Below are 115,343 nucleotides of genomic sequence, written 5' to 3'. Positions count from 1 at the left end.
CGCTTCTGTGCCTGGTTTAGTGTACAACCCAAGGTCTTAGAAATTTGTTCATTGGAGTAACCTTGTTGTTTGAGTTTAAGTAATTCTGACTGTTGGGAGCTCAGTTTTTGTTGAAATCGTTGCCATTCTTTTGGTGTTAGCCCCAGATTTCGATCCAAATCTGCTCCCAGCCACTGATGTACCAATTCCCAGCGGTGAGACAGAGCAAACCGAATCAGATGATACTTAAACCGTTGTTGTAAATAGTCCCGCTGTCTGGGATTGATGCCTAAAATCTCCTCAATTTCCCTGGTTGGCAGGTCTTTCAGCCGCAGAGTAAAGTAATCCGCACAATCCTGTTGCTGGCGTTCTTTGAGATAGGCGAATAATTCTTTGATTACAGTTTCCCGCAGGCTGGAGTCTAGGGGTTCAGAGTCTGATAATACCATTGCCTCCCGCACCTGCTGGATCGCCGCATCATTCCAAGTCGCATCTGACTCCTGTGCTGCTCCTTCCGCTGCTGTATCCATATCCACAGAGGTTTCTGGAGGTTGCTGTTGGGAAAAGGTTTGAGCACGTAGAATGACCAACTGTTGGGAACGGCGACCGGGTAAAGGAATACGTCGTTTACCATAGCGCTCTGTAAACGCCATATATTCTGATAGTTCCAGGAGACTGCGGGGACGATAGGTTTCCTCCAGGGAGGTTTCCCGCCGAAAGGCATTTAAGGCTTCGGCATAGAATCCCTGTAAGAAATCTTCAATCATATTCAGCCGCGCCTGGTAACTGGTCGGCGTTTGATGGGGTGTAATGTAGCGGTAGATAATCGCACTAAGAGTACTCTGTAGTTCTACCCTTCCTTGGAGCGACCCCAGTTTGTAGTAATGACAAACTTGCTTGAGACGATGGTTAGCGAGGTTTTGAGCCCAGCTGTCCACATCCCCAGAGGTTTGAATCCGATTACTTTCATTGCAAATACGATTAACTTCATCAGCGATACGTCTTGCTACGTCCTGGCAGTTTTGCTTAGAAGCACGAGTGGACTGCCGGAGTTCGTTATACAGCAGTTCAAATAGTCCTTCCACGCCCAGGCAGACTTCCCTCATCATGATTTTCATTCAATAACGACCCTAACATACAGGTACTCTCGACAAATTTGATTTAGGTTTAGACTATGTGCAGCCAAATTCCTCACCCTATAGCTCCTATGGAATTAGACGAACAAATTAACAATTTGATTGATAATGCTCCACAAGATGGAACGACGCCTCAAGCGATTGAAGCGATCGCTCCAGTACTCAAACTTCTGGCGGAACAACTAAACCATCTGGAATATTACATTCTCCAAAATCTTGACCAAGGTTGGGTGTTGACGACACTGAGTAATCGTGCTAACCCTGATCTGGAGAAAAATGTTATTTATGCTTTTCCGACTGTTCAAGATGCTGCCAATTTTCATTCTGATTGGGATCCTCAACTTATGGCGTGCGGGGTGCCAGTCACTCACATTTTGTTTCAGATGTTGGCAATCGACACCGTCACTAGTACTGTTTTCTTTGATACACCTGGTAATTTAGCGGTTGGTTCAGAGGTCTCTCGAGAGGACCTACGAAATTTAATACAAGCTCAACTACAGCAAATCCGGTCAGCACCCAAGTCAGATTCTAACAATCAACCCCCTGATATTGCTTAACTATGGCTTCACCAGAGCAAGGGATGAGCGGATGAGGAGATGAGCGGATGAGGGGATGAGTGGATGAGGGGATAACTGACAAAAGACTATTGAATCACAAATTATTACCATCACCCCTGATCACTTCATTACTTATCCGGTCTGATCTAGGGACTTTTCATGTATTCAATATAGTTATTCCCTGCCATCACGACCTCTGACCATCTCCCCATCGGTGAATTGACTATCTGTAAACGCAACTTGATATTAATTTGCCACTTGCTATAATGGTGCGGCTAAAATTGCGGTTAAGCCCCCAATATGCCTCGCAATAAAACTATGGTAGCTTCTAAAACTGGCTTCCCTGATACGGAAAATCACTGGGCAAAGCCATTTATTGAAGGTTTAGCCAATCAGGGAATGATTAGCGGTTTCCCTGATGGCAGATTCCGACCTAATCTACCCATCAATCGATCTCAGTTTGCTGCCATATTAAAAAACGCTTTTTCCCAACCCGAAAAACAACGATCTGCTCCGAAGTTTATTGATGTATCACAGAAACACTGGGCTTTGGAGGCGATTCAATATGCTTACGAAACTGGCTTTATGTCGGGTTATCCTGGTAATCGCTTCCGCCCAGACACTAATCTGGTTCGAGTGGAAGCCTTGGTAGCGATCGCATCTGGCTTGAACCTTCCCTTGAGTGAGATATCGGATGTACAGATAGAGCTACCCCAACTCTATCAAGATGTGGATAAAATTCCTGGTTATGCCCGAGACAGGATAGCCACCGCTACGGATGCTAAAATAATCGTCAATTATCCCAATCCCAAGCGACTGCGACCCACTCAAGTGGCAACTCGTGCTGATGTGGCAGCGTTTATCTATCAAGCTTTGGCGTATTTGGGTCAGGTGCCGGACCTAAACTCAAAATACACGGTTGCTTTCCAAACCACTAGGGAGGTTAGCCATCAGCGAGAGTTTCGGGGAGTTTGGGTTGCCAGTGTCTGGAACATTGACTGGCCGTCTGAAAAGGGTCTAGCAGCTGAAAACCAACAAGAGGAACTGATCGAGATTATTGACCGGATTGAGGAACTTAACCTCAATGCTATGTTTTTACAGGTACGACCTACAGCAGATGCTTTATATGCCTCAGAATTAGAACCTTGGAGTGAATGGCTAACAGGTACCCAAGGGCAACCACCAGAACCATTTTACGACCCGCTGGAGTTTGCGATCGCAGAATGTCACAATCGCAATATTGAACTACACGCCTGGTTTAATCCGTTCCGTGCTGCAACAGGATCACAAGTTTCCACAAAAGTCAAGCCTCACATCAGCGTTACCCATTCAAACTATGTGTATCAATACGGTAAGCAATTGTGGATGGATCCAGGAGTAAAAACAGTTCAAGACTGGACTTATAACGTGATTCTGGATGTAGTGGGTCGTTATGATGTCGATGGGATTCATCTGGATGACTATTTCTATCCTTATCCTATCAAAGATCAAGATTTTCCTGATCAAAAAACTTATGAAGCTTATCAGGAAGCTGGGGGTGAACTGAGTTTGGGGGATTGGCGCAGGGACAATGTGAATAAGATAGTTGAGCGTCTCTACACTGGCATTAAAGCTACTAAGCCAACAGTTAAATTTGGGATTAGTCCTTTTGGAATTTATCGTCCTGGACAACCTCCTCAAATTAAGGGATTAGATCAATATGAAGCTATCTATGCTGACCCTAAAAAATGGTTAGAAGAAGGTTGGGTCGATTATATTGCTCCTCAACTTTACTGGCGGATTGAGCCTCCTGCCCAAAGTTATCCGGTTTTACTGCAATGGTGGACAGAAAATAATCCTAAAAATCGACACATTTATTCTGGGAATAGACTCAGTAAGTTAGATGGAGAAGAGTGGCCGATTTCTGAGTATGAAGAACAAGTTGAAATTAGCCGCGATCTAGTGTCTCAACTCTCCCTAGGAAATATTTTCTATAGCATGAAAGTATTCACAGAAAATCGTTTAGAGGTGGTTGACCAGTTCAAAAGCTCTATATATTCTGAACCTGCTGTTGTTCCTACTATGGAGTGGTTAAAGACTGAGCCACCTAAGACACCAGGTAATGTCAGAGCAAGAGATGGTAAGCTAAGTTGGCAGAAAGTTTGTGATGGAGAAATTTGTTATTGGACCCTTTATCGACAACAAGATGGGGTTTGGAGGTTGTACAAAATCCTGAATTCAGCCACGCTGGAGATAGCGCTAGAGTCGGGAATCTATGCCTTGTCAGCAGTGGATAGGATTGGGAATGAAAGTTTAGGAGTTGTTGTATCGTTGGGTTAAAGGTTGTTCGCCCTTGGCGTTCCCGTAGGGTAGGTTCAATGGTTAAGGCAGATGTTGGCTAAACTCATCTAAAGAATTAGCTGTTAATGCTGTTGCCATCAAGTTGTCCAGTTGTTGGAGATCATTACCTTGGATTTTCCCAGATATCTCTGAAGGAATCGTTCCAAATCGTAGTTGGAGTATTCGCTCCAAGTTAGCACGACGTTCTTGTTGAATGCCTTCTAATATCCCCTGTTGTCTGCCCTCTTTTATGCCCTCTTCTCTGCCCCTTAACTCTCCCACTGCCTCTGCCCCTTCCAGCATACTAATTTCATACCGTTTATCTTCCAGATATTTCTGATAGGCTGCCTTTTCGGTATTCGGTAGACTCTCAATCCTCAGGTTTTCCTTGGCTTGGGCTAATCCCCTGGCTTGGAATTCCTCCTTGATTTCACTATTTTTAAGGAAATATATCCATTCATCCAAACTGTTTCTAGTCACATCATCAAACTGTTTCACTCTCAAGATGTAATATTCGGGAAATATTTGGTACACCTGCTCAATTTTGAACAACTCCTTCTGGAGATTTGATGGCTCTAATCTGTCCTGGATATGACGTCCGATGAAATTTAATTTACCCTGATATATGTAATCTTCTCCTTGGCCGAGGGGAAAGTAAACTATATTAATGGAGTAGACCTTTTTGACTTGACTATAAGGCTCTCCTTTATCCAGATATTCGGTAATCAGAGTCGAAACTCCAAATAACATCCGCTGAAAGTAATCATTTTCCGAACTATTTTGAACCTCCACTAGCAATAACTCCCCGGCACTATTGAGAGCTAGAATATCCACCCGGTTTAGTTTATTGTCTTGTGTCTGAGGATTACTTTCACTTTCTAGTATTGATTCAATGGTAATCACTTGTCCGAGTAATTCGCTGATAAAGCCTTCGAGGACAACATAATTAGCTTTATCCCGCAGTTGTTTTTTGATCGCCCAGTCAAAGCGTATGTGTGTTGCTGCCATGATTAGTCTTGCTATCTACAAGCACTATGCCATTTCGACTTAATTTCCTTTAGACTTCTAGTTTAACACCTGGCCATTAATTCGGCAGATTTTTGCTAAACTCATCTAAAGAACTAGCTGTTAATGCCGTTGCCATCAAGTTGTCCAATTGTTGGATATCTAAGCCTTGAAGTTTTTCAGATATCTCTGAAGGAATCGTTCCAAATCGTAGTTGAAGTATTCGCTCCAAGCTAGCACGACGTTCTTGTTGAATGCCCTGTTCTATGCCCTGCTCTATGCCCTGTTCTATGCCCTGCTCTATGCCCTGTTCTATGCCCTGTTCTATGCCCTGTTCTATGCCCTGTTTTATGCCCTGTTCTATGCCCTGCTCTATGCCCTCTTTTCTGCCCTCTTCTCTGCCCTCTTTTCTGCCCTCTTCTCTGCCCTCTTTTCTGCCCTCTTCTCTGCCCCTTAATTCTCCCACTGCCTCTGCCCCTTCCAGCATACTAATTTCATACCGTTTATCTTCCAGATATTTCTGATAGGCTGCCTTTTCGGTATTCGGTAGACTCTCAATCCTCAGGTTTTCCTTGGCTTGGGCTAATCCCCTGGCTTGGAATTCCTCCTTGATTTCACTATTTTTAAGGAAATATATCCATTCATCCAAACTGTTTCTAGTCACATCATCAAACTGTTTCACTCTCAAGATGTAATATTCGGGAAATATTTGGTACACCTGCTCAATTTTGAACAACTCCTTCTGGAGATTTGATGGCTCTAATCTGTCCTGGATATGACGTCCGATGAAATTTAATTTACCCTGATATATGTAATCTTCTCCTTGGCCGAGGGGAAAGTAAACTATATTAATGGAGTAGACCTTTTTGACTTGACTATAAGGCTCTCCTTTATCCAGATATTCGGTAATCAGAGTCGAAACTCCAAATAACATCCGCTGAAAGTAATCATTTTCCGAACTATTTTGAACCTCCACTAGCAATAACTCCCCGGCACTATTGAGAGCTAGAATATCCACCCGGTTTAGTTTATTGTCTTGTGTCTGAGGATTACTTTCACTTTCTAGTATTGATTCAATGGTAATCACTTGTCCGAGTAATTCGCTGATAAAGCCTTCGAGGACAACATAATTAGCTTTATCCCGCAGTTGTTTTTTGATCGCCCAGTCAAAGCGTATGTGTGTTGCTGCCATGATTAGTCTTGCTATCTACAAGCACTATGCCATTTCGACTTAATTTCATTATACTGGATCAGTGGCTCAGTCCTGAGCAATGGTCTTTAGACAAACCTAGCCAAGAGGTATTAAACTTAGACAATAAGCAAATTTTGTCAATTTCAGTTAGTTACCGTGAGAGAGATTTTAAAGGTTATTCTTCCTCAACTGCGTCAGCACTTCGAGAAAATTTACAACGATATGAGGGGATTCGGGTCTCGTCAACATTGGGACTCTACCCCCCGATTCATAATGCTCGGTACGAGCCGCTTCGCGAACGCAAACTAGAATCGAGTGAAATAATATTCAGGGCTAATCCCTGACGGCTGAGTCTTGTTAAGATGCGATGTTCCGTTCGCGAACGCATTAGACAAATGACCAATGACTACTGATTAATGACTAATCAAGGGCTGATGCCTGACAGCTGAGAGTTGAATGTTTACCTGATCAGAGTTTTTACCTTGCGATATGCTTTGAAAATAACTATAATTAATCTACCATAGCTATATTTAATAATTATTTTGTCCTAATTTAGGTAGGATAGTATACTCTAGGGGAGTAATTTTAATGAACAATCAAATTATTGATCAAGTCTTGTACAACCACCAACTTGATATTGATGACCTGTTACAAGATTTGCATAAATTTGTTAGTCAAATCAATAAACCGGAATTACAGTCAAAAATCAGGACGATACAAAAAAATAGTAATGAACCGTTTTTATTAGTTATTGTTGGAGAAGTCAAAGCCGGGAAAAGTAGCTTTATTAATGCCCTCCTTCAAGAAGAAATTTGTAAAACTGATGTTGAGCCATGTACGGATGTTATTCAACAAATTGTTTATTCAGAGGAGCCTTTTGAAAAGGAGATTAGCCCAACGTTACGAAAAATTGGTTTACCGATTGACATTTTGAAAACTTTATCAATTGTCGATACTCCTGGAACGAATACGATTCTGGACAACCACCAAGAGATTACTGAAAACTATATTCCTAACAGTGATTTAGTGTTTTTTGTATTTTTCGCTAAGAATCCCTATCATAAAACAGCTTGGGAACTCCTGGATTATGTTAGTGAGCAATGGCGTAAAAAAGTAGTCTTTATACTTCAACAGTCTGATTTAACTAAACCAGAAGAATTAAGCCGAAATACTCAGAGAGTTAAAGACTATGCTAGTCAACGACATATTGAGTCTCCTATAGTTTTTGCGACATCAGCGGAATTAGAAAACAATGGGAATGAAGAGGGGAGTGGGTTTAGGGAAGTGAGAGGATTTATTAATGATATGGTTACCGGTGGGGAGACTTATAAAATTAAACTGAAATCAATTAGCGATCGCACTCAAAACGTGATTGATGAATTAGAGCATGAATTAAAATCTATCCAACGGCAACTAGAGCTGGATAAATCATCAGTAGAACGAATCAAAACTAAACTAGCTGTCGGTGAAAAAAAGTCTCAAGATGAGATTAGTAAACTGGTGGATAAGTTAGCCGCCAACTATGATCTAGTTGCTGAGCAAATAAAATCCGATTTTAGCGCTGGTTTCACCTTTCCTAAACTAATCAATAAGTCCGTTGTTGGTACCGTTAATAAAAATGCCTCGATCCAAGCCTGGATCGATCAGATCAAGGCCAAGTATGAACCAGAGCTACAAGTGTCGTTAGAAGAAACCTTAAAAGAGGGGACACACCATTTTTTAGGGGATATTAAAAACCTAATTGATTCGTTAATACAAGATTTAAATACTATCCAGAATTATTCCAGTAATAGCCATCTATCTATCCAAGTTATTGAGCGCCGTCATGAGGTGTTTGAAGACGTTAAGCAAAAAGCATCTAAACTCCTTGAAGATGCTGAGTTTATCAATACTTTAAAATCTAACGCTAGTGGAGTCGCCACCAATGTATTAGGTGGAGCGGCAGTAACAGTAATTGCTGGCCTATTTATGGCGATAACAGAAATAGTAATATTGGATATTATCGGTGCTGCATTTGCCGGAGTTGGGATTTTAGTTTCCGGGGGAGCGCTTTATCTTAAAAAAAGAATGATCATTAGCAAGATTAGCAAAAAATTAGATAGTGATAAAACTAAGTTGATATCAGATATTAAAGAGCAACTTAAATTCAAATATACTCTGATATATGAAGAAATAAAAAGAGTATTTGGAGATTTAGATGATTATGTGGAAAAGGAAGAAGAAGGAATAGAACCAATCCTTAAGGAGTATAGAACAATCCAGAGCAAGGCTAAGGATTTATTAGAGTTAATGGTTAATAGTTAATGGTTATTGGTTATTGGCCTTAACTATTGGGTTATGGCCGATGAATCGGTTCACTATTGCTGGCAGAATGATGATTGTTGAGGCCAAAATCTAGAGAGCTGATGCTGTCAATAGCTTCAAACGGCTATCAAATGTGATAGTATAACCTTGACAGTAGTTTTTGTTTACTGTAAGCCTAACTTGGTCAACTTAGACCAGATGTAGCTATATAATAAGGTATTTTTGACTCTGATTAAGGAGTCCCAGGAGGGATATGAGCAGCACAGATAGCAATAAAGACAAGGAAATCCAATTCACTGCTAAAGGAACTGGATCCTCAGGATACATCGATAGGAAACAGCTGAGCGTAAAGCCATTACCCCAAAATCGTCCTATTGCTACAAATGTTAGTGAAGGGACAGATGAACTTATGGGCTATCTTGACTAAGGAATTAGTTACTAAGGGATTACTTGTCAGGTAAACCAGTGCTTCCGGGTGTGGTTAAGTCGTTAGTGTCTACAGTGTCATCTTTAACACTTCACCCGGAGTAAGGGTGTGCTAGCGCCATACTAACCTTCTAAAACCCCTCAGCATAACGCTTCAACTCCCATGCCATTCGTTTAATACCCCGTAACTCATCCTCTCGGATAAAGGGTAGAAACACCCGAGACAATATACCTGAATAAGAGTGTTTGTGGAAGTATTTGGTACGACCCACTCCTATTTCTTGCAAATCAAATACACATTCACTACGAAAGCCAGGGATAGAAGACACCCAACTTAGACACACACCAGGCTGAACTTGTGTCACCAATGGCTCAAATTCTGTCTCTTCTTCATTGGGAAGCCGTCGCAGCGAGAGAAAGACTTCTTTGCCCTGCTCAAACCGTAAATTTGAGTCACAATCAAATAGAAACGTGTTCCAGTACTTCCACTGCTGTTTATGGAACAAAATTTGCCAAACCTTCTGCTTTGGGACATTGATATCAATGTCAGTATAGAGACTTGTCATGTTAGTAAATAGCAGTTTTACCGGCTTCAAGTACTGTTATTTTAGATCATGGGAAATGGGCAAGAATAGAAGGGTGGACTACACACAATAATAACACAGATGCACGGATGACTTAATCCATGCCCTAAATCCGCTGTGTAACATTATTAGTTATTAGTATCTTAACTTGTGCCTTGACTAGTGACATGTCTACTGGTTCCTTTGAAAAAAACAGTTTGGATTGGCAGTTGCAGCTGCTGCAACGACAATTCGGGGAGTGGTGGGAGCTGACAATGTCTCAGGTGCCTCTTGACCAAGCCCAAGGCTCACTGCCATCTTGGTTACTGTCTCCTATGCTAGCCCGGGGGATTAGGATAACGTTTTGGTTACTTGTTGCTGTAATCCTAAGCTGGCTAGGGGTGCGGCTGTTGAGAGGATTACATCCTTATATTAGTTATTATTACCAGCAACTGAATCAAGCTGCAAACAGAGTGACAAAACGACCAGTTCCAGAATTATCAGTGGTCAATTGGTGGGAGCGATCGCAAAACTATCAGCAGCAGGGTAACTACACCGAAGCCTGTCGTTGCTTGTATATGGGGATGTTGCAGCAATTACACGATACTGGCATTGCCCCTCGCCATCCCAGTCGCACGGATGGAGAATATCTACAACTCATCCAGCAATTACCGCAACCTAAACCATACCAAATCTTACTGATCACCCACCAGCAGTTATGTTTTAGTAACGCCGAAGTCTCTAGTCAGGTTTTTGAACGGTGCAAGGAGGCTTATCAGCAGATAAAGGTTGTTCGCGTAGCGTGGCCGTTCGCGCAGCGTGGCCTACGGCCTTAAGGCCAAGGATGAAGGATGAAATTTCCTAGGCGTCGGTTAGGGGTAATTAGTGCGATCGCAATGGTGGTACTAATTATGATTACCCTGGTAGCTGCTCCAGCTAATAATAAAATCAATAGCGGTTCTACTTACAGCCGCGCTCCCTATGGCTATGGCGCTTGGTACGCTTACATGGCAAAACGGGGAACTCCTGTACAGCGTTGGCAAAAACCCTTTGAGGATTTAGCGAATCAGACAGATGCTCAAGGCTCGGTTACCTTATTGCGTGTCACTAGTTGGTTGACAGTAGATGCTATTTATGGTAAAGAGCGAGAATGGATTAAACAGGGCAATACGATGGTGATTTTGGGAGTCAAGCAGCCGGTGACAGACGCTGATTTTAGTACTCTCCAAGAGGCTTCAACGGGAAAGGTTAAGGTTAACACCAGGCGGCGATACAAGGGTAATCAGGGGAAGAAAATTTTAAGCGATCGCTTTGGTGCGGTGGTTTGGGAAAAGCCTATTGGTGATGGTAGAGTTATCTTTGCCACTACATCGGATCTTGCTGCCAATGCTTATCAGGACTTTCCGGCTAACTATGAATTATTAGCCCAACTGGTTACTCCCTTGAAACCAGAGGGGAATTTAACTAACCAAAATCTGGTTTGGGTGGATGAATACCTCCACGGTTACAAAGATGTAGATGTGATCAAGCGAGAGGTAGGTGAGACTCTATTCAGTTATTTAGGGAAAACCCCTATGTTGCCAGCCTTTATCCAAGGATTAATCATTCTTCTGGTTGCCATCTGGGCTCTGAATCGGCGCTTTGGACAACCATTGAGCTTATCTGAACCAGTCGTGGATAACAGCGAAGCCTACATCCGAGCATTAGCAGGTGTTTTGCAAAAAGCAGGCAGCAGTGAGTTTGTGTTGGAAGTTGTGGGAAAAGACGAACAACTGCAACTGCAAAAAGCACTGGGATTAGGACAGACTCTGCTGGAGGAGCAAGCTCTAATTGATGCCTGGGTTGAGCAAACTGGACGTCCAGCTACAGAACTGAAACAATTGCTGGAAATTCAATCTAGTAAACGTCGTATTAGGGAGTCAGACTTACTAAAATGGCTGGGAAAATGGCAGAAAATTCGTATTGATTGATGGGATGATCACAACTGCCCGATTGCTTAAACTACTGCGTATAAACCTAACTAATCCGACCCCCAATCAACCAGAGTTTGCCCATGCTATCCTGGTACCACGAAGACGGTCCCACAGGATAGCTAATCAACCAAATGACCAATGATCTCCCTGTCTTGAACCGCCTCAAGCAAACCCTTGGCAAAATAATTGTCGGTCAATCGACCCTAGTCGAACAGTTACTCGTAGCGTTGCTTAGTGGTGGACATGTCATTATTGAGGGGGTACCAGGAACCGGTAAAACCTTGCTTGTCAAAGTTCTAGCAAGGCTAATCCAAGCCGAATTCCGGCGAATTCAGTTAACCCCAGATATTCTACCATCGGATATTTTAGGAACCAATATCTTTGACCTGAATACCCGCAACTTTACCCTGAAAAAAGGACCAGTCTTTACTGAGATTTTGCTTGCTGATGAAATTAACCGCACCCCACCCAAAACCCAAGCAGCACTGCTAGAGGCAATGGAAGAGCAGCAAGTCACCTTGGACGGGGAAACATTGCCTCTATCTGAATTATTTTGGGTGATTGCTACCCAAAACTCTCTAGAATTTGAAGGCACCTATCCCCTACCAGAAGCTCAGTTAGACCGATTTTTATTCAAGCTGGTAGTGGATTACCCAGACGCGGCGGCAGAAAAGCAAATGTTGCTCAATACTCAGAAAGGATTTCGTGGACGCCGTTTGGATTTAGAACGTCTGAAACCTCTAGCAACTGTAGAACAAATTTTTAGTGCTCGTCAAGAGGTTAAAGCTATCCAAGTAGACGAGAAGGTGCTGGATTATTTGCTAGCCTTAGTTCAGCAAACCAGGCAAAATCCTGATTTAGCTTTGGGAGCCTCCCCGAGAGCTGCTGTAGCTTGGTTACAAACCAGTAAAGCCCAAGCTGTGTTATCAGGACGGGATTATGTGACACCGGATGATGTAAAAGCGATCGCACTCCCTCTACTCCGTCACCGTCTGATTCTGAAACCAGAGGTGCAGTTAGATGGGTTACAGATCGATGGCGTAATTGCTTCATTACTCAAGCAAGTTCCAGTGCCTAGGTGAGTGGCTCAGCACTCAGCACTCAAAAAAAACTATGATTCCCTCACAACGAACGTATTTACTGTTAATTCTAGGGATTGCGATCGCATTATTACTCGCTACTGTTTTTAATCAGCAAATCAGTCTAATTAGTACTCTTGTCTTTGATGGAATTGTCCTTGGTTTAGCCTTATGGGATGGAAAACGGGTCAAACCTAACCGAGTGAAGGTAACCCGCACCCCTTTACAACGGTTATCGATTGGGCGAGATAATCTGATTGTGCTGTCAGTGGAATCTAGAAATCAGGTTGCTCGAATTCTGATTAAGGACTACTATCCATTAGAGTTTGCTGTTTCCACCCCAACCATCACTGCTACCCTTGACCGGAATAGTAACAAGGAACTAACCTATACGGTTCACCCAGCCAAACGAGGTCAGTTTCACTGGGGAGATATTCACGTGCGCCAGTTGAGTCCTTGGGGCTTGGTGTGGGATGATTGGAAAATCCCAGGGAGTCAGAACGTAGCAGTTTATCCAGACTTAGTCACGTTGCGATCGCTTTCTATTCGCCTCACCCTGGAAAATACTGGTACCATGCGCCGTTCCCGAAGCTTGGGTAGTGGGACAGAATTTGCTGAACTGCGGGAGTATGGCATTGGTGATGACACTCGCCTGATTGATTGGAAAGCCACTGCTCGCCGCTCTCGCCCTTTAGTAAGGGTGCTGGAACCGGAAAAAGAGCAGACTTTAATTATATTACTGGACCGGGGACGGTTGATGACCGCACAGGTACTTCAACTGAAGCGCTTTGATTGGGGATTGAATAGTACTCTAGCCCTAGCATTAGCTGGGTTACATCGGGGCGATCGCGTGGGGGTGGGTGTCTTTGATCGAGACATAACGACCTGGATTCCACCAGAACGGGGTCAACATCAACTATCGAAACTCATAGAACGCCTCACTCCGATTCAGCCAGTGTTATTAGAACCAGACTATTTTGGTGCTGTTACAAAAGTCGTTAATCAGCAAACTCGTCGTGCTTTAGTCGTACTGATTACAGACATCGTGGATGTTACTGCTTCCGCTGAATTGCTAGCAGCCCTAGAACGCCTCACCCCTCGCTACTTACCTTTTTGTGTCACCCTTCGAGACCCCCTTGTTGACCAATTAGCGCACACTCCCCCTAATACGGCTCAGTTAGAGAAAATTGTCAGTCAAGACCAGCTTTGGAACAGGGGATACCAGGAGCAGGGGAGAAAGAGAATTAGTGTTGATCTTAACCCTGACCCGGGGCAAGCCGCTTATACCCGTGCTGTCGCTCTGGATTTAATTGCCCAGCGCCAAGTTGCCTTTGCCCGGTTGAAGCAAAAAGGAGTTCTGGTCTTGGATGCACCAGCCAATCAGATTAGTCAGCAACTGGTTGAGAGCTACTTACGAGTCAAAGCTCGGAATCTACTTTGAAGTATCCTCGACTTTCCGGCTACTACAATATATAACCAAAAGGCTAAACAGTCCGATTCCAACCAAATACTTGAGGAATGATGGCACTAAGGGACTGGGAGATAAAAACCCTTCAATAATACCAGCAATAATCAACATCGGCACAATCCCAAACATCAACTGAGCCGCTTGGGAGCCATAAAATTTCAATGCATCTACCCGGCGATATTGGCCTGGAAACAGAATTGCTCTACCGATGAGTAAACCGGCTCCACCAGCAAAGAAGATAGCGGGTAATTCCAGGGAACCATGGGGAAACACAAATGCCCAGAAGGGATAAGCTAAGTTATTTTGACCCACTAAGGTTCCAATGGCACCAATCAGTATTCCGTTGAATGCCATGACATATAGGGTAAAGGCACCGCAGGTAATCCCACCAGCTACTGCCCGAAAGCATACCGATATATTGTTAATCATAATGCTACTGGAGGCTAAGGGTTTCATGCCCAAAATCGAACCCATCCACAATTCCTGGCGATCGCGTACTTGTTCAATTAACTGTTCCGGAACCACTAGGGAGATAAACACTGGATCTTGCCAAGCCAACCACCAGGCAATTAAGGCTCCGAGGAGAAACACTGCGGTTGCGATCGCAATATAACTCCAGGTCTGTTGCACTACAGCAGGGAAACCCCAGCGACAAAACTCCCCTAAGCCTTGCCAGTCTTGACGGCGAGAACCTTGATAAATCTGGTTATAGCCCCGAGAGGTGAGTCGTTGTAAATCCTTGACCAGGGTATGGCCTACTTGGTTAGTTCTAGCACGGGCTAAATCCGCTGAGACGGAGCGATACAAACTAGCGAGTTCCTTGATTTGGGATGCTGGCAAGGACTTGATTCCTCGTTTCTCCACTTGTTGCAGGAGAGTATCCAACTGTTTCCAATTTGCTTCCCGCCGCCCAATCCAACGTTTAATATTCATAAAGTTTCCGTGTAATTTTCGTAAACCTCCCTTAAGATAGCGTTAACACTTCTCTTGCCATCAATAGCCCCATCGACCCATGTCTTATGAGCCTAGTCCCAACCAATCTTTAGGACCACTCAGTATTGGTAATGTCGTTAATGTAGGTCTGCGGATCTACCGCGACCATTTTAAGTTATATTATCGTCTAGCTTTTATCGGTTATCTATGGCTATTAGTTCCCATATATGGCTGGGCTAAGTTTTCTGCCATGTTTGGGCTAATTTCACGTCTAGCGTTTAGGGAAATCATTGAACGTCCAGAAACAGTGAATGAGGCACGCCGCCATGTCAATCCTCGGATGTGGAGTTTTCTCAGAGCAGGCATCCTAGTATCCTTGATAACGTTTGGAGTAGCAATCCTAGTATCCTTGATAATTTGGGTGGCAATAATGGTAATTATTGTTATTATTAGTATCTTGATCGGAGTCCTTGCTTCAATTTCTGGGAATAGCAGTACTATTTTAGATAGTCTCGATACTCTCCCTGAGAATAGTGTTGCTATGCTTATCATAGGATTTCTGGTTTTGAGTATTTTTATGATTGCTTTTTTCTTTGGATTTATCTGGTTTATATCTCGCTTGTTGATTTATGAAATACCGCTGGCTATAGAAAATCCCATCGGTGCCAGGGCAGCCATTGGTCGCAGCTGGAAATTAACTCAGGGATTTATATTACGTATTCAAGGGATAGTAGTTGTTGGCTTTTTAATATCACTACCCATTTCGATTGCTGTACAGATAGCTACATTCATCATACAAACTGTTTTATCTCTTTGGTTTCCTCAAGACTCAGCAATTTTTATCTGGCTGTATTTAGTGCTAGTTTTTGGGCTGAGCTTTGCTAGTGGTGCGTTGTTGGTTCCCTTCTGGCAAGCCATTAAATCAGTGATATACTACGATCTATGTAGTCGTAAAGAAGGCATAGATTTGCAGCTATGGGGAAGCTAACCTCAACACCGATTAATTTTTTTAATCGAGTCACTATACAAACCCCAGAAAGTGTTGAATTAGAATTAACCTTAGCAGGGATTGGCAGTCGAGCTTATGCCTTGCTAATTGATTATATTGTCTTAGGATTCATTTTATTAGTATTTCTAATTGCTTGGGGCGTTTTATCTTCCCAACTGCTGGACTTATTAGACTATTTTTTTGGTATTAATGATTTAAGGCTGTGGCTATTAGCAATTTATCTATTTATTACTTTCTCGATTTACGTGGGTTATTTCGTTTTGTTTGAAACCCTATGGCAGGGACAAACACCCGGTAAGCGCTATGGCAAAATTCGTGTCATTCGTGATGATGCTAGACCAGTGAGACTACAGCAAGCTACCCTACGTGCTTTGCTAAGACCTGTTGATGATTTATGGTTCCTGGGAGTATTTTTAATTATCTTTAGCAAACGAGAAAAACGCTTGGGAGATTGGTTAGCAGGAACTCTGGTAGTCCAAGAAGAGCAGCCTATTGCTTCTGCTAGCTTCGAGATCTCCGATCAGGCTCAAGCCTTAGCCAATCAGCTCCAAACCCAGGCAGATTTCTCCCCCTTGCAGCCAGAAGACTTTGCTATGATTCGAGAGTATTTGCACCGGCGCGAGGCAATGACATTTCAGGCAAAAGCGAAGTTAAGCCGACAACTGGCTGATCAGGTCAAAGACATGATTGCCTTGGAAAAGGTACCCTCAGGTGTCACGGCTAACTTGTTTCTGGAGGCTGTGTACCTTGCCTATCAGCAGCTATCATCCCAGGATTAGTGACCCACGCACCCTTGCTCCAGCTTGAGCCATGGGTTGGTTATCTAGGAGTAAAACACCCTATGCACTCAACAGTGAAAACGGATGATTCCCTAAAATCCGGTTTTTTACCAGATTTTAGGCTTGTAAGGCTAAATTAATGTCGCTACTATTGTACTTGAATACTTATACTAGCTTCTCATCCGGCTTTTGCCGTTAGTTGCTCATGGACATTCAGCTGATTAATATTGGTTTTGGTAACATTGTTTCAGCAAACCGAGTTGTAGCAATTGTTTCTCCAGAGTCTGCTCCTATCAAGCGGATCATTACTGAGGCAAAAGAGCGTGGATATCTGATTGATGCAACCTACGGGCGTCGCACCAGAGCGGTAATTGTGACCGATTCCAGCCATGTCATCCTCTCGGCAATTCAGCCAGAAACTGTTGCTCATCGCTTCGTTATCAATAAAGATAGTCACAATGGTAACCATTAAGCTTGAAACTTAACTAGACTCAACATGGAAGCAGGGAGACTCATTGTATTGACTGGTCCTTCTGGTGTTGGTAAAGGAACCTTGCTGCGCCAGCTCCTGAAGCGACACCCGGAACTTGATCTTTCGGTGTCAGCAACCACCAGGCAACCACGTCCTGGGGAGGTGCATGGGAAACACTATTACTTTGTCACTCGTGACCAGTTTGAAGAAATGATCATAGGGGATGAGCTTTTAGAGTGGGCTGAGTACGCTGGTAATTACTACGGTACACCTAGTTTGCCAGTCAAGCAGCTTCTTGAGAAGGGTAGGTCTGTTATTTTAGAAATAGAATTGGTTGGGGCAAGGAAAATCAATAAAACCTTTCCCTCTGCTCTGCGTATTTTTGTACTACCCCCCAGTCTAGATGAATTAGAGCAGCGGATTCGCTTGAGGGGTAAGGATAGTGAAGAAGTAATCGCCCAACGCCTTTCTATTGCCAAAGCCGAAATTGAAGCTGCTGATGAATTTGATGTGACTATTGTTAATAAAGACTTCAAAGAAGCTCTACAAAGCTTGGAAGCAGTTATTTTTCCATCGCCAAACTAAGTCATTAAACACAAAGGTAATATTATATCTGGTAGCTTCGTTATTGATCCTGGTATCGATAACTGGTTGAGATGTGTCAGGTTATAATCCCCTGTGGGTCAGCCTCCGGAAAGTTCAACTAGTAGACATAACACGTAGTAGAGATAACAAGCTACTGGGTAATAGTTTAAACCCTGCTTAAGACTAATCACGCTTTGACTAATGACAACATCTAACCAAGACACGGAAACCCCTAAGAGTACTCAAGCGCTACCTTCGCCCTGGCGCTGCCTTACGGGAGCATTGATTTCTGGAGGATTGACAAGCGCTATTTATTTTCTAACTGCCTCGATTGCTACAACCTTTGCTAATAAACCCCTCACGTCTAACTCTCAGACAGCACTCAAAATTGCGATCGCAGTTCGGACGCTGGTAGTGGGAGTCAGTACCCTAGCCACGTTTATCTTTGGTATTACTACCCTTGGTTTGGTAGCCTTGGCAATTCAACAACTTTACCGAACGAAGTTCGGTACTCTACCGCCCAAGTGATGCTCGGAAGGTACATTTAATTTTCTTACCCCTACTCCCTACTCCCTACCCCCTACTCCCTACTCCCTAAAACCCTGGACGAGGTAGTTCACCCATTGAGAACTCCTATATTAACAATTCACCATCTCGGCTTGTAAACCATCAATATCAAACAACTCTGGGGAAAACTCTCCACAAACCGTGTAGACAATCGCACGCACTAGGGCTTGAGCCTTGAGTAGGGTTTCTTCAAATTCCAGCTGGGGATTCGATAACGCAATCAGAGCACCACCAATACCAATCGATACCTGATTGGGAGTAATCTCAGCAGTTCGGATCACAATGTTAAGGTCTGCAGCACCGTTTAGTGCAAGAAACCCGATCGCTCCGGAATAGATTCCCCTGGCCTGAAGTTCCAATCGATCAATAATCTCCATGGTTGAGATCTTAGGAGCACCAGTCATGGAGCCTCCAGGAAATGTGGCACGGATACAGTCTCCTACCCTTACATCTGGACGCAAACGACCCCGAATTGTACTCACCAGTTGATGAACTGTGGCATAGGTTTCCACATCCATTAACTTAGGGACATGGACACTGCCAATTTCGCAAACCCTGCCCAAATCGTTCCTAAGTAAGTCTACAATCATGATGTTTTCACAACGGTTTTTTTCCTGAGTGCGTAACGCTTCGCACAACAGTCGATCTTCTTCTTCTGTTTGGCCTCGTGCAGCAGTTCCTTTGATGGGTTTAGATTCTACCCAACCTGAGGGGTCAATTTTCAGGAATCGTTCTGGGGATGAACAAGCCACAGCTAGCTCGCCAAATTTTAGGAAGGCAGAGTAGGGTGCAGGATTGAGTTGGCGCAACCTTCGGTAAAATGCCAAGGGGTCAAGTTCGATATTGGCATAAATTTTGTTAGTCAAGCAAATTTCGTAGCTTTCTCCAGCTTTAATCTGATCCAGACTTTCTTGAATATCCTCCAGATATCTCTGGTAGGAACGACTCAATCGAAAGCTAACTTTTCGATGAGTATAGTCTAACTCAATGGGAGGCAGAGGAGGTAGAGTACAAAGCTGTTTTTCGATACCTTCAAACCAGGCATTGGCGTGGCTATTTTCTCCTTTTTTAGTCAGACACAACAGATAGGTTACTTGCTCTTGATGGTCAAAAGCAATAATTCGGTCTGCTAAGAGAAACATCGCATCTGGAAATGGCGATTGATGGACGAGCTTTCCTCCACATTCGGCTTTTAGTTCGTAACCAAAGTAGCCAACAAAACCACAATTAAAGTCAAAGGGAAGTCCTTCTAAACAGTTGTATCGGCGCTCAAGTTCTCTGTGTAGATAGGAGAAGATACTTTCTCTACTATGTGTTGTTTGTCCCGAGCAGTTAATGGTAAGTTTTTGGTCAGTAATCGAGTATTGCACTAGCAGGCTGTTTGGTCCTGTACCATCTCCCATAAAAGAAAAACGAGATAGACCAGGTTCTATGCGAGAGCTGTCTAGCCAGAATGCTGTTGGTTGTGAACCAAATAGATGAACAAACACTCGTTCCGAATCAGGGTATACCGTGAGCTTGCGACTATGAATATTAAAAATCATTCGATGAAACAGCCATGACAGCTATAGCTGCTCTACCTCCTTTAGAATATCGTTAATCTCCTGCCGGAGACTTTGTAAATTATCCTCCAAGGATTGACTGGCAGCGAGTTTATGCTCAATTTTCCCCAGTCTCGGCTTCAGAGAATCAGTGAACTGCTTGAGGCTGTTTACCAATTCTTGCTGCAAACCTTGTTTTAGCTTATCGGTATAGTTATTCTGCAACTCACGCAAGGTTTCATCAAGCTGTTGGGTTGCCTTATCACGCTGTTTAGGAACTGCATTGAAGCTAAACATGGTCAACATCAGAGCTAGTACAAAAGCTGACAGATCAAATAGTGCAGCGGTGGCTACTACATGTCCCCCAATTCCTGTTGCTGCGGCAGCTGTTCCCAAGGTCAAAAAGTTGTTGAGTCCCTTTTCTGAAGCTACCTTAAGATTTTCAGATATAGCAGTGGTATCAATTTTACCACTATTAAGTTCGGGAACCTGAAATGAGTCCTCTGAGAGGGTTGCTGCTACTTGTAAATCTTCCCTAGCTTCGCGAATAATTTGTTCTCGATATTTCACAAGGGTTGATGCTGCTTCCTTAACAATATCCTCCATCTGTTGCTCAAGTTTTACCTCCTTGATCGCCCTAGCTACTTTTTCTTCCAGGAGATCGTCTTCCCTAATAATACGCTTTTTCAATAGGCTAATGAAGGCGAAATTATCCTGGATTAGCTTATGTAATTGTTGAATTAGATTGGTAAACAGGTCACGAATTTTTTCTCTAAAAACACCAAAAATCAGGTCATATTGCTCAATGCGCTCATTGATTCGCAATAGGGATCGGTCAAATATGGTTTTTTCGGCAATAACTTTCTCCCGTGCCTGATAGTTCTTTTTCTCTAACTGCTCTAGGTAAACTAACAGAGAGTTCTGAGGACCTTGAAGTTTTAGCCGTATTTTTTCAGCTTCTACCAGAAACTCTAGTAAGAAATCTCGTAGGCTGTCGATGTCTTTACCAGTGCGTGTTGATACTGTAAATAATGGTGGTACTTCTGTAAAGACATCACTAAGTCCATCTTTAACGTGTGAGATAATCTGTTCACTCTCTTGTGGGGTGATCAGATCCACTTTATTAATAATAACGATTACTTTACGTACCCAGATCTTACTGACTAAGGAGAGAAAGTCTAGCTCTGATTTAGTCAGTGGTCGTTCCACTGAAGTGACAAACAGGATGATATCAGCATGCTGTAGATAATCCTCTGTCAGTGCTTGGTGACGTTCAATGATCGAGTTTGTGCCTGGGCTATCAATAAAGACAATGCCATCAAACCCATCTGGGTAATAGGGTTGAATCGAGTTTGTGGTCGGAAGTATGCCCACAGCAGCTAGCTCGTCATTACTCAAGCGATTCAGGACACTGGATTTTCCGGCATTAAATTCTCCACAGACAAAGATCGAGAAGGGATTTTCCAGTTGCTGCTTGAGGGCATCAAGATCAGGGCAAGAGACATCGAAAAGCAGCTCTGCTTCGACAAACAGTAGTTTTACACCTTTGATGGTGTTGAGGCTGCGGTTAAACAGATGCTCTTGTTGAACAGGAAGGGTGACCACGTTACTATGAGCGAAATGAGCGAACAGATCCAATTATATTACCAAGTATTCGCAAGATAAAGAAGCATAAATCCAAAGCATACGCTAATTAACCATAGGCCCAGCGTTACTTTAAGGTAAGTTTCTTGACTGGCGGGATAGATCACCCTCACTTTCGGGATCAGTTTAGCCGAGAGGTAAGCAAGCTCGATTAACCAACCATTAACACTTAAAAGTCTGGCTTGCTAGATTAGAAATTGACAGGCTTGACAGCCTGGCACTTATACTATCTCCGCTCTGACTGGCTTCCCAACGCTCCAAATAACTATGAAACTCCCAAAAGACCGTATCCCTGAAGACCAAGCCCACCAAGTATTCGCCCTAGCGGCTCAACTCTATGCTCAGCACAACCAAAGCTATTCTGTCAAGGAGTTGATTGAAGCAGGTAAAGAGGCACAAATTCCCCCAGAATTTATGGAAAAAGCCCTTGCTGAGATTAAAAAGCGAACGCATTCTAAATCCGTACTCCCCAAACATCATAGTCATAGATCTGGTCTGATGTTGATTGGTATGGGTACAGTCTTACTCGCTCTTGCGGGTATAGGATGGTTAGCTAATTTTGTAGAACCTAGACCAGTCGCAGAAGCGGAGCTATTGGAATCTATACCACTCCCAGAAGCAGGGCCAACAGAGGTAAGTGTACCTGAAGACCAATCCACAGCGTTTGACGATAATCTAGGGTCAGGACATATTAACAAGTGTACACCCCTGATCGAGAAAGACCTCAGGGGTGCTAACCTCAGTGGGGCAGATTGTACGAATGTGGACTTGTCAGGAGTAGATTTCACTAATGCTAACCTGACTGGTGCTAACTTCAGCGGTGCTGATTTAAGTCAGGCTAACTTAAGCAATGCCAATCTCACTGGTGCCGATTTTGCTGGAGCAGATTTAGCTAATGCGGATTTAAGCGGTGCTAACCTGACTGGTGCCAATTTAAGTAATACAGATTTAAAAGGATCTAACTTGAGTGGTGCCAATCTCAATGGTACCGATCTGGCCAGGGCAGACTTAGAAAGGTCTGATCTCAGGGATGCTATGACCAATGGTGCTAATTTCGATAACACTAATCTAAATCAGGCAACTATGCCCAACGGTACAATTAACCACTAAAAAACCTACTTATCAGTGTTCTTTGCGTCTTCGTTGACTAGGTCAGCACCGGACAAAGGGGACGCACTGGACGCAGGAAGTTTTGAATATGGGCAATTCAAAGATATTCAAAGAAATTGAAAACTGATATAGTATGATAGAATAAGAAACTAGTGGCGGCATAGCCAAGTGGTAAGGCAGGGGCCTGCAAAGCCTTTATCCCCAGTTCGAATCTGGGTGCCGCCTTGTTGAAATGGGTAAGACCGGGAAAATCCCGAAGATCGCGAAGATCTTAAAGTCCGGCTGCAGGGGAACGCTCCTGTTAATAATCAACTTCCTCTGCCAACAGAAGGTCAGTGTCAAGAGTTGACATATCCTGGACTTTAGATTGAAATTGATCACAGATTGCCAAGGGATCAACCCTCCGCTCAAACAAAGGACTATCAGGAGACTCACAAAATCTACCACTGAAAAACTGACACACGGCACAGCAATCCTTTCCACTCTTAAGCCCTGCTTCAATTTCTTCTTCCTGAATTATCATTTCCGGTTGCATGGGAGCAAGCTTGAGATTCACACCATCCCATCGCGCTTTGATAATGCCGCTGATACTCAAGGTCTGCCATCGAGGGTCTTTTTCCACCACCTCTTCGGGAACTCGCAACCAAGCATCGGTCCCAAAAGTCTCTACCATAACGTCAAACTCTTGGGGTTGCTGAATCTTAGCAATCTGCTGTCGGGAAAGCTGTTCCGGTGCTACTCCTAATTCAATTTTATCCCCGACAGCAGGAATATGGATATAGAACAAGGACTGATTGTCTCCAGACCGGGCTACTTGGTGTAAGGCTTCTAATTCTCCGTGAATTAAAACTAGGTGCTTGGGCTTTACCTTGTTGATTACTTGTCCGAGTCCTACTTTATCTGTATGGGCAGAGAGGTTAAACCGTTTGATTTGAGCTTTGACGGTAATTGGTTTCCCATCTAGTTCAATAGTGTCCCCAGTTTTGATACTTTGCAGGAGTCGGCCAGGGGATTCCTCATCAGTGTAGCCAGAAATAAAGATGGCAGCATTCTCTCGCTCTAGCAGTACTGAGGCATAATAGACTGAAGGTCCTCCGGTGAGCATACCTGAACTGGCCACAATTACACTGGGTTTTGCGATCGCAATCGGACGTTCCCGAAAGTGTTCGATAGAAATAATCGGGGGTGTACTGGTTTTATCAAAGAATGGTTCTTGGCCATTAATCTTGACTAAGTTTTGAACTGGAATAGGCAATAAGTCCAGGTTTTCTCGGAATACCTCTGTGACTGCTCTGACCAATCCATCCACAAAGATGGGTACTGTTAATTTATTAAATAGCTTGGAGGTGCGGATCGCTAACAGGATTTCCTGAGCTCTACCCAAAGCAAAAGAGGGAATTAAAACATTGCCCCCAGCTTGCACTACTTCAGCAATGGATTCCATCAATGCAGTTTCTTGATTTCTTCTAGCGGGGTGGACAGAGGAACCATAGGTAGACTCAGTAATTAAAATATCCGCTTCAGGAAGCTCAGCTAAATTCAATCCGTTAGTGGTGCGACTATTGGTAGTGTGGAAGTCTCCGGTGTAGAGTAAAGACATATCCTTATAGCGCAGATAGATACAAGCCGCACCCAAGATATGCCCGGCATTGATGAACCTTACCATTAGTCCCGGTAAGGGCTCAAAGTCTTTGCCTACTGGTTGAGTTTCCAATTGAAACAAGGTTTGTTCTAAATCGCCCTCATCAAATAACTCTGGAGAGTCTTCATTCAGTTGCTGTATCTTCAGTCCATCCCTGAGCATGACATGGGCAATTTCCCTGGTGCCATGAGTGGAAATCATCCGCGCACCAGGGTAGCGGCTGTGAAAGACGGGGACAGCACCAAGGTGGTCTTGATGGCTATGGGATATCAGGAGCAGGTTAGGATTATCCAGATAGTCCAAGGCGGGCAAAGGGTCGTAGCCTTTGGGTCGAGTGCCACAGTCTAAAACTACTTCATACGGACCAATCATAATTTGGAAACAACTGGCACCAATGCTTCTAGCTGCTCCTAAAGGAGTAACAATTAAACGATCATAGGATTGAGAATCAACACTTGCAGATGGGATATCCGGAAACTGGTAATAATATAAGTGGATATAGTTTCCCTTCAAACTCACTCGTGCTTGTTGCTGGGTTGAAGGGGAGAACGCTTCCCATTCCCATCTTGTTCGACCTCGCTGTTTAGGCAAGTCTAATTGCCAATCGTTGACACCGGTTTTCTGTTTCAACGTGGCTAAGACTCTATCAATGGTTTCCGTCGGGGGAGCAGCTAGTGTAGATTTGGAGGGATAATGGTCATCTGATAGCCTGGTCAGAGCCTGCTGTAACAAGGTTGTTTGGGTTTGTTGAAATGTTGACTCATGTTTATACTTCCTAGACTCGACCGGTTTGTGGCTACGGTTTTTCTTCGAAGCTGGGCGGCTATTGGAATTGTGCTCTCCTTGGGGTAAAGCTCGATGTAAAATCAGGGTATCCCGTTGGCGCTTAGCAACTACTTCCCACAGTTCCCCAATTTTCATGTGCTTGCTAGAGCCTAAGACACTGATCTTCAGGGTTTTCTGTCCTGGTCTGGAAACTTTTAGTTGTACAAACTGTCCTCGTTTTCCTAACTGCACTACTCTGCCAGCGATTAACCATTGCTCTTCCTGGACTGTCTCAGTCATGGCTTCTAGGTAGAGAGAGCCTATTACACCATCTGAGCTAGTATTGGGGGCGACTTGCCAGGAATGGATTCCAGTAGGAATATCATCAGTGGGCAAGGTTTTGATTTTGAATCGAAGGCCATCCTGACTGAGGAGATAGTTTACCTGAGCTACTGACTCGATGTTTCCAGTTAAGGTGCATTGGATGGTATTGGTCATCGCTGTAGTGGCATTAGCAGTGGACTATTCGGGGATTTTTTGGATCAGTTGCCACTTTAATGGTAGACAAGGAAATGGGAAATGAGCCCAAATTACGTGCGTAGTTACTGATAATCCAAAATTATACCATATCCTGTATATTTTAGCAAATATCGCACTCAGTGATTAGGCTAAAAGGCTGGTGTTTCCTTCTGTTGTATCAATGTAGTATGCCAAGTAGTAGGCGAAATGGGATGCCCGCTCGGTCGCCGCTACGGAATTATCCTTCGGAGCCGTTAGGAGAACCCAATAATAATGCGATTCGGGCAAAGCCCGACGCTTCGCGAACGCAATATCGCAATAATAGTAAGCCAAACCCTGGGATACATTGCCAATACTATCGGACAGGATATTAGATCAAATCCGTTTAATTGTCCATAATAAAAATTACGATATTGTTAATCATCACTAATCCTCCAGACGTGATATAAAAATTTGATACTGATTCCATTTGATTTGGTGAGCAGGATACTTTATGATTAGACTATTATTTATTTGGAGCAGAATAGTAGGTTATAGCTTAGCTAAACTAGACTAAGCTATCAGCTAATCAGCTATTCATGATGAGTGTAAGATAACAGACCAAAAAGAACCAAGTAACATCAGAATCAACCACGATAAAAAAACTGTATAGACGTTATATATCACGTCGTCTATACTATCCTAGGTTGTTCAACCCAATGATTGCCTTATATTAGCTGTCATAGGATAGCTAAATACTTAAAAATTACGGTATTTTGAGTCAGGAGCGAACACCAAACCATGAAAGCGATAGTAACAGAAGACAATAGAGAGCAAACATCAGAATTACTACCAATAATATTATTGGTAATTGCCTTACTTGCTTTATCTATAACAGCCATATTAATCAGGTTTTCTCTTCAAGAAATAAGTGCTAATGCCACAGTATTCAATCGTCTTTGGATAGCTACTCTAGTCTTTGGTTTGTGGAATGGAATAAACCAAGTACGCACTCAAACATCGAACCAGAACTCTGAACCACAGTCAGGTTATAAAATTGTCGATATCCTACTTTTGGTAGGCGTAGCGATATCTCATCTGGGTGGTCGATTTCTATGGACTTGGTCCTTAACTAAGACTAGCGTTGCTAATGGCAATGTACTAGGAGCTTTAACACCATTTTTCGCTACTCTAGGAGGATGGTTATTATTTAAGCAGCGTTTTGACCGTAGATTCCTCATTGGTCTGGCACTTGCCTTGTTAGGGGCAACTACTCTACAAATAGAGGATTTTCTAAAATCGTCCAATAATTTTATCGGTGATACTGCGGCCTTAGCATCTTCTGTATTTTATGCAGTAAACTTTTTACTATTAGAACAACTGCGAACCAAGTTTTCTGTAGAAGGAATACTGATTTGGCGCTGTGCTTTGGGAACACTGTTTATGATCCCAGTGGTTCTGATATTCAGCGATCAAATTTTCCCGATATCTTGGTCAGGATGGTTAGCAGTGATTTCCCTAGCTGTTGTCTGCGAAGCTGTGGGACATGGTTTAGTAGTATACAGCCTCAAGCACTTTTCTTCAGGCTTTGTTTCCTTAGTCCTGCTTCTCGATCCAGTAGTTGCTGCTATTCTGGCCTGGATTCTATTTTCAGAAAGCTTAAGTATTCTTAACTTACTAGGTTTTGCTGTGATTATGGAGGGGATTTATCTAGCAAAAACTGGCAAAGGTGCTGATAAGCCAACTATTAAGGAACAAAACACCTAAGACCATTTTCCGTTATGGATGCTACAACTAGTTATATCAAGTCTGGTTGAATACCCATAATTAAGGGGAGATGGGGAGATGGGGAGATGGGGAGATGGGGAGGTGGGGAGATGGGGAGATGGGGAGGTGGGGAGATGGGGAGATGGGGGAGATTTTTATTAAGGGTAATTATAGCGTTTATCGCAGTTATGAGGTACAGTCTTCTTTTAGGTTGATTCCCTGTATTGATGCAGCGCATTGCTGTTCGCTATTCCCTATTCCCTATTCCCTATTCCCTATTCCCTATTCCCTATTCCCTATTCCCTATTCCCTGTTCCCTGTTCCCTAAAAACCCAGAACTTTGTACCTCATAGCTATGATAATTGCTATATCCTGACATGATATTAGTCGGTAATTGGTAATTGGTATAGCAGTTCTCAATCCAGTGAAAACTGCTATAACATACTTACATACTAATAAATAAAGATTAGTTATGTTGAAGATAGACTTCTATGAGCATACCAAGCAGCACCCTGCAAAGCGGCCTGGTCATTAAGAATCACATAGATAGGAATAGACTTCAGCAAATCAACCATCTTATCCTTATTAATAAAATGTTCCATAAACAGAGGTTCATGCAGCTTATCCAGAATGCGAGGGGGAATCCCTCCACCAAGATAAACACCCCCAGTTGCGAAAAACTTAAGAGCAGCATTTCCGGCTTCAGATGCCAAAATTGAGACAAACATCTCTAAAGCTTGCACACAAAGGGGACATTTATTGGCCAGAGCTGCATTACTAATTGCTGCGGCTGGCTCTCCTTTGCTCATTTCTTCTGCTAACCATTCAGGGGTGTTGCCATGACCGCTATCCCGCAAATAATTATACATACGAACCAAGCCAGGACCTCCTAGAAGAATCTCGTAGCTAACCCGTTTGTATTCTTGCTGAACATAACGCATCAGTCCCACTTGAAGCTCATCTAAAGGACCAAAGTCAGTACTCCCACCTTCAGATGCGATCGCATGAACTCGACCTTCCACCTCAATGCTTGCTGCTTCTCCCAAGCCAGTACCAGGTGATACTACTGCTCGATTTCCCCCTGGTATTTTAGTGCCGACATTAAGAGTAACTAAGTCATCATCCTTTAGGGTTTCTATGCCATAAGCATTGGCTTCTACATCGTTGAGCAAGCTAACCGGAACACCGGTAACTGAAACTAATTTAGCGGCTTCTACTTTATCCCAGGGTAAATTAGTCAATTTACACACACCTTCCTGGATTGGACCAGGTAAGCCGAAACAAGCAATTTTAATGGGATGCTCACAGCTTTTAACGAAAGCCCCAACCATATCTTCAAAACTATGATAGTCTTTACACTTATAAGTGCTTTTTTGGACTATAGAGAGGTTCTCGTCAAATACTGCTAATCGGCAATTTGTTCCGCCTAAGTCACCTGCTAATATCATAAGTAATTCAAAATTACAAATAAAAAAATGCTATCAACGTTTTAAGTTAATTATACCTTAATCAGTAAGCATTCAGCCGTGAGCCAAAGGCTCACGCTACTTGAGGTGCCGTCAGCCGTCAGCTTTTAGCTCACGCTACTTGAGGTGCTTAAAATAAATCTAGAACGATAGAATTTAATAGTTCCAGAGTAATGAGAATTGAAAGTCTGGGAAAAATCCATGACTCGTGGCACAGACTTTGACGCTGATAGCTGATAGCTGATAGCACCTCAAGTAGCGTGCGCGTAGCGCTAATCGCTGTTCGCTGATAGCTTACCTTAATCAACCTCTGCAAAATCAATTACTAAGGCTCGGCAATGCGGTTGATTGTGAATATCAACTGCTTCTGTTGTTAATTTTGAAAAGGGAACAGTATTGGTAATAATCGGTTGTAGATCAATCTTCTTTGTGCAAATTAGTTCTATGGCCTGACGAAAATGCTCTGGAGTATATCGATAGCTACCATAAATCTTGAGGGAACGATAATGAATTAAATTAGGATTGCCCGGAAACTCAGTTCCCGGGGGTGTTCCACCAAACCCAACTGCGGTACCGCCACACCTGAGCAGGGTTAATGCCTGTTCATAGGTTTCCCCAGAGCCAACGGCTTCAATAACGACATCAGCACCATAACCGTCGGTTTGGGCCATAACTATGTCTTTGAGAGACTCTCGGGTAACATTAACGGTACGATCAGCACCCAAGGCTGATGCCTGTTCCAGAGAATCATCATGTTTGCCAGCTAGAATAATTTTGGTAGCACCTCTCAAGCGCGCTAGCTGAAGGAAGCTCAGTCCGACACCGCCATCACCAATAACTACCACACAATCGGACAAACCAATATTAGATAAGTCAATACCCTGAAGGATACAGGCTAGTGTTTCTGTAAAGGCAGCAAACTCGTAGGGAATTGATGAGGGCAGCTCAACGATTCCGCTAGCCAGGGAAGCCGGAACGCATACAAATTCAGCCATGCCACCGGGTTGTAACTTAGTTGGGTTGAGGCAATGGCCTAATGCTCCTCGCTGACAGTAAAAACACTCTCCACAGGGTTTTTCTGGGTTGACGGTAACGCGCATCCCTGGTTTGACTTTGGTAACACCCTCCCCTACAGCAACAACATCTCCCGCCAGCATCCTACCAAAAATGACTGGAGGATTATGTTTGGCGTGTCCCACTAATACCGCCCGTGCGTGCATCGCACAAAAGAAACACTTCTGAACCTGTATCAAAACTTCCCCTGGGCTAGGTTCAGGTCGGTCTATTTTTTCTAAGCGAAAGTTCTCACGTCCTGGACCATACCAGACCGCAGCCTGCATGGTTGTCATAATCTCTTGCTCCAATGTTGTTTACCAAAAAGTTTGGGTCATTAGCCCCGTCCTTCGCTGGATAGAAACCTTAGACAGGGTCGCCAAAATCGGCAAAGAAAGTTTTAACCCTTATATGCATAGCCTGCCAACCATCAAGGCGACCCTGTCTTACGGTAACTTGGCCATAGGCCACGCCAAAGGCGAACGCGAACAACGGACGGCTTTTCCAGCCGATGTGATAGAATAAAAGCATAAGCAATAAACTTGCATGTCAGATAGGTACTATCTAATCATAAGTAGACAACGTAAAAAATATGTATGAGATACGTATTGCGTAATTTGGTCTAACGACTACAACGTCTATGAAAAACTTAGATAAAAAAGTATCTGTCCCAAAATAAAAATAAAAAAGGTACGGTGGGGCACACCGAAACCTAGATCTATGATCAATCACGCTTGGGGAGATTTGTCCTCTACTTTTCCTGGTTCCGGCCTGGTTTAGCAAGACGAGTCGTAGATCCAAGAATCCCCGTTCTTCCTTCGGCGGGGAGTGTCAATGTGGGTGGATCTCATTAAAGCTGTTTGACCCTGTGGTGCGTTACGGGCAGCAACCTAACTCTGGCTACCGAGAAAATTAGGGCCGCCCTAACGCACCCTACGCAACTGTGGTGCGTTAGGGGCAGCAACCTAACTCTGGCTACCGAGAAAATTAGAACCCCCCTAACGCACCCTACGCAACTAACTTCTTTTACCGGTCAGCTAAAAACGTTTTCAGCCAAGGCTCCGTGATTTGTTCTAGTGATTTAAGGGTGACATCTGCGATCGCAAAACGTTCATCCTCTAGATTTTCTGGTGGTGGAACTGCAATACATGCCATGCTGGCAGCTTTGGCACTAATCACGCCACGAACCGAATCCTCTAAGGCAACACACTTTGTTGGTTCTATACCCAGACGACGGCTAGCGGTGAGATATACTGCTGGATGGGGTTTACCAAAGTCCTCCGCTTCTGCTGATGTAATCACATCAAAGGCATCTTTTAAATCGAGCCGTTTGAGTACTGTATCAATTAGACCCATGGGAGATGAAGTTGCTAGGGCTAGGGGTAAGTTTAATTCCCGACACAACTTTACGGCTTCAATTGCACCTGGCATCGGTTGTCCCATGGTCATCAATAGCTCACTCATCCGAGCGATCATTGTTCGACATACCTCAGCTTGGCTCATACCAGTCCAAGGAAATCGAGCATACCAATACTTGACCACCTCATCGTTTCGCAAACCCATTGTTTGAGAAGACATACTCTCGTTCATGGGAATGCCAAGGTCATTGAAGACTTCGATTTCTACCTTAGACCAGAACGGTTCACTATCAATTAGTAAACCATCCATATCAAAGATCACAGCTACATCCTGCATCAGAATCTTCCTCAAGCGTCGAGATCTACAACAGTTCGGGTTCCAGGCTGTGGACTCCAATTAGTCAATTCTATAGGAAGCTTCTCAAGAGGGATAAACCGACCCAACAGTTGTTCAAAGAACGCCTCGTCGCCCTTGATGGATGCGATCGCAGCCGCAATGGTTTCGTCTGTAGCGCCAGCAAAAGACGTCACTACCGCTATCTCTCGCATAAATAACTCATGGGGAGAAATGGGTAAAGAAATCCCTTGTTTAGGAACACCATAGATACAGACTAAACCGCCCTTACGAACAAGATCGAGTGCTGTAGCCAGACCCCCTGGTGAACCGGAACATTCCACCACCACGTGTGCCTGGTTTGGTTCTGGAACTTGGATCCGTTCAATTCCCAATCTGTTTAGCCAAGGGAGCGGCTCTTTGGTGATATCATAGACTTTAATCTCTCCCTTAAAATTGGGGGAATGATTTAGGAGGTAGGTAATTAGAGTACCTGAAATACCTCCCCCAATCACCAGGACTTTAGGGTGTGAAGTAGCTAATAAATTAACACCAGCTAAAATCCGTTTTACTCCCCTTACTGCACAACTTAAAGGCTCAATCAGCACCCCTAAAGCTGGATTGGATAATTCAAAAGGATGTAGGGAATTTATAGGAGCACAAATTTGCTCAGCATACCCTCCATGTTCATTTACTCCAAGTTCTTTAAGATTGATGCAGTGACTAGTTAATCCCTCTAAACAATAACTACATTTTCCACAGGAAATCTCATTATTGAGGGCAAAATGACCTTTTTGATTAGGCAAGCTACAGACTACTTCATGACCAAGAATACACTCTTTATCTAAGCCGGCTGCGGTTAGTTGCTGGTCTGTTTTACAGACTCCCACAAATTCTACCTTAGCAATTACTTCATTATCTTGAGTTTGGCTAGGCTCAGTAAACTCGCGAATGTCTACTTGATTGGCTTTGGATAAAACTGCTGCTCTCATCAAATAGCTCCTGCGGTTTCAGCGGTTGGACATAATAGGATATCAAGCTTGTGTAGGACTTGATCTAAAACACCAATAGTACAATCAATTTCTTCGTAGCTGATATCAAGATAAGGAGCAAATTTCAAAACGTTCAGGTCATATCCTCCGGTTTGGAGAATCATGCGCCAACTCTGATCTTTCCAAATAAAATCATTATCCTGAGCAATGCTTGCTGCTAGTTTGGCAGACCCTTTGTAAGGTTTACCTTTTTCATCAGCAAAAACCATGTTCAGTATAAGTCCCAGTCCATCTACGCTATAGACACAGGAATGACGGGCTTGGAGTTCTTTGAGTTTGGTCAAAAAGTACAAACCTTTTGCTGGTACTGATGTTTCGTAGTCTTGTGCCAGCATATAACGCCATGTTGCTAAAGCAGCAGCAGTTCCGAGAGGATGGTTAGCAAAGTTGCTATGGGCGTGTCCAGGAGTGAAAAAGTCTGGTGCTACTAGGTCTTCTCGTGCCCAGACTAAGCTAACTGGACTCAAACCATTGGTGAAGGATTTGCTCAACGTAATAATATCTGGGACAAACCCAAAATGTTCGAAGGCAAATAATTTACCAGTACGGTACATACCAACTTGAATTTCGTCATCAAAGACAAGAAGTCCGTGCTTTTGTCGTAACTCACTGATAAACCCTTTAAAGAAATCCCTGGGTGGGATGGTGTAGCCTCGTCCTTGACAAGGTTCTACAACTATGGCACCCACTTCTGAACTAGTTTCACTTGCGATGCCATAAAATTCGTTGGAGAATGCCTTGCGAATCATGCGCTCGCAGTATAAGTCACAGGTTTCTCGTTCCTTTTCATAGAAACACTGAGCGCAGTTAGCAAACGGCAACATAACTGCCCGTTCTGAGAACTCATTAAAATACTGTCGATATCGATGACTACTCGAAAGGTTGAGAGTACCAAGAGAGCGACCATGATAACCACCCATCATCACAGCTACTTTATTCTTGCGGGTGTTTTTACGAATAATCTTTAGGGCATCTTCCACCACAAGTGCGCCGCCCACATTAAAAGATACTCGGCCTTTGACACCGGTTCTTTCATACATCGCATCTACTACTTGTTTCGCGATTAATAATTTTTCACGATGTAGAAAGTCGCCATTGGCTTGAGGTAATGTATGGAGTTGTTTAGTAACCTCTGATTCAATCTCTGGATTGCGATACCCAAAGTTACAACTTGAGTGCCACATTCCCGTATCGATATAGGATTTGCCTTCATCGTCGAAAACCAATCCCCCCTTACAACCAGTTACAATGATTGGTCGCTCTTGATAGTGAACCGTATCCCCCCAACAGAGGTATTCCTGATCAATTTGGCGAAGAGCCTGGCTGTCGAGTGTAGTTGGTGAATCTAGTATTTCCTTATCTAAGACCGATTTTTTTTTGATGCCTTGGGGCAAGGACATTTCTGTACTAGCGCCACACCAGTCATTACCAGTTTTTGAGATTATTACCTGATCTAGACTTTCTTGATTAATTTCGGTCATGAGGTAACTCTTTATCTTCTCTTTACTTTTTGTTTACCATTTCTTTACCCAGGTTTAATTATCACATGATGTTCAAATAATCGCGATTTCAAGGGTAAAGATTTTGTAAAACTTAACAAAACAAGTTTCCTTGCCAAGATACTTGACAAAAATTGATATATGTGTAGTAAAGGGGTTTTTAATTCGGTAAGGTACAAAGTTCTGGGTTTTAGGTAGCTTCGGAGCTTCTGAGCTTCTGAGCTTTGGAGCTTCAAAGCTGGGAAAAAATCCTGTATACCTAATAGTGATTTTTTTTAATTACAATTATCATTATACTTATTCAGTTATTTATATTATTAGATTTATTGACAAAATGCACATTTTAAAGTAAAAGGAATGGTGAAAAGTTAGATTAAATTATGTTAACTTAAAAATTAAAATAAAATTAAGCTGTCACTTCATTGTTTACCAGAAGAATACAAGGCGTTTGTCCTCTCTTATATTTCTCCTGGTATGGAGGTTTTAGAATTAGCTTCCGGTTCGGGACGGTTCAGCATTAACCTGCTGGAAAAAGGAGCTCAAGTCACAGGGATTGAAATTGATGCAGGAATGCTCAATCAGGCACGAGTTAAGCTCAGTGACTGGTTAAAAAAAGGACAGCTTGAACTGATTCATGGGGATATCCGTCGTTTTGAACTGAAACGGCAATTTGATATTGCTTTCTTATCAGGGGAAGTTTTGGGTGAGATATCAGAAGTAGAGGATCGCTACCGCGCATTTCAATGTATCTCAACACATTTGAAACCTGGAGCACGTCTTTTAATTATTACTGATAATCCTGGTTATTATCTGCAAGGGGGATATCGTCGAACGATTACCCGTAGCCGTCAGTTACCTGATGGAAACCTTGTAAAAATGACTGAGGATCGAAGCTACGACCCGATCGGAATGTATCAGATGACAATACTGCAATATTTGGTCTCATCAAAGGAGAGTTGTTTTCACTTTAGTCATCCTAGAAAAACAGGAATTGTCCTACCCAATGAAATCCGCTTACAAGCTCATTTGACTGGCTTTCGACTGGTAGCAGAATATGGTAACTATCAGCGTGATGAATTGCTTCCTTCATCTCCAAGAGCTATTTATATCTTAGAAAAGTCTTGAATTTAATCATTGTAAGACCTGGGGGGGCGACTTGTTGCCCCCCTCAGTATATTCTCAAAGATTTAGCCAGAGATGCACCCTGTTTCCTATTCCATTTGTTATTAGATTGACGGTAATAGCGTGCCTCCGCAAGCTCTTTTAATTAGCCGATTTTTCAACAGCAATGCTCTGAAAGAACCGCTACGCGATTGACCTGCATGTCACGCTACGCGAACGCCTAAATTTAGCGATGGTCTGAAAGAACCGCTACGCGATTGACCTGCATGTCACGCTACGGGAAGGATTTTTTGAAATTCATTCTCAAATTACATTACCAAAAAAAAATTATTTATCAAAACCCTTTAAAAAAATCTATAATAATTACAATAATTAATATAAACGTAATTAATTTTTTTAGTCATGTCTACAGAATTTATTCCGAATCAAGACAATAACCCAAAAAAACAACGTATTAAGTACATTAAGGGCTCTCCTGAAGCAGTAACCAATACTATTTACGGCCTTTATGCACTGGGGTATGCAGATGTTTCCGACTGGAGCCCTTTGCAGCCGACGGGAATTCCTGGGGAAGTAATTAGTTTTGCAACCAAGTATTCGACTTGGGGTTAATAGGTTAAATTTCTGGGGGGGTTTCCCCCCCGGTCTGGTCCGGTAGGATTACATCCGGATTGATTCGGAAACTGATAGACAAGACAATTGCGTTTGCAGCACTGAAATAGCCGTGAATATTATTTCTACGGCTATTTTCTTTTGCTTTTAATTTAATCCAATCGACAAGCTATCGATAAAATGTTTTTTTTTGGAAAGACTTAGGGAAAGTTAAATCTTCTCTGATGCCAACAATGAACACCCGTTACCGCCGTTGAGTAATGCCATAATCGGCGGCATCAACTAATCGAAAAACTACCTGGTATTTAACCCCATCATAGTTACCTGAGGAATGGAGTTTTTATAGTATCATCAGATACTCCTCCCAGTCTTACCAATCCTTCGTTGTTTTAACTAACATGACGGCATAGTTAAGTCCGGAAGAGCCCTATAAATATCGGAAAAATGGGCGGGATTTTGTAAATTTTTGTTTCAAAAATTCACACCTGTCCCAGAGATCTATAGTATAATAACTATGGTTTTACCACAACTTGGCAATCAGGGCGATCGCAGAACACGAAAACTAGGGATTTGCCACCCAACCGCCTGATCGCTGAAAGCATTATTGGTCGATTAACTTGCCTGATCGTGTGGTCTTACTATATAACCCTGATCGAGGCTCTCACTTTCAAAGCACAATCACTCACTTATCGCGCTTAGTAAGGTGGGAATACCCTGACCTAATAAGCACCTGGCTCGAGCACAAACTCAGGCTAGTTAAGAGCCGTGAGTAAGTTAAGGAATTCAACTAGTTCTTTGGCTTGACTGTGGACTGACAACTTGATTAAAAAATGATTGGTATCTGACTTTTTTGAACTGCTTGTATTAGGAGTAGCAGAGTGCCGAGTTGTGTAAATTATTTCCCCAATAGCGAGTCTAAATTCTTGAGTTTAGTTGATTTATTAGGCAACAGAGCGCAAGCTATGCCTAATCAGCTTGCCTATATCTTTCTGGAAAACGGAGAAACCCCCTCAGGGAGTCTTACCTATGGGGAATTAGATAGACAAGCCAGAGCGATGTTCCTTTGGAACCGCTTCGCGAACGCATCCCATCTCCAGCAATGGCAAGGAGAACGAGCTTTACTGTTATACCCTTCTGGATTAGAGTTGATTAGCGCTTTTATGGGCTTTAAGAATGTAACTGAGTATCTAGAGGTAGATCATAGAGTATTACAAGTTCCAGATAATCTGGCAATAGATGAAGAAATAATAGAGATTTAATTATGAATAACAACCAGGTAAATATAGTTGAATTTATATCTTGGCTTCACAACCAGGGGATTAATATCTCAACCAACGGTGAAAAACTCCTTTGTCGTGTTAATAAAGGAACTATAACCCCTGCGCTACGCCAACAAATAGCTGAACGTCAAGCAGAAATTATAGTTTTTTTGCAACAAAATGGTCAAGGTTATAATACTAATTACCCACCAATTAAAGCTATTCCTATAGACCAAAAATTACCCCTATCTTTTAGTCAAGAACGACTGTGGTTTATTGATAAACTTGAAGGTTCAAAAGCTCCTTATATTGAGCACGGTGCTTTACAAATCACCGGTAACCTAAATGTGTTAGCCCTAGAACAAGCCTTATCAGAAATAGTTTTTCGTCACGAAGTATTACGGACAAGTTTCCCCACTCTCAATGGCACACCAACACAGGTAATTCACCCCGACAGCACCATTAACATCAATGTGGTGGACTTACAACAATACCCAGAACCAGAACGGGAGACTATCTTAAAGCAAGAAGTACAACGTGAAGCAACAACTCCCTTTGACTTAGAGGTAGCACCATTAATCCGCTGTAAATTATGGCAACTAGACAGCAGTGAGTATGTGTTAGTGCTGACCATGCACCACATTGTATCGGATGGTTGGTCGATGGGAATATTAATCGAAGAACTATCAAGTTTATATCAAGCTTTTTGTGTAGGAGCTCCATCCCCCTTACCGGAATTACCGATTCAATATGCTGACTTTGCCCTTTGGCAAAGACAATGGTTAAGTGGAGAAATACTAGAAACCCAACTTAATTACTGGAAACAGAAATTAGAGGGTGCTCCCAAATTATTACAGTTAGCTACTGACTACCCTCGCCCAACTGCGCCAACTTATCAGGGTCGGACTGAAAGTTTTAGTTTAAATACTGAATTAACCCAGAAGTTGCAAACCCTGTCTCGAGATAGTGGTACTACCTTATTTATGACTCTGTTAGCGGCGTTTGGGACTTTACTATATCGTTACAGCGGTCAAGAAGATATTTTAATTGGTACACCTATAGCCAATCGCAATCGCCGTGACATAGATCCACTAATTGGCTTCTTTGTCAATACCCTGGTATTGAGAACCCATTTTGACGATAATCCCAGTTTTTCTCAGTTGCTTACACAAGTCAGGGACACCACACTCAAAGCTTATGAACATCAGGATGTACCGTTTGAACAGGTAGTATCCGCATTGCAACCCCAACGGTCTTTGAGTCATTCCCCCCTGTTCCAGGTGATGTTTGTGCTGCAGAATGCACCGATGGGGAAATTAGAGTTACCAGGTCTGAGTTTGAGTCAGTTCAATCAACACAGTACTACCTCTAAGTTTGATTTGACCCTGTCAATGACGGAAACAGAGCTTGGATTGGTGGGGACATGGGAGTACAACACAGACTTATTTGATGGGTCTACTATTAAACGGATGGCAACTCATTTCCAGAACTTGTTGTCAGCAATTGTGGACAATCCCCAACAGGTAGTCTCAGAGTTACCTTTGTTGAGTGCAGAGGAACGTCATCAACTGTTGGTGGAGTGGAATGATACTGCCAGTGAATATCCCAAAGATAAATGTATTCATCAGTTAGTTGAGGAGCAGGTCGAGAAAACACCAGATGCTGTGGCCGTGGTGTTTGAACAAGAGCAGTTGACTTATCAGCAATTAAATCAAAGGGCGAACCAACTCGCACATCACCTACAAAACTTAGGAGTAAAACCAGAAGTATTGGTGGGGATTTGTGTTGAACGTTCTGTACAGATGGTGGTAGGACTGTTGGGGATACTCAAGGCTGGTGGTGCTTATGTACCCCTGGATCCTAATTATCCCTCAGAACGACTGAGTTATATGTTGGCCGATTCCGGTGTTGAGGTGTTGTTGACTCAAGAGTCTTTGCTTGAATCTTTGCCCTCACATACGGCACGGATAGTTTATTTAGATAGTGATTGGGAAGCGATTGAGCAACACAGTGGTGAGAATCTTGATGTTGGGGTAACTTCAGATAATTTGGCTTATGTGATTTATACTTCTGGTTCTACTGGTAAACCAAAGGGTGTACAAATTAACCACAAAGCATTGGTGAACTTTATTGAATCAATGCAGCAAAAACCAGGATTAGAATCAACGGATATTTTTCTATCAGTTACTACCTTATCTTTTGATATTGCTGGATTAGAATTATATCTTCCCTTAATTACCGGTGCACGCTTAGTTGTTATAAGCCGAGAAATTGCCACAGATGGAATGCTTTTAGCACAAAGTCTAGACAACTACCAAGTAACTACAATGCAAGCCACTCCGGCAACTTGGAGATTATTGTTAACTGCAGGATGGAAAGGAAACAAACAATTAAAAATTCTATGTGGTGGAGAAGCATTAGATAAAACGGTTGCCGGTGACTTACTTAAAAATAGCCAACAGTTATGGAATTTATATGGTCCGACAGAAGCAACTATTTGGTCTACATTAGCTCAATTAGATCATAATTTTAGTGGTTATTTTGTTCCTATAGGAAAAGCCATTAATAATACTCAAATCTACATCCTAGATGGCCATCTCCAACCAGTACCCATAGGAGTACCTGGAGAATTATACATAGGAGGTAATGGACTAGCCCGAGGATACCTCAATCGCCCAGAACTAACGAAAGAAAAATTCATTACCAACCCCTTCTGTAGTTCCAAAACAGAACGACTCTACAAAACAGGAGACCTGGCGAGATACCTACCAGACGGTAACATTGAATTTCTCGGTCGGATCGATAACCAAGTCAAAATTCGAGGCTTCCGTATTGAACTCGGAGAAATCGAAGCAGTCCTGTCCACCCACCCCCACATCCAACAAGCTGCAGTCATTGCCCGAGAAGATATTCCTGGTAACAAACGCTTAGTTGCTTATGTAGTTTGTGAGCAAAACAATCAATCCATTGTCGAAAATCCATTACAATCATCACAGATTGAGCAATGGCAAGGAATATATAATAATATCTACAGTGACGCAGTAGAAATTAAACAAACCAGTTACAACACTCTAGGTTGGAAAAGCAGCTATACAGGTAACCAAATCCCTAAGGAGCAAATGCGTCAATGGGTAGATTCCACTGTTGAAAAAATTATCTTTTGGCAACCCAAACATGTGTTGGAGATCGGTTGTGGCACAGGCATGTTGCTGTTCCAGATTGCTCCTCATTGTTTGAGTTACCATGGTACCGATTTTAGTAAGGTAGCTTTAGATTATGTTCAGCAGCAAATCCAGCCGTTGGAAGATAGCTATTCACATGTAAGCCTAAGCCAAAAACTGGCTGATGATTTTACAGGCATTGAAAAAGGCCGATTCGATGCTGTTATCCTTAACTCAGTTGTGCAGTATTTTCCAAGCATCGATTACCTGATAGAAGTTTTGAAAGGTGCAGTAAATAGTTTAACGAAAGGAGGTTTCCTATTTGTCGGTGATGTTCGCAGCTTGCCATTATTAGAAACGTTTCATACCGCAACTAAGTTTGATCGCGCCTCAGATTCATTAACCATAGACAAATTGAGGCAGCAGGTAAAAACAGCTGTTAAGCAAGAAGAAGAATTGGTGATCGACCCAGCCTTCTTTCTAGCTTTAAGGGAATATATCCCAGAAATAAAACAAGTTCAAATCCAGTTGAAACCTGGGGATTATCAGAATGAGCTAACTAAGTTCCGTTACGATGTAATTCTTCATGTTGGCCAGGAAGTATGTGCCACAGTCACCCCCGAATGGCTTGACTATGATCAAGAGGGTTTAAACTTATCAGCTATCAAACGAATTTTACTAGATAAGAAGCCAGAGGTGGTTGGTATTAAGCACATCCCTAATGCTCGTTTGCAAGAAGAAGTCACACTTGTTCAAGAGCTTGATGACTTCAGGAAACTCGAAACTGTAGGTCAATTGCGTAAGATTTTGCAGGAGAAAAAACACATAGGGGTAGAGCCGGACAATTTATGGAATTTGAAGGATGAATTACCTTATTCGGTACATATTACTTGGTCTGGTACTGGCGGCAATGGTTGCTATGATGCCATCTTTATACGTAATGAATCGGCCTGTGACTCCCAAAGGGTAATTCCAAACTTGGAAGCAACTGTTCCAATCAAAGCCTGGAGTGCTTATGCCAACAATCCCTTAAAGCAAGAATCGAATCGCCATCTGGTTTCACAATTATCTAGCTTCCTCAAAACGAAATTACCAGAATACATGGTGCCCAGTGCCTTAGTGATTTTGGAGACTCTACCGTTGACACCAAACGGCAAAGTAGACCGATTTGCCCTACCCGCACCTGATGGGAAAATTACCCGAGAACATAAATACGTCGCACCACGTACAACCATAGAACTTCAACTGACTCAAATCTGGTCAGAAGTTTTGAATCTCACCTCTGTCGGAGTACAAGATAACTTCTTTGAACTGGGCGGTCATTCCCTTCTAGCTGTCCGTCTGATGTCAAAAATTCAACAACAATTCCAAATCAATTTACCTTTAGCCACCCTTTTCCAAAGTCCCACCATTGAACAACTAGCCAGCCTTCTGGGTTCTTCAGTAAATACACAAAATCCCATCTTAGTGGGCATTAAAACCAGTGGAAACCAACCTCCATTATTCTGTATTCACCCGGTTGGTGGCAATGTCCTGTGTTATGCAGAGTTAGCTCGTCATTTAGCTCAAGATTATCCAGTATATGGTTTACAATCTCTTGGTTTAGATGGGCAACAGCAACCCTTAACTTCTGTTGAGGAGATGGCATCCCATTATATTGAGGCAATAAAACCAATTCAACCCCAAGGACCATTACACCTCATTGGCTGGTCTATGGGAGGTGTAATTGCTTATGAGATGGCACAACAATTACAGGCTAAAAATACTCCAGTGGCTCTTCTAACTTTAATAGACAGTTATGCACCCACTGTAATGCGGAAACCTTCAGAAATAGATCAAGCCATGATAGTAAATCAATTGGCTCAAGATTTGGGAGGTCTCTATGGTCAAGAGTTAGATATATCCCATGAAACACTTAGACAACTTGAACATCCGATGCAAGTCAAGCATCTATTTGAGCAAGGCAAACAGCAAGGGATATTCCCATCAGACATAGAAATAGAGCAAATGCGTTCTTTATGGGAAGTTTTTAAAGCAAATATGATGGCAAACTCTCATTATCAACCAAAAGCTTATCCAGGTTCACTTCTCCTTATAAATGCTAGTCAAACTTCCCCAGCAGTAATTGAAGACCCAACCCATGGCTGGGGTTCTCTAGTTCTAGGTGATATCCAAACTCACACTATTACTGGAGACCATTACACTATTATGAAAGCCCCTCAAGTTGAGGGTCTAACTGCAGAATTGAACAACTATCTATTGAACAACTAGCACGTCTTGGCCGCACTGGCTCCCCTGTTCGGAAGCTGCATCGCTAAATACTTAAGCAGATTTTGCGAGTAAAGGTTCTACGGTCTGGGATGATTCACCGACCTGCTCTAAAATCTCAATCAATTCCCGTTCAAAGGTGACCAAAGCACGATTGGTTTTCCCACCAATATAAAAGCGATCGCCTTTTTGTAATGCCCAAATCTGAGAGTGGGAGACATAACTCATCAGTACCCCTAACATCAGTAAGCCAAAGCCAGTGTAAACAAAGGGAATACCGGGGTCCGCTTTAATTTGTAAGCCAGTGCTGCCGATGACATCTTTAATTTTAAGTATTACCCCATTGACCTTAATCCCCATACCAGAACGAACAGTTGAAACGAGATTACCGGTTCCATCATAAACAAACAGGGTTCCCTGCAAATCCCTAGCTAAAAGGGATACCCCTTCACTTAAATCAGGTTTTGTCGGAACCCAAGTGCCCCAAATCCGCCCCTCACCATTAGTGGGAAGTTGTGCCATGGGAAGCTGGAAAATTGGACTATTATTCAACTGCACCTGAATCCCAGCAATCCCCCAATCGGTTTGGTAAAAGGTGACACCTCGATATCTGAGAGGCTTATTCACATAAATAGTTTCTTGGTCAATGTCTTCACCTTGACTATCCAAAACTGACAGATTGGAGTAAAATTGATCAATATCCCCGGACGGAGTGTAATCTATCCAGAAGCGATTCACCCGCACTGACAAATCTTTGGGGATTTGGGGCCAAGCAAACGGACCGGCATCAATAATGTTTCTAACTTGGAATGTATTGCCACTGGTAACCATTTCCTGAGCGGTAAACCCTGTCATTGACCCCCAAATTGACCCTCCCAGGATAATCAACATACTGGCATGTACTACAATTGGACCAATCCGTCCGATAATTCCTTTACGGGCGTAGATAGTATCCCCCTCTTGGAATACCTTGTAACGCCGCTTCTCTAACAACTCAGTCAGGGAAGTAAAAGAGCCCTTGTCCAACTCTACACTCAAGGCAAGTTTCCCAAACTGGCGGGGTTCTTTATAAAACTTCCAATTCCGGGCTGCTTTTAAAGCCGGAAATTGACGAGTGAAGGTACAAGCGGTCAGACTACTACCGAATAACACTAATAAGGACAAAAACCACCAAGTCCGGTAGACATGATCTAACCCTAGGAGCAACAACACCTTCCAGCTGAGGAAACCAAACAAAGCTGGGTCTTCAGGATAATTGGCTTGGTAAAACGCCAGAGATTCCCCCTGTTCAATCACTGTACCGCTGATGCTAAATAATGCGATCGCAAGCAGCAAGATAATCGCTAACCGTAAGTTAGCCAGCACTGATACTAACCGACGCCACAACCGACTGCCACTCATCAATGATGAGTTTTCTGATAAGTTATCTGATGAATTTTCTGATGAGTTATCTGATGAGTTTTCTCTAGTCATATTAAGTCTAGTTAATTACTTGCTTTCTTGATAGTACGACGCACTCAGCACTCAGTACTCACTCAAAAAATTCCCACTGGAATCCGAGACAACAACGAAAACACACCAAATCCCACCAATAGCGCACCACTTACTGGTGTAATCCAAGCCGACCACTGTCGCAATTCTAATAATCGTTTAATTGAAGCAGTAAACGTACCTGCCAAGATCAAGGGTGCCACATAACCAGCTGTGTAAGACAACAGCAAGGCACCACCTAACACTAAATCTTTAGTTGAGACAACCCAAGCCAGTAACGTTGCTAATACCGGTGTACTGCAAGGAGAAGCGACTAAACCGAAGGTCAAACCAATGAGATAAGAGCGTAACCCTTTCGGCCATTCCTGGGAAATCCAATCCATACCACCCCAACTTGGAAACTGTAGCGGTAGTGCTTCTAGTAAATTCAACCCCATAATAATGGCGATTACGCTGACAATAATCGGTAAGCCAACACCGATTTGACCATAGACTCGCCCGATAGATGCTGCGATAATTCCTAATGCAGCTAAGGTTGTGGCTAAGCCTAAGGCAAACCATACCGATTGGGTAGCAGCTTGCAGCCGTCCTTGATTTTCATAACCACCGATGTAGCCCATCGTGATCGGTAGCATTGATAGCATACAGGGGGTTAGGCTAGTCAGCAACCCAGCAGCAAAGATGATGGCTATGCTGACTAGGCTCAGGTGAGTCAGTTGGCTGTCAACCAGGTTATTAGCGAATTGTTGGAGTTGATAGAGTTGAGTCGAGAATGTGTCAAGCATAGGGAATCTAAACACCCAGTTTGCTTGAATTGTAGCGTATTTAACCCCTCAAGTACGGTGAGCAAATGCCAGGGATATATACCAACAAGCTTGAATCACCATCGTTTGCCAACCCTACCCTAATACTAATATCAAGTCCGGTTGAATACCCATAATAAAAGTTTGGGGAGGGTGGGGAGATGGGGAGATGGGGAGATGGAGATGGGGGAGATTTTATTAAGGGTAATTATCCGGAAATCATATAAGTTTCTATCGGCAGTGCGATCGCGTTATCAGGGGTAGGTTGCTGAGTCTCAGGTTCCGATACTTTTTAGCTACCAAAATCTACCAAAGGTCAATCCTGGCTCACTAATGCAAGCTGATTTCTCAGCCAGGGGGTATCTCCCAGGGCATGGCCGTAGGCCACGCTGCGCGAACGCAGAAATATACCACGAGCGCCGTTGATGTCTCTATCCATGACGAGCCCATCAATTTTTGATTTAATTGTTTTGCTTCCGCCGATATTGACCAACTCTCCTGTCCAACTAACAGTTTTACTGGTATAGGCTTCGCAAACATCCACTACTGTTTTACCGGTTTCACAAGCTTTATGCTTCAAGAACTCTTGAAAACGATAGTGAGCAAAATTAAGCAGATTGCGAACAGTCTTAGATCTAATTTTCCTACTTCCTTTTTTAGACATTTGAGCTGTCTCAAAAGTGGGAAGTAAAATCACATCAAAATTATCAACTAAAAATCTAGCTGTCTTGTGATGAAGCTCATTGATCAGGTTCTGAATCTTGATGACCATTCGTCTGGCAGCTTTTCTCCTTCGGCGTTTTTGCCCACGTTTAGCCTTGCTAATCTTGGATAATAGATTATCCAAATGTTGACACAATCGCTGAATACGAGAAAAGTCTCTGTGTCCAATTTTACCTACGGATGTTTCACTAAAGAATGTGACAAAAGTCCTAACGCCAGGGTCTAAAGCAACTACTCTACCTTGGTTTTCGGTTTTCTTTTTAGTTACTTTGTGGGGGACTACTAGATAGTAATTTCCATTGTTGCTGGTTAGTCGGCAGTCGCAAATATCGTCAGGAAGACTTTCGGAGTAGGATAGTTTTCCTAGTTTTGTGTGATAAATTCCCACAGCAGAAACTGCTGACTTGGGAATATAACAAGATTGAATGGGGTTTTTCCTGGATCTAAACCTTACCCGATTAATTTGCGACGTCTTTTTGTATTTTTTCTTTGCCTCCCTGACAGCGGTGCAAGCGTCCTTTATCGCTATCGATTTAATTTGATAAGGCACTTCCTTGCACCACTCGGGAAGGTCATTTAGTATTCCGGTCTTGATTGCTTTCCAATTGGCTTTTACAACGCCTGCTTGCAGGATTTTAACGGTCTTGTTGAACACATAACGGGATACTCCGAACCATTTACGAATAAGCGTACGCTGGTCAGGATTTAGGAACAGTCGAATCTTCTTTGATTTTCTTGCCGTACTTTCGGAGTCCGTGAACCCGGCAAGAGAAGACATGAATGATTCAGAGAAGATCTGCGGTAAGTTCGGATTCTGGACAACTTTCAGGTTGGCTGAGAACCAGGATTTTTCCACCGTTGAGACTGACCGGAGATGAAACCTTAGAGTAGTGCAGCCTTACTACAAAACCTTTACCCTATGCTGCATAATTTACCAACTATAAAGGCTGCACTACTCTTACGGTAACTTCTAACCAAGTACTCAATGAGTTCAAACCCAAATCGGGTAAGTCTGTCTCTACAGGCAACAACAATCGTGAGCTTATCTCCGAGGACAATTCGCTCCAGTATGGTTTTAAGCCCTTTTCAATAGTAGTTGAGACCTGAGCCGATGTCAAAGATGATTTCGGCGTCGGGAAAAAGGGAGTGGAGGTAGGCGAGAAGTCTGTCGAGGTCGTCTCTTTGCTTGCTGGTACTGACTCGGCAGTAGCAGATCGTTTTACTATTCCGTTCACGAAGTTGATCAGGTTTTGAACGTCGAGCTCCGAACCTGATGATATCTTATGTTTGAAATAATCTAGTTCCTCCTGGAGTCCTTTCGCATTTGAGGGTTCCATTGTCCGCGTACTTCCTTAACGTGTTCCTTGATAGTCCCGTAAGTTCGACCGCCTTACGGATTGGTATAAGTACCATGACTTAAATCTAACAGATGCTTGGAGATAGTGTTAGATTAGTGGACATTTTCAGTAACTGTCACAAGCCCTGAGGAACCTGCCTCAATCCCCAGCACGAGGATTACTCGCGCCGGGGGAGTTGTCAAAAATAACTATTCCTGTACCATTACAGAAGTTCCCAAAGCCACTCTGTTATACAAAGCTTTGACATCATCATTACGCATCCGGATGCAACCGTGAGACACTGCTTCTCCCACCAGTTCCTCAGCATTGGTACCATGGAAGCCGATGTAGTTTGTTCCATCACTCCAAAATGCCATCCACCTTGGACCAAGAGGGTTTTCTGGTCCTGGAGCAACGATTTCACCAGTTATAGGATGCTTCCAAACTGGATTTTGAACCATCTGTGTCACTTGGAAATTGCCTGTAGGGGTTTCCCAACCAGGCTGACCGATGGCAACTGGATAACTGGCTTCGAGTTTATCTCCTCGATAAACATAAACACGACGCTCACTTAGTTTAATCACTAAACGAGGGGTATTATTAAAGAAATCTTCCTCTTGCCGCAGATAGTGATTGACTTCTTCGAGAGGAGACAATTCTGGTGTTTCAACCCTTGGCAGAAAGCTTTCATAGCGAATTTCTTTCCAGTTAGTGAAACTAGTATTGGTTAGATCAGCGGCGGCGGTGGCTACCTCTGCGTATAATAACGGGATAGCTACACTTAAGCCACACACAATTAAGCGTTGGGTGGACAGTTTTCCGTTCACGATTTCCTCTTAGCTATTTGATATTTTATGTTATTTTAATTGATCATTTTAGTTACCCCTACTCCCTACTCCCTACTCCCTACTCCCTAAAACCAAGATAGATGTCACACTGATTGCTTAATGTTAAGTTGTGACAGCTCACTGGGGGCAACTGCACCTTTTTCAGTAATAATGGCAGTAATTAACTCCGCCGGAGTCACATCAAAAGCTGGGTTATAAAATTCCACTTTAGGGGGACAAATCACTGTCTCCCCAATCTGATAAATTTCTGAGGGGTGACGTTCTTCAATGGGAATCTCTTGGCCAGTAGATAGCTGAAAATCAATGGTTGAGATTGGAGCAGCCACAAAGAACGGTATTTGATGAGCTTGAGCAATCAGGGCTAAACTATAGGTACCAATTTTGTTAGCCGTATCCCCATTGGCAGCAATGCGATCAGCTCCCACTACAACCGCATCAATTAGCCCTTGTTTCATACAATGGGCGGCCATGCTATCAGTAATTAAAGTAACCGGAATACCTTCTTCGACGCATTCCCAGGTAGTTAACCTAGCACCTTGCAAGCGGGGGCGGGTTTCGCCAGCATATAATCTGGCTAATCGCCCATCCCGCCACGCCGAACGCACCACTCCCAAGGAAGTACCATACCCAGCGGTTGCCAACGCTCCTGCATTACAATGGGTCAGAAGACACAGTTTGTCGGGGGTTTTCGGTAATACCTCTAATCCGCGATCGCCTATGGCTTGACAGGTTTGTAAATCCTCCAGCTGAATTTGTTTAGCTGTTTCAAGTAAGGAAGCTTTAATCTCTTCTACTGTCCCGATCGTTTCATAGGCATTTTTAAGCATCCGCATGATTGCCCAAAACAAATTCACGGCTGTAGGACGAGTTTGCCGCAACTGCTGCGCTACAACTTCAAGCTGTTCAAGGAAAGCCTTACGTTCTTGAGTTTTAATCTCTCTTGCGCCAAGGTAAATGCCATAAGCCGCTGCTACCCCAATAGCTGGTGCTCCCCGAACAATCATAGTTTTAATCGCCTCAACCATATCTTCACAGCGACTGATTTCTACAATGGCATATTTTTTGGGTAAGCTGTTTTGGTCAATAAGGATAACTCGGTCGTTTTCCCAAACAACGGGATACACTTGGTATGTGGATGAATTCATCGAAAATCTGTATATTGTTAATTTCTATATTGTTAACGGTTAACGGTTCCGTTAACCGTTAACCGTTAACTGTCAACTGTTAACATTCATAGATTAACTAACACCAGAGGGCTGTCTATTAAAGAATGCTTCCCTGATCTGTTCAGCAATTTGAGAGCCAGTTAGCCCCAAATCAGCTTTTGATTCATCGGGCTTGGCATGATCCACTAATTGATCCGGTACACCAAAGCGCTTGAGGGGAACTAATATATCATTATCCATCAGTGCTTCTGCCACCGCTGAACCAAAGCCACCCATTAAGCACCCTTCTTCTAGGGTAACTACACGACCAATTTTCTGAGCCAAGGGGAAGATTAATTCTGTATCCAGGGGCTTGACAAAACGAGCATTAATCACCGTTGTTTCAATACCATGCTCGCTAAGAATTTCAGCGGCTTGCATGGCGGTGTAAACCATACTGCCGTACCCTAGCATTAACAGGTCGTCACCATTACGCAAGAGTTCTGCTTTACCAATGGGTAGGGCTTCCCAACCATCTTCCATCAGGGGAACGCCATAACCACTACCCCGAGGATAGCGCATGGCAATCGGACCATCGGTGTGGTTTACTCCTGTAACTACCATACGTTGCAGTTCAGCTTCGTCTTTGGGAGCCATAATTACCATATTGGGAATGCATCGCAAATAGGCGATATCATACATCCCTTGGTGAGTAGGGCCATCAGCACCCACAATTCCCGCACGGTCGAGGCAGAAAAAGACCGGTAGGTTTTGGATACAAACGTCGTGAATGATTTGGTCGTAAGCCCGTTGTAAGAAGGTGGAGTAAATAGCTGCAACTGGCCGCATTCCTTCACAGGCTAGGCCAGCCGCTAGGGTGACCGCGTGTTGTTCCGCAATCCCCACATCAATGTATTGGTTAGGGAGTTTTTCTTGCAATTTATTCAACCCTGTCCCAGTAGCCATAGCTGCCGTGATGCCAATGATTTTGGGATTATTCTGAGCTAGTGTGACCAGGGTATGGGCAAACACTTTGGAATAGCCGGGGGGTTTGGGTTTTTTAGCGGGAAGCGCTTTACCCGTAGCTAGGTTGAAGGGACTTTGGGCATGGTAACCCACTTTGTCCGCTTCTGCGATCGCATACCCCTTGCCCTTCGTAGTTGCCACATGCACCAGCACTGGTCCATCTAGCTTGTGGGCGTTGGTAAAGGTGGAAATTAACTCCTCTAGATTGTGACCATCCACCGGTCCGATGTAAGTAAAGCCAAGTTCTTCAAATACTGCTCCGACCTTAGGTACAGCTAAACGCTTCATCCCTTCCTTGAGCCGTTGCAAGTCTGGGGATAAAGACTCACCGACAAAGGGGAGATGTTTGAACTGTTCCTCCAAATTGTCAGTAATAAACTGCATTGGCTCAGAAAGCCGCACTTTGTTGAGGTAACGAGGAATAGCCCCCACATTGGGGGAGATGGACATCTCATTGTCATTGAGCACCACCAGCAGTTTAGTATGGGGTAAATGTCCTGCATGATTGATGGCTTCCAAGGCCATGCCACCGGTCAGAGCACCATCACCAATAACTGCTGCAACTTTGAAATTTTCCCCTCTGCGGTCTCGGGCGAGGGCCATACCCAAAGCAGAAGAAATACTGGTGGACGCATGACCTGCTCCAAAGTGATCAAACTTATTCTCGCAGCGCTTTAGATAACCAGCAATACCATCTTTCTGCCGTAGGGTATGGAATCGGTTATAGCGCCCCGTGAGCATTTTGTGGGGATAAGCTTGGTGTCCCACATCCCAGACTACCTTATCATAGTCAAGGTCAAGTGTTTGATACAGAGCTAGGGTTAATTCTACCACTCCCAAGCCTGGCCCTAAGTGACCACCACTAGTAGCTATGGTTTGGAGATGTTTCTCGCGAATTTGACGGGCAATTTCCTCTAGTTGACGAATCGATAGACCGTGCAACTGATTTGGATGAGTAATTTCACTGAGATGCATACCGTCTCTTTGAATTGCTACTGGATTGTGTTAATGTTTATCTTTCGACTCCCTAAAAGTATCCAATAATTTGGCGCTTCAAGGGTTATATGGAAGCTAAAGATTACCTGAAAAATGGCATTTCTGGTCAATTTTCCATTGTAAATTTTCCTGGCGACCAGCAGCCCCTCACCATTGCTCCCGATACTCCAGTAACGGAAGCGATCGCTACGATGAATCAAACTGGAAGGAGCTATGTGCTGGTAGTACAGCACCAGAAATTGGTAGGAATTTTTACAGAACGGGATGTGGTCAAAGTAGCAACAGCTGGAATGGTACACTCAGGGGTTTCCATTGCTGATGTGATGACTCAAGAGTTAATTACCTTGCCCATCATACCGACACCGGACATTTTCTTGGTAGAGTCCCAATTACGTCAACACCAGATTCGTCACCTACCCCTAGTGGATGAGCAAGGTCAAGTAGTACGTGTGGTGACCCCCCACACCATGGCAGCAATCCTCTCTGCTATCGTGACTAAGGTCGAAGACTTACAGCAACAGTTGACTCAAAAAGAAAGGGAATTAGTGGCAGCTAATCAGCGATGGCAGCAGGAAGTTGCTGTCAATCAGCAGTTTGAGGAGCAATTGGGGGAAAATGAACATGCTTGGCAGTTGAGCCAAGAACGCCTTGAGAGTATTCTGGCTGACCTAGAAGCAGTGGTATGGTCTTTTGATCCTTCGATTGACAAACTGCTTTATCTTAACAGTGCTACCGAGCAAGTCTATGGTCGCAGTATCACTGAGTTCTTCGGAAACTTACGCCTGTGGGAATCAGTGGTTCACCCAGAGGATCTCGAAACCTATCAACTGGCAGAGCAAACCCTGCTGTCAACTGGTGCCAAAGATATTGACTACAGAATTTTGCGACCGGATGGAGCTGTGAGTTGGATTCGCCATCGTGCTCACCTCCTCAAGGATGCTAATAACACTCCCACTCGGATCTATAACATAGCCATCGACATCACACAGCTCAAACAGGTCGAGGAAAACCTCAAAGCTACCCTAGTTGAGAAAGAGGTGCTGCTCCAAGAAATTCACCATCGGGTCAAAAACAACTTACAAATTGTTTCTGGCTTGCTACACTTGCAATCTGTGACAATAGATGAACCCCAAACCCGACTACACCTGTCGGAAGCTCGCCATCGCCTTGAAGCCATGGCTCTCATTCATAAGAAACTTTATGGTGCCTCAGTGATAGGCAACCTGGATGTAGTCGATTATATCCAGAACCTAGCCGTGAACTTACTGGTAGCTTATCAAATAACTAGCGATAGGATTCAGTTGCACACCACTATTGAACCCATTCCGCTCAGTATTGATCAGGCCATCCCTTGCGGTCTAATCATCAATGAACTGGTATCCAATTCCCTGAAGTACGGGTTTCCCAATGGACGCTCTGGTGAGATTCACATTGAATTGCACCGTAGCGGGGACGATGACGTTGAATTGATTGTCCGAGATAATGGAGTTGGTTTACCAGAACAGTTAGATTGGCGTAATACCCAGTCTTTAGGATTATCGTTAGTTTATGACCTGGCAACGGAGCAACTAGAGGGGAGTATGTTTCAGGGCCATAGCGAGGGCACAGCTTTCAGAATATTATTCTCAACACCAACAATTGTAGAGGCAATAGGACAACAATAGTGGTTACCAGGGTGTTAGTTGTAGAAGACGAAGTTATTGTTGCTAAGACAATTGCTAGCCAGCTTAAGCAACTGGGGTATATGGTATCAGCTACTGCTTCATCTGGCTCTCAAGCCATTACCAAAGCCGCTCAAACTAAGCCTGACTTAGTGCTGATGGACATTTTCCTCAAAGGCAAGATGGATGGTATTACTGCTGCTAGGCAAATCCGTGAACATTTACGTATTCCTATCGTCTATTTAACTGCCTATGGGGATGAAGATACCTTGCAAGGGGCTAAAGTTACCCAACCCTTTGGTTATGTGACCAAACCCTTTAACGACAGAGACTTGCGGGTTGCTATTGAAATTGCTCTCCAGCAATACCAGATGGAGCAGTCGTTGCAGAGCAGCCAAGCTCAGTTGTCATCCATTTTAAACTCTATCGATGATGCAGTTATTGCTACCACGACCCAAGGTATCATTACCTTTATGAATGCTCCCGCTGAAGCTCTGACTGGCTGGAACCAATCCGAGGTATGGGGGCGAGATCTGACCTCAGTGTTGCCAATTGTTAATGATCTGACTGGTAATCTAGTCAAGTATCCCCTAGATAAAGTAATCAAGACCGGACAAGTTGTCTATCTGGGCGAGCATAACGCTTTGATTACAAAGGATGGTGGTCGAATTGCCGTTGGTAATAGTGCTTCACCCCTAAAAGACCAACTGGGAAACGTGAATGGAGTAGTGCTCGCGTTTTGGGATATCAGCGAGGATCCTCAGACAGAAATGTTAGAGCAGGTGTTGGAAAAAGAGCAAGAAATCCAAGATTTCCGCTCCCAGTTCGTCTCCACCGTTTGCCACGAATTCCGTAATCCCCTCAGTGTGATCCTAACTGCCGCTGAATTACTTAAGCGCTATGGTAATCTGGCCACTCAGGAGCAAAAGCAGCGTTATCTAAAACGAATTACTATTTCAGTAGAGCGCATGACTGAGTTGATGGAAGAGGTGTTGCTAATCGGTCAAGCTGAAGTAGGTCGGCTAGAATTTATTCCAACTCCGATGAACTTAGAGCAATTCTGCCAGGATTTAATTGCAGAACTATGCCTAGATGAAGCCAGCCGCAATCGGATTGTTTTTACCTCTGACGGGGTCTATACAGAAGTCTGTATGGATGATAAGCTTATACATTACATTATAACTAATCTGCTTACCAATGCTCTAAAGTATTCTCCTTCTCATGAAATCGTGACCTTTAACCTAACCTGTGATCTGAAACAGCAGTTGGTTGTGTTCCGCATCCAGGATAAAGGAATTGGAATTGCTGAAGCAGACCAAAATCAAATTTTCGAGTCTTTTTATCGAGCAAAAAATGTGGGAACAATTCAAGGGACTGGTCTGGGATTATCGATTGTGAAACGCTGTGTGGAACAGCATCAGGGAGAGATTGAACTGACTAGTCAATTGGGCGTTGGTACAACATTTACGATTAAAATCCCCATAGTAAGTAATGGGGAAGTCAGATGTCAGACGTGTGACGTGATAAGTGCTGATTGGCAAGGGCTCGGGAGTAGTAGCAATTAGCAATTACCTTTGTAGGGATTTAGTTCGGGTGTGTTTAAAACAAGAGTAGTTTTAAAAAAGCGAAACTTTATGTATGGAGCTTAATACCAAGGACAAATGACAAAGGACAAATGACAAAAAAACCTGGTTTAAAACTTGTTATTACTGCGGCGATCGCATTTTTTTTATTCACCTTAATTTTTACTCTACATCGACACTATACTTTTTATTCTTCCTACGATCAAGGAATTTTTAATCAAGTCTTCTGGAATGGCAGTCACGGTCGCTTCTTTCAGAGTACCCTTTCATCCCAACTGTCTACTAATGTAGTTCATAATGGGGAAGTTCCAAATGTATATTACCACCGATTAGGGCAACACTTTACTCCCGCGCTATTACTTTGGTTACCGTTATATGCTTTGTTTCCATTTCCCGCTACCCTAACGGTTTTGCAGGTAACCTTGGTAACAGCTGCTGGTGTTGTTTTGTATATCCTGGCCAGACAGTATCTGCAACCGATGTTAGCAGCAATGATTACGGTTAGCTTTTACTGTGCTAATGCTATTCTCGGTCCGACCTTAGCCAACTTCCATGACATCTGCCAAATTCCCCTGTTTGTGTTTGGGCTACTGCTAGCTATGGAAAAACGCTGGTGGTGGCTGTTTTGGTTGCTGGCAATTTTGATTTTAGCTGTACGGGAAGATTCCGGGATAGGTTTGTTTGGTGTGGGATTCTATTTAATTGTCAGTCGGCGCTATCCTCGCATTGGTCTGGCAGTTTGTACCCTCAGTTTCGGTTACATACTTGTCTTGACCAATCTAATTATGCCTATATTTTCGGAAGATATTTCTCAACGGTTCATGATTGAGCGTTTTGGTCAGTACGCTGATGGGGATGAGGCGTCTACTCTGGAGATTATTAAGGGTATGCTGACCAATCCCTGGCGTTTACTAGTAGAACTGTTTACTCCCTTTTTTGGTACCATTCAGTATTTATTAGGTCAATGGTTACCGTTAGCATTTATACCAGCTATTGCTCCCGCTTCTTGGTCTATTGCAGCATTTCCCTTGCTCAAACTCCTGTTGGGTAAAGGTCAATCAGTGCTTGCGATTAATATCCGCTATGCGATGACCGTAGTACCTGGGCTATTTTATGGCGCGATACTTTGGTGGTCAGCTCATCCCCAATTTAGTGAAGCTGTGATCTCTGCTAGGTCTAAGTTTCGGCGCTTTTGGATTTTTTGTCTAACCCTTGCGGTAGTGTTGACCATTACCTCTAGCCCAAATCGAACCTTTTATTTCCTCCTTCCGGATTCCTACCAACCCTTTGTATATGTGCCGTTAACCCAACAGTGGTCTCGTGTGGGGTCGATCCGGTCATTACTGGCTCAGATTCCTCGAAATGCTAGTGTCTCAGCCACTACCTATCTAGTGCCTCATCTGTCAGGACGTCGGGAAATCATCCGCTTAGGGGATTTACAGTTGCGCAATGATAATGGCGAGGTGGTGAAGGTGGATTATGCGATCGCAGATTTATGGCGGTTACAACGCTATCAAATTGCCTTTAAGCATGATGGTCAGCGGTTGCGTTCCTTAGTTAACATGATTGACCGCGTCACCAACACTAACGAGTATGGCATCATTGGTTTTAAAGATGGTGTGATTTTGATGCAAAAAGGAGTAGCATCTAATCCAGAGGCTATGGCAGCATGGCTAAGCTTTAGGCAAGAGTTGGAGGTCTAAAGGGAATAGGGAATCGGGAACAGGGAATCGGGAATCGGGAATCGGGAATCGGGAATCGGGAATATGGCATCAAAAATTCTGACAATTCCGATACGGATTGCTAAAGCGTCTTCCTGGGTACAGGTCTTGGCTATTGAGTAGTTCGGCCATAAACTGATATTTAATAATAAAGAATATCAATAAGATCAGTTCAATAAACATTAATGCCTAGCACCAGTACTACCTCCTACGCTATTGACTTTGGCACGAGCAATACGGTAATCACTCGCTGGAACCCTGTCACGGAAACGCCAGAAACGATCACGTTACCAGGACTTGCTCTGCAACTTAGTCAAAATCCTCCCTTAATTCCCAGTTTGGTGTATGTGGAAGATGCTGCTCAGGGTAAGGTTATGGTTGGACAGGCAGTACGCGATCGCGGATTGGACCTTACCAGTGACCCTCGATTCTTCCGCAGCTTCAAACGGGGGATTGGTGCTGAGGTTCAGGGATTTCTGCCAGAACTGGATGGCACCGTGATCACCTTTGAACAAGTTGGGGAATGGTTCCTCAACCAAATTATTGAAAATCTATCAGCCCTCCAGTCCGAGGCGGGGGATTCTGCGATTGAATCGGTGATTCTGACTGTGCCTGTGGATAGCTTTGAAGCTTACCGCCATTGGCTTAGTGGCATCTGTCAATCGTTGCCAGTGGAACAGGTGAGGATGCTGGATGAACCGACAGCGGCTGCCTTGGGCTATGGTATTGCCGAAGGGGATACTCTGCTAGTCATAGACTTTGGTGGTGGCACCCTGGATTTATCTCTGGTGCAGCTGAATCAGGAGGCTCAAGGGAATAAAAAACCTCTCGGGTTTATTCTTAAGTGGGGGCAAAAGTCCTTTGGTGAAGAGTCTAGCCAGAAGGTGAAGATTGCCCGTGTGCTGGCGAAAGTGGGACAAAACTTGGGTGGGACAGATATTGATAACTGGCTGGTGGATTATTTTGTGGAAACTCAAGGGTTAATGCGATCGCCTTTGACTACTCGACTAGCAGAACGCCTGAAAATTCAACTGTCTGAGCAGTCTGAGGCCACTGAAGTCTATTTTAATGATGAAACCTTCGAGAGTTACGAACTAAAACTAGACCGGGAGACCTTTGAAACTATTCTCAAAGAACACCAGTTTTTTGATACCCTTGATGATAGGATGACGGAAGTGCTGCAACAAGCAAGACGCAGCGGTATAGAAGTGCCAGATATAGATGGTGTCTTGTTAGTGGGTGGCACGGTGAACATCCCAGCAGTTCAGGCATGGGTAAACCAGTACTTCGACTCAAGCAAGGTTCGTTGCCAAAAACCCTTTGAAGCGATCGCAACTGGCGCACTTCAGCTCAGCCAAGGTATCGAAGTCCAAGATTTCCTCTACCATAGCTACGGAATTCGCTATTGGGATAGACGGCTAAAGCGTCACAACTGGCACTCTATAATTAGAGAAGGACAGCCTTACCCCATGAGTGAGCCAGTAGAACTATTCTTAGGAGCATCCGTAGAGAATCAACCGAGTATAGAGCTAATTTTAGGAGAGTTAGGCTCCCAAACTGGTGGCACAGAGATTTATTTTGAAGGCGATCGCTTGATTACTCGTCAGTTAGGCCAGGGTCAAACTGCTGTGCAACCCCTCAATGACAGGGATGGGGCAAGAAGTGTGGCTAACTTAACACCCCTGGGCAATCCCGGAAGCGATCGCATTAAACTCCAGTTTCAAGTTGATGCTGAACGTTACTTGAGAGTTACTGTTGATGATTTACTCACTAATGAAACCTTATTGGCAAATCAGGTAGTAGCTCAATTAAGTTAATTGGTCAGATCATGTTTGCTTGAATACTTATAAATAGTAGTTAATAGGGAAAAGGGAACAGGGAACAGGGAATAGTGCGTAGGGTGCGTCGTGCGTAGGGTGTGTTAGGAGCGGGCTTGCCCTCATGTTAAACTTCGTAGCGACTGTTACAACAGCCCGCTCCGTAACGCACCACCCAAGGGCTCGCTCCTAATTGCGTCGTGCAGCAAAAAGCAAACAACCTTGAATATCTGGCAGTTCCAAATCGGGGAAATCTTCTAAAATTTCAGTAACACTAACATTTTCAGCCAACATTTCTAAAATATCGGTCACTCGAATTCGCATCCCTCGAATGCAGAGACGACCACCACACTGACCAGGGGTTTGAGTAATGCGAGCGATCAAGCTGGTTTTTGAATTCATGAGGGTGTCTACAAGTTGCTTTGTTTGTATTTATTTTAGTTACCGCTATTCCTGAATCAATCGTTTAATTCAGCTATCACATCATCAACTGTCCCTCGAAAAACGTTACCTTGTTTATAGTCTTGGTGAGCTTTAGTAATATTAACAGCGATTTCTTCTCTTCTTTGTTCAATTTGTCTATGTCTAACAATATTAATTAAATCGCTCTGTTCCTCTAAAGAAAGAGCGTCAATCATTTCTAAAATTTGATTGAATTGACTTATTTGCATATTTTTGACTCTTTTAAGCTACGGGCGATCGGATTATGAGTCCGATAGAGTTATTGTAACTCACAATAAAAGATAAAATATTAGGGTAACAAGTGTGAAAATCAAGGGTTTTGGGTGGTGCCTTCCTTATAATCAATCGGTTGAAGCAGCAGATGTTGATTACTTTGAAGGCACCCTACAATAGGCTAAGCACTATTGCCTCTTATCTCTTCCCTGTTCCCTGTTCCCTGTTCCCTGTTCCCTGTTCCCTATGATTCTATCAGCAACCAAAACCGGTATCAGTCCAGAAGAATTTATTGCTCAGTATGGAGACGATCAACGCTACGAACTGATTGATGGAGAGCTAATTGAGATGGAACCAACGGGCCCCCACGAGCAAGTCGTTGCATTGATTAGCCGAAAGCTTAACGTAGAAATAGATCGTTTAGATGTACCTTATTTTATTCCACACCGTTGCTTAATTCAGCCTTTAGGAACCTTCAACGCTTTCAGACCAGATTTGGTTGTGCTTGATGAAGGAGAACTAATCAACGAACCACTGTGGGCAAGGGAACCAGTGATAACTCTGGGTACTACAGTAAAACTTGTGGTTGAGGTGGTTAGTACAAATTGGCAGAATGATTATGCTCGTAAGTATGAAGATTACGAAGCTTTGGGAATTCCAGAATACTGGATTGTCGATTATCTCGGTATTGGCGGAAAATACTTTATTGGTAGCCCCAAACAACCGACGGTAACGGTCTGCTGTATGGTGAATGATCAATATCAGAAAGTAATGTTCCGTAGAGGGGATTGTCTCAAATCTTCCCTTTTTCCTAACCTTAAGTTATCTACAGATCAATTATTTATAGGGCTTCGATCAAATAAGGGTGAATGATCTCTAGTTTGATCCGGTGGTGCGTTACGGGCCGGGCTGTCTCAACGGATTTTAACAGGGGGAAAATCAAGGGGAGCCCGTCCCTAACACACCCTACGCCACTGATAGCTGATTACTTATCCCTAAACTTCCGTCCATCCTTCAATAGTAGCCATTAAAATGTTAACTAAAGGATGGTCTATGGCTTCCTTAAAAGCTTCCACTCCTCCAGCTTTTAGAGCATTGACTACCTTAGCTTTTAGGATTGGTTTATTCTTTATTTCCTCAGCAGCCCTTGCTACAACTGTTAACTTCTCAATCTCATTACTCGTGGAATTAGTCTGGGATAGTTGGTTTAGAAGTTGCTGAATTTCAGCTGCTGCTTCGGCTAGGTTTTTGTCAGGAGCATGGTGGTGTATAACATCCCCTTTATTATCTCTCCCAGCAATACCACCACCTATAGTAGAGTTATTGACAAGATTAGAGTTATTGTTAGGATTATTAGCTTGGCCTTGGTCTATATTAAAACTCTGTGAATTATCTGACATATCATTATCCGCTTGAACTGTATTTGTAAGATTTATTGTAGGATTCGATAACTGATTACTAGTGAAAGCAGCTCTAACAATTTCCTTAACATCCTTGAGATGACTTCTTTCCGCCTCTAGCAGAGCCGTTTGTTTCGCTGCTTCCAGCCTAGCTTCATAAACGGCCAAAAATTCTCTTTCGACTTTACCCTTATCTATTGATTCTGGAACTTCCAACGTAAGTAAAATATCATTTCCCTTCCTCTCAATTGCTTGAATCGAATCACCAGTAATTTCCGGATTTTTTCCTATTAATTCTTGAAAGGCTTGACGAAATGCTTCTGGATTAACCCCATTACGCAGAAGAATCTGCACCGTATTCATAACCTGCTGATAAAGCTTCTCAAAATCCCCTGGTTGAAAAACCCGATTAGAGTCATGGGGGCGGCGCTCTCGACTTCCCATCCCATTGGGATTCTCTAGTAAAAACACATACTGACAATCAACTTTACTTAACCTAGTTGTTGAATCAATATTCCACGCTTCTAAACAAGCTCCGGTAAAATAAGCATTAGTAAAATCAGTACCAACTGCTTGAGCTTCCGTTAAATTAGCCCATTCTAAATTAGCCTCTTGTAAAGTCGCTTCGCTAATATCAGCGAGTTTTAGATTAGCCTTATTTAAATTAGCTCCTCTTAAATTTGCACCTCTAAGATTGACATCAACATAAGACTTATTATAACCATTACCACTAACCAATAATTCTCTGATAGCTGTATCAGCTATCAGAGAATTACCTGGTCTTGCTCGGTCCAGCTTAATAGTATTTTGCCAACACGTACGAGTGATAGTAGCCTTTCTTAAATCTGTACTTTTGAGGGTAGCTCCCGTAAAATTAGCATTGGTTAGGTCTGCCTTGTAAAAACTGGTACCTCCTGTGGCAGCAAATGCAATAGCAATAGTACGAATCCAGGCATCTTTGAGGTCTCCTGTTAGAACACGCCAGCCCAGGTAAGTGCCAAGTAAGGCTACGACTATAGTTATAACTCCGGCTAAGTCTCCAGCAAAAGCTCCGGAAAAGTTAAAGGCTACAGCTCCGCCAAAGGTAAAGGCTACAGCTCCGGCAAAGGCAAAGGCAAAAACTCCGCCTACGGCACCGGCACCAGCTACCCCTACAGCTTGGATAAATCCCACGACTACGGCAGCAGCACCAGCTCCGGCTCCGGCTCCGACTACACCTAAAAACTCGGCGACGCCGGCTAAGGCTCCCGCACGGGGACCGATTCCTGCTCCAGATACGGTTATAGCAACGGCTAGAACCAAAGCTCCGACTCCGGCAATGCCTATGGCCAAAGTTCCGGCTTTTTCCATACTTTGACGAAGGGTAACAGTAAATAAGACAATTATTACAACCAAAGCTATCCAGCCGAAGACTTGCTCTACCACGCCTTGAGAGGTAAATATTCGCGCTACTAAAAACCTACCAGAGAAGCTGGTAAATCCTGATACTCCTGACGTTATCCATGAAAGCAACAGAAGAACAATTACCCACCGTTTTTGTAATCCCGCCTTCGCTTTACAAAACCTAGTATCCCTTAAAATAGCATTCTTAAAATTTGTCCCTCTAATATCCGCTTCACTAAAATCCGCTCCTGAAAGGTCTTTCTCCTGAAACGATTGACCTCTAAGATTTTCCCTGCGGAAATCCTTTTCTCCTGCTGCATATTTTTCCAGAACTTCATTAGCTTTCATCAGCCATAGTTATATATAAGAAAGGGAATAGGGAACTTTAGTTAAAGTAGTTTAGTATAACAAGCAGTTCTTGTCAATAAACTAGAAATATTTTTTAATAATTACTGCCTCGTTGTGTTGATTAACCTACAGACTGTTTCGGATAGAGACTCAGGGATAGGTTGTTGTAGCTGAAGCCGACTCTACCGTTGCGATGCTCCGTTCGCGTAGCGTGGCCAACGACCAAGGAGCCGCTAAAAGCGATCGCACCATTCCCTTGAAACCTTATTCTTTTACTTCAGCAAAGCTGCCTTCAATACACTTTTATTATCGGTATTCAACCGGACTTGAGATAAATGCTTACAAGCAACTCAAGGAAATATTAACCTGCTATACTTAAGTATAAATGAGGAAAAAACCGTGAACTCTATTCCTATCAAGCAATTTAAGACTAACATTCAAGACTTTATTAAACAAGTCATTAATCAACATACTCCCCTCAAAATCACCGATCCCAATCAGGGAGACTTTATTATTATTAGTGCCGAAGATTGGGAACAACAACAAGAAACATTGTATGTATTACAAAATAGCCATTTAATGGAACAGATTAACCGTTCTCAAGCTACCCATACCCAAAATAAAGGCTACTCTCCCAATCAGGAAGAACTAGATGAGATACTTAGTATTTGAGGGCAAAACTTGGGAGATTTACGAAGTTCTTCGTAAAAAAGACAAAAAACTCCATCAAACCCTTTGTAAAATCATCAAAGAAATGCTGAGAGACGATCCCGCTAAAGGAATGGGAAAACCTGAACCGTTAAAACATAATTTATCGGGGTTGTGGTCAAGAAGAATTTCTCAAAAAGATCGCCTTATTTACAAATTTGATGATAACTATGTTTATATTTTTGCAATAGGTGGTCATTACGATCAATTTAATTAATTTTAGTTGATGTAGGGTGGGCAGTGCTTAATACAGATCAGCTGACAAAACCCGTTACTAGGCACTGCACACCATAGGTGTAGCCCCAATCATACAGCCGTTTTAAGATGAATTGACCTCACTACCTTTAGCTGCAAGCCCCCTAAATCCCCGACTATCAAAAAGCGAAGCATCCGCTAATTCCCCCCAAAATTGGGGGGTTAGGGGGGCGGGGGACTTTAACTCAATTTCCCCCCAAATTTGGGGGGCTAGGGGGGCAAAATTTGCTGTAAGCCGATAGCTGTTCGCGTAGCGCATTAGCTGATAGCTGATAGCTGATAGCTGATAGCTAAATGCTTACAAAAAAAATAGCCGTAGAAATACTATCCACGGCTATATCAATGCTGTAAACGTTATGTCATGTCTATCAGTTTCCGAATCAATCCGGATGTGATCCTACCGGACCATACCAGGGGGGAAACCCCCCCATAAATTTAACCTATTAACGCCAAGTTTGATACTTGGTTGCAAAACTAATTACTTGCCCCGGAATGCCGGTTGCTTGCAAAGGGCTCCAGTCGGAAACCGACCCATACCCCAGTGCAGAAAGGCCGTAAATAGTCTTAATTACTGCTTCAGGAGAGCCCTTAATGTACTTAATACGTTGTTTTTTTAGATTATTGTCGTGATTCGGAATAAAGTCTGTAGACATGAGTAAAAAACTAAATTTCGCTTACAATGATTATTGTAATGATTATCTTTATAATTGTCAAGGGTTTTTCTAAATTTTTTTTTCCGGGAGTAATTTTAGGATAAAAAAAAAAGCTAATGCTAAATTATAAGCATTCAGCTATCAGCTATAGCAAAGGAAACAGGTGTAGCTGATAGTGAGGAAAAACGCTGTTATCATTTATTATCTGAATGGTTGCGATCAGAGATTGATAATTTTTCAAATTTGTTCAGATATTACGTGAATATAGCGTTTTTTATAGCTATGATGTATACATTATTTTTTCCCTATTGCCTCTTGCATCTTCCCTGCTCCCTGCTCCCTGCTCCCTGCTCCCTAAAAAAACAAAGTTTTTACCTGACAAATCGTCTAATTGCTATAGACTAATAAGTACCACCTATTTATTGTAGCCGGGTGCATCTCATTTTTGCTGTTTGATTCGGTGGTGCGTTACGGGGCGGACTTTCCCAAAGCTGGCTACGAGCTGGAAAATGACGGCGAGCCGCCCCTAACGCACCCTACGTAATATTTTCAAATATGAGATGCACCCATTGTAGCCTAGCTGCCATGTCTTTGACTCAAGAATTAAAAACGCCAACAGAAACTGCAACAGAAACTGCAACAACTGTACCGGAAGATGTTATATTACCCCCTAGGGATTTACTCAGTGACGAACCACCTTTGGAAACTGATCTACATCGACTACAAATGACCCTACTCATCCAATGCCTAGAGTGGTTGTGGGATGAGCGTGATGATTTCTATGTCTCGGGAAATCTGACTATTTATTACAGTCCTCGACAACGTAAGTCTGAAGAATTCCGTGGGCCTGACTTTTTTGTGGTGCTGCAAACTGAGCGCAAACCTCGGAACAGTTGGGTAGTGTGGCAAGAAGAGGGGAAGTATCCGAATGTGATTGTAGAAATTATTTCCCCTACCACGGCAGATACGGACCGAGGATTAAAGAAGCAAATCTACCAAGATACATTCCGTACTCCCGACTATTTCTGGTTTGACCCCAACACCCTGGAATTGAAGGGCTTCCACTTGGTAGATGGTTGTTATCTCGAACTTGAGCCTAATCAAGAAGGTTGGTTGTGGAGTCAACAGTTGGCACTATATTTGGGAATTTATGACTCAAAATTACGTTGGTTTACCGCAGAAGGACAACTAGTTCCTACCCCTACTGAAGCAGCCGAACTCGAAAAGCAACGAGCCGAACAAGAATGTCAGCAAAAGGAACAAGCTCAGGAGCAATTATCTCAAATGGAGTCATTGTTAGCTCGTTATCGAGAACAGTTTGGTGATTTGCCTGAGTGATATAGCATTTCTCATAGCTATGAGATACACAGGTTTTTTTTCCTGTTCCCAGATCCGCTGTTCCCTGTTCCCTAAAACCCATAATGAAAGTACCTCACCCCATTGATAACTGCTATATCTGTAATGAATGTAATTGTGTATAAGTTCCATCTTTTTCCAGCAGTTGAGCGTGATTGCCAACTTCTACAATATGCCCTCGTTCCATAACTACAATCCGGTCAGCTTTCCGAATCGTTGACAGGCGATGAGCTACCACAAACGTTGTGCGGTTTTCCATCAAGTGTTCCAAAGCTTCCTGAATCAAAGCTTCCGAAGCAGTATCTAGAGACGATGTTGCTTCATCGAGAACTAACACCCGTGGATTACGAATTAAAGCACGAGCAATCGCTAATCGTTGCCGTTGACCACCAGAAAGTTTTGCCCCATTTTCCCCAATTAGAGTATCAAGTCCCGAGGGCAATTCCTGAATAAATTCTAAAGCATTGGCATCCTGAATCGCCTTGATTAACTGTTCTTCATCCAATTGTTCACTGCCATACACAATATTCTCTCGCACCGTACCTTCAAATAAGATAGTCTCCTGGGAAACCACTGACAGGAATTTCCGATAGGTCTGTAGGTCGAGGCTACTCATATCTGTACCATCTAGTAAAACTCTTCCGGTCGTGGGAGCCATAAAACCAATAATCAGACTTAATAAGGTAGATTTTCCGGCTCCGGATGGTCCGACGATGGCAATGGTTTCCCCAGGATTGACCTGTAGACAAAAGTCTTGAATGGCAAACTGTTCCGTATCGGGATACTTATAACTAACCGACTCAAAGGTGAATTCACCACGCACCTGTTGCAGAGCTATCTTACCAGGATTGCGCTCTAGGTCAGGACACTCGATAATTTCACCCACTGAGCGAATGGATTCAAAACCTTTGCCAATCTGTGGCAATACAGCTAAAATTTGCACTATCGAGCTAGTCAGGGAATCAAAATAACCAGTCAGTAACACCACATCCCCCACTGTGATTGCCCATTGCTTGGTATAGACTAACCAGGCTGAGGTGATCAAGCAAACCAGACTGAATAACCGTAGGGTTACCCAAGAAGAAGAATCGGTGATGGCGTTAATCGAGTCAAGTCGCACCGCTGCCTGTTTGACCGTCACTAACTTGCCATCAATCCTTTCTATCTCAGTCTGTTGAGCACCATGAGCTCGTGTGACTGGGATTAGCTGAATCATCTCGATTAAGCTAGCTGCCATTTCTTCTAGTTGTTGTCGGAAAGCAGAATTGCGATCGCGAATCGGTCCTCTGAGTACCGAGATCAGAATCACAGCCGCTGGGACAGTTCCCAGGAAGAACAGCAGGAACCAAGGAGCACGAATAGCAGTAGCGACAATTGCTACTAAGATAGTTAGCATAGCTGCAGGGACAAACTGGAACAGGGTTGTTGCCAACCCTTGAATTTGTTCCACATCCCGCAAGAGTTTGGTTTGTAGTGCTCCCTTGCTGTTATTTTTGTAGAACCCAATTGAAAGCAGTTGCAGCTGCTGGGTGATTAGTGAGCGCAGATTCGACTCCATGTTGCGAGTCGCGAGACTCATAAACCGGATGTGTAAGTAATGGGTGGGGATATTTTGCACTACAGAAATCCCTAAGATAGCCCCATTAATCCATAACTCCGACAGTGGGTGAGTGCTTGGGTTGGCAATAATATCAATTACATTAGCAATCACCAATGGTCTGATCCATTCCGGACTGTGTTTGATCACATACACCGCCATCGACAGTCCGATTTTACCTAGGTCTTGGCGGTAGAGATAAAGTAGTGTCCGGAAGGGATACTCACTCCGATACTCTTGAGGAGGTGACTCCTTGGGTAGATTAGATGGTGCCGTAACACTTGCCACTGATAATGCTTTCATGTCCCCAGTCTGTATGTCTCTTCTAACTGCTACTGTCTTGCCACATGGACTGTAAAGAAACAGACAAGGAATTGTCGATGATTATAAAGAAACAAAAAATATTTTTTTTATCGAAACTAGGTCTTTTTGACAGTCTTTATCGTCGCCAAAAATAGTACTATGTTAAAATTAATTGGAGCGCAAAATGATAACAGCCACTAGCCATATTTACTATTGTTTAATTGCCGTGATATTCTTCTTTGCTCTGGATTGGGTTTGTATTTTAGGTTCTTCAGTACCTTTTATGCTAAATTTCAACTTAAAAAACTCATAAAGCTTACTGTATAAGGAAAATGAGGCTATTTAACTAACAAAATTTTCTGAATACGGCCTCTTTACACTACTCCCTGCTCCCTTAGCTAAAGTGTTTATTTAGCATAACAAGTACGGAAGAGCCGTATTTTATATATTATTGTCTGAGCCAGTAAGTATTTGATAATGGGTAAACACAGCCACAAAACATTCTATTTATAATATTATTGTTCCCTGAGATTTTTTGTTAAAACTGAAGTCTGTGGACTATTGTGGTAAGGGCTAGCGCTCAAGGAGAGCAAGGCTGATGATTGAACCCAGAAAAAAAGGCTTTTTCCAAACTCGACCCATCCTTCCCCCTTGAGTATTAAAATAGCTAGCGCTGTAAACTTCTAGGATCGAGAGCATCCCGCAACCCATCCCCAAGTAAATTAAACGCCAACACCGTCAGAATAATCAGCAGTGCTGGGGGCCAAATCAACCAAGGCTGTAGCACGATGATTGAGGCATTGGTTGCCAAAGACAACAAATTTCCCCAGGACGGGTCCGGTTGCTGAATTCCCAACCCAATTAAACTCAGCACCGACTCGGCCACAATGAAACCAGGAACTGCCAAGGTTGCTGATATAATCACATAGGAAGCTGTCTGGGGCAGAACGTGCCGTACAATGATATAAAAGGGATTCGCCCCCATAGTTTTGGCAGCTTGGACAAATTCCCGCTCCTTAATCGATAACACCTGTCCTCGGATCACTCGTGCTAAGCCAGACCAGCTAATAAACGAGGTAATCAAAACAATTAACAAAAACCGTTGGGCACTAGTTAGACCAGGTGGTAGCACAGCAGCTAAGGCGACGAGTAGGTAAATACCAGGAATAGTCATCAAAACTTCTACCAGACGCATGATGATCCCATCTACCCAGCCGCCGAAATAGCCAGAAATTCCCCCAATGATTAGACCAAGGGGAAAGGAGATCGCAATTCCGACTAGACCAATACTAAGACTAATCCGACCCCCATACACCAAGCGACTAAACTGATCACGAGCTTGCTCATCGGTACCTAATAGATTAATCTTACCCTCACCCACTGTACCGAACAGGTGACGGTTGAAGGGAATCACTCTAAACAACTTATACTCCGGAACTGGAACAAATAGACCCACTGGCGAAGGCTTTTGCCAGTCTACAATCAGTTTGCGATCGCCTGTCTCTAAATCCGTTGGTCCTTGGGTTGTGGGATAGACATGGGGACCAATAAACTTTTTGGTTTGCTGGTTACGCCAGTAGATCTTGGTAGGTGGTAGCAGGGAACCATCTGGCTGAGACACATAAGGATCATAGGGAGCAACAACATCTGCTGCAATGACAATTAGATAAAACGTCAATAATAGCAATGCCCCAAAACGGGCGAGAGGGTTCTTGGTAAGTTTTTGCCACCAGTTCATAGGATTCTGACTAGGATTCTGACTCCGGAAGGGCGAAAAGCACCTCGCGTTTACTTAGTATGGGTCTTATTAGTATGGGTCTTATTAGTATGGGCGTGTCTTGGATTAGCTATGTTTTACCCATACCCCATACTAATAAGATGGTATCGAAATCTGGTGCAACCATCCTTGAGCCAACACCCTTGACCCAACACCGTTCACCCTTAAGCCTTCACCTTTAATAGCTTCTGGTTATATAGCGCTTATCATATTAATGAGGTACACAGGATTTTTTCCCTATTCCCTATTCCCTATTCCCTATTCCCTATTCCCTATTACCTGTTCCCTAAAACCCGGGATTAAAGTACCTCAACAGATTGGTAACTGCTATACATTAACCTTTTGTGTCATTTTCACCATTCCATTTTGATTTTCTGAGTGTTCAACCACAAACACATTGGAGAAGAGATTAGCCGTAATTTGTTTACCTTCCTGAGTTAAGGATAGGTAACGCAAGGCATCCTGAATATAAGGATATACCCCATTCCAGTAAAACTTAGAGTAGCCTTCCCGCAGATCTCCAGGATGGCGGTAGCCAATGGCTTTGTTAAATCCAGTTTCTTCAAACTCGTAGAACAAAGCACTAGTTTTTTTGAGATAGCGTGGGTCACTCAGTTGACCAATCAAGTCAGAGGCGCGAATTAATCCAGGATAGTTACCTGTATCTTGATGATCCCCTTGCTTCGGCACAGGGAAACGAGTCAGTTCAATGTTGCGCTTGATAAACTCGGCATCAATCAGGTTGTGACCACCAAAGCGCTCATCAATAAATAATTTTGCCCGATCGACATGATAAGGAGTCAGAGCAGCATCGGTAGACCCTTGGCGTAAATGAACCATCTCCCCATTTTGACCAGTAGCGTAGAGTCGTTCATTTTCTCGGTCTTGGCGACATACTCCTTTAACATAGCCAATATCATGACATGCCAAAGAAATGATAAAGTGTAACCAATCATGAGGAGTTACACCACCTTCACGGATATGTTTGCCTCGCAAAATCTCTTGTCCGACGAGGGTAACTAGGATGGAGTGTTCCACATTGTGATAGAGGGCATCACTGTTGGCAATATTTTCCATGGCCATGCTGCCAGCCCAAGCAATTATATCTTCGTTGTCAGGTTTGAGTCCCCCGTAAGTTCGGCGGTAGCCTTCCCGGAGTCTTATAACAAAGGCGTTAATTAGAATTTCAGTGGTGTTAAACATGATTTTTGATTGACTTAAATGCTAAGACAAAGTCCAGTATTCCCATGACACTGGCTTAGTTTTACTAGTTTGGTAGAATTCAATTTTTGGTAGTTTAACCTTTTGTATAGCTCCCTTAGGGTTAACGCCTTAGATCTAAACTCTGAGATCTAAACTGGGTAATCCTTGGACGCTATATCAGCAGCAATGGGGAACGCTAATATTTGTCTTCAGCTTACCAAAAACCCAAGCTGAAAGCCCCGATCAGATCATGTCCAGGTAATTAACCTTAATAAAAATCTTCCCCATCTCCCTATCAATCTTTTTTATAATGAGTATTTTTGCGGACTTGATCTACCAATTCTCAATCGAGTCAAGTCCTTGACCCAATTAAGAAGTGGTATAATACCAATACTAGTTAAATAATAGTTAAAAAAATAATTAAAGGATTGCGGGTGTAATTCAGTGGTAGAATGTCAGCTTCCCAAGCTGAACGTCGTCGGTTCGAGTCCGATCACCCGCTTGTTGGATCCATGCTAACCAGTATACCCTGGTGAATAAATCACACCAGGTGTGTGGTCAGGATTAATTTCAACCACCAAGTCTACTAGATTTGGGTTTCTAGTCAGGGGTGTAATGAATAATTCTGGATGGAGAGCTTTCCAAAAATAGTTGACAAAATCTCTAATTTGTGCATCTCCCATCCCGGACTTCCCCTGAGCAATCATCTGTTTCTCTGCCTGTAGTCGCCATTGCTGACTGAGGCGGTAGTCAGTAGGGTAGAGTACCATCAATCGGTCTAATCGTTCCCACAGCGGTACATAAAGCCTCAGTTGCTGATTCATATCCCGAGCAAACTCTCGGTCTTCCAGGGTCTGAATCGGTTCTGGAAGGGAGCCATCAAACACCTCTGGCTCAATGGGTCGAACCCCAACAAACCACCCTTCAAACAATACAATATCAATACTTTCGACCACCTCTGGAGTGATTCGGTCTCCAGCCCCCCCAAAAGCTGACTTATCAAACCGAGGCACGAGGATTTCTGCGGTAGGGGAAGGGGATCGTAATTGGTCTAATAGCTGTAAACCCAGCTCAACATCATGAGTGCCAGGGGGACCACGCCAGATCAGCCTGGGGTCTTGTTCTTGAAGCTGTTGTCGCTCCTTGTAGGTTTTGTAGAGGTCATCGATAGACAGGGTGAGAGTGCGTTCGCCTAATTTGTGGATAATCACACTTAAGACTGCCGCTAGAGTCGTTTTCCCAGTGCCCTGCCCTCCTAATATGCCTTGAATCAAAGGACGTCCCAGCTGTTTACGACAGGATACCAACGCCATGGCTAAAGGAAGCCAGAGGTTCCAAAGGGATAAGAGAGTCTTTTGCTGTGTTTCAGGAGTAGTTTCAAAATACGGTAGAGCGAGAATATCTGGGTAGACTATCTCAAACAAATGCGATCGCGCTTGGATTACCTGTTCACCATTATCCTCTGTGATGCCAAACGCCTTTGCCTTTTGGTGATCAGCCAGTTCCTCAGCCAACAGTTGCTGACATTCAAGGGGATTTGGTTTTTGTCCTGATACCCACTGCTCTAGAATTGGACCAACGCTCTTGGTGTCTCTTTTCATTTATCGTTTGTCGGTCAGTAGTTGCATGGGAAATATCGCTTCTGAGGACTCAGCAGTGATTACTAACTGATTAATAACTGATTACTATTTCAAGAGCCAAGCTTGAAGGCTTCTAAATACATACTGTATACCAGACCAATCTTAAAAGCATTGACTAGATCTGCCAACCATGAAACCCGGTCAACGGTTTGATTTGATTTACCTTTTGGAAATTTACCGCTATAAATCAACCAGCTAAGTGGTTCTGTAAAAATAATCAACATCCCAGATAGTATCAATTCCTGGCCAGTTCCTGCTGTAGTACACAGGCCTTGTCCTACCAAGAAGCCACACAGAAAGCTAATCAGGATCATGGACAGGCGTCGCCAGGGATTAGCAAACCATAGCCCCAGCCGCGTCGATAAAAAATCAACTAAATTATTAAGACGGGTATTCTGCATCTACTACACTCAATGAAACAAGAATAACACACCTGTAGACCATGCTATCCCTTTTGGACTCATGATAGCCTGCTAGACCTCAATCACCCCCTAGCCCATTGATGAAGTTTAAATTAACTAATAGGTTTAAAAATTGGTGGCAATCTTGGCAACAGCATCCCACCACCCTATGGACACTTTCTATTCTGTGGTTACTCCTGATCAGCTGGCTAGCTTTTTTGTGGAATTTGGGCAACATCGGTTTAGTAGATGAAACTGAACCCTTGTTTGCTGAGGCCGCTCGCCAGATGACGGTTACAGGTGACTGGATTACCCCTTATTTCAATGGTGAGACTCGCTTTGATAAACCACCCCTAATCTACTGGTTGATGGCAATTGGTTACCGGTTGATTGGGGTGAATGAATGGGCAGTAAGACTGCCGTCAGCCCTGAGTGCGATCGCATTAACTGGATTAGGCTTTTACACCCTACGATATTATGGGATTTCCCGTCCTGCTGGCTTTACCCCTGATCTAGATTCTAGTCAGCACAGGGATAGCCAAATCAACCCTTCCTATCTCCAGCGGCAGTTGTGGATCTGTGCCTGGATTGGTTCGACCCTGATGGCAGTGAATCTTCAAACCATTATCTGGGCAAGAACCGGTGTCTCAGATATGCTACTCAGCGCCTGTGTAGGGGGTGCATTACTAAGCTTTTTTCTAGGGTATGCCCATGGAAACCAGAGGAGCACAGCAGCACAGGAGCTCGGAAGCAGCGAAACAACTGTTGCTAAAAGCCCCTCACCCCCTCACAAACACCCTTGCGGTTGGTACCTAGCCTGTTATGTGCTCATTGCTCTAGCTATCCTTACCAAAGGACCAGTTGGTATCGTTCTACCCACACTAATTATTGGTGGTTTTCTGCTTTACCTGGGCAATGGCAGGGAAGTATTGCAGGAAATGTGCTTATTTAGAGGCATTGTGATTATTTTGGCTCTGACACTGCCTTGGTATGTATTAGTAACCCTAGCCAATGGGCAAGGCTATATCGACTCGTTTTTTGGCTATCACAATATTCAACGCTTTACTCGCATCGTTAACCGCCACGCTGCGCCTTGGTATTTTTATTTTCCAGTAGTACTAGTAGCTTTTGCCCCTTGGTCGAGCTACTTGCCGTTTGCGATCGCACGACTAAAATTTTGGCGGCGGGTGCGGTGGCGTAACTCACCCCGTTCTACTCATTTGGGTTTATTTGCTCTGTTCTGGTTTGTAGGGATTTTCGGCTTTTTTACCATTGCTGCCACTAAACTACCCAGCTATGTCCTACCCCTAATTCCAGCTGCCGCCATTCTTTTGGCTTTATTGTGGAGTGACCAACTCACCCATACTAGTAACCTTTCCTGGTCTAGCCCTCTGCCCCTTTCCCCATCCATGCTACTCAGTAGCCTATTTAACCTCTTGTTGTTAATTGCCCTTGCCACCGCCATTTTCTTGGCTCCGGAATATATCGGTAGTGGACCTGCAGCACCCAACTTACCGGAGCAGTTGCAAGAATCGGGCTTAATGGTGAGGGGAGGTATTATTTGGAGTTTAACTGCTATTGTAGCAGCACTATTGCTGTGGCGACGTTGGTTGTTTGGGGTATGGATAGTCAACCTAGTGGGATTTTTAGCCTTTCTTATTTTCGTGTTGACCCCGACTTTCTTATTAGTGGATCAAGTGCGTCAATTACCCCTACGGCAATTATCTGCCATTGCTGTTCAAGAAAAGCAATCCTCAGAAGAATTGATTATGATTGGTTTCAAAAAACCCAGTGTGGTTTTTTACACCCAGCAACCCGTCACCTACATGAGCAAAGGCAAAAAAGCACGAAATTACATGAAAGAAATAGCAGTGACTCAGCCTTCACCTCCCTCAGTTTTGATGTTAGCTAGGAATAAAAGGCTAAAGAAAGCCAAGCTAAAACCTGACCAATATACTACCTTAGCTAGTCTTGGTCCCTATAAACTGATTCGGGTTTCAAAACAAATTTTTGTTGATAACTCTAAAATTAAAAATTGAAAATTAAGTTGTCACACTTCATAATTCATACTTCATACTTCATGCTTCATGCTTCATAATTCACAATTTTATTCAAATAACAAATTACTAATTATTAGCTGTTGAATAGTCAACCAAAATTGACATCATTATTTTACTTCTGTTGCTTCTGTTCTAATAGTTGATTGAGTCTGGAGACGTGCTTTTTAGGCAGATTGCTCGGTCGATAATCTGGCCGCCTCAGCCAGCGTTCTCTTACACTCTCGTGAAGGCGAAACTTATCAGAAATCTCTCGTTCCTTGGTCCCTGTGAACTTGAATAGACCCAGATCATTGTTGAAATCAATTTCATAGTCAATGTTGATACCAGTAGGAATTGCGCTTGGGTCAAACTCAAGACCAAGACCGATCTTGCCGATTGAGTCCATCATCCACTGCAGTGCGCAGTCGGACAAGCCGCTCTGCTCCTGGGAGCCACCACCGACGGAGCCGTGAACCCCTGGAAACCATACTTCAAGAACCTTAAGGTCGCTTTTGTCCATTGGAGTCACGTCAAACACTTTGCGCTGCTCATCAATGGATACAGCGTGCAACCCATGCTTAATAATCGGACTCAAAGAGGTATCGTGGAATCTATACTTTTCGTTGACCTTTTTGTCAAACCGCAAAAAGGGGGATAAATTAGGGATACCAAGGGAACCAACGGTATCCCAGCAGCCAAGCAAGGTAATGGGAACACGTTCTCCGTATTTTTCGCGGAATGCTACCATTTGTTGGTGATTGGGCTTGATATCCCGAGAGCGGTACAGTTCGTAGGCTTCCGGAGCTTTACGGATCTCGGAACGGGATAGCAAGCCTGAGTTATAAATCATTCCAGCGAGACTGCGCACGGTGTAAGCCCCACGACTGAAACCGAACAGGTAGATTTCGTCACCAGGGACGTAGTTCAAGCAAAGAAAGCGATAAGCATCCTGGATATTGCTATCAATCCCTCTTCCAAAAGCGCCACCGAAAAGCTTGCTCTTCAGAGAGTCTTCTGTGCCAATTCCCTCATCGTAGAATACGATTTGTAGAATTCCGTCACTACCCAGTGGTTTAACTGCCTGAGCAATCTTAACCACATTGGTTGGGTAAGTACTTGATAAATCTTGCCATGTTCCATCACAACATACCACAAGACGTTTCATGGTCTACCTCCTTTAAAAAACTTACTTACTCTTACTTACGGATCGTTACATTCATTAACCATAAGCCATCCTTTTTGGTAATTTTACTATTGAATCATCCTTGTGTAAACCGTTTCTATTTGGTTGGTTTGCAGTTTAAATATTTAGTTTTCTTATTGTTTATTAGGGTTATTTTGTTTTCAAATTTAAATATAGCATAGCGGTTTTCAATTTGGTGAGGTACAGATTACCTGGTTTTATGGTACAGGGAAAAAATCCTGTGTACCTCATTAGGCTAAAAGCCGCTATATTTTAGATTTTATTAAAAGTAATTAACAATTTCCCTATTAATTGGCAAAAAAATATGGCTCTTCCGTACTTGTTATGCTAAATCAACACTTTGGCAAAGGGAGCAGGGAGCAGGGAGCAGGGAGCAGGGGGAAGAGGCAGTATTCATAAATTTTTATTAGTTAAATAGTCTCATAACCCTTACACAGTAAGCTTTATGAGTTTTTTTTAAATTAAAATTTAGTTAGCATAGCAGGTACTGAAGAACCAAAAATATTAACGTTATCAGATATAAATGCTAAGGAAAACGTGGTCAAAATCCAAATAAATTTTTGTTGATAGTATCTTGATTATCCATATTAACTTTAATTTCAAAAAAAGGCTCACGTCATAATCTTTGATTTGCGGTGGTATGAATTACTAGCAAACAAATTGGGCGAAGGTCATCCTTATGGTAAGCTATCCTGAATTGTCGGACAATATGACCGACTTGCATCCCACTCCTTTAAAGGGTTGGGTTCATGACCTGCTTAATCTGTTTCAATAACTGGGTCATTGACTGAGAATTCCAGTGTACAATCTGAGTAGCAATTTTCTCAAGCAGCAACTCCAACTGAGAATTCAAGTTACTACTGTTACTACTCTGGATTACTGGATCGTGCTGCTTAGGGTCTAATCGATGATCCAAAACCAGAATGGGTGGTTGCTCTGGCAATTGAGCAAGAGTTATCAATCCTTTTGAATGTTCTGAAGGATTAGTGAGATCTGTTAATCGAATCAGCAGCAAGTCCACACTTTTTCCCTGAATTTGACGGTATACTTCTGCCCAAGAACAGGCGAGTAAGCTGCAATAACCAGCAGTTTGTAAGTATTGAATCAGTGCCTGTAGCCAAGATGTTGATGATTTTCCAGCCATTGACAACCCGTAGGATAAGTCAGACGATTCAACGTTCAATCTGTTAACCTGTAACGGATTACCCCTAAACTTTGTCCTCTGCTCCCCCGTGTCCATCACTAAAATGGTAGGCTTGCAACTGATTCCAGCTGCCACTTGAATGACTTGCAGTATGGCAGCCATCTTTTGTTGATTATTTGGTGCTAAACAGGGATAGACCGAAAGACCAGTTACTTGATTAGCTGCTTCTGTAGTTTGGTGATCCAGGGTTACTAGTGGTAAACTACTCAAGCCAGGATATGATGAAAACTGATTCAAGTAGATGAAAGGGTCTATCAGTCGAGCACCATTTAATACAATCACATCTGGATTCCAAACCCGGCTCAATAACTCAGCTTGATCGAAATCATCGGCTTCGAGTACCCGATAATTGAGGTCTAAGTGTTCTAGACTCAATAGTGAAGTTAACTCATAAGTCAGTTCAGACGAGTCAGGGTTCTGGTAAGATTCTACAGAATAGCCTTTTCGTCCATCACCAGGATTGAGATAGAGAATCGTTAGCACACTACTGGTATTACTCTCGTCTTTAGCCAGACGAGAAAGGTTTTCTCGTAATGCTTCCTCTTGTACCGGCAAACTTAAGAAACCATCAGCTTTGTTGTGGGTTGCCTGCTGTTTTTCAGCCTGGGTTGCTGTTACCAAAACCGGAATGTGATTAGTTTGGGCATCGGACTTTAGCAGTGTTAGGACATCCCAACCAGAAAGTTTTGGTAGTAGGGGATTGAGTAAGATAGCATAGGGTTGTAAACGACGGGCTTTTTCGATTGCTTCCGTACCAGAGCGGGCAACCACTACCCAATAGCCTAAACTCTTGAGCTGTTCCGTCAATCCTTCCAGGTAACGAGGTACAGCTTCCACAATTAACACTAAACGGTTGGGCGTCGAAGATGGGGGGTGAGAAGTTGCCGTCGGGGCAATCCCTGATAGTTGCTCATCCCAATTGTCCAATTGATCAGAGGAAGCCTGGGGAGGACAAGGGGGGAAGAGTAAGGTAAACTGACTACCGACCCCTGCCTTGGAAATAAACGAGACATCTCCACCATGCAAGTGAGCTAGATGTTGTGTTAAGACTAATCCCAGACCCGTCCCCTCAAAGCTACGAGTGAGAGGCTTTTCCAGCTGTTGGAATTTCTGAAAGATCAAGTGCTGTTTATCAGCGGGAATACCAATGCCAGTGTCCCAGACCGTGAAAGCAATCCAACCTTGCCACCAATTGACCTTCAGACCAATTTCACCACTGCCATCGGTAAACTTAAGGGCATTAGAAAACAGATGCACCAACATTTGCCGTAAGCGCAACTCGTCAGCAATCAGCATTTCTAAACCCGGTTCAATCTCTAGGGTGAATTTTGTGGGATAATCTCGATTGTTGTCCTCGGAGTGTTTTGAGTCTATCTCAGAGCGAGCTTGGTCATAAGCGCGATCGCATACAGTCCGAATTTGCACCGGTTCGACGGTAAGTTTCAGCTGACCAGTCTCCATACGGGTCAAATCCAGAATATCGTTGACCACAGCCATTAGCTTACGTCCACTCTGATAAATTAACTGCGCATAACGGGATTGACGTTGATTGAGTTCCCCTAGGGCTTGGTCTTTCAACAAAGTTGACAAACCCAAAATCGCAGTTATAGGTGTTTTCAGTTCGTGGCTAATGCAAGCTAAAAACTCATCTTTGAGTCGGTTGAGTTGCACTAAATCAGCATTTTTCGCTGCCAGTTCTTGGGCAAAGAGTCGTTGCTCTGTGGTATCTTGAGCCAAGACTAGGTATAATTTAGAGTTGGGTGACTCAGACCTAGAGATTGGAGATCTCGAATAGTCAAAAGCGACCTTAGGCTCGCAACTGCCAGTTTCTAGTCCTCCTTCCCAAAGAGCAGCGATAGCAGGTGACAGAGGAATTTTTACAAACGAGAATACCCGCTCCTGGCTGTTTGAAAGAGTTGGATCAGTTGGCGCAGCGGTTTCCTGGCAGGGGGTATGGTTTCCCCTGGTTTTCTTGACTGGTGATGAAAAGAGCAGCACGCGCTCGTGAATAGTGGTTGCTGCTTGATAGGGAGTATCAAGAGCACAGTATTGCCCAAGCGCAGCTTGTTCAGAGGTTTTGTCTCCCTGGTCAGAAACATTGCCCACAGATAATGGCCATTGTCCTGGAGAGGTCGGAGCAGATTGGTCATGAAAGGTTGGGGAATTCTGGGTATCAGGCTGACGCCACTGGAAGTCTAACGATGTCAAGGGCTCTTCCATCGATTGCTTCAAACCTTCCTTACTGACTTCCCTCGGTACATGATTAGATAAGAGACGATTGTAAGAAGAACGGTAGGGTATCTTTTCCCTAGCTCCAGGGTTTTTCTGGGCAGAGGTACTATTCTTAGTGCCTGTGGTGCTACTATTTCCCGGATTCCCCTGGGATGATGTCTCAATCTGCTCACGCCAGGTCAGATTCTCAGCTAAAACTTTTCCCGTCGAGGTTTGTATGCTTAGGGGTAATGGCAGTTGTTCTAACAGTTGGACTAATGGGTTAATGCCCTTGAACTGGGGAGTTTTAGTTAGGGCTTCCTCCTGAGTTTTCAGTCCTGAGTTGATTCGAGATGATAATCCTAGGGAATTGACCCAAGAACTCTTGGCTGTTAATCGATAGTCTGGGTGGTGAGTCCTGAGGGGATTAGGGTTCAGTCCCTTGGGTTGAGTACGCTTTACTATCGATTCAGAACGTTGTTGGGTGAATGTGGATGCTAATGATTTTAACAGCAGCCAACTGTTAAGGAGTCCGATAAATTTCTGGTCCCCATCTACTAATGCCCAGTGTTCCTGATCTCGGATGGGGAATTGGTTAAATTCTCTATCCCAGTTGCTGCCCAACTCCCCTAACCCCCCCTCCCTACTTCCATGGTCTTGTAGGTAGTACCAGAATTGGTTTAGACTCAGCTTACCTGGTAGGATGGTTATGGGTTCAATGATGTTTGGCTCTAGCCAAGATAGTGGTTTGTGAAGAAAACCAGTTGTCATTGTTGTTCCTGAGCTACATACCTTAGCTAAGGAGAGCAGGTGAGGCATGATCTGCCTTAGCTTCACTACTCCCACAGGATATTGGTGTTCGCTGACTACCACAATCGAGTCATGCCTTGAACCATTAAAAATATCTAGCAGAGTAGCCAACTCAGAGGTCCTTTGACAAACAGGAACTAGCTGGGCAAATTTTTGGATACTGGGAGTAGGCATGGACATAACCAATCTAGCTTCAACAGCGGTTGAGCGCTACAGTAGCAACACATCCTCCTAAAGTAGCAACAAAGGAATTCACTCAAGCCCAACAGGGCTAGACTATCCCCTAATGCTTGAAGAGCAAGTACTTTTCAATATACTGCTCAACACTGGGGATATAGTGAGGCGCGAAATCAAAATTAATTTCAATTATCAGACTGTTTCAATTTAATTTAATTTATATTAAGCCCATTGTTAAAAAAAATGTTAAAATCTTACTGGTTTAAGCACTCTTATATAGTAAGAGTAACCAGTTTGATATTCGGGACCTGTTGTGTTGCTTTCCCAACTAACCATATGTACGCTGATCAGTTCTGATGCCCTAGCTCAATCCCTTTCTCAGGTTTTGGGTAGCGAGCAATATATTGTACACTCTACTAGCTCAGAATCTGAGTTTTTCGAGGTGGTTGAGCAACATAAACAGGATCTTGATTGTTTGGTATTGCAGGATACCGACACACTTCCCCAGGTGATCCAGTACTTGTACCTGCAAGGAACCACCTTACCTGCAGTATTTTTGCGGTCGGACTCCCCAGAAATTCCCCCTAGGGTTGACAGAAATCAACAGCTCGGCTCTAACCAGACGACCCATAAATTCACCACCAGATCCAGGGCTTATCTGTTCCATCCGGCAGAAGTCGAACTTAGTATTCACCAATTACCTGAAATTGGCGATTTCATCCAAAAGGCGATCACCGGGTTTTTGTCCCTGGCTCCCGCCTGTAACTTACCCAGGTCATCTGACCCGGTTTATCCTACCCTCGCAGTAGCTAATTACAGTTTCTTGAGTAAGCAGCAGCATCGGTTAGCTGAAAAGCTCAGGGAAAGACTTGGATACCTTGGTGTGTACTACAAGAGAAATCCTCGGCTTTTTTTTCGTAATCTATCTCTCAACGACAGGGATGAGCTGTTAGAACACTTAAGATCAGAGTATCGTCAAATTGTTCTACAGTACTTTGCACCGGGAGATACCCTAAACCAAGACATTGATCATTTTGTAGAACAAGTGTTTTTTGCGGATATTTCTATATCTAAGATTGTAGAAATTCATATGGAACTGATGGATGAATTTTCCAAACAGTTGCAGCTGGAAGGCCGTAGAGAGGATATACTGCTTGACTATCGCCTGACGTTAATCGACGTGATTGCTCACTTAGGTGAAATGTATCGCCGTTCCATCCCCAGAGAACTGTAAGATCAGCAGAATCGGATCAACATTGAGTAGTAAGCTTGATGGGAGGCTCTCCTAAAAAACCGTTTCCTTGAGTTCCTTGATCCCTTGTATTGACCTTTAACCCATCTTCTCCTAAACTTACGAGCCTATGAGTTCCTATAAAAAAACCTATGTTCTCAAGCTTTATGTAGCTGGGAACACCCCCAACTCCGTCAGGGCTTTGAGAACACTGAAAACTATTCTCGAACAGGAATTCCAAGGGGTTTACGCTCTCAAAGTAATTGATGTTCTTAAGAGCCCCCAACTAGCTGAGGAAGATAAAATTTTGGCAACACCAACCTTGGCAAAAGTTTTACCGCCTCCTGTGCGAAAAATCATTGGGGACCTCTCGGATCGGGAAAAAGTCTTGATCGGCTTAGATTTGCTCTATGAAGAACTCCGTGAAGGAGATTTGGATTTCTAAATAGATTATACCATTTTAGATTAAAGCGTGAAAATTTAGCAAGTCAGCAACACCATTAAACTAAACTTTTTTTTTTGATTAAGAACATTTACTTACGACCAATATGAATCAATTGAATCAAAATGAACAATATCAAAACTCAGTAACAACGGTCGGTGTCCAGAAAATACGGACAATGATCGAAGGATTCGATGAGATCTCTCATGGCGGTTTACCATCTGGTAGAACCACCCTGGTCAGTGGAACGTCTGGCACGGGAAAAACTCTATTAGCCGTTCAATTTCTTTACAACGGCATTAGCAATTTTGATGAAGCTGGTGTGTTTGTTACATTTGAAGAATCACCCACAGATATCACCAAAAATGCATCGAGCTTTGGTTGGGAGCTAAATAAACTAGTTAATGAAGGCAAGCTATTTATTCTGGATGCTTCCCCGGATCCAGAAGGACAGGACATTGTCGGCAACTTCGACCTGTCTGCTCTGATCGAGCGTATTCAGTACGCCATTCACAAATACAAAGCCAAGCGAGTTTCCATTGACTCAATCACTGCCATCTTTCAGCAGTACGATGCTGCTTCGGTGGTACGGCGAGAAATTTTTCGCCTAGTGGCACGCCTGAAAAACATTGGTGTAACCACCATTATGACCACAGAGCGAGTTGAAGAGTATGGACCAGTAGCTAGATTCGGGGTGGAAGAGTTTGTCTCAGATAATGTGGTCATTGTCCGTAATGTCCTGGAAGGGGAACGCCGACGCCGCACTATAGAAATTCTCAAGCTGCGGGGTACCACCCATATGAAAGGAGAATACCCCTTTACTATTACCGATCAAGGGATCAACATCTTCCCCTTAGGAGCAATGCGACTGACTCAACGGTCTTCCATGGCCAGAGTGTCTTCGGGAATCAAAACTCTTGATGTGATGTGTGGTGGTGGTTTCTTCAAGGATTCCATTATCCTGGCAACGGGTGCCACAGGTACTGGCAAAACCTTGTTAGTGAGCAAGTTTATCGAAAATGCTTGCATACAAGGTGATCGCGCCATCCTGTTTGCTTATGAAGAATCTCGGGCTCAGCTATCTCGTAATGCATCGTCTTGGGGCATTAATTTTGAGGAAATGGAACAAAAGGGTTTATTAAAAATTCTTTGTTCTTATCCAGAATCAGCGGGCTTAGAAGACCACTTACAACGGATTAAAACAGAAATTGCTGAATTTAAGCCCTCTCGGATTGCCATCGACTCTCTTTCTGCTTTAGCACGGGGAGTCAGCAACAATGCCTTTCGGCAGTTTGTGATTGGTGTGACGGGCTATGCCAAGCAAGAAGAAATAACTGGCTTTTTTACCAATACCACCGATAAATTTCTGGGCTCTGACTCCATTACCGATTCCCATATTTCCACAATTACTGACACAATTATAATGTTACAGTATGTGGAAATTCGTGGTGAAATGTCCCGTGCTATCAATGTGTTTAAGATGCGTGGCTCTTGGCATGATACAGGGATCAGAGAGTACACTATTAGTAAGGATGGACCAGAAATTAAGGATTCCTTCCGCAATTACGAACGAATTATCAGTGGTTCTCCCACTCGTATTCCCGTCGATGAAAAAAGCGAACTCTCTCGGATTTTTAAAGGCGTTCGTGATAAGTCGGTGGAATAATCTTGAGTCCGCTTAATCACTTCGTATTCAGGAAAATCGTTAATTGTTAATTGTTAATTGTTAATGGCTCCTTGACTATTGACAATTTTTAATTTTCAATAGTCAATTGATGAAAAACCTTTAATGATAAGTAGTCAACTGGATACGATATGACTCTATCTCCTTCTGCGGATGGCTTCAAGTCACTGTCAAACGATTTAGCAACACTGATTGACCAGCTACCTAATCTGGAAAATCGTAAATTGATCAAACGGTCTCTTGCAGTGCTAGTGCGACTAACTGGGGAAGAAATTGACCGTCTAGATTGGAAAATAATCACCGCTTCTCTAGAAGATATGGAGCGGGCATTTCAAGTTTTTTATCCCTATCGTCATGTCCGGAAAGTTACCATTTTCGGTTCATCGCGCCTTGCTCCAAATACTCCTGAATATCAGCTGGCAGCTGAATTTGCTCATCATTTAACCCAGCAGGGATTTATGGTAATGACTGGTGCTGGTCCTGGCATTATGGAGGCAGGAAACAAAGGTGCTGGCTCTAAGCATTCGTTTGGTCTGAATATTCAACTACCGTTTGAGAACGACGCAAATTCGTTTATTGCAGGGGATCCCAAGCTGATTGAGTTCAAGTATTTTTTCACTCGCAAGCTATTTTTTATCAAGGAAACTGATGCGCTTACCTTATTTCCTGGTGGCTTTGGTACTCAGGATGAAGCCTTTGAGTCTTTAACCCTTTGTCAAACAGGACGATTAGAACCAACTCCTTTAGTACTGATTGATAAACCTGGTGGCACCTACTGGAAAGATTGGGATGCTTATATTCAAAAGCACCTCATGCAACGGGGTTTGATCAGTCCAGAGGATTCCAGTCTCTATACCATCACAGATAACTTAGATGTGGCTTACGAAACAATTAATCGGTTTTACCGGGTTTATCACTCTAGCCGCTATGTCAGAGATCAATTCGTCATTCGCCTCAAATCTGAGTTGTCAGATCCTGAGGTTGAACAGCTAAATCAGGATTTTAGCGATATCTTGGTTCAGGGACGGATTGAGAAAAGTCAGGTTTTACCAGAAGAACTACCTGATGAAACTGCTGAACTTCCCCGTCTGGTTTTCTACTTCAATCGACGAGATGTTAGCCGTCTTTACCAGCTACTCGCTACTATTAATCACATGGGTGTTTCTCAAGAGAGTACAACTCATCCGGAACTGAAATAAGGCTTGGATGCTTGCATCCTTAAAATACACAGCAGGCTCGACCAATGACCAATAACGGTAAATGACCCACTCGAGTGCTGGTAATGGAATTAGACGGACTTGATCTTAAAATTCCAGAAGGGGTGCAAGCGCGATCGCATCTAAGCCAACAGACTGCAATAATTTCACCCAATCCTTGATTAGCAGGTCATTGTCAGAATTTTGCTGACGTAGCCTAGCTAGAGCATTAAGGGTATCATACCACAGCCCTGATCTGGCATAGATAATCGCTTTCTGTTCTAATGTCCCTTGGTCTAACTGATTATTGAGGGATGGGTTGAGTGACATCCGTTTTACCCACCCTGTCACTACAGGAGACCACTTTGGCTCACATTTAACCACAAAGTACCAACGATACTGTTTACCAACCTCAAGGGAGGCGACTGTTGATGGAAGTTCGATGCCTACTACACTTGGTGAGGATGATGAGGCAACAAATTTAGTCCAGTAGATTTCGTTATGGTTTTCATCTTGTAGCACAAACTCCAAAGGCAAGTCCGGTGTCAGGGCATAGGGAACATAAAACCAGAAGGTGGGATGAGAAACAACGGTTAAGCCGAAAACCGATTCTGTTCGCGTAGCGTGACCTACGGTCAATGGAATTTGACCCTCACTGGCAATGGTGGTAGTAGCAGGGACCAAGGCAGTCAAGGGTTGCTTGACTTTTGGACATCGAGGCCCACGGCTTGCGGCTGCTTTTCGTTTACCGGGTACGCCTCGTTCCGGTACATCTGGTGGCATCCAAGCTAGACTGATCCCTAATGGCTGTGAAGTTCTTGAAGTCCTTAGCTCTTGCTCTCGGTGGTTGTGAGCCACTTCTGCTGTTGGGGAACGTTGAGCTGAATCCAACCGGGAATTGTTAGTATTAGCTGTTGAAATTCCTGGCAAGGCAATACTGCTACTAAAGCTGACAATTGCTAATGTAATTCCTAAGATTGGCGGTGCTAACGGTAGTTTTATCTTGCTCATGATTCATAAAGAGTAATTTTCAAGGAATGTTTCCTTGTGATTGGTCAGGTGATTGGTCAGTTGTTACTTCCTATCCCTAGTTTTTTGGATCTCGTTGCTACTCTCATTATCACTCAATTGAATGAACTATCTAATTTTTTATACTGACCAGTGATTATTTTCTATATCTAGTTTGATATACAATCTGGTAATTGACTAATCCAGAATTGAAACATAGTTCATTTTCAGGACTTACGTAGCTACTCTACCTGGTGAATTTAGACTATTTCGTAGCAAAAAAATATTATTGTGTCAACTACCTTTTGATAGGGATGGAGAGTTAACAGTTCTGGCAAGTCATCACCAACTGCAATCTATAATTTAATTGGGGATAAATGAGTCAATACCATTAGGATCGTGATTAGTTTAGTACCAGACGTGAAAAATTACCAAAAATCTTTTTTTAATCAAAAACTGTTTATCATTGTCTTGTTGCTCAGTGTGGGAGTAACATTACTCAGTAGCTGCTCCCCTAACAAAATGGAGAAGTGCAAGCTGATTGAGGTTGAACCCAGGGAAGTTGAGCTAGACATCAAAGACACTGATATTGAAGGATGGGAATTGGAGGTACTTTGTGGTGACCAACTTTGGGACATCCCATGGTCAGAGATTAATCGCCACTTCAAGATTGACCTCAAGAAGTATTATTCGAAGAATCCACAAGCAGCTCAACGGCAGCTGCAACGACTGGAGCAACGACTACTTTTCTATAAACAAGAGAACAAGAGGGGAAATATCCTATACGGTTCTTTGGATAGTAATCCAGAGTTAGTTGGGGTGAAGGCGAAAAAAGATGATTAGCACAAATAATGCCTACTGACCCTTATGCTTGGCTAAAGCCATCCCTGGCCACGATTGAGAAAGCCAGTTGGTATCGTTCTGTACAAACTGTACAAAGTATGCCTGGTGCTGTGGTGCAACTGGATGGGCGAGAGGTGATTAACTTTGCTAGTAATGACTATCTCGGACTGGCAGGCTCACCTCCCTTAATTGCAGCCGCAGTTAGTGCTACTAAGGACTATGGTACTGGTAGCACTGGTTCGAGATTACTCACTGGACACCGGGAACTGCATAGACAATTGGAAAATGCGATCGCATCTCTCAAACAAACTGAAGATGCGATAGTCTATAGCTCTGGGTATTTAGCGAATATAGGCACGATTGCAGCGTTAGTAGGGAAACGGGATTTAATCCTAGGGGATCAATACAACCACTCCAGCCTCAAAAATGGGGCAATTTTGAGCGGTGCCCAGGTAATCGACTATGAGCACTGCAATATGGCTTCTTTGCAGGGTCAACTGGTTCAATACCGACAACAGTACCGTCGCTGCTTAATTGTTACTGATAGCGTCTTTAGCATGGATGGTGATTTATGCCCCTTGCCTGAGCTATTAGGGTTGGCAAACCAATTTAATTGTATGCTTCTGGTGGATGAAGCCCATGCTACCGGAGTTTTGGGCGCTACAGGCGCTGGGTGTGTGGAACATTTTGGCTGTACTGGAGAAACGATTATTCAAGTGGGCACCCTCAGTAAAGCTTTGGGGAGTTTGGGAGGGTATGTGGCCGGTTCAGCGGTTTTAATTGATTTCCTCCGAAATCGTTCTCCTAGCTGGATTTACACCACTGCCTTATCTCCAGCAGATACAGCAGCAGCATTGGCAGCAATCCAAATTGTCCAACAAGAACCAGAACGGTGCGCTCAACTGAGGAATAATGTAGAGACTCTCAAACAGTTAATTACTCAGCAGTTGCCTAATCTCAACTGTTTGCCTTCTGAGTCGCCTATCCTGTGCATTTCCATAAATAGTGCTACGGAGGCTCTTACTGTTGGCGAAACCTTGAAAGCAGCTGGTATCTTTGCCCCTGCTATTCGTCCTCCGACAGTGCCTACGAGTCGAATTCGGATCTCAGTTATGGCAACTCATACCCTGGATCATTTCCAGCAGTTAGTTGCTGCTTTGGAGACTTGTAAGCTATAGCGCTTACTTATAATGGCGCTCATTGTTGGTCAGACCTAAAAATAGGTAATAAAACACGAGTTGGATCATCCCCTCCCCAACTCACCATCAAAGTAATAATCTGAGCATCCATCAATCGACTTTCACCAGGAAAAGCCCCGGTGCCGGAATTGACTGGATAAGCGGGAAAACAAGCCCCACTCAAACTTAAGCGCAACTGATTTCCTTTGGCAATACGCACACAAGTCGCTTGGAATCTAATCCGCAACGGATTAATATTGTCCCCAGGATTGACCCGTCTATATCCCTGAGTGACATGGGTTACCCTGCCATCGGGATGGACTTCCGACAACACTGCACAGATATCAAAACTGGGAGTATCAGCTGTGCAAAACACCTCTACCAGCACATCCCCTACTATATGTAAATTTTCTGCTAAGGGTTCAGAGGTGTAGGTTAAAACATCTGTGCGACAATCTATGGCAGTGCGATCGCATGAACCGACTGGCATCCCTGCATGACCCCCCATTGCTGGAACTGGACGCCAAGGGTCATGAACTAATAGATCACAGGATACATCACAGGTATGCTGGCTTTGGGATACTCCCTCTGTCTCCGATGGCTGTTGCATTTCTTGAGACTCTTCTGGGACTAATTTTCCAGAATCTTCCCTGACACTGGCTAAACCGGAAGTTACCAGATAATAAGATTTCTGATTGCCATCAGGCCAACTATCAAAATAACGCCACCGATTAGTTCCCATCTCAAATAGACAAACAGGCGGTTGCTCAAGCACCTTGGTATCAATTCCCTTGAGGAACTGGTCAAACCAACGCACTTGCAAGGCATCAACGGGACTATTCGCCTGGAGACCATAATCCACTGCTCCCACTTTACGCCCCCAAGGCAGATGCGCCCAAGGTCCAATGATCAGATGCTGAGGCGAACTGCCATGAGATGCCATATCCTTATATAAATGAAGTGTCCCTCGCAAAAATGGGTCAAACCATCCCCCAATGTGTAACATGGGCATGTCTACATCCTGCATCATTCCCTTGGGAGATAGTTTTTCCCAGTATTCATCTGGGTGAGGATGGTCTAACCAGTCGTGATAAAAGGAGTCTGGTGCTAAGTCTTGGAGGATTTGAGGGCGAGCAGGAATTGGGTCATACAGGGGTAAATTCCGAGATGCTGCATACAGCAGTTGATAGGCTTGCTCATCTGAGCGCAATCGTGCCGTTTCTGTTGCTAATTGTATCGCCCAACCCAGATTAGCTTGTAAACAAAATGCCCCTCCCTCATAGGCCCAATCGCTATATAAATCATAGCCAATCATGGCTGGACAGATCGTTTTCAGAGCCTTGGGATAGCTTGCAGCAGCGTACAGTTGAGTCATCCCCTGATAGGAAAAGCCGTACATGCCCACATCCCCAGTGCTACCGGGTAAACTTGCTGCCCAGTTAACACTATCAAAGCCATCTTCCACTTCATGGGCAAACAAATCAAACTTACCGTCTGAAGTGCCCCTCCCCCTGACATCTTGAATCACTACAATGTAACCCTGGGCAGCATACCAAGTGGGATGAGCATAGACTACCGTAGATGCGATCGCTTTTCCATAGGGTTGGCGCATTAGCAAGATGGGAAACTCACCAGCACTATCGGGACGGTAGATATCCGCATCCAGCCGTACTCCATCCCGTGTTACCATTGATGCCGTTTCTTGTTTAACCTTCAACCTTCCAACCTTGGCCAAAAGGCCACGCTACGCGAACAACCTTCCAACCTTCAACCTTCCAACCTTGGCCAAAAGGCCACGCTACGCGAACAACCTTCCAACCTTCAACCTTCCAACCTTGGCCAAAAGGCCACGCTACGCGAACAACCTTCCAACTTTCAACCTTCTAACCTTCAACTTGTAACTTCTAGTCACCCCAACATGGGGATAGCTACAAAATTCATCAACAAACTTACTAGAATTACCCCTACTATATTTAACACTAATCCTACCTTAGCCATGGTATAAATTGGGAAATATTCCTGAGAGTAAACAATTGCATTGGGAGCAGTTGCGACTGGCAGCATAAACGAGAAGGAAGCAGAAATTGCTGCGGGCCACATCAACAAAGCAGGTGATACATTTATAATCGGTGCAGCAGTAGCTAAAATAGGCATAATCAGAGCTGTGGTTGCTGTATTCGAGGTCACTTCTGTCAAAAAGGTCATAAATACACAGATGCAAACCACCATCAAAACCGTTGAAAGTCCCTGCAATCCAATTTGTAAATTATACCCTAGGAATTGAGACAACCCTGACGCAGCAAACCCTTTAGAAATTGCAATTCCACCACCAAATAGCAGCAATATTCCCCAAGGAATTTTGACAGCGGTTTCCCAGTCTAGGAGGTTAATTTTATCCCCCGTCTCTGTTTTTACAGGAACTATAAACATGATCACAGCAATTAGGGCAGCCACACTGGTATCATGAACAAAGTTAGCCACGCCCAGATAGGTTGCCCAACCCGTTAATGTAAAGGAACCGATGGTGATATCTGCCCGAAAAATCCACAACAATGCCATTAACCCAAATAAAATAGCAACGTATTTTTCTCCCTGAGACATTTTCTCCAGTTTCTGGACTTCTTTGTCTGAAATATTAAAATAGTCTGAGGATAAACTGTTATTATCAAGCTTGACTATTATTTTAGTTAAATAGATCCAAGTTAACAATATAAATATCAAAACAGCTGGCACTCCCACCATCATCCATTGAAAAAACGTAATGGCGGTATTGTCTGGAAAGTTTTCTTTTAATTGTGCCAGAAATATCAGGTTAGGTGGAGTCCCGATCGGGGTTCCAATCCCACCAATATTAGCAGCGTAGGCAATTCCAAGCATTAGGGAAGTTCCCAGAGTTTTCCCTACATCAATATTGGGATTAGCAAGAGCCGTTTGTTCGATAATAGAGATAGCTATTGGCAGCATCATCAAGGTGATAGCTGTATTCGATATCCACATCGACAATACTGCTGTTGCTAGCATAAACCCCAAAATTAATCTGCTTGGTTGGGTACCAACAACGCTAATAATGTGGAAAGCAATCCGCTGATGTAGGTTATATTTTTCAACCGCTTTAGCAATAAAAAAAACTGCCATCAATAACAATACTACATCAGAAGCATAGGCGGAAGCAACCTCTTCAGCAGAAACAATTCCTAAAAAGGGAAATAAACCCAAGGGAATTATCGAGGTGGCGGCAATCGGGATAGTTTCAGCAATCCAAAAAATTGCCATGAGAAGCGTTGCTCCTAGCATTATCACAGCAGTTGGTGGTAAATTTTCAGGGAGTAATGCTGGAAAACATGAAAGGAGCCAGCATAGGGTAAAAATACTAACTCCTAGGTAAAAGCTTTTTTTCATCAACAGGACTTACGCAGTAACTCTACTTCTAGTAGTAAGGTGCTTTCTTAACGAAGCCTACACTATCAGCACGTTTGGAGTCCAGTTTTCCGTAAGTCCTGTTGTAAGCATATGCGCTACGCGCACGCTACGCGAACAGCTGCCAGCCGTGAGCTAAAAGCTCACGCTACTTGAGGTGCTATCAGCTATCATGCTAAAACAAACCTCTCAGCAGAGAATTTAATAGTTCGAGATTAATGATAATTGAAAGTCTGGGCAAAAGCCCATCTAAGCATATGCTGATAGCTGATTGCTGATTGCTGATTGCTGATTGCTGATTGCTGATTGCTGTCAAGTGATGAACAGTCCCAGATATCCAGCTATTTAGTTATTCAACATAAATCAACAAGCTACCAACACATCTTGACCCCCAAGCACTCTCATATCCTCTTGATCGAATTCAACCGGTGTACCACTGCGAACTAGTTCAGCAAAGTCGTCATTAGGCACCATCCAGCACAGGGTATACAAACGCTCAGTCCCAGTATTTCTAATTTCATGAATTCCTGTAGGCGGCACTAATAACGTATCTCCAGTCCGCAGCTGAACGATTTTGCCATCGCAGCTAGCTAAGCCTTGACCCTTGAGGATATAGAACATTTCTACTCCAATTTGATGATAATGGAGCGGAGTCTTTCCTCCTGGCTCAAAAATCTCTACACAAAATGTTATTGAAGCATTAGCACTGTCTGGATCGAAGACAATGGCTAAGCGATTTTTATCCTGGGGACTAATACGATAAGCTTGGTAGTCTTTGGGAGACCTAACTACGGGAATCATGCAACGATTATCCATGGTTGATTTATTACTGTTGAGGGTTGACTTTTGATAATTTAATTTATCACTTAATTAGTTAAGTGCTTTGAGAGTTGTCGGAGCATCTTTGACCAACTCAAAGCCAAGCATTGGTTAGAATTGTAAATGGTAACTTGTAGTGAGTAATGTTCGTCAATCATCTAGTAAGATAGTGGCACCATAGTCTTTGAATAGCTGTAGTTTACTTTATCTACCAATTCCTAGCTATTAAATTTAATATTATCTAAATTTTTTTGGGACGATTCACTTACATTCGGTAGAGTTTGTAAAGAAATATGAAATAGTCCTTGAATTCCCCTAAACCTCACAGCCTATACTCCACATTTTTTTGGGGGCGATTGACTTAATCCGTAACAGTTTGTAAAGAAATATGAAATCGCCCTTGAATTTCCCTAAACCCCATAGCCTAGACTCCACCTCAACCAGCAATCTCTATTTGTTTCTAGGTAGGTAATAAATAGGAGTAGATATCTAATTGCTAGGGGGTTGACAAAATTACCTTTTACCTGATCGCTTTTCTGGTTTTCCATGGCCTCGAATCAGATCATCCAAGATTCGGTCTAATCTTTCCACAGCAGCATTAGTCGAAACCTGTTGCGCGCGCTACTTGTTCTTGTAGAGCCGTGAATCGTTCGATACTTGGAGTAAGCGATCGCTTTAATTCAATTACTAAACATCTGAAACAGTTTAGTTATCCTGTGATGACCATCCTCTGAATCTTGCTGAGATTTGACTTCCTGTTGGTGGAGTAGGGCATTCTCCAACACTTGTTCAATGCGATCGCATAAAATAAATTCCATTTGGTTACGCACATCGTCCGGCACGTCAACTAGGTCTTTCTGATTCTGTTGCGGTAATAGCACTCGTGTGATACCAGACCGGTGCGCTGCTAACACCTTTTCTCGCACTCCACCAATGGGAAGTACTTCACCACTGAGGTTTATTTCTCCCGTCATGGCAGTATCCGTGCGTACCGATTGATTCATCAACAGGGATGCGATCGCTGTTACCATAGTTACCCCTGCAGAGGGTCCATCTTTGGGAATTGCACCGGCAAGTGTCGAAAGCTCGTAAGAGAACAACCAGGAAGCCGAAGAAGTGATTCATTGGAAGCGATCACCATAATCTTTGATTTGGTGTAGGAGGATGTCACTAATACTCTACCTTATCGGTTTTATCTTGCCATTCTTGGAAAGCTCTTAAGGCTTCATCCCGCATCAATTGAATTATTGGAAGTTTGCGATCGCTTATGGGCAAGTCCAATTCCTCGTAAATGAACTGGTCATCAAATCCAATTTGAGCCGCATCAGCTTTAGTATTGGCATAGTAAACCTTGTCCAGCCTAGCCCAGTAGATCGCCCCGAGGCACATCGGGCATGGCTCACAGCTAGTATAGAGTTCGCAACCGGTCAGTTGAAAATTCTGTAAGACCTTGCAGGCATCACGGATAGCTACAATTTCAGCATGTGCCGTAGGATCATTCGTGGAGGTGACTTGATTATGAGCTTTGGCAATAATCTCTCCATCCTTGACAACCACTGCTCCAAACGGACCTCCCTTTCCAGACCTAACGCTGATCACAGATAGAGCAATGGCCTCGTTCATAAACCGACTGTTGGGCTGTGTCATGAATTTCCATGGTTTAGAATTCTCGCTTCGCCATGATAGCTCAGTGGTCAGGTGCGCAATTTGAAGAAGGTGGGTTACGGCGCTTCCCAAGACTGATTGATAATCTCTCAAATCTTTCCCGCGCCTAACCCACCCTACGGAATATCTAGGGCTTTGCCTTAACCTAGGGTCATTTTGATGTGCTCCATAATTTTCTGCTTCCTAGCCTCTGAATATAAGGAAGGCTGCTGCTGAGGCAGTTGGGTAGTTTTCTCCAGGTGCTCCATGATTTTCTGTTTGCGTTGTTCTTCTGAAGTAGCCATAGTTAATATGTTGAGAAATATTGCATTACATTAACTTATGTTAAGATTCCTCGGCTCAGATGGCAAGGTCAAATCCCCATATTCCCCTCAGGCTTAAAGCTGCTGGAGTTTTTGGGGTGCTAAACCCAGCATCTGTTGATATTTGTTTATTTTTGATATAATTAAAGTCTTTAAATGCAATCCCAAAGTTCTTCTCAATCAGCTGGTGGTTGCGATTGCGTTCGCGAAGCGGTTCTTTTGGAACATTGAATTGTCCACAATCCCTGTCAAAAAATTTTTTTCTCAGCTTGATATAGAGGATGCTTAGCAGTTATCAGCACTTTGTAACTTACCCAATTGATAACTGCTATAGAGAGTAATTCTATACTAAAAAAATGACCTATTATTAGCTTCGGAGATAAAACTAATGGTAGTGACGAAACCGAGAGCAGATCGGGTGGTTTTACATAACATTTCCTGGAAACAGTTTGAAAATCTGCTGCTAGATTTAGGTGACCATCGATCTGCTCGTTTAGCCTATGATTATGGTACCCTTGAGATTATGACTCCTTTAGCTGAACATGAATATTATAAAGAGGTGATTGGTGACCTAGTTAAGGAGCTGGCAGATGAACTAGATTTCGACTACGAAAGTTTAGGGTCAACAACCTGGCGGCGAGAGAGTAGCTTAGCTGGGGTAGAAGCAGATAATTGTTTTTATATCCAAAATGAAGCCGCGATTCGAGGCAGGTTGGACTTAGATCTCAACCAAGATCCCCCCCCAGATCTCGCTCTAGAAATTGATGTAACTAGTAAATCACTGCCTCGTTTGCCAATCTATTCTCGCTTGGGAGTCCCAGAAATCTGGTGCTATGATGCTGGCAAACTAACAATTTACTTACTGCAAGAGGGTGAGTATGTAGAACAAGCCAAGAGTAGGGTTTTTCCTGAGTTACCGATTCAAGAGCTTCCTAGTTTAATTGAGCGCCATCGGGCTAATGGGAGGCGGGCAATTCGGCGAGCAGTGCGAGATTGGGCAAGGAACTATTTTTAAAATATTCGATATTTTTGGATAATATTTAAGTCCTATTAATGTCAAGTAATAAAGAATTATAGCGTTGATAATACTTATAAAGTAAAGTCAAATTTATTCCCCCTACTCCCTACTCCCTACTCCCTACTCCCAAAAAGTAAGTAACTTATCCAATTCAAAACCGCTATAACTGCTATAGTTATAAACGGCAAACCATCAGATGCACTACCAATCAAAGTATGCCTAAGGCTGATGTTATTGGATTAGGACGCTCAGGTCTTGCAGCCGCAAGACTTCTAAGAAAAGAAGGTTGGGATGTCACTCTCAGCGATGCTGCTAGCCCTGAACGCATCGCTGTACGTTATACCCCAGAAGACTGGCAACACCAACAACAACAGCTTGCCAGAGACGGAATTAATCTTAAACTGGGTTATTCCCTAACCCTAGACTCTTCAGACTTACCCCAGCTGATTGTAGTTAGTCCTGGTGTTCCCTGGGATATACCAGTGTTAGTTGCGGCCAGGACCCAAGGCATTGAAACCATAGGGGAAATTGAACTAGCTTGGCGTTATCTCCAATCCTGTCCATGGGTAGGTGTTACTGGTACTAACGGCAAAACTACTACCACCTCCCTGATTGCTGCTATTTTTCAAGAAGCTGGTTTCCATGCCCCCGCCTGCGGTAACATTGGTTATGCCGCTTGCGAACTCCTCCTAGCACCAGAAATCACGGGTAAACCCCAGGAAACATCCCCAATCGATTGGGTAATTGGGGAAATCAGCAGTTACCAAATCGAATCTTCCAAAGACCTTGCCCCTCGTATTGGTGTCTTGACAACCTTGACTCCTGACCACCTCAGCCGTCACAAAACCCTGGAAAACTATTATGACATCAAGGCATCTTTACTGCGTCGCTCCCAGTTACAAGTTATCAATGGGGATGACCCTTACCTGGGTAATTTGGGAGTAAACTATTGGCCCGATGCCTATTGGATTAGTATCACAGCTGGTCAGGGGGACAGGAATTTTAAACCTTGGGCCTACATCCAAGATGACTGGGTGATAGCAGACTCAGAACCGATCTTGCCAGTGAAATCCTTACAGATGGTTGGAGATCACAATCGACAAAATTTATTAATGGCAGTGGCAACAGCACGATTGGCAGGAATTGATAAAAATGCGATCGCATCCGCCATTGCCAAGTTTCCTGGTGTTCCCCATCGCCTAGAAAAGGTGATTACCTGGCAGGGGATAGACTTCATCAATGATAGTAAAGCCACCAACTATGATGCGGCTCAAGTCGGTTTAGCCTCAGTAGCTGCACCCACTATTCTAATTGCTGGTGGTGAAGCCAAAGCTGGTGATGATACCAGTTGGATTGAGACCATTAAACTCAAAGCAGCGGTTGTCTTACTCATTGGTGAAGCTGCACCTGCTTTTGCGGCACGCCTTAAGGAAGCTAGCTATTCCAGTTACGAAATTGTGGAAACTATGGCGAAAGCGGTACCAAGAGCAGCAGAACTAGCTCAACAGTATAATTCTAGTGTTGTCCTGCTTTCTCCTGCCTGTGCTAGCTTTGACCAATACCAAAGCTTTGAACATCGCGGGGATGATTTCCGCAGGTTGTGTCAGCAGCACCTTACTACTATAGCAAAGGGAACAGGGAACAGGGAGCAGGGAACAGGAACCCACCCCTAACCCCTCCCAGGAGGGGAACGGGAGTAGGGAATATGGCATCAAAAATTATCACAATTCCTACACGGATTGCTATATTTAGCCAGTAATTAACGGTAACGTCCATAATTGGAGAGCCATATTATGTCTAGCCAAAACTTTCGCAAGCCAGAATTTAGCAGAGAACTGCGCTTAGGACTAGTGGTTTATGGTGGAGTCTCTCTAGCCATTTATATGAACGGTGTTTGCCGCGAATTTTATAATGCAGTTCGCGGTAGAGGTATCTATAAACTAGTTAAAGCTCTTACTGATTCTGATATTATTGTTGATATTCTCTCAGGCACGTCAGCAGGAGGAATTAATGGGGTTCTGCTTAGCTACGCTTTGACCAATAGTAGTCAGGATGAAGTTATAGATTTTGAAAACTTTGCCCAAATTTGGCGGGAAAATGGCAACATCCGCAAGCTCATGCATAAACCTAGCATTAGTCAAGGTAAAAATGATGGGGAATCTATTTTAGATGGCAAGGGCTACTATCAAGATGCACTAGCTAAAGCCTTTGAGCAAGGGCAGAGTAATAAAAAGAAAGCACCCTCCGACGAGTGGGTATCTTCGTTTAATGAATTAGATTTATTTGTGACAGGAACTGATGTTGTAGGACGGGTTGATACCGTTTTTGATGATACCGGACGGGTGATTGATCTTAAAGACCACCGCACTATCTTTCATCTCAAGCACCGTCAAGGTCGCAAAGAGCCCTTTAATCCCAATTTTAACCCAAACAATTCAACGGTTCAAGATACCTATCAAGCTCTGGCAAAACTGTGTCGTATTACATCGTGTTTTCCAGTTGCTTTCCCTGTGGTTACCGTTGAGTTAGATAATCCTAGCAATCAGGTCGATGCCAAGTTAGTAGAATGGGGAATCCTGAAGAATCGCAAGTTACCGGAAACCCCTCCAACGGGTGGGTATCAATTGCACTTTGTGGATGGAGGGGTGCTAGATAATCGGCCTTTCAGTTACACCATCAAAGAAATGTATTATCGTGCCGACTATTATCCAGTTGAGCGCAAGTTATTTTATATCGATCCCAGTCCAGATAATTTTGCTGGCAGCCAAAAGTTTAATCAGATGGCAAAGCCTGATGTCTGGGAGGTAATCCAGGAGTCGTTGTTAGGAATGCCGACCTATGAAAGTATTAGTAATGATTTGGGGTTAATCAAAGACCGTAACCATAAAATCCAGCGCTACCAGTCTCTGCTAGAAGATGCGGAATCCCCCTTATTTGCCAAGGCTGACAACTCCCAACAGAAAACCCTCCCAGTGGAGACGGGAATTTATTGGCGTAGTCGTCTGATTAGCTTACGCGATCGCACATTACCTCTAGTCTTGAGAATGTCTCAAGTCAGTAGCACCAAATCTTACCAAGAAACCTTAAACAAGCAAGTCCTTTTGGAGAAAATAGCTAAGCTACTGACCCAAGACATTACTGAACCGGAAAAACTGGAAAATCACGACATTATTCTCCAAGACCCTAGTCAACAGATTAGCAATATCGATATCGAATATGCCTTAAGGAAGCACTTCTATATCGTTAAAAAAGTTTGTCAGTTGATGAATCAGGAGCAATCATTATCTGAGTATAAAACCCTCCAATACCTAGCTTTAAGGCTAGGTCGTCATATTAAACTCCTAGAAGTCATTAAAATAGCATTAACTAAGCTGTTAACTCATCCCCATATTAGTCAATACTTCTATGACCTGATATCATCCTTTCAAACTAATCAAAGTTCCGAGTCTAAAGATAATCAACTGCATCCTACTCAGATTTATAACCGTCTAATTCGGTTATACCGTTTCTTGCTCGATGCTGAGGGGCTAGCAGAATTTGTACCACAAAACCATCAGCAATCTTATTTAGAAAAAGTCCCAGCCTATTTCTTGCAAAAATTACCAGAAGAAGCAGCAGAACAATTAGCCGCTAACTCTGAAACCCAGACAGTTGGAAAAACCACCATTGACTGGTTGCCCCAGCGGCGAATTTCCAGCATTTTTGAACAATTTAAGCAAAAAGTTAATCAAGTAGAGCAAGAACCAAATCAACTTCAAAAAATCTGGCATGCTGAAAAATTAAAAAATAACGATACGGAAAATAATGGAGAACAATACTCCTCCGTTTTGTGTAAGATAGAGGAAGCATCAGAGAAATTCATTGAACTAAGTGGGGTAAATCAGTCTGAAGAACTCTTGACTCGTTTTAAACGATTTCGAGAACTCGATAAAGTTCTGTATCCCTTTGAGTATCTATCTGAAATTGAGGAAAAAAATCTGATCGAGACGATTCGGATTAGTCCAGATGATGCTCAGCTGGGTTTTGGTAAAGGGCAAAAGTTAGATAGTAAACTGGCGGGAAATACCTTAAATGCTTTTGGCGGTTTCTTTAAGAAGTCGTGGCGTTCTAATGATATTATGTGGGGGCGCTTAGACGGATTAAACCGGATAGTTGAAGCTTTACTTACTCCTGAGGGGATTGCTAAGTTTCCTAAGTTTTTGAAACGACAAGCTCAAGAATATAACATTCCTGAAGCGGGAGAAGAATTTGATCAGTTTAAAGAACAGTACTTAGATTTTTTAATTCAAGAGTCTTTCCCTAACGCTACCGCTGATCACCAGGATAAAATTAAAGGTCATCTACGTAAGCTGGCGACTCCTAATCCAGATCTTTCTGAGGCTGATATCAAAACAATACTGGATGATTTAGTGTTGGAAGGACATCGTGATATTCTCAGCACTGACCTACAGAATGTGATTGAAGATGAAATTTCTGAACAACTAGAGTGGAGTAACCAGCGAGTTCAACCTGCTGCTCCTAACGATAGTCAAACCACAAATCTAACCACAAGTCTAACCACCAAACCCCAGTATAGTCTAGTTGAGGGTAGTTTTAGTGAAACGATTAGTCTACTAGCAGCTCAGGAATTAGCTAGGAAAAGCATTGACTCCTTACCCCAGGGTAAAGAAACGTTCTTTCTCAACCATTACCAGGTGGGTTCAGAGACATTCTCAAATGATATTCCCACTACTATCCTAACAAATCTCGCTACCCGAGCTGCCCTGATTGTGCGAGATATGCTGATCACTGTATTAAGCGATCGCACTCCAGGCTTCGGTAGTAGTTTGATCTATCAAGTCTTGAATAAATCCTTACAACTATTTTATTGGTGGCAACAGATTACCCAATCATCAGGGATTAAAAAGGGTGATGGTAGTCGCCAGAAGTTGATTTCCCTGGTAGTGCAAGTAGCCTTGTTGCTGATTGCTGTCCTGTCTGTGGTTATTATCATATATCGGTCATGGATATGGTTTGCGATCGCATTTCTGACTGGCCTGTTGTCTTGGCTTTTAGGGAATCCTTGGAAAGCTATAAAAGAACGATTAATTATCAAGGATTAATTATCAAGTATGTGTGTGTTGACGTAGCGATTCTCCTTTGGAGACACTACGTCAACCCATAGCTGTTTTCCCCATCTCCCGCTAACCATTTCGGGCAAAGCCCGACGCTGCGCGAACGGGTATACAGCGGTTTGCAATTCAATTAGGTACAAAGTTCTGGGTTTTTAGGGAGCAGGGACTGAGGCCGTGGGCCACGCGGGGCGCGTTCGGAGCAGGGAGCAGGTAAGAGGGAATAGGGAATAGGGAAAAAATTCAGTGTACTTGATAGTTATGCAAAGCGCCGTAACGGGAGGGGAATTGGAGTTGAATGATGGGCAATAGTTCGGGACTAATCACAATTACCAATTACCAATTACCAAGATCACTAAAAAGATTGCTGCATCGCTTTGAGTTGCTCTAGCTGTTGATGTTGTTGCTTTATTTGCAGTGACAGGGAATCACACACTAGCTCACATAGCTCAAAGATAAAGGGATTAGCTATTTGGTAAAAGACATTGATTCCTTGTTGATTGCGAGTGACAATCCCTGCTTTAGCCAGGATTTTTAAATGCTTGGATACATTGGCTTGACCTAAGCCTGTTTCTTCGATAATTTGACTAACATTTTTGGAGCCTGACTTCAGACAACAGATAATCTGCAAGCGACTTACTTCAGATAAGACTTTAAAGAAATCAGCGATCAGAGTCAAGGAAGTAGGGGATAACTGGGATATCTCACAGTCTGGAGGTTGCTCACTCCTCAGAGATGATTTTGCCAAAGAACTTTTAAGCATAATAGATTGGCTGACAGTGGTAATCAGGGCTAGGCTTTATCTATTATATTATTATACGGTAGTTTTAGGGCTGATTGACTGACAAAACTCCTAAAACCCTTGATTTTATCTAAAACCATTACCAGGGTTGGGTTTCACTACTGATTTGCTCGCTTGTCTAACCACAAAACTTGGTCGAGCCAGCGAGCTTTGATAAACCGCTTCTGCAAATCCGATAGATCAATCGCATCAATCAACCCACCTATCTCTTCTTTAAATTTTTCCCGATAAGACCGTTTTTTTTACATGATTCACTCGTCCTGTTTACTTTAGAGGATGCCCCAGAACTATACCCCACTGTTATGGAAAAAAACACCTTGACAATGGCTAGATATAGCACTAGGCATTAAGGTGTTTGACATTGAGAAAAGCTGAAAAGCACTTTTAGTAAACTTTTAGGTGCGACCCGTGGCGAATTTAATTCGCCAAGGTCAAGCGCACCTTTGCCTTTTGCCTTTAGCATGCATGGCTTTTGCCTTGCGCGTAGCGCTATACATGTATGGATTGTGTTTGGGGATTCATCACCCCAGTTATAACCGGGAATTATTACAACGTGGGTAAGGAGAAATTCTCAAGTTTCGAGTATAGTTTAATCGGGGAAATAATACCCTTTTTTTCATAGTGGTCATGGGAATTTGGCGGAAGCGAGCCAAGCAGCGCACTACCTCACAGGCTAGAAGCCTGTGCCACGCTACTTGAGGTGCTACCAGCTTAAGCGCTACGCGCACGCTACGCGAACAGCTAAAGTCTAGCGGTTTTTATCCTAATGAGGTACACATAATTTTTGTCCTGTTCCCTCTTCTGATTTCCCTGTTCGCTGTTCCCTATTCCCTAAAACCAGAAACTCTGTACCTCACCACATTAAAAGCCGCTAGACTTTACTCTCCTCCGGATACTTTATCAAGGCAACTTTCCAACAGGTCGAGCATTTCTGTTAGCCATTTTCTAGCACTTTCTTCAGTTTCAAAATAGCGATTGGCATAGTCACCCACATCTTTCCAGGGAAAGGAGCGAGAAGCCAAAGCAACCCTTCCTTCGGTAATTATGGTACGATGCCACTTGGCAAGTTCTGGATTGTTGCAGCCAAGAACTACCTCTTCATCACTTTTACCTTCAAAATCAGCTTCAGCAAACTCCCCAGCAAGAAAACTGTAGAGATTTTCGTAGTTAGGTTTTTGGCTCATGGGTATATTTTTAGTGTATATTTAATTGCTAATGTTGAGTAATGACTAAATATTAGATAATTAGAGACTGAAGATTCAATAAATACAAGATATTATAGTTTAAGCAAGGGTCAGTCTAAACTATAATATCTACACTATAAAATCTACAATCCCCTGAGCAGTTATCTAGCGGGATATGACGTAAGAAGTAAGCAATCTCCCTTTGCTGTTTTTTCCATAACCACACGCAACTTCCTACTATTAGAAATATTGCTCAGAGAAGCAGGACGGCTAGCCACACGACCAACTACGTCCCTAGCCCTATAGTTAACAGCTCGCTTCTCACCTATACCAGCATCAAGAACCCAACTATTTAATCTATTCCGGTTGGCTCTCAAAGCAGCTTTAATATTAGTGGCAGCAGTTTCCAAATCGGGATAGGTGCTAGCTGCGCTGATTCTGGGAGCATTAATTAATCGGTCTACTAGTTGTTGATCACTTTTACCAACATGGCGATCAATGGTGTGACCACCAAGGTACTCCTGTCGTTGTAACCAGTCGGAGGTAAAATTACTCGGCACGCATTGCGCAGAAGCTGATTGACTCACGCAGAAACCCTGTACAACAGTCAAAACAGCCAAGAATCCAGCACTCTTGGCTAGGGATTTTTTCCAATGGGTAAGCATTTTATAATCTTTGTTTTTACCTACTATTCCCAGCAGCTTTTTAATTGTAACATCCTGAGCGACTGCATCAAGACAATGAAAGGAGGGTGAATTGGCGACTGACTGTATCAGGGATGAGCTGATTGCCCTCAAAGCTGTATAGAGTAAAATTTTGATAATTATTATATACTAATTTTGGTCAAGTCAACCGATGTCTGATCAAGAAATTCGGCCAGAAGCGCAACCGTTAATCGATCGCTGTATAGATGGGAAAACTAAGGACTTTTTGGAGATAGGGAGAATTGCTGGTCTTAATACAACATCCGATTGTGCAGGCGCTGATCTCAGCGGTGCTAATTTGAGTAATGTTAACCTCAGCAGTGTCAATTTGAGTGGTGCTAACCTTAGCCTTGCTAAACTCAACGGGGCTAATTTATATGGTGCTAATTTATTGGGAGCTAACTTGTTCCGTACTGACCTGAATGATGCTAATCTTAGTGATGCTAATCTTAGTGATGCTAATCTCAGCGAGGCTATCCTCAGTCGTGCTATTCTCAGCAGTACCAATCTCAGTTCAAATAAAAATACTATATAAGTTCTGATTATGTCTGAATTTACTCCAGAAGAATGGGGAAAAATCCGAGAAACTTTGGCTGACGATCCCACTAAGTATGGATTGCCTAAACGGGAATATGGCTCGGTGGTGTTGGGGTCATTTAATATCAGAAAACTGGGGAGGGTAACTAACCGCAGTCCTGAAACCTGGGATTTTTTGGCTCATGTGTGTAAGCACTTTGATTTGCTGGCTATCCAAGAAATTATGGATAACCTGAATGGTTTCCAGGAGTTGAAGGGGCGGATGGGGTCAGAGTTTGGTACGATTGTGTCTGATCGAACTGGGGTGTTTCCTAATGAACCAGGATTAGGGGAAAGACTGGGATTGATATATAATTGGTCGATGGTTCAGCGGGGTGAAGTGGTCTCAGATATTTCTTTTGACCGTACTAAGGTGTTAGAAACCTTGGCTCGTAACTATGATCAGATCAATCAGGCTATCTTACCCTATGTGGACTATCTAAAAGAACTGGATCAGTGGAACTCAAATCAGTTAGGAAAACGCCCTCAGAAGCCGAATGTTAAGATGCCAGTGTTTCTAACCTTTGCTCGCCAACCGTTCTGTGTCAGCTTTAGAATTGTTGGTCATCCTGGTACTAACCCCTATGAGTTTATGGCGGTTAATGCTCATCTGTATTTTGGTAACTATATCTCAGATCGCCGTCAGGAATTTGATGCACTGATGGCATGGATATTAGGACGGTTTATCGAACATGATCGAGCGTATTATCCCAATTTTATCTTATTAGGAGATCTGAATTTAGATTTTGATAATCCTACTACAGACCGTGACCGGATTGAAAAGCATATCAAGATGTTTAATGCTAAGGTAAAAGGGGAAGCAAATGTTAATTTTCCGTTCTTAGACCCCCATCCAAAGACAAAGCAATTCTTGCGCACCAATGCTAGATTTACGGAAACTTTTGACCAAATTGGTTTGTTTAATTGGGATCAGCGTCTTCCTAATTATAAGGAAAATTCCTCTATGGGGGAAAACCCACGAGGACCGGATTATGGTGTCTTTAATTTTGTTGAATTGTTTAGTGATGCGTTGTACAACCGAGGGGTTAGTGAGTTATCACTATCCGAGAAGAAGGCATTTTTTAGACGGTTTGAACATGAGGTAAGTGACCATTTACCGTTGTGGTTACGACTGCCTTTGCCGGATTGAGGTTGCTGATCATTTCGCTAGTTTGCTTAATCAATGCTTTTAAACAGCAGATTTTATCTTCGGCAAACTGCCCTTTGGTGAGTTCAGGAGTAATGTTAATGGCAAAATCAACAATATGACTAGGGATTTCTGGGGGTAAATTACCAACTAGGTCACGATTGTCTATCAGTGAATCCCGTCTGTTGTTATGGTAGGTCATGATTATTGATACGATTCTTAGTTTGTGTTACTAAGCTAATTAATAGTTAACTATAGTAAAACCGTATTTTTAACTAAGTTAGGGAACGGGGATTGGGGAAGTTTTAGGAAATGGGGAGATGGGGAGATAGGGAGATGGGGAGATGGGGAGATGGGGAGATAGGGAGATGGGGAGATGGGGAGATGGAGGAAATTTTGATGAGGAAGATGACTAGAAATTTGCCATTATTCTGGCGTTGCTTAGAGGATATCTGAAAAGTTTTTTGATACTGAATTTTGCCCCCCTAGCCCCCCAAATTTGGGGGGAACAAGAATCAATTTGATGGTAAAAGTCCCCCAAAATTGGGGGACCCACGGGGGCTTGGATGTAGTAAATGAGACTTCTCAGACAACCTCTTAATAATGGAATGATTTTAAGAGTAGGTGCGCTTTCCAATGGGTGAGTAAATCGCCCTTGGGTCGCACCTGTGGAATGGGCATCAGGCGTGGAACTGGCATCTTGCCAGTTTCAATATATTTTCGGGCAGGCAGGATGCCCACCCCACTCATATTCATTCTTTGATTCAGCAATGCCATTATTCTAGCTATTAAGGGTTGAGTATTAACGGTCAACTGTCAATACTCAACCTTTAACACTCAACCGTCAACGTTCAACACTCAACGTTCAACTTTCAACTCTCAAAACTCTTCTAAGCCTTTTGAGAGGATCCCTTCTTTTTCCCCAGCAGCAAGCTAGCACCGAGAACACTTAACCCTAAAATAGTAGCAGGCTCGGGAACTTTACCCACTTTAGCGTAAGTGACACTACCTTCTCCAGAACCGAGAAAGAAATCACCGTAGGTAAAGAAGTCGCCTCCTATGCGGTCATTGTCTTCGTCACGGATTTCAAAGGGAAAATCGAAAGTGAACAAACTGGGAACAAAATTCAATCCCAGAAGCTCTCCATCCTGAAAATCAACGTAGGGACCTACAGGAAACAAGAAATCATCTTCTTCAGTGTAGGTGACACCATTAAAGTCGAAGACTACCGATAGGTCATCGTTTCGAGAGTTGAATCTTTCAAATCCGCTGTCAAATTGGAAGGTGTCATCATAGGTAAAATACCCCTGATAAGAGTTGCCAGCTAAATTCCCTGTCTCTACATCTACGGTAAAATCATACTTGATAGTTGCAGCAGAGACGGGTTGGGTTGGCATTACAGCTAGACCCAAAGCCACACTAGCGGCTGCCAAAACCCCTGATTTATGGAAGATATCAGCCATTATAAAATTCTCCTTGTTTCAACCTGGTAGAGCGTCTTGAATCAAGCGCTAGTCTTTTAAAACTCGTAAGCATTCAGCCGTCAGCGGTCAGCCGTGAGCTTTTCGCTCACGCTGCGCGAACAGCTTATTTTATTCAAAAGCAACTCAAGTAGCGTGGCCACAAGCCTTTGGCTGATAGCTGATAGCTGATAGCTGATAGCTGATAGCTGATAGCTGATAGCTGACTAAAACTCTATTAGTCTATCTTTAAATAAAGAGGTTAATATTAGTTTAATTTTTCACAAATTCATGATTAGTTTAAGAGCTGACAGTATACTTTCACAAAAAATTGAGATTCTAGTAATTTATTAACCAATTCTTAACTTAAGATTAACTTTTTGTTGGACTTACTTTCATGATTTACTCCTAGACTATTTAGCGCGCTATCCAACAACCTTGGACAACACTGTGTGTTTACCGTCGCTGCCAATGGCGACCTATTCCTCTGTGAAGATGGTTCAGCAAACCCAATTCATCGTCATAGTTACTCAGGAAGGTCAGCTCTACAAGTTCGGTGCTAACGCCCTCAATAAGCATTAGTTTGGTGGAGCCTGGGTATCGCCAGACTGTTGTTACTTGTTTGTCAATGTTTAGAAAGGCTATATAATCATTGTAAAAAACTAGGTAAGTCTATTTAGCTAAGCCTAGGTTTTGTGAAAGGAAAAAGGTAACGTTATATATAAAGATTAGATAAAGATTTATAGTATTGCCTTTATATATTACTCCAATATCAACCAAGGGTAATACCAATTAATCAAAAACTGCTATAGTCAATAAGCACCCAGGTGTTTGGGAAAGTAAAACTGGAAATTAATCAACAAAAACTGTTTAATTGAGTTTAAAATATTGCGGGGTAAATCATGCAAACTGGCGTTAGAACTTTATCGGCTTGGAGGAAGTTGAGAAAGGGTGAAATTAACTGTGAAACAGCCCTTAAACTCTTGGTTAACCCACAAGGAGAACTAAACGTTAACCTGCTGGATCGGGAAGTCAGCTCCCGGTTCTTTAAGCCATTCCCCAATCGCCAAGATTTACCCCCGGTGATTCCGCTGCTACTGTGGCGCAACTGTTATTACCTGGGTACCCCAGTCCAGTTATCCCCAGAGCAGATCAAAACATTAAGCGATCGCACTTTCAGCCAAATCAAAATTATTCCCATTGCACCCAAAAGTTACAAGCGATGGTACCACAGGGAAAACAATAATGCCAAATCTATCAGTTCGGTCGCCTTTGTCAATCCCCTTACTGGTGAGGTGGAACAAGAAGACATTACCGAAACCACAGAATTGTATCTTTCCCAAGCGGCTGACCAGATTGAGCGGATTAAAACCATTATCTCTGGAGCTCTGCGTAACCGCGCCAGTGATATTCACCTGGAACCGATGACTGATGGCTTAAGAGTCCGCTATCGCATTGACGGGATTCTTAGGGATATAACTACCTTACCGTCAGACTTGGGACGAGCAGTGGTGGTTGCTCTCAAAGTCATGTCTGATATGGACATTGCTGAAAGCCGCCGTCCTCAAGATGGTCGGATTGGGGAAAACTATGCTACTGGGGAGGAGGCAGAACTTGGGTTAGATCTGCGGGTGAGTACCCTCCCTTGTGTGGGGGGAGAGAAAGCAGTGATTCGCTTATTACCAAGAGAAAACCCCTTTTCTGGCTTGGAAGAGTTAGGCTTTTCTGACGAAGAGCTTAAAATCTATAAAGGTTGGTTGCAGCAACCCCAAGGAATGGTTATTATCACCGGTCCGACTGGTTCTGGTAAAACTAGTACGCTATATAATTCCCTGCAAGGGTTAGCCACAGAACATGTGAATGTAGTAACGGTGGAAGACCCAGTGGAGTATGTCTTACCTCGGATTACCCAGACCCAAGTGAATGAGGCAGCGGGGATGACCTTTGCGGCAGGGATGAGGGCAATTTTACGCCAAGACCCGGACATCATTATGGTGGGGGAAATTCGGGATGCTGAAACCGCTGAAACAGGGATTCGAGCTGCTTTGACCGGTCACTTAGTATTGACCACTCTCCACACCAATGATGCAGTTAGTGCTATTCCTCGTATTAAAGATATTGGTCCGGAACCGGGTTTAATCAGTGATGCCCTATTGGGAATAGTGGCACAGCGTTTGGTGCGCAAAGTATGTCCCCACTGTCAAGAACCTTATACCCCGACTTCTGAGGATTTGCGGAAGCTGAGTTTGAGGCCAGAGGAAGCTAATCTCAAAGGTTGGCGCAAAGGAAAGGGTTGCGCCAAGTGCTACAATTCCGGCTATTTAGGACGGGAAGCTATTGTGGAGTTACTGGATGTAGATGATACCGTACGCCAGTTGATTTATGAGGGAACTATGACTCAGTTGCACCGTTACCTGGATAAAATCAGTTTTTATTCCTTCCGGAAGGCAGCGATTGAAAAGGTAACCAAAGGGGTAACCACCCTAACCGAAATCTTACGAGTTCTACCCCACAGTGCTTTGTCCTGTAAGTCTCACGGTCAATTGGACAAGCCAAGAGCTGCTAAAGTGAAATCCCTAGATAAGATGGCTCCAAATAGGAGATACGGTTGATTGGCAACATTGCTGGGTAGGGAGTAGGGAGTAGGGAAAGAGAGGGAAGTGTGGGAGGTGTGGGAGGTGTGGGAGGTGTGGGGAGATGGGGAGATGGGGAGATGGGGAGATGGGGAGTCAGAACCCAAACCACTCGGGCTTTGTATCAAGACAGGGGTTGTGAAAATTGAATGTACTTCATTAATATGAGCACCGCCATACCAATAGCAAAAGATCTGCTGTAGGACTTACGCAAAAGTGCAAAAGTCCTGAATGTGCGAATATAAACAAGGATATTGAATTTTTCTGCCATGGTGCCAGTGGGCAGATTGTCTAGCTAAACCACACTGCTCAACCCATTGAATTGGTGGGATTCACCATTATCGAGAGAGTCAATTAAGGTAGTTGCATATTACTGGGGGAACTAATCATAAGAGATTTCTACTGTGAAAGTAGAGACCGTTGGAAATCCGCAGATAATGTTTGACTTAACCTTTACTCGTAATTTAAGCGCTACACTAATTGTTGTGACTCTGCTTAGCGTGAGTTTATCTACCGTGCGTCATCATCCCCAAACCATGACGAAACAAAAACGATTCACTCCAATTGGAAACGCGATGAGAATGGGTTTAGTCATCAAGGGTCAACAACTTCGCTACCGTTAATTGGGTGTATCATAAATGATTAATTTTAAGGTCTTTGAACAAGCACGGCAAAAACATCCCCGCTCTGAAGCTATGCCATTTATGGCTGAGCTGAGACAACAGATGCGATCGCATCAGCCTTATCAAGGATTAAGACTATTACATCATATCCACTTGACCATAGAAACTGTCTTTAAAGTTGAACCTTTGCTGTTGGCTGGTGCTGAGCTTACCGTGTCTTGCCCTAATTTTATCAAGCCTAACCCAGAAGCGGTGGAAATTTTACTCAGTGCTAATGTTGAGGTTAATCTTGAAGGTAATTTTGAGGATAACTATGATATTTGTTTAGATCTTTATGGAGAGTTACCCACACTAATCACCCCTAGCCAGGGAGTGGTAGAGCTAACTAAACTCGATAACGATATCTATCAATCCTTAGATATTCCCTATCCCTTAATTTCTGTGGATGACAGTTCCTTAAAAAATATCGAAACGTTCTATGGCACTAGTAAGGCATTTGTCAAAGCCTTCCACCAGTTAACCAACGAGTCATTAGTGGATAAAAAATTAATAATTTTTGGTTGTGGAAAAGTTGGAAAAGGACTCGTTAATGAATTATTAGGCTTAACCAAGGAGCTGGTGGTTGTCGAGAAAAATCCTAAGATTTTGGAACAGCTGAAAGCTAGAGGAATCAAAGGGTTACAAGCTGACGACCTGGATGGCATTAGGGCAGCACTCAAGGAGGCTTTTTGTGTTGTGACCTGTACGGGAGTTAATGGAGTACTCTCTAAGGAATATGACTTAGAAAAGGAAGATTTTAGTGGTAAGTATCTTGCCAACATTGGCGCAGAAGATGAATTTGGTGATAACTTCTCAGAGGCAGAAGTGCTTTTCAAAAAAGCTCCGATCAATTTTTCCTTAGCAGAACCTACTCCAGTTCAGACTCTCGATCCAGTGTTCTATGCCCATAACATAGCGATTGACTTAATTTTATCGAATAAATTGGAACCCGGTTACCATTCATTCCCTAGTCATCTTGCCCAGGAAATAATAGAGAAATGGGGAAACTATCATGATCAAGATATAGCCTTTTTAAGGGAGTAGGGAGTAGGGAGTAGGGAGTAGGGAGTAGGGAGTAGGGAGTAGGGAGTAGGGAGTAGGGAGTAGGGAACAGCGGATCTGGGAACGTAAGCATTCAGCTGACGGCACCTCAAGTAGCGTGAGCTTTTAGCTCACGGCTGACGGCACCTCAAGCAGCGTGCGCGTAGCGCATATGCTTACCTATAGTCTTTTAAAAATTAATCCCGCCATCACCAGTTGCGATAATGTTCATAGTCCCAACAGTCTCCCTGTTCCCAAGCTCTTCCCGTTGCTTGACAGTTGTAGGAGTCATTAATCCAAGGAATACTGGTTGGGTGGGCGGCCAAAAATTTATTTTTAACAATAAATAAAGTTATCATTTTTATTAGGTGTTGTTGTATGACTTATATCTTTGATAAATCAAGCTGATGGTAATAATCCAAATAGGTAAAGTTTAATACTTAAAAATTAAAGATTCAAGACTAAGCTTGAAGTCATGTTAATCACTAATATTTTTTTGGGGTTAATTTTATTTTTCAAAATCCGCTCACCGTGAAGCTGATAAATATATTTATAAACCATAAATAATAGTTTAGGTTTTTTTCTTGGAAATCAGCGTAGCAATTATCGGTTTGCCAACAGGTTTGCGTTAATGTTTAAGTTCTGTATGTTATGTATAACTTTTGTTGACGTTTGACCCTTGAAAGTAATCACCATAAGCATTTCAGTGATTCCACCTACAGATGATGGCAAGATGGCAAAATTGTGAAATGGAGAGATGGGAGTGCGATTCGTTGGGCATAAACCGGATAAAACCGGGGGACTGCCCGAAGGGGTAAAACCCTTTAACTGTATGATTCATGTAGGTTAAACTCCTACAACCTTGATGTCAGGTTACTCCATATTCCTAGGCTCCGAGAATGAACATCAAAGAGTCGAGTGCAAGGAATAAACGCGGAGGCAAGTCGAAGTCATTTAAGACCCATGCCGCTAGGGAGACCGAAAGGGTAAGACAACGAACTGGTGATTGACGCATCGTCAATCCAAGATAAAGGACACAATGACTTAAGTCCTTTATCGACTCGAAGATGATAAGGAAATGGATTTTTCCTCGTTCATTTCGACATCCTTCCCCAGAAATGGGCATCTTCCGGTGTATAGCCAGTACCCAACCCGGTCAGTCAATGGTCATACGGAACGAAGTAACCAGGATAGTTGCTCCCTAAAAGGGTAGGTATTCAGCCCCATGGGCTATCTTGGCGAGACGGTGTCAGAAGCCAAAGCCTTGGGGAAAGCCCAAGGATATGCAGACGGACACCCCTGAGTTTGGCAAGAGTAGAACACGAGTAGCAGTTATGTCCAATACACACAATCCTGTGATGGTGGAACTGAATAACTGGAACTCCCTCAAATGGAAATCCATTGAGAGGGCAGTGTTCAAGCTGCAAAAGCGTATCTATAAAGCCTCACAGAATGGGGAGCGAGCTAAAGCTAGAAAGCTCCAAAAACTACTAACCAAATCCAAATCTGCCCGGTTATTAGCCGTAAGGAAAGTAACCCAGGATAACAGAGGTAAAAAAACTGCCGGAATAGATGGTAAGAAATCCCTCTCACCAAATGAACGGTTAGCCTTAGCCCAGTCCCTAGAGCTGGATGGAAAGGCAAGGCCGGTTAGAAGGATTATGATACCGAAACCCGGAAGGAAAGAAAAAAGACCTCTGGGAATCCCTACTATGGAAGACAGAGCAAAACAGGCACTAGCCAAATTAGCTCTAGAACCAGAGTGGGAAGCACAGTTTGAACCTAATTCCTACGGTTTTAGACCCGGAAGAAGCACAAAAGACGCTATAGCAGCAATATACTCTGACATAAATCAGAACAGTTACTACGTGCTGGATGCGGACATAGAGAAGTGCTTTGACCGAATCGACCATGAAAAACTGTTAAATAAGGTAAACACTTATCCTCAAATGAGGAGACAGTTAAAAGCTTGGTTAAAAGCTGGAGCCTTAGGAAAAGAAGGATTCATAGAAACTCCCGCTGGCACACCCCAAGGGGGGGTAATCTCACCATTATTAGCTAACATAGCCCTCCATGGGTTAACTCAGCTAATGAACAAGACTTACCCGGTAAGGTACCTAAACCAGCATCTAGCTGAAAAGTATAATCTCCCTCCAAAAAGAAATCTCAGACCACCTTTGGTTCATAGATATGCGGATGACTTTGTAGTTCTCCATAAGAGTAAAGAGATGATACTAGAAGCAAAGGGAGTCATCCAGGATTGGCTAAAAGAAATCGGACTAAACCTAAAAGAGGCAAAAACTTCTATAGCGCATACCTTAGGGAGGAAGGGAGTAAAAGCAGGATTCGATTACCTCGGTTTCAATGTCCGACAATATGAGGTCAATGAGATAAATAGCGGAAAGGACACTAAGGGAAATCCACTAGGATTTAAAACCCTAATAAAACCAAGCTTTGATGCCATAGATAAGCATCTTAGAAACCTAAAGGACACTGTCCGCCGCCATAGAAATTCAGACCAAGCTAATCTAATCGGAGATTTAAACTCAAAGATTACTGGATGGACTAACCAATATAATTCGGTGGTAAGTTCCAGAATATTTGGCCAACTAGATAATAAACTATTCCTAAAGTTAGAGCGATGGGCTAAATATCGGTCTCCAAATATTGGAGCAAAAGAAGCCATAGCTAATTACTGGTGGATAGATAAAGGTGAAGGCTGGGTATTCAGGACACCTGATGGTCAAAACACCCTACAAAATCATAAAGACACGCACATAAAAAGGGTGATAAGGCTGAAAGAAGGGAAATCCCCGTATGATGGAGATTGGCTCTATTGGGCTGAAAGGTTAGCCAAATATCATGGGATTAAACCCACTGTGAATAAACTCCTGAAAAGGCAGAAAGGGAGATGTGCCCTGTGTAATCACAGATTTATGTCTGATGATTTATTTGAAATAGACCACATCATCCCTAAGAGAGCTGGAGGTAGTGATAAGCTAACTAATAAACAGCTCATCCACTCTCATTGCCATCATAATAAAACTTGGCAACAAAGAGAGGAATATCCCCATAAAGTGTAGGCAATCCCAATGCCACCAGGAGGAGCCGGATGATTGGGAACAGTCATGTCCGGTTCTGGAGGAGAGTTCGAGGGAGGAATCCCTCGTTCGACTCTAATAGATGAGATTTAGTGGGTCATTACTATGTAGCAAGATTTTTCGCAATTGCTACAAAGCTGATACACATTTAACTAGCACAATATAAGCAATTGATATAATGTCCAGGAGCATCAGTTGCTCATGGGTAATAGTTAAGTAGTAATAGTTAAGTAGTAATAGTTAAGTAGAATTACTCCCGAGCCATGACCCATGACCCATTACCAACTGATGCAGTAGTTTCAGTTAGTACAAGCTAGACCCACCTACCAACATCGTCTCTCTAGCCTGAGCCATCACCCATTGCATCAACTCCTGCCACTCCGGTGACTTCCCCAACCCATCAGCATCAAACTCCCCGCCCCAATTCCTGGAAAACTCGGCAAAATTCTCTGCCCAATGTACTACTGTCTCCATCGGTAAATAAGGACTATAGCCCCAAGCCTGTTGTAAATACTTGATCATTTCCCTGGGATGTCCTGTATTATATAAATACCAAGCAATCCATACTAGGGTTCCATAGCGCACCTGATTTTCTAATAGACGGACTGCTTGTGGTAAATCAGCCTGTTGGAAGAAGTTGTCAATGGCTGCCGACAGGGAGCGAGCTTGAGGCAATCCTTTGTGCATAGCACTTTGGTGATGCTGCCGATAGCCTACGGTTACCTGACGCAACCAAGCGGCAGGACAACCCTTGAGGGCTAACCGTAACACTATTTCTGTATCTTCAGCGGGTGGAAACCTGGGGTCAAACCCGCCAACGGACTCTAGCCAATGGCGACTGAACATCATCGCACTAGGCAGAACTGGCTTCCACAGTAGCCAACTTTCTAAGTTTAATTCTGGTACTTTCTCCCATGGACGCACTGTCATCAGTAGCTTACCCTGGGAATCGACACGATACCAACCACTATGGACAATTCCCAGATGGGGTTGTGCTTCAAAAACTGCTAACTGGGCAGCTAACTTACCTGGCAGGAAAAAGTCATCGGCATCGAGGAATGCGACAAATTCACCCAAGGCTAATTTAATGCCATGGTTGCGGGCAAGGGAGACTCCTTGGTTTTCTTGATAAATGTAACGAATGCGTCCGCTATAGGGTTGCAACACTGATCGAGTCTGGTCTGTTGAACCATCATCAATTACCACTACCTCATAGGAACAGGCTTCTTGATTCAGCACACTTTCCACTGCTTCAGTAATATAGCGATCGCAATTATAGGCGGGAATAATTACACTGACTTGTGGTATCATTTCATACCCTCCCATCACCCCATTGAGCACTGCTATAGCTTTATATAGCAAAGGGAACAGGGAACAGGGAACAGGGAACAGGGAACAGGGAACAGGGAACTTCGGGACAAAAATTCTCAGAATTCCTACACTGATCCCTATAGTTATTAGCCATTTTTATGAAACAGATATGAAGATTTAATGATCACAATGTAAAAAGTTTGCAAAAGAAGTTTGTTTATAAAAAAAATATAGCGAAATAGTATTATGTAAAATAACAACAAAAAATTCTAAAACTGTGAAAATTAACTTTTTTTTGTTTCCTGCTATATACTGGTCTAGGTAATCTCGTAGTGTAGGTAATGAGTAATAGGGAATGACAACTAAAAAATTCCTAATAACCAGTTAGCAATTTAGTGTTATTTGTTACGGTTATCTGAACTCGTTTTAACTAGACGTTAATAATCACAACTCTAACGGCTGAAAACCGCGATGCTGGCTGAACGCGGGGGACAGTTCAACTATCCATCAAAAACTCCAAGGGGACTCCCGTTATACCAGTAGGGTTAGCGGGAGACGGGGCGTATAAAGTGCGGACGCAGGTGACCCACACAGCCCCTTGGAAATTGGAGACTAGATTACTTGCACTTTTTAAATATTTCCTCTAGAATAACTATGTTGTTAGCGGAGGACTGGATGCTAACTCAAGTTAATAACCTGCGTTTAGACGAACAGCAGATATTAGCTCTCAAGCAGATGTGTCACTTGAGCAAGAACATGTTCAACGTGGGACTCTACAATGTCCGTCAGTATTTCTTTCAAGAACGTAAACATTTGCGATACGAAAGGAATTATTATCATTCCAAAGAAAATGATAATTATAAACTGTTGCCGACGGATATTGCGCAACAAACATTGAAGATTGTTGATAGGTCTTTCAAGTCTTTCTTCGGGTTGTTAAAGCTTAAGTCTAGTGGAGGGTATCAGGAAAAGATTAGACTTCCACAGTACCTCCCAAAAGATGGACATTTTCTCTTAGTTATCCCGATCAGGAAGCGTGACTGGGAAAAATTACCAGGAAAAGACTGGCTGTTCACTGTTCCAATGTCTTGTAAATTCAAACGAGAGCATGGGGCAGTTCAGTTTGCTGTTCCTGAAAGACTTAGAACTAAAACAGTCAAAGAAATCCGTATTATCCCTAAGTATGGGGCAAGATACTTTGATGTTTGTTATTGTTACGAGGATGAATCTGAAGAACAGGTCGAACAGACTGGCGAAATCTTAGGTATCGACTTAGGACTTGATAATTTTGCCACATGTGTCAGTACTACTCAAAAGTCGTTCATTATTGATGGTAAGCGAATAAAGTCTGACAATCAGTACAATAAACGCAACTCCAAACTTCAGTCTATCAAAGACTTACAAGGCATTAAACCCTTGACGAATCGACAGGCTAAGTTACTAAGAAAGCGGAATCACAAAGTCAGAGATTTCACTAACAAAGCAGCTCGGTATGTTGTAGATTGGTGCATAAATAATAAGATCAGCAAGATTGTTATTGGTTACAACCCCGACCTAAAACAAAAGGTCAATCTAGGGAAACGAAACAATCAAAAGTTCACCCAGATTCCGATATATACATTCAAGGACAAGCTGGAAAGCCTCTGTCAACGATATGGCATCGAAATGATCGAACAGGAAGAATCTTACACCAGTAAAGCATGTGCGATTCGTTGACTAGAAACCTAACCCAATAAGGGTAAAAGGGGGATTAGTCACAAGGTATTAAACCTTGATAACTTGGTAACCATGTTGGTGAAAGACCAACCCTCGCAAA

At 43.2% G+C, this 115,343-nt stretch carries 99 protein-coding genes and 2 tRNA genes (1 of these 101 running past the window's edge); 54 read left to right on the top strand and 47 right to left on the bottom strand.

Annotation, left to right across the window (positions count from 1 at the left end):
• Positions 1-1,085: the 5' portion of a heterocyst differentiation protein HetZ gene (gene hetZ / locus F6K49_RS00505; protein ID WP_293028231.1), read on the bottom strand. Its footprint begins 79 nt before the window's first position; the window shows 1,085 of its 1,164 coding nt (coding positions 1-1,085); the start codon lies at positions 1,083-1,085; its stop codon lies off the left edge, out of view.
• 101 nt (positions 1,086-1,186) lie between these two features.
• Between hetZ and F6K49_RS00500 the strand changes: the two genes are divergently transcribed.
• Both F6K49_RS00500 and F6K49_RS00495 read left to right on the top strand, forming a co-directional pair.
• The gene (locus F6K49_RS00500; protein ID WP_071102393.1) at positions 1,187-1,672 is read left to right on the top strand and encodes a hypothetical protein; all 486 of its coding nucleotides are present in this window, start codon (positions 1,187-1,189) and stop codon (positions 1,670-1,672) included.
• Positions 1,673-1,990: 318 nt separating this feature from the next.
• Complete coding sequence (locus F6K49_RS00495; RefSeq protein ID WP_293028197.1) at positions 1,991-3,991, top strand: family 10 glycosylhydrolase; 2,001 nt, start codon at positions 1,991-1,993, stop codon at positions 3,989-3,991.
• Between the two features lie 42 nt (positions 3,992-4,033).
• On the opposite strand, the gene F6K49_RS00490 is transcribed toward F6K49_RS00495, so the two are convergent.
• Complete coding sequence (locus F6K49_RS00490) at positions 4,034-4,999, bottom strand: Rpn family recombination-promoting nuclease/putative transposase (RefSeq protein ID WP_293093166.1); 966 nt, start codon at positions 4,997-4,999, stop codon at positions 4,034-4,036.
• Positions 5,000-5,075: 76 nt separating this feature from the next.
• The gene (locus tag F6K49_RS00485) at positions 5,076-6,188 is read right to left on the bottom strand and encodes a PD-(D/E)XK nuclease family transposase (RefSeq protein WP_293093163.1); all 1,113 of its coding nucleotides are present in this window, start codon (positions 6,186-6,188) and stop codon (positions 5,076-5,078) included.
• A gap of 26 nt (positions 6,189-6,214) precedes the next feature.
• On the opposite strand from F6K49_RS00485, the gene F6K49_RS00480 reads away from it, so the two are divergent.
• From F6K49_RS00480 to F6K49_RS00470, 3 genes are all read left to right on the top strand, one after another.
• The gene (locus F6K49_RS00480) at positions 6,215-6,532 is read left to right on the top strand and encodes a hypothetical protein (RefSeq protein WP_293028184.1); all 318 of its coding nucleotides are present in this window, start codon (positions 6,215-6,217) and stop codon (positions 6,530-6,532) included.
• Between the two features lie 244 nt (positions 6,533-6,776).
• Positions 6,777-8,492: a dynamin family protein gene (locus F6K49_RS00475; protein ID WP_293028180.1), complete on the top strand. Its 1,716-nt coding sequence runs from the start codon at positions 6,777-6,779 to the stop codon at positions 8,490-8,492.
• A 253-nt stretch (positions 8,493-8,745) separates the two neighbouring features.
• Complete coding sequence (locus F6K49_RS00470) at positions 8,746-8,919, top strand: hypothetical protein (RefSeq protein WP_293066432.1); 174 nt, start codon at positions 8,746-8,748, stop codon at positions 8,917-8,919.
• 130 nt (positions 8,920-9,049) lie between these two features.
• On the opposite strand, the gene F6K49_RS00465 is transcribed toward F6K49_RS00470, so the two are convergent.
• Positions 9,050-9,484: an SRPBCC domain-containing protein gene (locus tag F6K49_RS00465; protein ID WP_293020691.1), complete on the bottom strand. Its 435-nt coding sequence runs from the start codon at positions 9,482-9,484 to the stop codon at positions 9,050-9,052.
• Positions 9,485-9,657: 173 nt separating this feature from the next.
• Here F6K49_RS00465 and F6K49_RS00460 point away from each other — a divergent pair, with 173 nt between their 5' ends.
• The 4 genes from F6K49_RS00460 (at position 9,658) to F6K49_RS00445 (ending at position 13,974) form a co-directional block, all read left to right on the top strand.
• On the top strand, positions 9,658-10,317 hold the full coding sequence (locus F6K49_RS00460) for a DUF4129 domain-containing protein (RefSeq protein WP_293020689.1): 660 nt from the start codon (positions 9,658-9,660) through the stop codon (positions 10,315-10,317).
• A gap of 15 nt (positions 10,318-10,332) precedes the next feature.
• On the top strand, positions 10,333-11,451 hold the full coding sequence (locus F6K49_RS00455) for a DUF4350 domain-containing protein (RefSeq protein WP_293020687.1): 1,119 nt from the start codon (positions 10,333-10,335) through the stop codon (positions 11,449-11,451).
• Between the two features lie 134 nt (positions 11,452-11,585).
• Positions 11,586-12,536 (top strand): MoxR family ATPase, encoded by a 951-nt coding sequence (locus F6K49_RS00450; protein WP_293020685.1) that lies wholly within the window; start codon positions 11,586-11,588, stop codon positions 12,534-12,536.
• 31 nt (positions 12,537-12,567) lie between these two features.
• The gene (locus F6K49_RS00445) at positions 12,568-13,974 is read left to right on the top strand and encodes a DUF58 domain-containing protein (RefSeq protein WP_293020683.1); all 1,407 of its coding nucleotides are present in this window, start codon (positions 12,568-12,570) and stop codon (positions 13,972-13,974) included.
• Here F6K49_RS00445 and F6K49_RS00440 read toward each other — a convergent pair.
• Positions 13,966-14,934, bottom strand: coding sequence for a stage II sporulation protein M (locus F6K49_RS00440; protein ID WP_293020681.1), 969 nt, complete (start codon positions 14,932-14,934; stop codon positions 13,966-13,968). The genes F6K49_RS00445 and F6K49_RS00440 overlap by 9 nt on opposite strands.
• Before the next feature lie 79 nt (positions 14,935-15,013).
• On the opposite strand from F6K49_RS00440, the gene F6K49_RS00435 reads away from it, so the two are divergent.
• The 5 genes from F6K49_RS00435 (at position 15,014) to F6K49_RS00415 (ending at position 18,307) form a co-directional block, all read left to right on the top strand.
• A complete protein-coding gene (locus F6K49_RS00435) occupies positions 15,014-15,922 on the top strand; it encodes a DUF975 domain-containing protein (RefSeq protein WP_293020679.1) in 909 nt (302 codons plus the stop codon).
• Positions 15,910-16,722, top strand: a complete 813-nt coding sequence (locus F6K49_RS00430) for an RDD family protein (protein WP_293020677.1) — start codon at positions 15,910-15,912, stop codon at positions 16,720-16,722. The genes F6K49_RS00435 and F6K49_RS00430 overlap by 13 nt, the downstream gene beginning before the upstream one ends.
• A 205-nt stretch (positions 16,723-16,927) precedes the next feature.
• The gene (gene remA / locus F6K49_RS00425) at positions 16,928-17,194 is read left to right on the top strand and encodes an extracellular matrix/biofilm regulator RemA (RefSeq protein ID WP_008191366.1); all 267 of its coding nucleotides are present in this window, start codon (positions 16,928-16,930) and stop codon (positions 17,192-17,194) included.
• 24 nt (positions 17,195-17,218) lie between these two features.
• Positions 17,219-17,779, top strand: a complete 561-nt coding sequence (gene gmk / locus F6K49_RS00420) for a guanylate kinase (protein WP_293020672.1) — start codon at positions 17,219-17,221, stop codon at positions 17,777-17,779.
• 201 nt (positions 17,780-17,980) lie between these two features.
• Positions 17,981-18,307: a DUF3082 domain-containing protein gene (locus F6K49_RS00415; protein ID WP_293020670.1), complete on the top strand. Its 327-nt coding sequence runs from the start codon at positions 17,981-17,983 to the stop codon at positions 18,305-18,307.
• A 110-nt stretch (positions 18,308-18,417) separates the two neighbouring features.
• Here F6K49_RS00415 and pabB read toward each other — a convergent pair whose 3' ends face one another.
• Positions 18,418-19,890 (bottom strand): aminodeoxychorismate synthase component I, encoded by a 1,473-nt coding sequence (pabB, locus tag F6K49_RS00410; RefSeq protein ID WP_293020668.1) that lies wholly within the window; start codon positions 19,888-19,890, stop codon positions 18,418-18,420.
• Positions 19,891-19,911: 21 nt separating this feature from the next.
• Positions 19,912-21,525 (bottom strand): dynamin family protein, encoded by a 1,614-nt coding sequence (locus tag F6K49_RS00405; protein WP_293020666.1) that lies wholly within the window; start codon positions 21,523-21,525, stop codon positions 19,912-19,914.
• Positions 21,526-21,798: 273 nt separating this feature from the next.
• On the opposite strand from F6K49_RS00405, the gene F6K49_RS00400 reads away from it, so the two are divergent.
• Complete coding sequence (locus tag F6K49_RS00400; protein ID WP_293020664.1) at positions 21,799-22,641, top strand: pentapeptide repeat-containing protein; 843 nt, start codon at positions 21,799-21,801, stop codon at positions 22,639-22,641.
• Between the two features lie 154 nt (positions 22,642-22,795).
• A tRNA-Cys gene (locus F6K49_RS00395) sits at positions 22,796-22,866 on the top strand.
• 76 nt (positions 22,867-22,942) lie between these two features.
• On the opposite strand, the gene F6K49_RS00390 is transcribed toward F6K49_RS00395, so the two are convergent.
• Positions 22,943-25,546, bottom strand: coding sequence for an MBL fold metallo-hydrolase (locus tag F6K49_RS00390; protein ID WP_293020662.1), 2,604 nt, complete (start codon positions 25,544-25,546; stop codon positions 22,943-22,945).
• An 801-nt stretch (positions 25,547-26,347) separates the two neighbouring features.
• Between F6K49_RS00390 and F6K49_RS00385 the strand changes: the two genes are divergently transcribed.
• Entirely contained in the window at positions 26,348-27,313 is a 966-nt protein-coding gene (locus F6K49_RS00385) for a DMT family transporter (protein ID WP_293020660.1), read from the top strand.
• Between the two features lie 70 nt (positions 27,314-27,383).
• Positions 27,384-27,641: a hypothetical protein gene (locus F6K49_RS00380; RefSeq protein ID WP_293020658.1), complete on the top strand. Its 258-nt coding sequence runs from the start codon at positions 27,384-27,386 to the stop codon at positions 27,639-27,641.
• 142 nt (positions 27,642-27,783) lie between these two features.
• Here F6K49_RS00380 and glk read toward each other — a convergent pair whose 3' ends face one another.
• Together glk and F6K49_RS00370 are read right to left on the bottom strand one after the other, a co-directional pair.
• Complete coding sequence (gene glk / locus F6K49_RS00375) at positions 27,784-28,761, bottom strand: glucokinase (RefSeq protein ID WP_293045807.1); 978 nt, start codon at positions 28,759-28,761, stop codon at positions 27,784-27,786.
• A gap of 317 nt (positions 28,762-29,078) precedes the next feature.
• Positions 29,079-30,128, bottom strand: coding sequence for a zinc-binding dehydrogenase (locus F6K49_RS00370; RefSeq protein WP_293045803.1), 1,050 nt, complete (start codon positions 30,126-30,128; stop codon positions 29,079-29,081).
• Here F6K49_RS00370 and F6K49_RS00365 point away from each other — a divergent pair.
• Complete coding sequence (locus tag F6K49_RS00365; RefSeq protein WP_293093158.1) at positions 30,118-30,357, top strand: hypothetical protein; 240 nt, start codon at positions 30,118-30,120, stop codon at positions 30,355-30,357. The genes F6K49_RS00370 and F6K49_RS00365 overlap by 11 nt on opposite strands.
• 501 nt (positions 30,358-30,858) lie before the next feature.
• Here the strand turns inward: F6K49_RS00365 and hxpB are convergent.
• Genes hxpB through F6K49_RS00350 form a run of 3 tightly spaced genes read right to left on the bottom strand, consistent with a single transcriptional unit; the run spans position 30,859 to position 34,057 of the window.
• Positions 30,859-31,527 carry a hexitol phosphatase HxpB gene (gene hxpB, locus F6K49_RS00360; protein WP_293093155.1) on the bottom strand — a complete coding sequence of 223 codons (669 nt, stop codon included), beginning with the start codon at positions 31,525-31,527 and terminating at the stop codon, positions 30,859-30,861.
• Positions 31,528-31,538: 11 nt separating this feature from the next.
• Positions 31,539-32,516 carry an alcohol dehydrogenase catalytic domain-containing protein gene (locus F6K49_RS00355; protein WP_293093152.1) on the bottom strand — a complete coding sequence of 326 codons (978 nt, stop codon included), beginning with the start codon at positions 32,514-32,516 and terminating at the stop codon, positions 31,539-31,541.
• Positions 32,516-34,057: an aspartate aminotransferase family protein gene (locus tag F6K49_RS00350; protein ID WP_293093149.1), complete on the bottom strand. Its 1,542-nt coding sequence runs from the start codon at positions 34,055-34,057 to the stop codon at positions 32,516-32,518. Before F6K49_RS00350 ends, F6K49_RS00355 begins: the two co-directional genes overlap by 1 nt.
• Positions 34,058-34,480: 423 nt before the next feature.
• Here F6K49_RS00350 and F6K49_RS00345 point away from each other — a divergent pair, with 423 nt between their 5' ends.
• The 4 genes from F6K49_RS00345 (at position 34,481) to F6K49_RS00330 (ending at position 42,500) form a co-directional block, all read left to right on the top strand.
• Positions 34,481-35,200, top strand: coding sequence for a class I SAM-dependent methyltransferase (locus F6K49_RS00345; RefSeq protein WP_364301908.1), 720 nt, complete (start codon positions 34,481-34,483; stop codon positions 35,198-35,200).
• 399 nt (positions 35,201-35,599) lie between these two features.
• Positions 35,600-35,809, top strand: coding sequence for a hypothetical protein (locus F6K49_RS00340; protein WP_293066401.1), 210 nt, complete (start codon positions 35,600-35,602; stop codon positions 35,807-35,809).
• Between the two features lie 962 nt (positions 35,810-36,771).
• Complete coding sequence (locus tag F6K49_RS00335) at positions 36,772-37,068, top strand: hypothetical protein (protein WP_293066398.1); 297 nt, start codon at positions 36,772-36,774, stop codon at positions 37,066-37,068.
• A 2-nt stretch (positions 37,069-37,070) separates the two neighbouring features.
• On the top strand, positions 37,071-42,500 hold the full coding sequence (locus F6K49_RS00330; RefSeq protein ID WP_293093144.1) for a non-ribosomal peptide synthetase: 5,430 nt from the start codon (positions 37,071-37,073) through the stop codon (positions 42,498-42,500).
• A 51-nt stretch (positions 42,501-42,551) separates the two neighbouring features.
• Here F6K49_RS00330 and F6K49_RS00325 read toward each other — a convergent pair whose 3' ends face one another.
• From F6K49_RS00325 to dxs, 8 genes are all read right to left on the bottom strand, one after another.
• Positions 42,552-43,970 carry a cytochrome c biogenesis protein gene (locus F6K49_RS00325; protein ID WP_293081474.1) on the bottom strand — a complete coding sequence of 473 codons (1,419 nt, stop codon included), beginning with the start codon at positions 43,968-43,970 and terminating at the stop codon, positions 42,552-42,554.
• Between the two features lie 62 nt (positions 43,971-44,032).
• The gene (locus tag F6K49_RS00320; RefSeq protein WP_293020632.1) at positions 44,033-44,773 is read right to left on the bottom strand and encodes a cytochrome c biogenesis protein CcdA; all 741 of its coding nucleotides are present in this window, start codon (positions 44,771-44,773) and stop codon (positions 44,033-44,035) included.
• Positions 44,774-45,107: 334 nt separating this feature from the next.
• Positions 45,108-46,292, bottom strand: a complete 1,185-nt coding sequence (locus F6K49_RS00315; protein WP_293093139.1) for a transposase — start codon at positions 46,290-46,292, stop codon at positions 45,108-45,110.
• A gap of 160 nt (positions 46,293-46,452) precedes the next feature.
• Complete coding sequence (locus F6K49_RS00310; protein ID WP_293093136.1) at positions 46,453-46,749, bottom strand: hypothetical protein; 297 nt, start codon at positions 46,747-46,749, stop codon at positions 46,453-46,455.
• 46 nt (positions 46,750-46,795) lie between these two features.
• Entirely contained in the window at positions 46,796-46,927 is a 132-nt protein-coding gene (locus F6K49_RS00305; protein WP_293020628.1) for a MerR family DNA-binding transcriptional regulator, read from the bottom strand.
• 133 nt (positions 46,928-47,060) lie between these two features.
• The gene (locus tag F6K49_RS00300) at positions 47,061-47,678 is read right to left on the bottom strand and encodes a L,D-transpeptidase (RefSeq protein WP_293020626.1); all 618 of its coding nucleotides are present in this window, start codon (positions 47,676-47,678) and stop codon (positions 47,061-47,063) included.
• 104 nt (positions 47,679-47,782) lie between these two features.
• Positions 47,783-48,844 carry an S-methyl-5-thioribose-1-phosphate isomerase gene (gene mtnA / locus F6K49_RS00295; RefSeq protein WP_293020624.1) on the bottom strand — a complete coding sequence of 354 codons (1,062 nt, stop codon included), beginning with the start codon at positions 48,842-48,844 and terminating at the stop codon, positions 47,783-47,785.
• 93 nt (positions 48,845-48,937) lie between these two features.
• Complete coding sequence (gene dxs, locus F6K49_RS00290; protein WP_293020622.1) at positions 48,938-50,845, bottom strand: 1-deoxy-D-xylulose-5-phosphate synthase; 1,908 nt, start codon at positions 50,843-50,845, stop codon at positions 48,938-48,940.
• Positions 50,846-50,934: 89 nt separating this feature from the next.
• On the opposite strand from dxs, the gene F6K49_RS00285 reads away from it, so the two are divergent.
• From F6K49_RS00285 to F6K49_RS00270, 4 genes are all read left to right on the top strand, one after another.
• Positions 50,935-52,530, top strand: coding sequence for a histidine kinase dimerization/phosphoacceptor domain -containing protein (locus F6K49_RS00285; RefSeq protein WP_293093133.1), 1,596 nt, complete (start codon positions 50,935-50,937; stop codon positions 52,528-52,530).
• Positions 52,530-54,092, top strand: a complete 1,563-nt coding sequence (locus F6K49_RS00280) for an ATP-binding protein (RefSeq protein ID WP_293093130.1) — start codon at positions 52,530-52,532, stop codon at positions 54,090-54,092. Before F6K49_RS00285 ends, F6K49_RS00280 begins: the two co-directional genes overlap by 1 nt.
• Before the next feature lie 110 nt (positions 54,093-54,202).
• Positions 54,203-55,813: a DUF2079 domain-containing protein gene (locus F6K49_RS00275; protein ID WP_293093127.1), complete on the top strand. Its 1,611-nt coding sequence runs from the start codon at positions 54,203-54,205 to the stop codon at positions 55,811-55,813.
• A 203-nt stretch (positions 55,814-56,016) separates the two neighbouring features.
• Complete coding sequence (locus F6K49_RS00270) at positions 56,017-57,648, top strand: Hsp70 family protein (protein ID WP_293068510.1); 1,632 nt, start codon at positions 56,017-56,019, stop codon at positions 57,646-57,648.
• 189 nt (positions 57,649-57,837) lie between these two features.
• On the opposite strand, the gene F6K49_RS00265 is transcribed toward F6K49_RS00270, so the two are convergent.
• Positions 57,838-58,050 (bottom strand): DUF433 domain-containing protein, encoded by a 213-nt coding sequence (locus F6K49_RS00265; RefSeq protein WP_293068513.1) that lies wholly within the window; start codon positions 58,048-58,050, stop codon positions 57,838-57,840.
• A gap of 56 nt (positions 58,051-58,106) precedes the next feature.
• Positions 58,107-58,319 (bottom strand): hypothetical protein, encoded by a 213-nt coding sequence (locus F6K49_RS00260; protein WP_293068516.1) that lies wholly within the window; start codon positions 58,317-58,319, stop codon positions 58,107-58,109.
• 110 nt (positions 58,320-58,429) lie between these two features.
• On the opposite strand from F6K49_RS00260, the gene F6K49_RS00255 reads away from it, so the two are divergent.
• The gene (locus tag F6K49_RS00255; RefSeq protein ID WP_293093122.1) at positions 58,430-58,573 is read left to right on the top strand and encodes a hypothetical protein; all 144 of its coding nucleotides are present in this window, start codon (positions 58,430-58,432) and stop codon (positions 58,571-58,573) included.
• Positions 58,570-59,196, top strand: coding sequence for a Uma2 family endonuclease (locus F6K49_RS00250; protein WP_293093119.1), 627 nt, complete (start codon positions 58,570-58,572; stop codon positions 59,194-59,196). Before F6K49_RS00255 ends, F6K49_RS00250 begins: the two co-directional genes overlap by 4 nt.
• Before the next feature lie 122 nt (positions 59,197-59,318).
• Here the strand turns inward: F6K49_RS00250 and F6K49_RS00245 are convergent, their stop codons facing one another.
• Positions 59,319-61,454, bottom strand: coding sequence for a pentapeptide repeat-containing protein (locus F6K49_RS00245; RefSeq protein WP_293093116.1), 2,136 nt, complete (start codon positions 61,452-61,454; stop codon positions 59,319-59,321).
• 399 nt (positions 61,455-61,853) lie between these two features.
• Between F6K49_RS00245 and F6K49_RS00240 the strand changes: the two genes are divergently transcribed.
• Both F6K49_RS00240 and F6K49_RS00235 read left to right on the top strand, forming a co-directional pair.
• Positions 61,854-62,126 carry a type II toxin-antitoxin system Phd/YefM family antitoxin gene (locus tag F6K49_RS00240; protein WP_075904997.1) on the top strand — a complete coding sequence of 91 codons (273 nt, stop codon included), beginning with the start codon at positions 61,854-61,856 and terminating at the stop codon, positions 62,124-62,126.
• A complete protein-coding gene (locus tag F6K49_RS00235) occupies positions 62,107-62,379 on the top strand; it encodes a Txe/YoeB family addiction module toxin (protein ID WP_293093113.1) in 273 nt (90 codons plus the stop codon). The genes F6K49_RS00240 and F6K49_RS00235 overlap by 20 nt, the downstream gene beginning before the upstream one ends.
• Before the next feature lie 481 nt (positions 62,380-62,860).
• On the opposite strand, the gene F6K49_RS00230 is transcribed toward F6K49_RS00235, so the two are convergent.
• On the bottom strand, positions 62,861-63,070 hold the full coding sequence (locus tag F6K49_RS00230; protein ID WP_075904992.1) for a hypothetical protein: 210 nt from the start codon (positions 63,068-63,070) through the stop codon (positions 62,861-62,863).
• Positions 63,071-63,352: 282 nt separating this feature from the next.
• On the opposite strand from F6K49_RS00230, the gene F6K49_RS00225 reads away from it, so the two are divergent.
• Positions 63,353-63,475, top strand: coding sequence for a hypothetical protein (locus tag F6K49_RS00225; protein WP_293020601.1), 123 nt, complete (start codon positions 63,353-63,355; stop codon positions 63,473-63,475).
• A 180-nt stretch (positions 63,476-63,655) separates the two neighbouring features.
• Positions 63,656-64,408: a Uma2 family endonuclease gene (locus tag F6K49_RS00220; RefSeq protein ID WP_293093207.1), complete on the top strand. Its 753-nt coding sequence runs from the start codon at positions 63,656-63,658 to the stop codon at positions 64,406-64,408.
• Positions 64,409-64,520: 112 nt separating this feature from the next.
• Here the strand turns inward: F6K49_RS00220 and F6K49_RS00215 are convergent, their stop codons facing one another.
• Positions 64,521-66,326 carry an ABC transporter ATP-binding protein gene (locus F6K49_RS00215; protein WP_293093108.1) on the bottom strand — a complete coding sequence of 602 codons (1,806 nt, stop codon included), beginning with the start codon at positions 66,324-66,326 and terminating at the stop codon, positions 64,521-64,523.
• Positions 66,327-66,993: 667 nt separating this feature from the next.
• Entirely contained in the window at positions 66,994-68,064 is a 1,071-nt protein-coding gene (locus tag F6K49_RS00210) for an ABC transporter permease (protein WP_293020597.1), read from the bottom strand.
• Positions 68,065-68,317: 253 nt separating this feature from the next.
• Here F6K49_RS00210 and F6K49_RS00205 point away from each other — a divergent pair, with 253 nt between their 5' ends.
• Positions 68,318-68,473 carry a hypothetical protein gene (locus tag F6K49_RS00205; protein ID WP_293068544.1) on the top strand — a complete coding sequence of 52 codons (156 nt, stop codon included), beginning with the start codon at positions 68,318-68,320 and terminating at the stop codon, positions 68,471-68,473.
• Here the strand turns inward: F6K49_RS00205 and F6K49_RS00200 are convergent.
• Entirely contained in the window at positions 68,431-69,306 is an 876-nt protein-coding gene (locus F6K49_RS00200; protein WP_293020595.1) for an Npun_R2479 family HD domain-containing metalloprotein, read from the bottom strand. The two genes, F6K49_RS00205 and F6K49_RS00200, sit on opposite strands and share 43 nt — an antisense overlap.
• Positions 69,307-69,736: 430 nt before the next feature.
• On the opposite strand from F6K49_RS00200, the gene F6K49_RS00195 reads away from it, so the two are divergent.
• A tRNA-Gly gene (locus F6K49_RS00195) sits at positions 69,737-69,808 on the top strand.
• 13 nt (positions 69,809-69,821) lie between these two features.
• Here F6K49_RS00195 and F6K49_RS00190 read toward each other — a convergent pair.
• Both F6K49_RS00190 and F6K49_RS00185 read right to left on the bottom strand, forming a co-directional pair.
• Complete coding sequence (locus tag F6K49_RS00190; protein ID WP_293068547.1) at positions 69,822-70,907, bottom strand: glycerate kinase; 1,086 nt, start codon at positions 70,905-70,907, stop codon at positions 69,822-69,824.
• A gap of 89 nt (positions 70,908-70,996) precedes the next feature.
• Positions 70,997-71,347 carry a DUF565 domain-containing protein gene (locus tag F6K49_RS00185; protein WP_293020591.1) on the bottom strand — a complete coding sequence of 117 codons (351 nt, stop codon included), beginning with the start codon at positions 71,345-71,347 and terminating at the stop codon, positions 70,997-70,999.
• Positions 71,348-71,448: 101 nt separating this feature from the next.
• Between F6K49_RS00185 and F6K49_RS00180 the strand changes: the two genes are divergently transcribed.
• Complete coding sequence (locus F6K49_RS00180; RefSeq protein WP_293093099.1) at positions 71,449-73,386, top strand: glycosyltransferase family 39 protein; 1,938 nt, start codon at positions 71,449-71,451, stop codon at positions 73,384-73,386.
• Between the two features lie 133 nt (positions 73,387-73,519).
• On the opposite strand, the gene F6K49_RS00175 is transcribed toward F6K49_RS00180, so the two are convergent.
• Together F6K49_RS00175 and F6K49_RS00170 are read right to left on the bottom strand one after the other, a co-directional pair.
• Positions 73,520-74,551 carry a DUF2235 domain-containing protein gene (locus F6K49_RS00175; RefSeq protein WP_293020589.1) on the bottom strand — a complete coding sequence of 344 codons (1,032 nt, stop codon included), beginning with the start codon at positions 74,549-74,551 and terminating at the stop codon, positions 73,520-73,522.
• A gap of 772 nt (positions 74,552-75,323) precedes the next feature.
• Positions 75,324-78,989 (bottom strand): ATP-binding protein, encoded by a 3,666-nt coding sequence (locus tag F6K49_RS00170; RefSeq protein WP_293093092.1) that lies wholly within the window; start codon positions 78,987-78,989, stop codon positions 75,324-75,326.
• 316 nt (positions 78,990-79,305) lie between these two features.
• Here F6K49_RS00170 and F6K49_RS00165 point away from each other — a divergent pair, with 316 nt between their 5' ends.
• The 4 genes from F6K49_RS00165 (at position 79,306) to F6K49_RS00150 (ending at position 83,548) form a co-directional block, all read left to right on the top strand.
• Positions 79,306-80,226: a circadian clock protein KaiA gene (locus tag F6K49_RS00165; RefSeq protein ID WP_081431403.1), complete on the top strand. Its 921-nt coding sequence runs from the start codon at positions 79,306-79,308 to the stop codon at positions 80,224-80,226.
• Positions 80,227-80,353: 127 nt separating this feature from the next.
• On the top strand, positions 80,354-80,668 hold the full coding sequence (kaiB, locus tag F6K49_RS00160; protein WP_008182352.1) for a circadian clock protein KaiB: 315 nt from the start codon (positions 80,354-80,356) through the stop codon (positions 80,666-80,668).
• Between the two features lie 103 nt (positions 80,669-80,771).
• On the top strand, positions 80,772-82,331 hold the full coding sequence (kaiC, locus tag F6K49_RS00155; RefSeq protein ID WP_143727893.1) for a circadian clock protein KaiC: 1,560 nt from the start codon (positions 80,772-80,774) through the stop codon (positions 82,329-82,331).
• A 149-nt stretch (positions 82,332-82,480) separates the two neighbouring features.
• Complete coding sequence (locus F6K49_RS00150; RefSeq protein ID WP_075904972.1) at positions 82,481-83,548, top strand: LOG family protein; 1,068 nt, start codon at positions 82,481-82,483, stop codon at positions 83,546-83,548.
• Positions 83,549-83,653: 105 nt separating this feature from the next.
• On the opposite strand, the gene F6K49_RS00145 is transcribed toward F6K49_RS00150, so the two are convergent.
• On the bottom strand, positions 83,654-84,556 hold the full coding sequence (locus F6K49_RS00145; protein WP_293093085.1) for a DUF928 domain-containing protein: 903 nt from the start codon (positions 84,554-84,556) through the stop codon (positions 83,654-83,656).
• 396 nt (positions 84,557-84,952) lie between these two features.
• On the opposite strand from F6K49_RS00145, the gene F6K49_RS00140 reads away from it, so the two are divergent.
• Complete coding sequence (locus F6K49_RS00140; RefSeq protein WP_293093081.1) at positions 84,953-85,396, top strand: hypothetical protein; 444 nt, start codon at positions 84,953-84,955, stop codon at positions 85,394-85,396.
• 8 nt (positions 85,397-85,404) lie between these two features.
• Complete coding sequence (gene bioF / locus F6K49_RS00135) at positions 85,405-86,574, top strand: 8-amino-7-oxononanoate synthase (RefSeq protein ID WP_293093076.1); 1,170 nt, start codon at positions 85,405-85,407, stop codon at positions 86,572-86,574.
• 19 nt (positions 86,575-86,593) lie between these two features.
• Here bioF and F6K49_RS00130 read toward each other — a convergent pair whose 3' ends face one another.
• Positions 86,594-88,264, bottom strand: a complete 1,671-nt coding sequence (locus F6K49_RS00130) for a CocE/NonD family hydrolase (protein ID WP_293093203.1) — start codon at positions 88,262-88,264, stop codon at positions 86,594-86,596.
• Between the two features lie 37 nt (positions 88,265-88,301).
• Here F6K49_RS00130 and F6K49_RS00125 point away from each other — a divergent pair, with 37 nt between their 5' ends.
• The gene (locus tag F6K49_RS00125) at positions 88,302-88,475 is read left to right on the top strand and encodes a hypothetical protein (protein WP_293020572.1); all 174 of its coding nucleotides are present in this window, start codon (positions 88,302-88,304) and stop codon (positions 88,473-88,475) included.
• 7 nt (positions 88,476-88,482) lie between these two features.
• Here F6K49_RS00125 and F6K49_RS00120 read toward each other — a convergent pair whose 3' ends face one another.
• The 5 genes from F6K49_RS00120 to F6K49_RS00100 form a co-directional block, all read right to left on the bottom strand.
• Positions 88,483-89,973, bottom strand: coding sequence for an SLC13 family permease (locus F6K49_RS00120; protein ID WP_293020570.1), 1,491 nt, complete (start codon positions 89,971-89,973; stop codon positions 88,483-88,485).
• Between the two features lie 381 nt (positions 89,974-90,354).
• Positions 90,355-90,807 (bottom strand): cupin domain-containing protein, encoded by a 453-nt coding sequence (locus tag F6K49_RS00115; RefSeq protein ID WP_293020568.1) that lies wholly within the window; start codon positions 90,805-90,807, stop codon positions 90,355-90,357.
• 683 nt (positions 90,808-91,490) lie between these two features.
• Positions 91,491-91,910 (bottom strand): S16 family serine protease, encoded by a 420-nt coding sequence (locus F6K49_RS00110; protein WP_293093071.1) that lies wholly within the window; start codon positions 91,908-91,910, stop codon positions 91,491-91,493.
• Positions 91,911-91,980: 70 nt separating this feature from the next.
• Positions 91,981-92,457 (bottom strand): nucleoside deaminase, encoded by a 477-nt coding sequence (locus tag F6K49_RS00105; protein ID WP_075904737.1) that lies wholly within the window; start codon positions 92,455-92,457, stop codon positions 91,981-91,983.
• Between the two features lie 158 nt (positions 92,458-92,615).
• Entirely contained in the window at positions 92,616-92,759 is a 144-nt protein-coding gene (locus F6K49_RS00100) for a hypothetical protein (protein ID WP_293027367.1), read from the bottom strand.
• 406 nt (positions 92,760-93,165) lie between these two features.
• On the opposite strand from F6K49_RS00100, the gene F6K49_RS00095 reads away from it, so the two are divergent.
• The 3 genes from F6K49_RS00095 (at position 93,166) to F6K49_RS00085 (ending at position 98,897) form a co-directional block, all read left to right on the top strand.
• Positions 93,166-93,792 (top strand): Uma2 family endonuclease, encoded by a 627-nt coding sequence (locus tag F6K49_RS00095; RefSeq protein WP_293027370.1) that lies wholly within the window; start codon positions 93,166-93,168, stop codon positions 93,790-93,792.
• 218 nt (positions 93,793-94,010) lie between these two features.
• Positions 94,011-95,468, top strand: coding sequence for a UDP-N-acetylmuramoyl-L-alanine--D-glutamate ligase (gene murD / locus F6K49_RS00090; RefSeq protein WP_293068582.1), 1,458 nt, complete (start codon positions 94,011-94,013; stop codon positions 95,466-95,468).
• Positions 95,469-95,588: 120 nt separating this feature from the next.
• Positions 95,589-98,897 (top strand): patatin-like protein, encoded by a 3,309-nt coding sequence (locus tag F6K49_RS00085; RefSeq protein WP_293068585.1) that lies wholly within the window; start codon positions 95,589-95,591, stop codon positions 98,895-98,897.
• A gap of 364 nt (positions 98,898-99,261) precedes the next feature.
• On the opposite strand, the gene F6K49_RS00080 is transcribed toward F6K49_RS00085, so the two are convergent.
• From F6K49_RS00080 to F6K49_RS00070, 3 genes are all read right to left on the bottom strand, one after another.
• Positions 99,262-99,669 (bottom strand): metalloregulator ArsR/SmtB family transcription factor, encoded by a 408-nt coding sequence (locus F6K49_RS00080; protein WP_293093054.1) that lies wholly within the window; start codon positions 99,667-99,669, stop codon positions 99,262-99,264.
• Positions 99,670-100,586: 917 nt separating this feature from the next.
• Positions 100,587-100,892 carry a hypothetical protein gene (locus F6K49_RS00075; RefSeq protein ID WP_293027385.1) on the bottom strand — a complete coding sequence of 102 codons (306 nt, stop codon included), beginning with the start codon at positions 100,890-100,892 and terminating at the stop codon, positions 100,587-100,589.
• Between the two features lie 161 nt (positions 100,893-101,053).
• The gene (locus F6K49_RS00070; RefSeq protein WP_293093047.1) at positions 101,054-101,689 is read right to left on the bottom strand and encodes an RNase A-like domain-containing protein; all 636 of its coding nucleotides are present in this window, start codon (positions 101,687-101,689) and stop codon (positions 101,054-101,056) included.
• A gap of 58 nt (positions 101,690-101,747) precedes the next feature.
• On the opposite strand from F6K49_RS00070, the gene F6K49_RS00065 reads away from it, so the two are divergent.
• Both F6K49_RS00065 and F6K49_RS00060 read left to right on the top strand, forming a co-directional pair.
• Positions 101,748-102,131, top strand: a complete 384-nt coding sequence (locus F6K49_RS00065; RefSeq protein WP_293027390.1) for a pentapeptide repeat-containing protein — start codon at positions 101,748-101,750, stop codon at positions 102,129-102,131.
• A gap of 9 nt (positions 102,132-102,140) precedes the next feature.
• Complete coding sequence (locus F6K49_RS00060; protein ID WP_293093041.1) at positions 102,141-103,322, top strand: endonuclease/exonuclease/phosphatase family protein; 1,182 nt, start codon at positions 102,141-102,143, stop codon at positions 103,320-103,322.
• On the opposite strand, the gene F6K49_RS00055 is transcribed toward F6K49_RS00060, so the two are convergent.
• Positions 103,255-103,521, bottom strand: coding sequence for a hypothetical protein (locus tag F6K49_RS00055; RefSeq protein ID WP_293068596.1), 267 nt, complete (start codon positions 103,519-103,521; stop codon positions 103,255-103,257). The genes F6K49_RS00060 and F6K49_RS00055 overlap by 68 nt on opposite strands.
• Before the next feature lie 110 nt (positions 103,522-103,631).
• Here F6K49_RS00055 and F6K49_RS00050 point away from each other — a divergent pair, with 110 nt between their 5' ends.
• A complete protein-coding gene (locus tag F6K49_RS00050; RefSeq protein WP_293041350.1) occupies positions 103,632-103,775 on the top strand; it encodes a hypothetical protein in 144 nt (47 codons plus the stop codon).
• A 141-nt stretch (positions 103,776-103,916) separates the two neighbouring features.
• On the opposite strand, the gene F6K49_RS00045 is transcribed toward F6K49_RS00050, so the two are convergent.
• Positions 103,917-104,132 (bottom strand): hypothetical protein, encoded by a 216-nt coding sequence (locus F6K49_RS00045; RefSeq protein WP_293093035.1) that lies wholly within the window; start codon positions 104,130-104,132, stop codon positions 103,917-103,919.
• 77 nt (positions 104,133-104,209) lie between these two features.
• Positions 104,210-104,782: a PEP-CTERM sorting domain-containing protein gene (locus F6K49_RS00040; protein ID WP_293093032.1), complete on the bottom strand. Its 573-nt coding sequence runs from the start codon at positions 104,780-104,782 to the stop codon at positions 104,210-104,212.
• An 899-nt stretch (positions 104,783-105,681) separates the two neighbouring features.
• On the opposite strand from F6K49_RS00040, the gene F6K49_RS00035 reads away from it, so the two are divergent.
• The 3 genes from F6K49_RS00035 to F6K49_RS00025 all read left to right on the top strand — a co-directional run bounded on the left by F6K49_RS00035 (position 105,682) and on the right by F6K49_RS00025 (position 109,118).
• The gene (locus F6K49_RS00035) at positions 105,682-107,391 is read left to right on the top strand and encodes a GspE/PulE family protein (protein ID WP_293093029.1); all 1,710 of its coding nucleotides are present in this window, start codon (positions 105,682-105,684) and stop codon (positions 107,389-107,391) included.
• A 425-nt stretch (positions 107,392-107,816) separates the two neighbouring features.
• The gene (locus tag F6K49_RS00030) at positions 107,817-108,035 is read left to right on the top strand and encodes a hypothetical protein (protein ID WP_293041359.1); all 219 of its coding nucleotides are present in this window, start codon (positions 107,817-107,819) and stop codon (positions 108,033-108,035) included.
• Positions 108,036-108,050: 15 nt separating this feature from the next.
• Positions 108,051-109,118 (top strand): adenosylhomocysteinase, encoded by a 1,068-nt coding sequence (locus F6K49_RS00025; RefSeq protein WP_293093026.1) that lies wholly within the window; start codon positions 108,051-108,053, stop codon positions 109,116-109,118.
• A 206-nt stretch (positions 109,119-109,324) separates the two neighbouring features.
• Here the strand turns inward: F6K49_RS00025 and F6K49_RS00020 are convergent, their stop codons facing one another.
• Positions 109,325-109,474, bottom strand: a complete 150-nt coding sequence (locus F6K49_RS00020) for a hypothetical protein (protein ID WP_293029632.1) — start codon at positions 109,472-109,474, stop codon at positions 109,325-109,327.
• A gap of 975 nt (positions 109,475-110,449) precedes the next feature.
• Between F6K49_RS00020 and ltrA the strand changes: the two genes are divergently transcribed.
• The gene (ltrA, locus tag F6K49_RS00015) at positions 110,450-112,198 is read left to right on the top strand and encodes a group II intron reverse transcriptase/maturase (RefSeq protein ID WP_293093023.1); all 1,749 of its coding nucleotides are present in this window, start codon (positions 110,450-110,452) and stop codon (positions 112,196-112,198) included.
• 321 nt (positions 112,199-112,519) lie between these two features.
• Here ltrA and F6K49_RS00010 read toward each other — a convergent pair whose 3' ends face one another.
• Positions 112,520-113,542, bottom strand: coding sequence for a glycosyltransferase (locus F6K49_RS00010; protein WP_293093200.1), 1,023 nt, complete (start codon positions 113,540-113,542; stop codon positions 112,520-112,522).
• A 660-nt stretch (positions 113,543-114,202) separates the two neighbouring features.
• Here F6K49_RS00010 and F6K49_RS00005 point away from each other — a divergent pair.
• A complete protein-coding gene (locus F6K49_RS00005; protein ID WP_293093020.1) occupies positions 114,203-115,243 on the top strand; it encodes a transposase in 1,041 nt (346 codons plus the stop codon).
• The last annotated feature ends 100 nt before the right edge of the window (positions 115,244-115,343 follow it).

It is taken from the genome of Moorena sp. SIO3I6, assembly GCF_010672095.1.
The sequence above is the reverse complement of the archived record's forward strand: the minus strand, read 5'-3'. Positions and strand labels throughout refer to the sequence as shown.

Excerpts from the sequence above, each read along its gene's own strand:
- gmk (WP_293020672.1), top strand. The coding sequence starts at position 17,219 with ATGGAAGCAGGGAGACTCATTGTATTGACTGGTCCTTCTGGTGTTGGT.
- F6K49_RS00470 (WP_293066432.1), top strand. The coding sequence starts at position 8,746 with ATGAGCAGCACAGATAGCAATAAAGACAAGGAAATCCAATTCACTGCT.
- kaiB (WP_008182352.1), top strand. The coding sequence starts at position 80,354 with ATGAGTTCCTATAAAAAAACCTATGTTCTCAAGCTTTATGTAGCTGGG.
- F6K49_RS00340 (WP_293066401.1), top strand. The coding sequence starts at position 35,600 with ATGTCTACAGAATTTATTCCGAATCAAGACAATAACCCAAAAAAACAA.
- F6K49_RS00035 (WP_293093029.1), top strand. The coding sequence starts at position 105,682 with ATGCAAACTGGCGTTAGAACTTTATCGGCTTGGAGGAAGTTGAGAAAG.
- F6K49_RS00265 (WP_293068513.1), bottom strand. The coding sequence starts at position 58,050 with ATGAATTCAAAAACCAGCTTGATCGCTCGCATTACTCAAACCCCTGGT.
- F6K49_RS00385 (WP_293020660.1), top strand. The coding sequence starts at position 26,348 with ATGAAAGCGATAGTAACAGAAGACAATAGAGAGCAAACATCAGAATTA.
- F6K49_RS00485 (WP_293093163.1), bottom strand. The coding sequence starts at position 6,188 with ATGGCAGCAACACACATACGCTTTGACTGGGCGATCAAAAAACAACTG.
- remA (WP_008191366.1), top strand. The coding sequence starts at position 16,928 with ATGGACATTCAGCTGATTAATATTGGTTTTGGTAACATTGTTTCAGCA.
- F6K49_RS00285 (WP_293093133.1), top strand. The coding sequence starts at position 50,935 with ATGGAAGCTAAAGATTACCTGAAAAATGGCATTTCTGGTCAATTTTCC.
- F6K49_RS00200 (WP_293020595.1), bottom strand. The coding sequence starts at position 69,306 with ATGTTTAACACCACTGAAATTCTAATTAACGCCTTTGTTATAAGACTC.
- F6K49_RS00355 (WP_293093152.1), bottom strand. The coding sequence starts at position 32,516 with ATGAGAGCAGCAGTTTTATCCAAAGCCAATCAAGTAGACATTCGCGAG.
- F6K49_RS00020 (WP_293029632.1), bottom strand. The coding sequence starts at position 109,474 with ATGATAACTTTATTTATTGTTAAAAATAAATTTTTGGCCGCCCACCCA.
- F6K49_RS00435 (WP_293020679.1), top strand. The coding sequence starts at position 15,014 with ATGTCTTATGAGCCTAGTCCCAACCAATCTTTAGGACCACTCAGTATT.
- F6K49_RS00390 (WP_293020662.1), bottom strand. The coding sequence starts at position 25,546 with ATGACCAATACCATCCAATGCACCTTAACTGGAAACATCGAGTCAGTA.
- F6K49_RS00115 (WP_293020568.1), bottom strand. The coding sequence starts at position 90,807 with ATGGATAATCGTTGCATGATTCCCGTAGTTAGGTCTCCCAAAGACTAC.
- F6K49_RS00075 (WP_293027385.1), bottom strand. The coding sequence starts at position 100,892 with ATGAGCCAAAAACCTAACTACGAAAATCTCTACAGTTTTCTTGCTGGG.
- F6K49_RS00205 (WP_293068544.1), top strand. The coding sequence starts at position 68,318 with ATGAGGTACACAGGATTTTTTCCCTATTCCCTATTCCCTATTCCCTAT.
- F6K49_RS00120 (WP_293020570.1), bottom strand. The coding sequence starts at position 89,973 with ATGAAAAAAAGCTTTTACCTAGGAGTTAGTATTTTTACCCTATGCTGG.
- hxpB (WP_293093155.1), bottom strand. The coding sequence starts at position 31,527 with ATGCAGGATGTAGCTGTGATCTTTGATATGGATGGTTTACTAATTGAT.
- F6K49_RS00475 (WP_293028180.1), top strand. The coding sequence starts at position 6,777 with ATGAACAATCAAATTATTGATCAAGTCTTGTACAACCACCAACTTGAT.
- bioF (WP_293093076.1), top strand. The coding sequence starts at position 85,405 with ATGCCTACTGACCCTTATGCTTGGCTAAAGCCATCCCTGGCCACGATT.
- F6K49_RS00230 (WP_075904992.1), bottom strand. The coding sequence starts at position 63,070 with ATGTCTACAGACTTTATTCCGAATCACGACAATAATCTAAAAAAACAA.
- F6K49_RS00480 (WP_293028184.1), top strand. The coding sequence starts at position 6,215 with ATGCCATTTCGACTTAATTTCATTATACTGGATCAGTGGCTCAGTCCT.
- F6K49_RS00465 (WP_293020691.1), bottom strand. The coding sequence starts at position 9,484 with ATGACAAGTCTCTATACTGACATTGATATCAATGTCCCAAAGCAGAAG.
- kaiC (WP_143727893.1), top strand. The coding sequence starts at position 80,772 with ATGAATCAATTGAATCAAAATGAACAATATCAAAACTCAGTAACAACG.
- F6K49_RS00145 (WP_293093085.1), bottom strand. The coding sequence starts at position 84,556 with ATGAGCAAGATAAAACTACCGTTAGCACCGCCAATCTTAGGAATTACA.
- F6K49_RS00180 (WP_293093099.1), top strand. The coding sequence starts at position 71,449 with ATGAAGTTTAAATTAACTAATAGGTTTAAAAATTGGTGGCAATCTTGG.
- F6K49_RS00445 (WP_293020683.1), top strand. The coding sequence starts at position 12,568 with ATGATTCCCTCACAACGAACGTATTTACTGTTAATTCTAGGGATTGCG.
- F6K49_RS00150 (WP_075904972.1), top strand. The coding sequence starts at position 82,481 with ATGACTCTATCTCCTTCTGCGGATGGCTTCAAGTCACTGTCAAACGAT.
- F6K49_RS00440 (WP_293020681.1), bottom strand. The coding sequence starts at position 14,934 with ATGAATATTAAACGTTGGATTGGGCGGCGGGAAGCAAATTGGAAACAG.
- F6K49_RS00220 (WP_293093207.1), top strand. The coding sequence starts at position 63,656 with ATGTCTTTGACTCAAGAATTAAAAACGCCAACAGAAACTGCAACAGAA.
- F6K49_RS00190 (WP_293068547.1), bottom strand. The coding sequence starts at position 70,907 with ATGAAAAGAGACACCAAGAGCGTTGGTCCAATTCTAGAGCAGTGGGTA.
- F6K49_RS00400 (WP_293020664.1), top strand. The coding sequence starts at position 21,799 with ATGAAACTCCCAAAAGACCGTATCCCTGAAGACCAAGCCCACCAAGTA.
- F6K49_RS00365 (WP_293093158.1), top strand. The coding sequence starts at position 30,118 with ATGGTTGTCATAATCTCTTGCTCCAATGTTGTTTACCAAAAAGTTTGG.
- murD (WP_293068582.1), top strand. The coding sequence starts at position 94,011 with ATGCCTAAGGCTGATGTTATTGGATTAGGACGCTCAGGTCTTGCAGCC.
- F6K49_RS00060 (WP_293093041.1), top strand. The coding sequence starts at position 102,141 with ATGTCTGAATTTACTCCAGAAGAATGGGGAAAAATCCGAGAAACTTTG.
- F6K49_RS00210 (WP_293020597.1), bottom strand. The coding sequence starts at position 68,064 with ATGAACTGGTGGCAAAAACTTACCAAGAACCCTCTCGCCCGTTTTGGG.
- F6K49_RS00245 (WP_293093116.1), bottom strand. The coding sequence starts at position 61,454 with ATGAAAGCTAATGAAGTTCTGGAAAAATATGCAGCAGGAGAAAAGGAT.
- F6K49_RS00330 (WP_293093144.1), top strand. The coding sequence starts at position 37,071 with ATGAATAACAACCAGGTAAATATAGTTGAATTTATATCTTGGCTTCAC.
- F6K49_RS00025 (WP_293093026.1), top strand. The coding sequence starts at position 108,051 with ATGATTAATTTTAAGGTCTTTGAACAAGCACGGCAAAAACATCCCCGC.
- F6K49_RS00170 (WP_293093092.1), bottom strand. The coding sequence starts at position 78,989 with ATGCCTACTCCCAGTATCCAAAAATTTGCCCAGCTAGTTCCTGTTTGT.
- F6K49_RS00275 (WP_293093127.1), top strand. The coding sequence starts at position 54,203 with ATGACAAAAAAACCTGGTTTAAAACTTGTTATTACTGCGGCGATCGCA.
- F6K49_RS00380 (WP_293020658.1), top strand. The coding sequence starts at position 27,384 with ATGGGGAGATGGGGAGATGGGGAGATGGGGAGGTGGGGAGATGGGGAG.
- F6K49_RS00450 (WP_293020685.1), top strand. The coding sequence starts at position 11,586 with ATGACCAATGATCTCCCTGTCTTGAACCGCCTCAAGCAAACCCTTGGC.
- ltrA (WP_293093023.1), top strand. The coding sequence starts at position 110,450 with ATGTCCAATACACACAATCCTGTGATGGTGGAACTGAATAACTGGAAC.
- F6K49_RS00235 (WP_293093113.1), top strand. The coding sequence starts at position 62,107 with ATGAGATACTTAGTATTTGAGGGCAAAACTTGGGAGATTTACGAAGTT.
- F6K49_RS00495 (WP_293028197.1), top strand. The coding sequence starts at position 1,991 with ATGGTAGCTTCTAAAACTGGCTTCCCTGATACGGAAAATCACTGGGCA.
- F6K49_RS00430 (WP_293020677.1), top strand. The coding sequence starts at position 15,910 with ATGGGGAAGCTAACCTCAACACCGATTAATTTTTTTAATCGAGTCACT.
- F6K49_RS00105 (WP_075904737.1), bottom strand. The coding sequence starts at position 92,457 with ATGACACAGCCCAACAGTCGGTTTATGAACGAGGCCATTGCTCTATCT.
- F6K49_RS00320 (WP_293020632.1), bottom strand. The coding sequence starts at position 44,773 with ATGCTTGACACATTCTCGACTCAACTCTATCAACTCCAACAATTCGCT.
- F6K49_RS00065 (WP_293027390.1), top strand. The coding sequence starts at position 101,748 with ATGTCTGATCAAGAAATTCGGCCAGAAGCGCAACCGTTAATCGATCGC.
- F6K49_RS00050 (WP_293041350.1), top strand. The coding sequence starts at position 103,632 with ATGGGGAGATGGGGAGATAGGGAGATGGGGAGATGGGGAGATGGGGAG.
- F6K49_RS00005 (WP_293093020.1), top strand. The coding sequence starts at position 114,203 with ATGCTAACTCAAGTTAATAACCTGCGTTTAGACGAACAGCAGATATTA.
- F6K49_RS00455 (WP_293020687.1), top strand. The coding sequence starts at position 10,333 with ATGAAATTTCCTAGGCGTCGGTTAGGGGTAATTAGTGCGATCGCAATG.
- mtnA (WP_293020624.1), bottom strand. The coding sequence starts at position 48,844 with ATGAATTCATCCACATACCAAGTGTATCCCGTTGTTTGGGAAAACGAC.
- F6K49_RS00175 (WP_293020589.1), bottom strand. The coding sequence starts at position 74,551 with ATGAAACGTCTTGTGGTATGTTGTGATGGAACATGGCAAGATTTATCA.
- F6K49_RS00270 (WP_293068510.1), top strand. The coding sequence starts at position 56,017 with ATGCCTAGCACCAGTACTACCTCCTACGCTATTGACTTTGGCACGAGC.
- F6K49_RS00130 (WP_293093203.1), bottom strand. The coding sequence starts at position 88,264 with ATGGTAACACGGGATGGAGTACGGCTGGATGCGGATATCTACCGTCCC.
- F6K49_RS00315 (WP_293093139.1), bottom strand. The coding sequence starts at position 46,292 with ATGTCTTCTCTTGCCGGGTTCACGGACTCCGAAAGTACGGCAAGAAAA.
- F6K49_RS00370 (WP_293045803.1), bottom strand. The coding sequence starts at position 30,128 with ATGACAACCATGCAGGCTGCGGTCTGGTATGGTCCAGGACGTGAGAAC.
- glk (WP_293045807.1), bottom strand. The coding sequence starts at position 28,761 with ATGATATTAGCAGGTGACTTAGGCGGAACAAATTGCCGATTAGCAGTA.
- F6K49_RS00325 (WP_293081474.1), bottom strand. The coding sequence starts at position 43,970 with ATGACTAGAGAAAACTCATCAGATAACTCATCAGAAAATTCATCAGAT.
- F6K49_RS00100 (WP_293027367.1), bottom strand. The coding sequence starts at position 92,759 with ATGGCTACTTCAGAAGAACAACGCAAACAGAAAATCATGGAGCACCTG.
- F6K49_RS00080 (WP_293093054.1), bottom strand. The coding sequence starts at position 99,669 with ATGCTTAAAAGTTCTTTGGCAAAATCATCTCTGAGGAGTGAGCAACCT.
- F6K49_RS00185 (WP_293020591.1), bottom strand. The coding sequence starts at position 71,347 with ATGCAGAATACCCGTCTTAATAATTTAGTTGATTTTTTATCGACGCGG.
- F6K49_RS00500 (WP_071102393.1), top strand. The coding sequence starts at position 1,187 with ATGGAATTAGACGAACAAATTAACAATTTGATTGATAATGCTCCACAA.
- F6K49_RS00415 (WP_293020670.1), top strand. The coding sequence starts at position 17,981 with ATGACAACATCTAACCAAGACACGGAAACCCCTAAGAGTACTCAAGCG.
- pabB (WP_293020668.1), bottom strand. The coding sequence starts at position 19,890 with ATGATTTTTAATATTCATAGTCGCAAGCTCACGGTATACCCTGATTCG.
- dxs (WP_293020622.1), bottom strand. The coding sequence starts at position 50,845 with ATGCATCTCAGTGAAATTACTCATCCAAATCAGTTGCACGGTCTATCG.
- F6K49_RS00095 (WP_293027370.1), top strand. The coding sequence starts at position 93,166 with ATGGTAGTGACGAAACCGAGAGCAGATCGGGTGGTTTTACATAACATT.
- F6K49_RS00260 (WP_293068516.1), bottom strand. The coding sequence starts at position 58,319 with ATGCAAATAAGTCAATTCAATCAAATTTTAGAAATGATTGACGCTCTT.
- F6K49_RS00040 (WP_293093032.1), bottom strand. The coding sequence starts at position 104,782 with ATGGCTGATATCTTCCATAAATCAGGGGTTTTGGCAGCCGCTAGTGTG.
- F6K49_RS00055 (WP_293068596.1), bottom strand. The coding sequence starts at position 103,521 with ATGACCTACCATAACAACAGACGGGATTCACTGATAGACAATCGTGAC.
- F6K49_RS00335 (WP_293066398.1), top strand. The coding sequence starts at position 36,772 with ATGCCTAATCAGCTTGCCTATATCTTTCTGGAAAACGGAGAAACCCCC.
- F6K49_RS00010 (WP_293093200.1), bottom strand. The coding sequence starts at position 113,542 with ATGGGAGGGTATGAAATGATACCACAAGTCAGTGTAATTATTCCCGCC.
- F6K49_RS00215 (WP_293093108.1), bottom strand. The coding sequence starts at position 66,326 with ATGAAAGCATTATCAGTGGCAAGTGTTACGGCACCATCTAATCTACCC.
- F6K49_RS00250 (WP_293093119.1), top strand. The coding sequence starts at position 58,570 with ATGATTCTATCAGCAACCAAAACCGGTATCAGTCCAGAAGAATTTATT.
- F6K49_RS00225 (WP_293020601.1), top strand. The coding sequence starts at position 63,353 with ATGATGTATACATTATTTTTTCCCTATTGCCTCTTGCATCTTCCCTGC.
- F6K49_RS00305 (WP_293020628.1), bottom strand. The coding sequence starts at position 46,927 with ATGGTACTTATACCAATCCGTAAGGCGGTCGAACTTACGGGACTATCA.
- F6K49_RS00490 (WP_293093166.1), bottom strand. The coding sequence starts at position 4,999 with ATGGCAGCAACACACATACGCTTTGACTGGGCGATCAAAAAACAACTG.
- F6K49_RS00350 (WP_293093149.1), bottom strand. The coding sequence starts at position 34,057 with ATGACCGAAATTAATCAAGAAAGTCTAGATCAGGTAATAATCTCAAAA.
- F6K49_RS00085 (WP_293068585.1), top strand. The coding sequence starts at position 95,589 with ATGTCTAGCCAAAACTTTCGCAAGCCAGAATTTAGCAGAGAACTGCGC.